The sequence below is a fragment of the Erwinia aphidicola genome (assembly GCF_014773485.1).
In the GTDB taxonomy this organism is placed as follows: Bacteria; Pseudomonadota; Gammaproteobacteria; order Enterobacterales; family Enterobacteriaceae; genus Erwinia; species Erwinia aphidicola.
Map to the genome: position 1 here is coordinate 172,240 of NZ_JACXBP010000007.1, position 114,689 is coordinate 286,928.

At 56.6% G+C, this 114,689-nt stretch carries 106 protein-coding genes, 2 tRNA genes, 1 other RNA gene, 7 pseudogenes and 1 other annotated feature (2 of these 117 only partly in view); of the genes and pseudogenes, 39 read left to right on the top strand and 77 right to left on the bottom strand.

Features of this window, described 5'->3' with window-relative positions:
- The 32 genes and pseudogenes from ID864_RS17580 to tssB all read right to left on the bottom strand — a co-directional run.
- Positions 1-109, bottom strand: partial view of a DUF3304 domain-containing protein gene (locus ID864_RS17580; RefSeq protein ID WP_062821009.1) — the beginning only. The gene continues 395 nt to the left of window position 1, outside the view; only the first 109 of its 504 coding nucleotides appear in the window; its start codon is at positions 107-109; the stop codon falls past the left edge of the window.
- Between the two features lie 49 nt (positions 110-158).
- Positions 159-665 carry a DUF3304 domain-containing protein gene (locus tag ID864_RS17585; RefSeq protein WP_191150186.1) on the bottom strand — a complete coding sequence of 169 codons (507 nt, stop codon included), beginning with the start codon at positions 663-665 and terminating at the stop codon, positions 159-161.
- Positions 666-761: 96 nt separating this feature from the next.
- Positions 762-1,307: a type VI secretion system lipoprotein TssJ gene (gene tssJ, locus ID864_RS17590; protein WP_048918144.1), complete on the bottom strand. Its 546-nt coding sequence runs from the start codon at positions 1,305-1,307 to the stop codon at positions 762-764.
- Entirely contained in the window at positions 1,285-2,367 is a 1,083-nt protein-coding gene (tssG, locus tag ID864_RS17595) for a type VI secretion system baseplate subunit TssG (protein ID WP_191150174.1), read from the bottom strand. The genes tssJ and tssG overlap by 23 nt, the downstream gene beginning before the upstream one ends.
- Positions 2,331-4,085: a type VI secretion system baseplate subunit TssF gene (tssF, locus tag ID864_RS17600; protein WP_191150175.1), complete on the bottom strand. Its 1,755-nt coding sequence runs from the start codon at positions 4,083-4,085 to the stop codon at positions 2,331-2,333. The genes tssG and tssF overlap by 37 nt, the downstream gene beginning before the upstream one ends.
- Positions 4,086-4,122: 37 nt before the next feature.
- A complete protein-coding gene (gene tssA / locus ID864_RS17605; protein ID WP_191150176.1) occupies positions 4,123-5,718 on the bottom strand; it encodes a type VI secretion system protein TssA in 1,596 nt (531 codons plus the stop codon).
- On the bottom strand, positions 5,715-9,119 hold the full coding sequence (locus tag ID864_RS17610) for an ImcF-related family protein (protein ID WP_191150177.1): 3,405 nt from the start codon (positions 9,117-9,119) through the stop codon (positions 5,715-5,717). Before ID864_RS17610 ends, tssA begins: the two co-directional genes overlap by 4 nt.
- Entirely contained in the window at positions 9,103-10,242 is a 1,140-nt protein-coding gene (locus ID864_RS17615; protein WP_191150178.1) for a hypothetical protein, read from the bottom strand. The genes ID864_RS17610 and ID864_RS17615 overlap by 17 nt, the downstream gene beginning before the upstream one ends.
- Positions 10,239-10,496 (bottom strand): PAAR domain-containing protein, encoded by a 258-nt coding sequence (locus tag ID864_RS17620; RefSeq protein WP_191150179.1) that lies wholly within the window; start codon positions 10,494-10,496, stop codon positions 10,239-10,241. Before ID864_RS17620 ends, ID864_RS17615 begins: the two co-directional genes overlap by 4 nt.
- A gap of 21 nt (positions 10,497-10,517) precedes the next feature.
- Positions 10,518-12,980, bottom strand: coding sequence for a T6SS phospholipase effector Tle1-like catalytic domain-containing protein (locus tag ID864_RS17625; protein WP_191150180.1), 2,463 nt, complete (start codon positions 12,978-12,980; stop codon positions 10,518-10,520).
- Positions 12,968-13,498 (bottom strand): DUF3304 domain-containing protein, encoded by a 531-nt coding sequence (locus ID864_RS17630; protein WP_191150181.1) that lies wholly within the window; start codon positions 13,496-13,498, stop codon positions 12,968-12,970. The genes ID864_RS17625 and ID864_RS17630 overlap by 13 nt, the downstream gene beginning before the upstream one ends.
- 255 nt (positions 13,499-13,753) lie before the next feature.
- Positions 13,754-14,284 (bottom strand): DUF3304 domain-containing protein, encoded by a 531-nt coding sequence (locus ID864_RS17635; protein ID WP_191150182.1) that lies wholly within the window; start codon positions 14,282-14,284, stop codon positions 13,754-13,756.
- A gap of 252 nt (positions 14,285-14,536) precedes the next feature.
- Positions 14,537-15,061 (bottom strand): DUF3304 domain-containing protein, encoded by a 525-nt coding sequence (locus tag ID864_RS17640; RefSeq protein WP_191150183.1) that lies wholly within the window; start codon positions 15,059-15,061, stop codon positions 14,537-14,539.
- A gap of 257 nt (positions 15,062-15,318) precedes the next feature.
- Positions 15,319-15,849 (bottom strand): DUF3304 domain-containing protein, encoded by a 531-nt coding sequence (locus ID864_RS17645; protein WP_191150184.1) that lies wholly within the window; start codon positions 15,847-15,849, stop codon positions 15,319-15,321.
- Between the two features lie 159 nt (positions 15,850-16,008).
- Positions 16,009-16,248, bottom strand: a pseudogene (locus ID864_RS17650) (DUF2235 domain-containing protein); the annotation flags it as partial.
- Complete coding sequence (locus tag ID864_RS17655; protein WP_191150185.1) at positions 16,236-16,832, bottom strand: DUF3304 domain-containing protein; 597 nt, start codon at positions 16,830-16,832, stop codon at positions 16,236-16,238. The pseudogene ID864_RS17650 and the gene ID864_RS17655, both read right to left, overlap by 13 nt.
- Positions 16,833-16,992: 160 nt before the next feature.
- A pseudogene (locus ID864_RS17660) lies at positions 16,993-17,232 on the bottom strand (DUF2235 domain-containing protein); the annotation flags it as partial.
- Positions 17,220-17,817 (bottom strand): annotated as a pseudogene (locus tag ID864_RS17665) (DUF3304 domain-containing protein). The pseudogenes ID864_RS17660 and ID864_RS17665, both read right to left, overlap by 13 nt.
- 158 nt (positions 17,818-17,975) lie before the next feature.
- Positions 17,976-18,215: pseudogene (locus ID864_RS17670) on the bottom strand (DUF2235 domain-containing protein); the annotation flags it as partial.
- The gene (locus ID864_RS17675; RefSeq protein WP_191150014.1) at positions 18,203-18,811 is read right to left on the bottom strand and encodes a DUF3304 domain-containing protein; all 609 of its coding nucleotides are present in this window, start codon (positions 18,809-18,811) and stop codon (positions 18,203-18,205) included. The gene ID864_RS17675 and the pseudogene ID864_RS17670, both read right to left, overlap by 13 nt.
- Before the next feature lie 153 nt (positions 18,812-18,964).
- A pseudogene (locus ID864_RS17680) lies at positions 18,965-19,198 on the bottom strand (DUF2235 domain-containing protein); the annotation flags it as partial.
- Positions 19,186-19,716, bottom strand: a pseudogene (locus tag ID864_RS17685) (DUF3304 domain-containing protein). The pseudogenes ID864_RS17685 and ID864_RS17680, both read right to left, overlap by 13 nt.
- Positions 19,717-19,973: 257 nt before the next feature.
- Complete coding sequence (locus tag ID864_RS17690; RefSeq protein ID WP_191150015.1) at positions 19,974-20,528, bottom strand: DUF3304 domain-containing protein; 555 nt, start codon at positions 20,526-20,528, stop codon at positions 19,974-19,976.
- Positions 20,501-21,265 carry a DUF4123 domain-containing protein gene (locus ID864_RS17695; protein WP_187499317.1) on the bottom strand — a complete coding sequence of 255 codons (765 nt, stop codon included), beginning with the start codon at positions 21,263-21,265 and terminating at the stop codon, positions 20,501-20,503. The genes ID864_RS17690 and ID864_RS17695 overlap by 28 nt, the downstream gene beginning before the upstream one ends.
- On the bottom strand, positions 21,262-23,643 hold the full coding sequence (locus ID864_RS17700) for a type VI secretion system Vgr family protein (protein ID WP_191150016.1): 2,382 nt from the start codon (positions 23,641-23,643) through the stop codon (positions 21,262-21,264). Before ID864_RS17700 ends, ID864_RS17695 begins: the two co-directional genes overlap by 4 nt.
- Positions 23,640-26,294, bottom strand: a complete 2,655-nt coding sequence (tssH, locus tag ID864_RS17705; protein WP_191150017.1) for a type VI secretion system ATPase TssH — start codon at positions 26,292-26,294, stop codon at positions 23,640-23,642. Before tssH ends, ID864_RS17700 begins: the two co-directional genes overlap by 4 nt.
- A 187-nt stretch (positions 26,295-26,481) precedes the next feature.
- A complete protein-coding gene (locus ID864_RS17710; protein ID WP_099754210.1) occupies positions 26,482-26,973 on the bottom strand; it encodes an Hcp family type VI secretion system effector in 492 nt (163 codons plus the stop codon).
- Positions 26,974-27,102: 129 nt separating this feature from the next.
- Complete coding sequence (locus tag ID864_RS17715; RefSeq protein WP_191150018.1) at positions 27,103-28,797, bottom strand: OmpA family protein; 1,695 nt, start codon at positions 28,795-28,797, stop codon at positions 27,103-27,105.
- Positions 28,794-29,468, bottom strand: coding sequence for a type VI secretion system protein TssL, short form (gene tssL, locus ID864_RS17720; RefSeq protein WP_187499055.1), 675 nt, complete (start codon positions 29,466-29,468; stop codon positions 28,794-28,796). Before tssL ends, ID864_RS17715 begins: the two co-directional genes overlap by 4 nt.
- Positions 29,465-30,799 (bottom strand): type VI secretion system baseplate subunit TssK, encoded by a 1,335-nt coding sequence (gene tssK / locus ID864_RS17725; protein ID WP_099754207.1) that lies wholly within the window; start codon positions 30,797-30,799, stop codon positions 29,465-29,467. The genes tssL and tssK overlap by 4 nt, the downstream gene beginning before the upstream one ends.
- A 12-nt stretch (positions 30,800-30,811) precedes the next feature.
- Positions 30,812-32,359, bottom strand: a complete 1,548-nt coding sequence (gene tssC / locus ID864_RS17730; RefSeq protein WP_048916129.1) for a type VI secretion system contractile sheath large subunit — start codon at positions 32,357-32,359, stop codon at positions 30,812-30,814.
- Positions 32,360-32,388: 29 nt separating this feature from the next.
- Positions 32,389-32,886 (bottom strand): type VI secretion system contractile sheath small subunit, encoded by a 498-nt coding sequence (gene tssB / locus ID864_RS17735; protein ID WP_048916130.1) that lies wholly within the window; start codon positions 32,884-32,886, stop codon positions 32,389-32,391.
- Positions 32,887-33,413: 527 nt separating this feature from the next.
- On the opposite strand from tssB, the gene ID864_RS17740 reads away from it, so the two are divergent.
- A complete protein-coding gene (locus ID864_RS17740) occupies positions 33,414-34,049 on the top strand; it encodes a carbonic anhydrase (RefSeq protein WP_048916131.1) in 636 nt (211 codons plus the stop codon).
- A 115-nt stretch (positions 34,050-34,164) separates the two neighbouring features.
- On the opposite strand, the gene betA is transcribed toward ID864_RS17740, so the two are convergent.
- The 3 genes from betA to betI are packed head-to-tail and all read right to left on the bottom strand — an operon-like array spanning position 34,165 to position 37,935.
- Positions 34,165-35,811, bottom strand: a complete 1,647-nt coding sequence (gene betA / locus ID864_RS17745; RefSeq protein WP_048916132.1) for a choline dehydrogenase — start codon at positions 35,809-35,811, stop codon at positions 34,165-34,167.
- 46 nt (positions 35,812-35,857) lie between these two features.
- Positions 35,858-37,324, bottom strand: coding sequence for a betaine-aldehyde dehydrogenase (gene betB / locus ID864_RS17750; RefSeq protein ID WP_224750521.1), 1,467 nt, complete (start codon positions 37,322-37,324; stop codon positions 35,858-35,860).
- An 11-nt stretch (positions 37,325-37,335) separates the two neighbouring features.
- The gene (betI, locus tag ID864_RS17755) at positions 37,336-37,935 is read right to left on the bottom strand and encodes a transcriptional regulator BetI (RefSeq protein WP_048916133.1); all 600 of its coding nucleotides are present in this window, start codon (positions 37,933-37,935) and stop codon (positions 37,336-37,338) included.
- 558 nt (positions 37,936-38,493) lie between these two features.
- On the opposite strand from betI, the gene dtpA reads away from it, so the two are divergent.
- Positions 38,494-39,987: a dipeptide/tripeptide permease DtpA gene (gene dtpA / locus ID864_RS17760; RefSeq protein WP_191150019.1), complete on the top strand. Its 1,494-nt coding sequence runs from the start codon at positions 38,494-38,496 to the stop codon at positions 39,985-39,987.
- Positions 39,988-40,032: 45 nt separating this feature from the next.
- On the opposite strand, the gene ID864_RS17765 is transcribed toward dtpA, so the two are convergent.
- Together ID864_RS17765 and ID864_RS17770 are read right to left on the bottom strand one after the other, a co-directional pair.
- Positions 40,033-40,926 (bottom strand): PNPOx family protein, encoded by an 894-nt coding sequence (locus ID864_RS17765; protein ID WP_048916135.1) that lies wholly within the window; start codon positions 40,924-40,926, stop codon positions 40,033-40,035.
- A 2-nt stretch (positions 40,927-40,928) separates the two neighbouring features.
- Complete coding sequence (locus ID864_RS17770) at positions 40,929-41,546, bottom strand: glutathione S-transferase (protein WP_191150020.1); 618 nt, start codon at positions 41,544-41,546, stop codon at positions 40,929-40,931.
- A 98-nt stretch (positions 41,547-41,644) separates the two neighbouring features.
- Between ID864_RS17770 and ID864_RS17775 the strand changes: the two genes are divergently transcribed.
- Both ID864_RS17775 and gstA read left to right on the top strand, forming a co-directional pair.
- Complete coding sequence (locus ID864_RS17775; protein WP_191150021.1) at positions 41,645-42,547, top strand: LysR family transcriptional regulator; 903 nt, start codon at positions 41,645-41,647, stop codon at positions 42,545-42,547.
- Positions 42,548-42,647: 100 nt separating this feature from the next.
- A complete protein-coding gene (gene gstA / locus ID864_RS17780) occupies positions 42,648-43,253 on the top strand; it encodes a glutathione transferase GstA (RefSeq protein ID WP_048916138.1) in 606 nt (201 codons plus the stop codon).
- A gap of 38 nt (positions 43,254-43,291) precedes the next feature.
- Here the strand turns inward: gstA and pdxY are convergent, their stop codons facing one another.
- The 5 genes from pdxY to anmK form a co-directional block, all read right to left on the bottom strand.
- Positions 43,292-44,152 (bottom strand): pyridoxal kinase PdxY, encoded by an 861-nt coding sequence (gene pdxY, locus ID864_RS17785; protein ID WP_133623527.1) that lies wholly within the window; start codon positions 44,150-44,152, stop codon positions 43,292-43,294.
- An 81-nt stretch (positions 44,153-44,233) separates the two neighbouring features.
- Positions 44,234-45,508, bottom strand: a complete 1,275-nt coding sequence (tyrS, locus tag ID864_RS17790; protein WP_048916140.1) for a tyrosine--tRNA ligase — start codon at positions 45,506-45,508, stop codon at positions 44,234-44,236.
- A gap of 134 nt (positions 45,509-45,642) precedes the next feature.
- Positions 45,643-46,299 (bottom strand): pyridoxamine 5'-phosphate oxidase, encoded by a 657-nt coding sequence (pdxH, locus tag ID864_RS17795; protein ID WP_048916153.1) that lies wholly within the window; start codon positions 46,297-46,299, stop codon positions 45,643-45,645.
- A 65-nt stretch (positions 46,300-46,364) separates the two neighbouring features.
- Positions 46,365-46,685: an MliC family protein gene (locus tag ID864_RS17800; RefSeq protein ID WP_187497763.1), complete on the bottom strand. Its 321-nt coding sequence runs from the start codon at positions 46,683-46,685 to the stop codon at positions 46,365-46,367.
- A gap of 60 nt (positions 46,686-46,745) precedes the next feature.
- Positions 46,746-47,864 (bottom strand): anhydro-N-acetylmuramic acid kinase, encoded by a 1,119-nt coding sequence (anmK, locus tag ID864_RS17805; RefSeq protein ID WP_191150022.1) that lies wholly within the window; start codon positions 47,862-47,864, stop codon positions 46,746-46,748.
- Between the two features lie 263 nt (positions 47,865-48,127).
- Between anmK and slyB the strand changes: the two genes are divergently transcribed.
- The gene (gene slyB / locus ID864_RS17810) at positions 48,128-48,595 is read left to right on the top strand and encodes an outer membrane lipoprotein SlyB (RefSeq protein ID WP_048916143.1); all 468 of its coding nucleotides are present in this window, start codon (positions 48,128-48,130) and stop codon (positions 48,593-48,595) included.
- 49 nt (positions 48,596-48,644) lie between these two features.
- On the opposite strand, the gene slyA is transcribed toward slyB, so the two are convergent.
- A complete protein-coding gene (gene slyA, locus ID864_RS17815) occupies positions 48,645-49,088 on the bottom strand; it encodes a transcriptional regulator SlyA (protein WP_166643177.1) in 444 nt (147 codons plus the stop codon).
- Positions 49,089-49,230: 142 nt separating this feature from the next.
- Here slyA and ID864_RS17820 point away from each other — a divergent pair, with 142 nt between their 5' ends.
- From ID864_RS17820 to ID864_RS23775, 4 genes are all read left to right on the top strand, one after another.
- Positions 49,231-49,467: a DUF1656 domain-containing protein gene (locus tag ID864_RS17820; protein WP_191150023.1), complete on the top strand. Its 237-nt coding sequence runs from the start codon at positions 49,231-49,233 to the stop codon at positions 49,465-49,467.
- A gap of 4 nt (positions 49,468-49,471) precedes the next feature.
- Complete coding sequence (locus tag ID864_RS17825) at positions 49,472-50,329, top strand: efflux RND transporter periplasmic adaptor subunit (protein WP_133623525.1); 858 nt, start codon at positions 49,472-49,474, stop codon at positions 50,327-50,329.
- A 7-nt stretch (positions 50,330-50,336) separates the two neighbouring features.
- A complete protein-coding gene (locus ID864_RS17830) occupies positions 50,337-52,328 on the top strand; it encodes an FUSC family protein (RefSeq protein ID WP_191150024.1) in 1,992 nt (663 codons plus the stop codon).
- A gap of 200 nt (positions 52,329-52,528) precedes the next feature.
- Positions 52,529-53,209 (top strand): hypothetical protein, encoded by a 681-nt coding sequence (locus tag ID864_RS23775; RefSeq protein ID WP_224750522.1) that lies wholly within the window; start codon positions 52,529-52,531, stop codon positions 53,207-53,209.
- A gap of 4 nt (positions 53,210-53,213) precedes the next feature.
- On the opposite strand, the gene ID864_RS17840 is transcribed toward ID864_RS23775, so the two are convergent.
- From ID864_RS17840 to ID864_RS17850, 3 genes are all read right to left on the bottom strand, one after another.
- Entirely contained in the window at positions 53,214-54,110 is an 897-nt protein-coding gene (locus ID864_RS17840) for an aldo/keto reductase (protein ID WP_048916149.1), read from the bottom strand.
- A gap of 82 nt (positions 54,111-54,192) precedes the next feature.
- Positions 54,193-54,432: a DUF1289 domain-containing protein gene (locus ID864_RS17845; protein ID WP_048916150.1), complete on the bottom strand. Its 240-nt coding sequence runs from the start codon at positions 54,430-54,432 to the stop codon at positions 54,193-54,195.
- 42 nt (positions 54,433-54,474) lie between these two features.
- On the bottom strand, positions 54,475-55,389 hold the full coding sequence (locus tag ID864_RS17850) for a LysR substrate-binding domain-containing protein (RefSeq protein ID WP_048916151.1): 915 nt from the start codon (positions 55,387-55,389) through the stop codon (positions 54,475-54,477).
- Positions 55,390-55,490: 101 nt separating this feature from the next.
- Here ID864_RS17850 and ID864_RS17855 point away from each other — a divergent pair, with 101 nt between their 5' ends.
- From ID864_RS17855 to rnt, 6 genes are all read left to right on the top strand, one after another.
- On the top strand, positions 55,491-56,135 hold the full coding sequence (locus ID864_RS17855; protein ID WP_191150025.1) for an NAD(P)-dependent oxidoreductase: 645 nt from the start codon (positions 55,491-55,493) through the stop codon (positions 56,133-56,135).
- A gap of 108 nt (positions 56,136-56,243) precedes the next feature.
- Positions 56,244-57,884: a phosphoethanolamine transferase EptA gene (gene eptA, locus ID864_RS17860; RefSeq protein WP_191150026.1), complete on the top strand. Its 1,641-nt coding sequence runs from the start codon at positions 56,244-56,246 to the stop codon at positions 57,882-57,884.
- A gap of 39 nt (positions 57,885-57,923) precedes the next feature.
- The gene (locus ID864_RS17865) at positions 57,924-58,514 is read left to right on the top strand and encodes a TetR/AcrR family transcriptional regulator (RefSeq protein WP_048916156.1); all 591 of its coding nucleotides are present in this window, start codon (positions 57,924-57,926) and stop codon (positions 58,512-58,514) included.
- A gap of 43 nt (positions 58,515-58,557) precedes the next feature.
- Complete coding sequence (nemA, locus tag ID864_RS17870; RefSeq protein ID WP_048916157.1) at positions 58,558-59,658, top strand: alkene reductase; 1,101 nt, start codon at positions 58,558-58,560, stop codon at positions 59,656-59,658.
- A gap of 78 nt (positions 59,659-59,736) precedes the next feature.
- Positions 59,737-60,144 carry a lactoylglutathione lyase gene (gloA, locus tag ID864_RS17875; RefSeq protein ID WP_048916160.1) on the top strand — a complete coding sequence of 136 codons (408 nt, stop codon included), beginning with the start codon at positions 59,737-59,739 and terminating at the stop codon, positions 60,142-60,144.
- A gap of 104 nt (positions 60,145-60,248) precedes the next feature.
- Positions 60,249-60,908, top strand: coding sequence for a ribonuclease T (rnt, locus tag ID864_RS17880; protein WP_048916158.1), 660 nt, complete (start codon positions 60,249-60,251; stop codon positions 60,906-60,908).
- Positions 60,909-60,988: 80 nt separating this feature from the next.
- On the opposite strand, the gene ID864_RS17885 is transcribed toward rnt, so the two are convergent.
- The gene (locus ID864_RS17885; RefSeq protein WP_048916159.1) at positions 60,989-61,327 is read right to left on the bottom strand and encodes a Grx4 family monothiol glutaredoxin; all 339 of its coding nucleotides are present in this window, start codon (positions 61,325-61,327) and stop codon (positions 60,989-60,991) included.
- Between the two features lie 370 nt (positions 61,328-61,697).
- Between ID864_RS17885 and ID864_RS17890 the strand changes: the two genes are divergently transcribed.
- Positions 61,698-62,546, top strand: a complete 849-nt coding sequence (locus tag ID864_RS17890) for a C40 family peptidase (protein WP_048916161.1) — start codon at positions 61,698-61,700, stop codon at positions 62,544-62,546.
- Positions 62,547-62,588: 42 nt separating this feature from the next.
- Here the strand turns inward: ID864_RS17890 and cydH are convergent, their stop codons facing one another.
- A complete protein-coding gene (cydH, locus tag ID864_RS17895; protein ID WP_099754901.1) occupies positions 62,589-62,678 on the bottom strand; it encodes a cytochrome bd-I oxidase subunit CydH in 90 nt (29 codons plus the stop codon).
- Between the two features lie 295 nt (positions 62,679-62,973).
- Between cydH and purR the strand changes: the two genes are divergently transcribed.
- The gene (purR, locus tag ID864_RS17900; RefSeq protein WP_048916162.1) at positions 62,974-63,999 is read left to right on the top strand and encodes an HTH-type transcriptional repressor PurR; all 1,026 of its coding nucleotides are present in this window, start codon (positions 62,974-62,976) and stop codon (positions 63,997-63,999) included.
- Between the two features lie 24 nt (positions 64,000-64,023).
- Here the strand turns inward: purR and punR are convergent, their stop codons facing one another.
- Positions 64,024-64,941: a DNA-binding transcriptional activator PunR gene (gene punR, locus ID864_RS17905; RefSeq protein WP_048916163.1), complete on the bottom strand. Its 918-nt coding sequence runs from the start codon at positions 64,939-64,941 to the stop codon at positions 64,024-64,026.
- A gap of 113 nt (positions 64,942-65,054) precedes the next feature.
- On the opposite strand from punR, the gene punC reads away from it, so the two are divergent.
- Both punC and cfa read left to right on the top strand, forming a co-directional pair.
- Positions 65,055-66,248, top strand: coding sequence for a purine nucleoside transporter PunC (gene punC / locus ID864_RS17910; protein WP_048916164.1), 1,194 nt, complete (start codon positions 65,055-65,057; stop codon positions 66,246-66,248).
- Between the two features lie 331 nt (positions 66,249-66,579).
- Positions 66,580-67,728, top strand: a complete 1,149-nt coding sequence (gene cfa, locus ID864_RS17915) for a cyclopropane fatty acyl phospholipid synthase (protein WP_099754898.1) — start codon at positions 66,580-66,582, stop codon at positions 67,726-67,728.
- A 41-nt stretch (positions 67,729-67,769) separates the two neighbouring features.
- Here the strand turns inward: cfa and ID864_RS17920 are convergent, their stop codons facing one another.
- Positions 67,770-68,426 (bottom strand): riboflavin synthase, encoded by a 657-nt coding sequence (locus tag ID864_RS17920; RefSeq protein WP_048916166.1) that lies wholly within the window; start codon positions 68,424-68,426, stop codon positions 67,770-67,772.
- Between the two features lie 233 nt (positions 68,427-68,659).
- On the opposite strand from ID864_RS17920, the gene mdtK reads away from it, so the two are divergent.
- From mdtK to ID864_RS17945, 5 genes are all read left to right on the top strand, one after another.
- Positions 68,660-70,033: an MdtK family multidrug efflux MATE transporter gene (gene mdtK / locus ID864_RS17925; protein ID WP_048916167.1), complete on the top strand. Its 1,374-nt coding sequence runs from the start codon at positions 68,660-68,662 to the stop codon at positions 70,031-70,033.
- Positions 70,034-70,181: 148 nt separating this feature from the next.
- A tRNA-Val gene (locus ID864_RS17930) sits at positions 70,182-70,258 on the top strand.
- Positions 70,259-70,341: 83 nt separating this feature from the next.
- A tRNA-Val gene (locus ID864_RS17935) sits at positions 70,342-70,418 on the top strand.
- 392 nt (positions 70,419-70,810) lie between these two features.
- Positions 70,811-72,223: a pyruvate kinase PykF gene (gene pykF / locus ID864_RS17940; protein ID WP_048916168.1), complete on the top strand. Its 1,413-nt coding sequence runs from the start codon at positions 70,811-70,813 to the stop codon at positions 72,221-72,223.
- Between the two features lie 305 nt (positions 72,224-72,528).
- The gene (locus ID864_RS17945) at positions 72,529-72,765 is read left to right on the top strand and encodes a major outer membrane lipoprotein (protein ID WP_016169824.1); all 237 of its coding nucleotides are present in this window, start codon (positions 72,529-72,531) and stop codon (positions 72,763-72,765) included.
- 119 nt (positions 72,766-72,884) lie between these two features.
- On the opposite strand, the gene ID864_RS17950 is transcribed toward ID864_RS17945, so the two are convergent.
- The 7 genes from ID864_RS17950 to sufA all read right to left on the bottom strand — a co-directional run bounded on the left by ID864_RS17950 (position 72,885) and on the right by sufA (position 79,613).
- Complete coding sequence (locus tag ID864_RS17950; RefSeq protein ID WP_048916169.1) at positions 72,885-73,907, bottom strand: L,D-transpeptidase family protein; 1,023 nt, start codon at positions 73,905-73,907, stop codon at positions 72,885-72,887.
- Between the two features lie 68 nt (positions 73,908-73,975).
- Positions 73,976-74,398, bottom strand: coding sequence for a cysteine desulfuration protein SufE (gene sufE / locus ID864_RS17955; protein ID WP_048916170.1), 423 nt, complete (start codon positions 74,396-74,398; stop codon positions 73,976-73,978).
- A gap of 67 nt (positions 74,399-74,465) precedes the next feature.
- Entirely contained in the window at positions 74,466-75,686 is a 1,221-nt protein-coding gene (gene sufS, locus ID864_RS17960; protein ID WP_191150027.1) for a cysteine desulfurase SufS, read from the bottom strand.
- Positions 75,683-76,963 (bottom strand): Fe-S cluster assembly protein SufD, encoded by a 1,281-nt coding sequence (gene sufD, locus ID864_RS17965; RefSeq protein ID WP_048916172.1) that lies wholly within the window; start codon positions 76,961-76,963, stop codon positions 75,683-75,685. The genes sufS and sufD overlap by 4 nt, the downstream gene beginning before the upstream one ends.
- Positions 76,938-77,684 (bottom strand): Fe-S cluster assembly ATPase SufC, encoded by a 747-nt coding sequence (gene sufC / locus ID864_RS17970; protein ID WP_048916173.1) that lies wholly within the window; start codon positions 77,682-77,684, stop codon positions 76,938-76,940. Before sufC ends, sufD begins: the two co-directional genes overlap by 26 nt.
- A gap of 55 nt (positions 77,685-77,739) precedes the next feature.
- Positions 77,740-79,233, bottom strand: a complete 1,494-nt coding sequence (gene sufB / locus ID864_RS17975) for a Fe-S cluster assembly protein SufB (protein WP_048916174.1) — start codon at positions 79,231-79,233, stop codon at positions 77,740-77,742.
- 5 nt (positions 79,234-79,238) lie between these two features.
- Positions 79,239-79,613, bottom strand: coding sequence for a Fe-S cluster assembly scaffold SufA (gene sufA, locus ID864_RS17980; protein ID WP_048916175.1), 375 nt, complete (start codon positions 79,611-79,613; stop codon positions 79,239-79,241).
- 390 nt (positions 79,614-80,003) lie between these two features.
- Between sufA and ID864_RS17985 the strand changes: the two genes are divergently transcribed.
- Positions 80,004-80,408 (top strand): hypothetical protein, encoded by a 405-nt coding sequence (locus ID864_RS17985; RefSeq protein ID WP_048916176.1) that lies wholly within the window; start codon positions 80,004-80,006, stop codon positions 80,406-80,408.
- Positions 80,409-80,465: 57 nt separating this feature from the next.
- On the opposite strand, the gene ID864_RS17990 is transcribed toward ID864_RS17985, so the two are convergent.
- Entirely contained in the window at positions 80,466-80,885 is a 420-nt protein-coding gene (locus tag ID864_RS17990) for a hotdog fold thioesterase (RefSeq protein ID WP_048916177.1), read from the bottom strand.
- Complete coding sequence (gene ydiJ, locus ID864_RS17995) at positions 80,885-83,944, bottom strand: D-2-hydroxyglutarate dehydrogenase YdiJ (protein ID WP_191150028.1); 3,060 nt, start codon at positions 83,942-83,944, stop codon at positions 80,885-80,887. The genes ID864_RS17990 and ydiJ overlap by 1 nt, the downstream gene beginning before the upstream one ends.
- A 250-nt stretch (positions 83,945-84,194) precedes the next feature.
- On the opposite strand from ydiJ, the gene ydiK reads away from it, so the two are divergent.
- Together ydiK and rprA are read left to right on the top strand one after the other, a co-directional pair.
- Positions 84,195-85,319: an AI-2E family transporter YdiK gene (gene ydiK / locus ID864_RS18000; RefSeq protein ID WP_048916179.1), complete on the top strand. Its 1,125-nt coding sequence runs from the start codon at positions 84,195-84,197 to the stop codon at positions 85,317-85,319.
- A 264-nt stretch (positions 85,320-85,583) separates the two neighbouring features.
- Positions 85,584-85,693, top strand: an RNA gene (gene rprA, locus ID864_RS18005) — antisense sRNA RprA.
- A 159-nt stretch (positions 85,694-85,852) separates the two neighbouring features.
- Here rprA and ppsA read toward each other — a convergent pair.
- Entirely contained in the window at positions 85,853-88,231 is a 2,379-nt protein-coding gene (gene ppsA / locus ID864_RS18010) for a phosphoenolpyruvate synthase (RefSeq protein WP_048916180.1), read from the bottom strand.
- A gap of 474 nt (positions 88,232-88,705) precedes the next feature.
- Here ppsA and ppsR point away from each other — a divergent pair, with 474 nt between their 5' ends.
- The 6 genes from ppsR to ID864_RS18040 all read left to right on the top strand — a co-directional run bounded on the left by ppsR (position 88,706) and on the right by ID864_RS18040 (position 94,525).
- The gene (gene ppsR, locus ID864_RS18015) at positions 88,706-89,539 is read left to right on the top strand and encodes a posphoenolpyruvate synthetase regulatory kinase/phosphorylase PpsR (protein ID WP_048916181.1); all 834 of its coding nucleotides are present in this window, start codon (positions 88,706-88,708) and stop codon (positions 89,537-89,539) included.
- A 149-nt stretch (positions 89,540-89,688) separates the two neighbouring features.
- On the top strand, positions 89,689-90,735 hold the full coding sequence (locus ID864_RS18020; RefSeq protein WP_191150029.1) for a 3-deoxy-7-phosphoheptulonate synthase: 1,047 nt from the start codon (positions 89,689-89,691) through the stop codon (positions 90,733-90,735).
- 170 nt (positions 90,736-90,905) lie between these two features.
- The gene (locus ID864_RS18025) at positions 90,906-91,937 is read left to right on the top strand and encodes a hemin-degrading factor (protein ID WP_191150030.1); all 1,032 of its coding nucleotides are present in this window, start codon (positions 90,906-90,908) and stop codon (positions 91,935-91,937) included.
- A complete protein-coding gene (locus tag ID864_RS18030) occupies positions 91,934-92,755 on the top strand; it encodes a heme/hemin ABC transporter substrate-binding protein (RefSeq protein WP_099754876.1) in 822 nt (273 codons plus the stop codon). The genes ID864_RS18025 and ID864_RS18030 overlap by 4 nt, the downstream gene beginning before the upstream one ends.
- Positions 92,752-93,753 carry a FecCD family ABC transporter permease gene (locus ID864_RS18035; protein ID WP_133623505.1) on the top strand — a complete coding sequence of 334 codons (1,002 nt, stop codon included), beginning with the start codon at positions 92,752-92,754 and terminating at the stop codon, positions 93,751-93,753. The genes ID864_RS18030 and ID864_RS18035 overlap by 4 nt, the downstream gene beginning before the upstream one ends.
- Positions 93,746-94,525, top strand: a complete 780-nt coding sequence (locus tag ID864_RS18040; RefSeq protein ID WP_048916186.1) for a heme ABC transporter ATP-binding protein — start codon at positions 93,746-93,748, stop codon at positions 94,523-94,525. Before ID864_RS18035 ends, ID864_RS18040 begins: the two co-directional genes overlap by 8 nt.
- Here the strand turns inward: ID864_RS18040 and ID864_RS18045 are convergent.
- The 16 genes and pseudogenes from ID864_RS18045 to ID864_RS18120 all read right to left on the bottom strand — a co-directional run bounded on the left by ID864_RS18045 (position 94,522) and on the right by ID864_RS18120 (position 108,906).
- A complete protein-coding gene (locus ID864_RS18045) occupies positions 94,522-95,961 on the bottom strand; it encodes a protein adenylyltransferase SelO (RefSeq protein WP_048916187.1) in 1,440 nt (479 codons plus the stop codon). The genes ID864_RS18040 and ID864_RS18045 overlap by 4 nt on opposite strands.
- A gap of 89 nt (positions 95,962-96,050) precedes the next feature.
- A complete protein-coding gene (locus ID864_RS18050; protein ID WP_062818279.1) occupies positions 96,051-96,794 on the bottom strand; it encodes an EAL domain-containing protein in 744 nt (247 codons plus the stop codon).
- Positions 96,795-97,161: 367 nt separating this feature from the next.
- The gene (locus ID864_RS18055; protein ID WP_048916189.1) at positions 97,162-97,620 is read right to left on the bottom strand and encodes an NlpC/P60 family protein; all 459 of its coding nucleotides are present in this window, start codon (positions 97,618-97,620) and stop codon (positions 97,162-97,164) included.
- 73 nt (positions 97,621-97,693) lie between these two features.
- Entirely contained in the window at positions 97,694-98,434 is a 741-nt protein-coding gene (gene btuD / locus ID864_RS18060) for a vitamin B12 ABC transporter ATP-binding protein BtuD (RefSeq protein ID WP_191150031.1), read from the bottom strand.
- On the bottom strand, positions 98,435-98,980 hold the full coding sequence (locus ID864_RS18065; RefSeq protein WP_191150032.1) for a glutathione peroxidase: 546 nt from the start codon (positions 98,978-98,980) through the stop codon (positions 98,435-98,437).
- Positions 98,981-99,024: 44 nt separating this feature from the next.
- The gene (btuC, locus tag ID864_RS18070; RefSeq protein WP_099754879.1) at positions 99,025-100,005 is read right to left on the bottom strand and encodes a vitamin B12 ABC transporter permease BtuC; all 981 of its coding nucleotides are present in this window, start codon (positions 100,003-100,005) and stop codon (positions 99,025-99,027) included.
- 86 nt (positions 100,006-100,091) lie between these two features.
- Positions 100,092-100,514: a DUF2502 domain-containing protein gene (locus ID864_RS18075; protein ID WP_191150033.1), complete on the bottom strand. Its 423-nt coding sequence runs from the start codon at positions 100,512-100,514 to the stop codon at positions 100,092-100,094.
- Between the two features lie 215 nt (positions 100,515-100,729).
- A complete protein-coding gene (gene ihfA / locus ID864_RS18080) occupies positions 100,730-101,029 on the bottom strand; it encodes an integration host factor subunit alpha (protein ID WP_017802142.1) in 300 nt (99 codons plus the stop codon).
- 4 nt (positions 101,030-101,033) lie between these two features.
- The gene (gene pheT, locus ID864_RS18085) at positions 101,034-103,421 is read right to left on the bottom strand and encodes a phenylalanine--tRNA ligase subunit beta (protein ID WP_191150034.1); all 2,388 of its coding nucleotides are present in this window, start codon (positions 103,419-103,421) and stop codon (positions 101,034-101,036) included.
- A gap of 15 nt (positions 103,422-103,436) precedes the next feature.
- Positions 103,437-104,420, bottom strand: a complete 984-nt coding sequence (gene pheS, locus ID864_RS18090; RefSeq protein ID WP_048916196.1) for a phenylalanine--tRNA ligase subunit alpha — start codon at positions 104,418-104,420, stop codon at positions 103,437-103,439.
- Positions 104,421-104,508: 88 nt separating this feature from the next.
- Positions 104,509-104,634, bottom strand: a sequence feature (Phe leader region).
- A pseudogene (gene pheM, locus ID864_RS18095) lies at positions 104,584-104,625 on the bottom strand (pheST operon leader peptide PheM). Its footprint overlaps the feature before it by 42 nt.
- Before the next feature lie 104 nt (positions 104,635-104,738).
- The gene (gene rplT, locus ID864_RS18100; protein WP_048916197.1) at positions 104,739-105,095 is read right to left on the bottom strand and encodes a 50S ribosomal protein L20; all 357 of its coding nucleotides are present in this window, start codon (positions 105,093-105,095) and stop codon (positions 104,739-104,741) included.
- 40 nt (positions 105,096-105,135) lie between these two features.
- Positions 105,136-105,333, bottom strand: coding sequence for a 50S ribosomal protein L35 (gene rpmI / locus ID864_RS18105; protein ID WP_005968897.1), 198 nt, complete (start codon positions 105,331-105,333; stop codon positions 105,136-105,138).
- A gap of 93 nt (positions 105,334-105,426) precedes the next feature.
- Positions 105,427-105,978, bottom strand: coding sequence for a translation initiation factor IF-3 (gene infC, locus ID864_RS18110; protein ID WP_099754375.1), 552 nt, complete (start codon positions 105,976-105,978; stop codon positions 105,427-105,429).
- Positions 105,979-105,981: 3 nt separating this feature from the next.
- On the bottom strand, positions 105,982-107,910 hold the full coding sequence (gene thrS / locus ID864_RS18115; RefSeq protein ID WP_048916199.1) for a threonine--tRNA ligase: 1,929 nt from the start codon (positions 107,908-107,910) through the stop codon (positions 105,982-105,984).
- A 240-nt stretch (positions 107,911-108,150) separates the two neighbouring features.
- Positions 108,151-108,906, bottom strand: a complete 756-nt coding sequence (locus ID864_RS18120) for a DUF481 domain-containing protein (protein ID WP_048916211.1) — start codon at positions 108,904-108,906, stop codon at positions 108,151-108,153.
- A 445-nt stretch (positions 108,907-109,351) separates the two neighbouring features.
- Here ID864_RS18120 and ghoS point away from each other — a divergent pair, with 445 nt between their 5' ends.
- Both ghoS and ID864_RS18130 read left to right on the top strand, forming a co-directional pair.
- A complete protein-coding gene (gene ghoS, locus ID864_RS18125; protein ID WP_191150035.1) occupies positions 109,352-109,645 on the top strand; it encodes a type V toxin-antitoxin system endoribonuclease antitoxin GhoS in 294 nt (97 codons plus the stop codon).
- Positions 109,646-109,744: 99 nt separating this feature from the next.
- Positions 109,745-110,638, top strand: a complete 894-nt coding sequence (locus ID864_RS18130; protein ID WP_048916213.1) for a fructosamine kinase family protein — start codon at positions 109,745-109,747, stop codon at positions 110,636-110,638.
- A 39-nt stretch (positions 110,639-110,677) separates the two neighbouring features.
- On the opposite strand, the gene ID864_RS18135 is transcribed toward ID864_RS18130, so the two are convergent.
- On the bottom strand, positions 110,678-111,217 hold the full coding sequence (locus ID864_RS18135; RefSeq protein ID WP_048916214.1) for a YniB family protein: 540 nt from the start codon (positions 111,215-111,217) through the stop codon (positions 110,678-110,680).
- Between the two features lie 171 nt (positions 111,218-111,388).
- Here ID864_RS18135 and hxpB point away from each other — a divergent pair, with 171 nt between their 5' ends.
- The 4 genes from hxpB to ID864_RS18155 all read left to right on the top strand — a co-directional run.
- Positions 111,389-112,060, top strand: coding sequence for a hexitol phosphatase HxpB (hxpB, locus tag ID864_RS18140; protein ID WP_048916215.1), 672 nt, complete (start codon positions 111,389-111,391; stop codon positions 112,058-112,060).
- Positions 112,061-112,182: 122 nt separating this feature from the next.
- Complete coding sequence (kduD, locus tag ID864_RS18145; protein WP_099754373.1) at positions 112,183-112,944, top strand: 2-dehydro-3-deoxy-D-gluconate 5-dehydrogenase KduD; 762 nt, start codon at positions 112,183-112,185, stop codon at positions 112,942-112,944.
- Between the two features lie 145 nt (positions 112,945-113,089).
- Positions 113,090-113,680 carry a metal-dependent hydrolase gene (locus tag ID864_RS18150; protein WP_048916218.1) on the top strand — a complete coding sequence of 197 codons (591 nt, stop codon included), beginning with the start codon at positions 113,090-113,092 and terminating at the stop codon, positions 113,678-113,680.
- A gap of 162 nt (positions 113,681-113,842) precedes the next feature.
- A protein-coding gene (locus ID864_RS18155) for an L-cystine transporter (RefSeq protein ID WP_099754372.1) crosses the window boundary here: on the top strand, positions 113,843-114,689 show its 5' portion. 551 nt of this gene lie beyond the right edge of the window; the window shows 847 of its 1,398 coding nt (coding positions 1-847); the start codon lies at positions 113,843-113,845; its stop codon lies beyond the right edge, outside the window.

A 114,689-nucleotide genomic window follows, 5' to 3' on the forward strand; every position in this document is an offset into this window, starting at 1 on the left:
CGACATGGTTTTTTGCCCTTAAATCTCCGGCGGTATACTCATTATCTCCAGCCCGGGAACAGCCTGAAACCAGCAAAACTAAAAATACAAACAACATCCATTTATGCATAGCTGAGTTCCTTATTTGTAGCGATGTGGAGCTTGCCGCACAGCGAGGCTTATTTTGGACATTGCGCAGGCTCCTTCATCTCCAGAGGTTCTTTAATCGGGTAATCTGGCGTGCCGTAACCATCACAGATGGTTGTAACCTTGACCTGATTACAGGGCAGGAAATGCACCGTGATACCACAGCGCTCTTCACCATATTGAGGGATATCCACTACCGCAGAGTGTTTTTGATAGTTCGCTTTGTGCCTGGCATAGGCTTCTTTTTCATATCCGAAGCCTTCTTTTTCCATTGGTATATGTTCTTTTGGATTAGGATCTAACTCCCACTCCACATGAGCTTTTAATCCCGGCCTCCATTTATCAGGCAGCATAATGCAGCAATAGCCACCACCCTCTCCATATGAGCCCATATTCGGACCTCCATAGCCATTCACATCCATGTGGTTGATGACGTAAGGCATATGATTAATCCCGCGAATATCGCCAGCGGTATAACCCCCACCTCCAGCCCGGGAACAGCCTGAAACCAGGAAAAAAACTAAAACTACAACCAACATCCATTTATGCACAATCGAGTTCCTCTCTTGTGAAGATGCAGTGCATGCTGCTGCGTGAGTTTTATTTCAGATGCCATGCCTGCGGGAAAGATTATATTACTCCTTCTTAACAGGCAGCAGGCTCAGGCTGTTTTCGCTCGCTTCAAGCACGCGCGCATTATCCGGGTCCAGCGCTTCGCGCTCCAGCACCTGCTGCCAGCCACTCTTCGCCAGGTCCGGCTGGCGGAACAGGCCGACGACCGCGACAAACTGCGCTTCCGGCTCCATCGGCATATTAAGGTTAACCGCGCCGCCGGGGCTCAGCACCAGGTCGCGGCTGGCGAGGAGATCGGCACCCAGCAGCGTGTCGCCATCGGTCGCTAACTGCTGGTAGACCAGCTTGTCGAAGGCTTTACGATCTTTCAGCTGATAAACGCGGATCACCACCGACTGCGGGCTGCTATGGTTTTCGCGCGCGTCGGTATTCAGTGCCTCACGCGCGATAAAATCGAGGTGCAGCACCTTAATCTTTTTATAGAAGATGGACGATACCGCCGAGCGGGTGCCGTCAGAGACGCTCTGCGTCAGTCCGCAGCCGCTCAGGCTGATGGCCAGTACCGGCACCAGCCAGCGGGTAGATTTAGTCAAACTGGTAATTAACACGCTTATTTCCTTGTACGTGCAGGGTCGGTTGCAGGCCGCGATAGCTGCCAAGTTCGGTGGTAAAAGTTTGCGGGACGTCGTCGGGAATATTCCCCACCTCCACGCCCAGCACGCCGCTCATGCCGAGCCAGAACGGCGCCTCGCCAAGCGGCATCACCGGCAGCAGCGCGGTGCTGACGGTCAGGCGAATCTTCGCCTTAAAGCGCCAGCCGAGATAGACGCGCAGCATCACCAGGAAATCCTGATACAGCTGGCCGTCCGGCTTCCAGCCCTGCGCTTCGCTCTCGCTGTCGGTGAACAGCTCGATCAGCAGCTGGCTGCTGGTGTCCATCACTTCATCGCCCAGCGGCGCGTTGCCGTCCAGCAAAAAATCCTGCTCGCCGTAAAAGCCGAGCGGCTGGCTGATTTCAATCGGGCGCAGGCAGTACGGGCTGACCCGCGCCTGCGTCTCCGGCGCCAGCAGCTGCACCAGCGCCTGCACGCCCTCCTGGGTTTTTGCCGGCTGGCGCAGCACGCCGAGCAGCGCCAGAAAGCGCGAAACCGGGGTGGCGATATGGCTGGCGGTACCGGGAATACCTAAGCCCACCAGGCCCAGCAGCGACTGAGAAATCGTGTCCGTCCCGCCGCGCTCGAAGGTGGCGGGATAGGAGTATTTGCGCCAGATGCGGTAGAACTGCGTCAGGATGCGGTGGCTGAAGATATCCAGGAAATCCTGCAGCGCCTCGTGCCCTTCGCGCCGCTGGCTGATGTCGTCAAGGTAGGTTGTCGGCAGCGGGGAGTCTACGCCGTAGACGCCCATAAAGGTGGTGCGCACTTTGGGTGCCGCCGCGTCATCTTCACTGTATTCAACGCTTTTCAGCTCGCTGGAGGGAAAGCCCATGCCCGGCCACGGGCTGAAGCGCACCGCATCATCCTGAGGACAGGCGGTGCTGCCGAGCGGCGGCCTGTCCGGATGCTGTTTTTCCAGCAGCTGACAGAAGCGGTAAAAGTTCATCCGCGTCAGGTCAGCTTCCATACGCGGGCTCAGCCGGGAATGCGGCGGTTGTGTTTCTCTTGCCATTCCAGGCGCTCTCCGGTGGGTTGCAGGATAATAACCAGGCGGTTAAACAGGTAAATGTCGGTATACAGCGCGAAAAAGTGGCTGAGCATCTCGCCGAACAGGCAGATGTCGCCGTGCCCGGCAAAACCGTTGCTGTCGAGCGTCACGTCAATCTGTACGCCGCGCAGCAGATAGCCCTGCTCGAAGCGCTCGGTTTCGCTGTGGCTAACGTCGAGGATCGCCTCCAGGCGGCGGCGGTTCATCTCGCTGCCGGTCCACTCGTACAGCGCCAGCGTGCCGCGCAGCACCTCGGCATTGTCCATCATCGACAGGAAGTTGCTGCCGAGGTGGCTGAGCACGCGCCAGTGGAAGCGGTCGCGATCCGGCGGATAACAGGGCAGCGTTGGCGCACAGAGGTTGCGCACCTCGACGCGGGTCGAGCTGGTGATGATAGCGGTATCCAGCACCGTGCTCTGCAGGGCGCGGCGCGGCAGCTGGCCATTGGTGCCGGTCAGGGTTAACGACAGGCTTTCGTCACCGGGCACGCTGTGGTTATCAAAGGCTTCACCGCCGAGGATAAGCCAGGTGTTGTGCAGCCCGGAAGCCCCACGCCGCACGCGGGAATGGTAGTAATATTCCGGCGCCTGGTGGCGCATCATCCCGCCCTTGTGGCGGAAGCTGGAGAACGGCACGTAGGTGTGTTGGCCGGAAGACATAACCGAGTCGACGGAATAAATTTCGGTATGACCGTCCTGCACGCGCATCGGGCGCAGCAGGTATTCGGTCTGCAGCGAGTTAAGCGTCAGCGGGTCGGACTCCAGCGGGAAGAGGTTAATCACCGGCGCACAGTGCAGCCGCAGGTGTTTCTCGCTGAAGGTAAAATCATGCTCCCAGCGCTGCGCCAGCACCACGTCGATTTCGAACCAGGGCAGCTCAGCAGGCAGCGCGATATGCTCCAGCCCGCGCAGGCCGGTGAACATAAACTTCTCGCGGAAGGTAAAGTACTCCAGCAGCAGCTGATAGCCGCTGAAGCTGCTGTTGCCCTTTGGCCACAGCCGGTCATCTTCACCAAATCCCAGCGCGGTGAAGCGCGCATCGAGCGGGCGGCGCTCCGGGTCATCCGGCAAGCGTAGCCAGATGCTGGCGCTATTCAGGGTAAAGGCTTCATGCATTGCGCAGGCCAGCGGCGCATCGGCATTGAGATATATCGGGATCAGGCTGAGGTCAACCCTGCTCCAGTCGGCCAGGCTGCTGCAGGCAAAGCGCAGGCGCACCACCGAGCGACCGTCCGGGTCGGTGGAGAGCGTGGCCCGCTCCAGCGCCAGCGGCTGCAGGCTGATTTCACGGGTGGTGGTGTAGCGGCAGCGGGTCGCTTTCTCGCCGATTGGCCGTGACAGCACCTCAAAGCCCTTCGCGATAGCCATTTTCTCTTTCATCTCGCGCCAGTCGGGGCTGAACTCCACCACCGACATCGACGGAATGGTGCGCAGGTAGTGCGGCCACAGCAGCGTGACCAGCCCTTCCGTCAGCTCCGGAAGATCGTCGTCCAGCTTCTCGCGCAGGCGGCCCATCATAAAGGCGAAACCTTCGAACAGGCGCTCAACGTAAGGGTCGCGCGCGCCGGACTTGTCCAGGTTCAGCAGCGCCGCCCGGTCCGGGTGGGCGCGGGCAAACTCTTCACCGGCTTCAAGCAGGTAGCGCATTTCAGCGTCGTAATAACGCAGGGTTAAGTCGTCCATAATAAAACCTGAATAAGGGGTGTATCGGAGGAAGTCATTAACTGCAAAGTACCGCCGCACGCGCCGGGTCAAGGCTGATTAAGCCACTCAGCAGCGCGTCCATTTCCGGCTGAATGCGGGTTTTGTCCGTTTCGCTGCGCGAGGCTTTGATGCGCAGCAGCTTTAACCGCCGCGCCCGCACCTCAAACAGCAGGGCTGGCGACCAGTGCTGTAGCGTCAGGGCCTGCGCGTTGCTGTCCAGTTCACCGAGCAGGTGGAACGCCAGATCGTGACGGGCGTACTGCTCCGCCACCCGCGCCATCAGCAGGCGCATCAGCCACTGGTCGCGCAGCGAAGTCATGCCCGGGCGCGACTGTAGCCAGCCAAACGCGGCTTCAATGCCGTCGCTGTCGGCCAGCGCCAGCAGCTCCGGCTCCAGCAGCAGCACCTCTTCATCACTGTGCGATGCCGCTGTCACCGCCTCCGCCCCCCAGCCGCCCGGGTTATCCATCACCTGCTGATTGATCCAGTTCAGCGTCACTTCATCAGCAAATGGCGTACCGTCGTTAAACGCCAGCGCCTCCAGACCCGGTAGCCGCGACAGCAGCCCTTGCACATCGCGGCAGAGAATATCGGCACGCGCGCTGTCGGCATCCAGCTTCGCCAGCGCCTGCCAGGTGTACCACTGTAAGTCCAGCCACAGGTGGTTGACGCCCTGGGCATACAGACTGTCGGCCTGCTCCAGCAGCTCCATCCAGCTCTGCTGCAGGTAAAGGCGCTTGAGGTGAGCACGGTGATCCGGCTTCGGCGGTGCGAGGCGGGTGCGTCCGCTGGCATCAAGCGGCGGCAGCTCGGTCAGCGTATCCCAGCGAATGCTTTTCATCAGGTGATGCCCGGCCAGCCAGCCGCCGGGCTGGTCGCGCAGGTAGCCCGCCAGCATTTTCGCCTGGTCGAGCAGATCGCGGCCGGAACTTACGGCGGTCATCAGCGGGGCGGCGGCAGAGGGTGCAGCCACGGGCGCAGCGTCATCGCGGCTGGTCTGCGGCACCATGCTGTCTGCCCCGCCGCTCTGCGCCAGGCGGTTTTCCAGCGCCACGCACAGGCCGGTGAGCTGCGGACGGTGTTCTTCGGCAAACGGCTGCATCGCCTGCTGCGCCAGCAGCAGCGCGCCGGTGATACGCTGCATGGCGGCCATATCCACCTCCGGGTAGAGCGACAGGCTGTCGAGCACGCGCCCGCTGCCGAGCCACTCCAGTGCGGACGTGCGGCTGCGCTCGCGCTGTGGGTGCAGCTGCACGCCGAAGCGCTGCAGCATCGCGGCCAGCAGCTCCAGCCCTTCCGCCAGCCCGGCCTCGCCGTCCTGATGCAGACGCGCCCAGATGTAGAAGGTCACCACGCGCAGATCCTTGCTGGCCGTGGTCAGCAGCTTCTCCGCCAGCTGGCAGATCAGCGCGGTATCAATGCCTGAGAGCTTGTTGACCTCTTCGCGTATGCGCTGAAAGTCATCATCATAGCCGGGCTCGTCTCCCGTTGGCTGCGGCTCACTCAGCGGCAGCAGCCAGGCGTTCCAGTCATCTGCCCGCGCCTGCGCCAGCTGGATCAGCGCGCCTTCTTCAGCGCGGCAGGCGGTGACTAAGTTTTGTAAGGTTGTCATTCAGATTCTCCCTCAGGGACGGGTGGCTCATCATCATTGCCCGCAAGCGCCTGGGCCGCCTGCGCGGCATCAACGCTGAATATCTCCTGCGGCAGGGTAAAATTACGCAGCTGCAGCAGCTGTAACGGGCCGCTGCCGAGCTGTGAGCGCAGTACCCACTGCAGGGTGCTGCCGTCCGGCGTGCTGAAGCTCATCATCCACTCGCCGCGGTCGAGCTGGCGGCGTTTGCCCTGCTCCAGCCAGCGGATAAGCCCCCAGGTGCCGCTGTAGTCGCCAAACAGCCTGGCTCCCGCGCTGGCGGTGCTCCAGGTCAGCAGGGTTCCGGGCTTGAAGGTGTCGCCCGGCCAGCGGAAGGTCTGCCACTGCGCCATCTGATTGAAGTACTTCTGCTGCTGGCCGTCGATGGTCAGCTGGGTCTGCACCACCCCCGGCGCCGGGCGCGCCTGCAGCTCAAAGCTGATGCCCTGGCTGCCGTCGGTGAACAGCACGTCCGACAGCTGGCTGAGCTGGTTGAGCGCTTTGATAAACGCCGGGTTAAAGGTCAGCCCCTGGCTGTTGGTGCGGTCCGCCACCCACTGGCTGCCCTCCTTGTGCAGCACGCCGCCCAGCTCCGCGCTGAGGAAGCGCTCAATGCGCCCGCTGTCCTTGCGCAGAAACTCGGCCAGCATCGGCAGCGAGGCGTCGTTATTACTGGCGGCAAACGGGTAGCGCCCGTCAAAGGCCCCGTGCCACAGCGCCACCACCGAGCGCGCCCATTTGTCATTCAGGCTGGCGGCAGACGGCTGCAGCACCGTCTCCCACGCCTGGGTCAGCGGCTGCACGAACATCGTCTGGCCGAAGCCGCTCCACTCCTCGCCAAGGCTGGCGGCAATCAGGCTGCCGTACTGGCGGGTGTCGGTCAGGTCAACGCTTTTGCCCTGAAACACGGATTGCGCCAGCGTCTGCATCATCTCCTGCGGGTCCGAACTGCCCGCCACCTGCTGCAGGCGCAGGCGCACGCGGGTGATGCGCGTCAGGTACGTCTGCAGGCTCAGGCTGTCGTCGCCGGACAGCGCATTTGCGGCTTTGTTGCGGCCCATCAGCGTCAGCAGCGGGCCGAAGGTCTCGTCAAGCGGCCCCTGGGGACCGGCGGCGCCCTGGTCAATCACCGGTTTTTTGCTGCTGCCCACCAGCTCCTGCGCCGATTTCATCAGCGAGTCCGCCAGCGCCTCGCTCTTCTGCCCCGCCTGCCCCTGCCACGCCAGGGTGTTCATCAGCGCAATCAGCGGCGACTGGCGCACGTCGCTCATCAGCGTCAGCTGGTCGGTTACGTCGGCGATGTTGGCCGCCGGGTTGAGGCGCAGGCCGTTGAGGAAGTTGAGCCAGCTGCCGGCAAAGTCGGTAAAGTAGCGCCGGGTCAGCCGCTCCTTCAGCGCTTCCGGCGACAGGTCGGCGGTCACGCGCGAGCGGCTGTCGCTCAGCACCCAGTCAATCTCATCGCGGCGTGATTTGGCCGCGCTCTCAATCGCCTGCTGCACGCCGCCCTCCCACGCCTGGCGGGTAAACATGCCCGGCACGATCTCATCGGTGGTGAACAGGCGGCGGGCGTCGGTACCGTTGGTCATATCCTCCAGCGTGACGTCGGCAAAGTTGCGGCGCACTGATTTCAGCATATTTTCATACAGCGTGCTTTCGGCGTTGCGGCGGCCTATCTGCTGCAGCAGCACCTGGCGGGTCTGGCTGACCCGCTGCGGGTCCGGGGTGATTTTCCACTGCGGCTGGTGCGGCAGCTCGCTGATGTAAAACGCCCAAAGGTCCGGCGCCAGGCTCTGCCACAGGCCGGGCGAGATGCCGTTGCGGGTCGGCTGCACCGTCTTCATCACCTGCGCGTAAAATGCGCCGTCGACCTTATCCGGGCGCGCCATCATCAGCCACGCCTTCAGCTGGTCATAGCCCGGCCGGGCGCGCTCTGCACGCTGCGGGCTGTTGGGCGGCAGGTCGGCCAGCGCGCTTAGCTGCTGCTGCAGCGCGGCGCTGGCCGGGTCGCGCAGCAGGCGGTTATTTGCCACGCCGTACCACGGCATCATCGCCTCCAGCAGCGGCGTATTGTGGTCGAGGCCGAAGCGCTGGTACCACGGCGAGCCATCCTGGTGGCGGTGTTTAAGCAGCCCGGCGTCGTTGCGCAGCGCATGCAGGGCGGTAAGCTGGCGGTCGGACACCGCCGGAGCCTGCACCAGCGCGCGCGCCTTCTGCGCCACGCTGACAATCTGGCTACGGTTAAGCGCGAAGGAGAGCAGTAGCCCGGCGCCCCACAGGCCGATAAGCGCCATCAGCGCCCAGGCCAGCGTCTGCTGCCACGGCAGGCCGACGCGGCGGCCGGACTGACGGCGGCAGGCAGCCACAATGCCGCCCCAGCCATTAGAAAGGATCAGCGCATGATCGTGGCGGGTGGCAACGTCACGGGAGGACGGCTGGCTGAACATCAGGCCGCGCAGCGGAATGCGCGCCTGCTGGGTGGTCAGCCAGCGGCTCAGGCGCTGCTGCCACTGCAGGCTTGCGCCCTGCTCCAGCTCGCTGCCCAGCCGCAGCAGGAAGTCATGGGAGAGGTGTTGCGCAATCTGTGCCATGCCCTGCTCACGCAGCTGCGGAACCAGGCTGTCGAGCTGCTGGCTGACCTCTTCCGGCCGCGCGCGCGCGGAAAACAGCGCGCCGACCGTCTGCTGCTCGCGCCCATCCTGCGGCCACTCGCTGCCGCACAGCTGCCACAGCCAGACCGGGGGCTGCCAGCGCAGGGCCTGCGAGATATTCTCCAGGCTGCGCAGGCCGTTATCCTGCATCTGCGGGGTCATCAGCTGGCCGTCTGCCAGCACCCAGACAATGCCGTCCAGCGGGCGGCCGCGGCGCAGCTGGCGCAGCGCGGCGAGTTTTTCGTCGTCCGGCGCGGCGCTCAGGCTGCCACCGTCAATCAGCACGGTGCGCTGCCCTTCCAGCCACTGCTGCTCATGCAGCCCGGGGACCAGCGCGGCGCGCGCGGCATCGTCGCCGACGACCAGCAGCAGGCGCACTTTGTAGCGCCAGAGCAGGTGGTAGCGGGAATGGAGGTGTTTTTTTAGTGATGCAAAAACCGCTTCACGCCTGCTTACTTGTGCCGCTTCGGGTTTGCGCGATGCCGGCGGGTTGACCTTGTCTTTTATCAGCAAACGAAAGGCCATAAACCCCAGCACCATCAGGCTGAGTGCCATGCCCCAGACGATAAAGCAGGCGGCGATAAGTGGGCGCAGTGCATCCCATTCCGTTGCCCGTTCGGTACCCCACAGCCACCATCCCAGCCCGCCCAGCAGTACCAGAAGGGTGACCACGGCGATGCAGACGGTGGCCGTGGCTGCCACAGAGATGGCAGCAGGTTTATTGACTTTGTCCATCAGGTTTTACGATTCCAAGTGCGAGGGTATTCATCGGGTCGCGGGCTATCCAGCCACACGGTTGTTGGTGATGTGCGGCATAAATGGCCGCCAGCGACAACACGGTCAATGCTTCCATACTGCCGATATTGCCCCAGATAACGTCCTGCAGGTGCTGGCTGACGTCCCAGCCGCTGTGCGCCAGCGCGTCCAGATCGGGCCGGGAGAATAGCAGGCAGGCTTCAGGAGGTTCTTTCAGATCGCTCTGATCCAGCGCACGGGCGCAGACGGCGGGCAGAGCATCTCCGTTTTCGACAGAGAAAGCTTCACCGCGCGTCAGCTGTACCGGGCCATTCCGCCCGGCCAGCCACAGTACTGCAGCTTCCCCGGCGGGCAGCGCACTGCCAGATTGCGCCTCGACCGACTGACAGCCTGCGATCAGCATCGTGTCATCAGGCTTGGCCTCTGCCAGCCCGCTGGCGATTGCCGCCAGGCTGGCTTCCCCCTGCCAGATTGCTGGCTGGGACGGCAGCAAAACATCGGGAAAGGTCGCCGCCATCAGCGTTTGAAATGCCTGCCAGCTCTCCTGCGTTCCCTGCCAGTAGCAGCGCAGCGGAGCAGTGAGCGCACTATCCTTGCGCTGCTTTTGCCATTCGATCACCAGCAGTTCCGCAAGGCGCTTTTCACGTGCGGCAACATGGGTGGCGGAGATATGCGGCATCCGCACTACGCTGCCACCCGCCTCTTTTTTCTCTTCCGGCTGGCGCTGTTGACGCTTAAGCACGCGCAGCCAGTCGGCAGAAAGCAGACCCGCCGGCCCCAGCAGCACCACCTCCTGCAATGCGAAGGGCTGGCGATGCTGCCCCCACCACTGCTGCTGTTCATACGCCACCAGCTGCTGGTAGTAAGCGGCATTGTGCATGCTCACCCGGTAGTAGAGCAGCCGAATCAGCCAGCCTGTCCCGACCAGAATCAGTGACAGCAGGATAACGGCGACCATCGGTGAGGTTTTTCCCCCGGTCGAGGGCAGCAGTGCGCTGGCGCCACCGCTGAGCAGCACCAGCAGCGCAGCGGCCGACAGCCAGCGAGCATTGACGGGTGGGCGAGCCATTTTATAAGCGGGATAGTCAGGAACCGGCCTCACTGGGCGACTCCACAGTCAGGGAAGGAGCTGACCAGCGTGCAACCGCAGGCGCAGCGGTGGCCATGCAGCGCCACCGGCTGGCCGTCAACTTTAGTCAGCGAACTGCCTTCGGCGATGGTAGTCATGCCGTGTTCGTTGCAGCTTACCGGGTCGCCTTTGCAGGCAAACCCCAGCCCAAAGCACTGATAGTGACCGCCCAGCACCTTACCGCCGTATTCCCGCAGCGTGTCCCCTTTGCGGATGACTTTACTCATCGGATGCTCCTTTCCTTTGTGTTAAGCGATTACCGCCTGGGCTTTCTCCAGCCAGCTGGCCGGGATCGCCGCTTTAGCCTGCGCCAGCTGCTGTTCTGCCACCACGGCTTTTTGCTGAGCGACGACCACACCTGGCTCTGTGGTAAATGCCCGCAGCTGTTCGCCACCCGGCAGCTCAGGTATCGGTTCCCGGGTGATGCGGTCAAGCACTTCGACCTCCAGCGAACGCAGCGCGCCGGTCGCGGCCAGCCCTGCCAGCATTCCGCCGGTGTTTTTTTGTTTGAAGCTTACGATTACCCCGGTGGCGAGGGTGGCAAAGCCCACCAGGTTCCCGGCGATCACCAGCGGCGACAGGGACTTATTGCACTTATCGGCGAAGTAAATCATGCGGTAGCGGAAGTAGCCTGCCCACATCTCACGCGTGCCCAGCGTTGAATGCATAAACCAGGCGCGCGAGTCGTGTACCTGGTCGTCAAACAGCGCCCTGACCAGCCCGGAAGACTGCTCCGCGTTGCTGGCCTCACCCGCTTTAGGAAAGAGAATGTCGAGCTTCGCCTCGCCGTCGGCTTTAATCCGCCGGTACTCCTGCGGCTCATCATCGGTGTTCATGACAAACATCAGCGGCTGCAGTACGGTATCCAGCACCAGCTGCGCCAGGTTATCCGGGATGCGGTAGCCGTCATAGTAATCCTTACCAAACTCCTTCGCCGCTTCAAACAGCTGGGGCTTGGCCATATCCGGGTCGTAATCTTTTATGCCCGGCTCATACACCAGATCATCCATTTGATCTGGGGGCTGGTCGGCTAACTGTTGCTCCCGACGACGGAGCACCTCATCCTGCTTTTTATCCCGTTCCTCTTTGCCTGCCTTACGTGTAGCAGGCAGCGCCTGGGTCTCGGTAGCGTCTTCATAAAACCGTTTGCCTATCATGCTTCCTTTGGCATAGCGGTCAATGCGCCAGGCCGTGATCCACGCAATTTGATTGTCGACCAGTTTTTCCAGACTGCCGCTGGCGCGAGGTGGGGCATATTTGGCGGCGTCTTCTGGCGTGATTGCTGCCGGGGAACTGAGGCCGAGGGTGAGTTCGCGCCAGGCGTTGAAGCGATTGACCAAAGGAAGATCGGTATCAAACTGTTTGATAAGGTCAGGGAACATAGCTCGCCATGTATCCTTTTTAAGAACTTCCGGAAGTGAGTCCACCGGTACTTTTAGCGGTGCTCCAGCGGAGAAGGCTGCAGCATACATTTCGTTTAACGCTATTTGTGACAACAACAGACGGTCATCGAGAGGGTCGCCGAGTTTATAATCGGCGGCCAGCCCTTTCCCCTGGTCCCTGGGTGGATAACCACCGCCAATATCGGAGTGCATCCCCGGATAAACCACCTCTGTGGCATAAGGCGGATACTTGCCGTCCGCCCGGCGCACCGAGTCAAGCGGGAAGCAGAGCCGCTGCTCGTGGCCGGAAACCAGATGCACGCATTTCTTGATCAGCCCTTTGAAGGTTTTATCATCCGGCAGCTCCATGGTGTCATCAGCCCAGGACATATGCCCCTCGGCAACCGGTAGCACATGCGCCACCCCGACAGAAGCCACGGTATCCAGCAGGCCGAGAAATTCGATGCTGATTGGCAGCTGATACTCACCAATCTGCAGGCACTGCGGCGGCGCTTCACCCTCTTTCACCGGCGGTGGCAGCAGTTCACTGAGCCAGCGCACAAAGGCGCGCGCCGCCGCGGCGCCGCGTGAAAAGCCGTAGATATACAGCTTGATATCTAACAGCTTCGGCTGGCCTACGCCCGGCGACATCAGCAGCGGTTTCAACTGAGGGGCTAACTCCGTTAGCAGGCGGTTAAACTCCTCATAGCGGTTATGACTGCCGCCAATCCACAGCCGGCTCCAGCTGGTACCCATCTTGCCGATGGATTTGCGGCTTTCTCCGGTAGTCAGCCATCTTTCAGTGGCAGTAAACTTCAGCACATCAACGATACGCAGCAGCGCCCAGTTAATACGCTCCTCGCCCATGGTTGCGCCCACCAGGCCCATGGTGGAGTAGTCAAGGTCCCCCACCTCCGGGAATGGCGTGCCTACGCCGGGCATATAGAACTTAAAGTATTTACCGCCGCTGTCAGCTGCTGCATCCAGCGGAACCTCTTTATTGTTACTAACACCGCCGGCCGTGCCGTCGCCGATGGCGGCGCGGAACAGGCGGGCGATATTGGTCGGGTGTTTTGGGTTGGAGAGTACAAAATCATTGTTAAGGTTATTGCCGGTGCCGTCAAAAAACAGGCTGATATGCAGCGATTTACAGCACGGTGGCTCCACGCGCTGCCCGGCTGCCAGGCACAGTTCCTGGCGATAGTTACGTTCGCTGCTGTTCTGCTGATGGCAGTGCTGCCCGACTATCAGCGGCTGAGTAGGCAGGCGCCCCTGCGCCGGAAACGGTGGCGGGCTCCACGCCAGATCGGTATCGGTTACTTCGGACATACTTTCGGCTCCTTCATCCTGATGGGCTCTTTTATCGGGTAGTTGGCATTTTTTGGCGACCAGCAGCTGGTTGTCACTTTCACTTCATCGCAGGGCAGAAAATGCACCGTGATTCCGCAGGTATCCTGACCGTTATAGTCGGGGAGAGGCACGGTTTTGCTGTGCTGGCGTTTTTGAGCATCAATGTTTTTTATCCAAGCATTGTATTTAGCTCTGTCTGCAAATCCGGGAAAACCTGCCGATGAGCCCTGCCCCGTTTCCCAGTCAATACGCACCATCATCCCCGGCTTCCACCGCGCGGGGGAGCTGTAACAGCAGCCCCCTCCTCCCCCTTGATATGGGCCTATCCCATCTATTCCCGACTGGCCGTCGACGCTAAAGTTATTGACCGCCCAGTGGGTATGGTTGATCGCCTTTATGGTGCCACCACCGCCGCCACGGGCCTGAGCGACTGGCTGCGAGCAGCCGGATAACAGCAAGAGTCCCGCCAGCAGCGGGCTTAACAACGTGACTTTCATCTGACTTTCCTTTTGTTTTGGCTTCCGGTGTTACTGCCTGAAATCATTTAACCCTGCCCACCTGCGATGAACATGGCTAAATCATTTTTTTACTCTCCCTGTTGATAATAAGAATGACTGAATATTCCGGCGGTATATTTAATGGTGATTTAATTCTAGCGATGTCGGGATTGAGGTTATTACCTGCCCCGTTAAAACAGGCTGATATGCACGTTTAAAAGCACGGCGGCGGGCTCCATGCCAGATCGGTATCGGTTACTTCGGACATACTTTCGGCTCCTTCATCCTGATGGGCTCTTTAATCGGGTAGTTGGCATTTTTTGGCGACCAGCAGCTGGTTGTCACCTTCACTTCATCGCAGGGCAGAAAATGCACCGTGATTCCGCAGGTGTCCTGACCGTTGTAATCGGGGAGCGGCACGGTTTTGCTGTGCTGGCGTTTTTGAGCATCAATTTCTTTCTTCCAAGCTTTGTATTTAGCTCTGTCTGCAAATCCGGGGAACCCTTTGGACCCCCCAACTCCCGTTTCCCAGTCAATACGCACCATCATTCCCGGCTTCCACTGAGCCGGGACGCTGTAGCAGCAGCCCCCGCCGCCACCCTGATACGGGCCGATAATATCGATGCCCGACTGGCCGTCGACGCTAAAATTATTGACCGCCCAGTGGGTGTGGTTGATGGCCTTTATTGTGCCACCACCGCCGCCCCGGGCCTGAGCGACGGGCTGCGAGCAGCCGGATAACAGTAAGAGTCCCGCCAGCAGCGGGCTTAACAACGTAAGTTTCATCTGAATTTCCTTTTGTTTTGGCTTCCGGTGTTACTGCCTGAAATCATTTAACCCTGCCCACCTGCGATGAACATGGCTAAATCATTTTTTATTCCCCCTGCTCAAAAGAATGACTGAATATTCCGGCGGTATATTTAATGGTGATTTAATTCGATAGATATCGGGATGGAGGTTATTCCCGGTGCCGTCAAAAAACAGACTGATATGTACGTTTAAAAGCAAGTGGCGGATTCAACGCCAGATCGGTATCGGTTACCTTGGACATACTTTTGGCTCCTTCATCCTGATGGGCTCTTTAATCGGGTAGGCCGGGCTGCCGTAGGTGTAGCAGCTGGTGGTGACCTTTACCTCATCGCAGGGCAGAAAATGCACCGTGATACCGCAGGTATCCTGACCGTTGTAATCGGGGAGAGGCACGGTTTTGCTGTGCTGGCGTTTTTGAGCATCAATTTTTTTCTTCCAAGCTAGATATTTGTCATCATTTCCAAATCCAGGGAATCCATCCGTGTCTCCAACACCCGTTTCCCAATCAATACGTACCATCATTCCCGGCTTCCACTGAGCAGGTGTGCTGTAGCAGCAGCCCCCGCCGCCACCCTGATACGGCCCGATAATATCGATGCCCGACTGGCCGTCGACGCTAAAGTTATTGACCGCCCAGTGGGTGTGGTTGATGGCGTCAATGGTGCCGCCGCCCCGAGCCTGAGCGGCGGGCTGCGAGCAGCCGGATAACAGCAAGAGTCCCGCCAGCAGCGAGCTTAACAACGTGAGTTTCATCTGACTTTCCTTTTGTTTTGGCTTCCGGTGTTACTGCCTGAAATCATTTAACCCTGCCCACCTGCGATGAACATGGCTGAATCATTTTTTTACTCTCCCTGTTGAAAATAAGAATGACTGAATATTCCGGCGGTATATTTAATGGTGATTTAAGTCTAGCGATGTCGGGAATGAGGTTATTCCCAGTGCCGTTAAATACTGTCCAATATACGGCGATTTACAGCACGGCGGCGGGCTCCACGCCAGATCGGTATCGGTTACTTTGGACATACTTTCGGCTCCTTCATCCTGAGGGGCTCTTTAATCGGGTAGGCCGGGCTGCCGTAGGTGTAGCAGCTGGTGGTCACCTTTACCTCATCGCAGGGCAGAAAATGCACCGTGATACCGCAGGTATCCTGACCGTTATAATCGGGGAGAGGCACAGTTTTGCTGTGCTGGCGTTTTTGAGCATCAATGTCTTTCTTCCATGCAAGATATTTCTGCCTGTTCTCATAGCCAGGAAAATCCATTGAATATCCTATCCCCGTTTCCCAATCAATACGTACCATCATTCCCGGCTTCCACTGAGCCGGGACGCTGTAGCAGCAGCCCCCGCCACCGCCCTGATACGGCCCGATAATATCGATGCCCGACTGGCCGTTTACGCTAAAGTTATTGACCGCCCAGTGGGTGTGGTTGATGGCGTCAATGGTGCCACCGCCGCCGCCCCGAGCCTGAGCGGCGGGCTGCGAGCAGCCGGATAACAGCAAGAGTCCCGCCAGCAGCGGGCTTAACAACGTGAGTTTCATCTGACCTTCCTTTTGTTTTGGCTTCCGGTTTTACTGCCTGAAATCAATTAACCCTGCCCACCTGCGATGAACATGGCTGAATCATCTTTTTTATTTGGCTATTACAGAAAAAAATAAATGTTCTACATTCCATTTATCTATGCGAAATTATTTAGTTCGATAGATATCGAAATTGAGGTTATTACCGATACCGTCAAAAAACAGATTGATATGCAGGGTCTTGCAGCACGGCGGTTCAACAATGCGGTTGGCGGCAAGGCACAGTTCATCGTGGTACTTCTGCTCCTCGCTGTCCTGCTTGCGGCAGTTTTCACCCACCAGCGCAGTCTGTGATGGTAGCCTTCCCTGCTCAGGGAACTGCGGCGGATACCAGGCCAGATCGGTGATTATTTTGGACATACTTTTGGCTCCTTCATCCTTAAAGGTTCTTTAATCGGGTAATCTGGATAATCATAACGAGAGCAACTGGTGGTGACTTTCACCTGGTCACAAGGTAAAAAATGAACAACAATGCCACAGGTTTTTTGGCCGGTGTAGTCAGGGAGGGGAACCGTTGCGGAATGCTGTTTGTTCATGGACTTTATTTTTTGAAACCGTGCGCGATGTTGTAAAGCATAATTATCCCAAGCTTGATCTCTTTCTTTTTCTGACATTCCCGCAGTTTTCGGTTGCTTAGGAAGTGGAATGTCAGGCACATCGCTCGCAAAAGCTACTCCAGTTACCCAATCAACCCTGACCGTCATTCCCGGCTGCCACTGTTTCGGCACGCCGAAGCAGCAACCGCCCCCCCCACCCTGATAGGGCCCAATGACATCGAGGCCAGACTGTCCGTTAACACTAAATTGATTGATCGCCCATTTGGTATGGTTGATGGCCTCAATGGTGCCACCACCCCCGCCCTGGTATTCCGCCTGGGCACTCTGCTGACCGCATCCTGCCAGCAGCAATATGCCGCACAGCACGCTGGATATTCTTAATCTCATTACGCTCTTCCTTTTGTTTAGGCTTCCGGTTTTACTGCCTGAAATCATTTAACCCTGCCCACCTGCGATGAACATGGCTGAATCATCTTTTTTATTTGGCTATTACAGAAAAAATAAATGTTAAACATTCTGTTTATCCATTCGGCAATTATTTAATCCGATATAAATCAACATTGAGATTATTGCCGGTGCCGTCAAAGAACAGGCTGATATGCAGGGTTTTGCAGCACGGCGGTTCAACAATGCGGTTGGCGGCAACGCACAGTTCATCGTGGTACTTCTGCTCCTCACTGTCCTGCTTGCGGCAGTTTTCACCCACCAGCGCAGCCTGTGATGGTAGCCTTCCCTGCTCAGGGAACTGCGGCGGATACCAGGCCAGATCGGTGATTATTTCGGACATACTTTCGGCTCCTTCATCCTTAAAGGCTCTTTAATCGGGTGGCGCGGATTACCATAATCAGCGCAGCTGGTGGTGACCTTCACCTGATCACAGGGAAGAAAATGCACGGTAATCCCGCAGGTTTTCTGGCCGGTGTAATCAGGGAGAGGTACGGTGAGCAGGTGAGTTTTACTCAACGCTTTAATTTTTTGAAACCATTTCTGCCGTTCTTCAAAATATTGCATGGCTTTCAAATGTGCGTTTTTCGCGTCCAAACCATTGAAATTGGGTCGTTTAGGTTCTGGAATTTCTGGAACATCGCTTGCACTTGCGACTCCTGTTACCCAATCCACCCTAACCGTCATGCCCGGCTGCCACTGTTTTGGCACGCCGAAGCAGCACCCCCCCCCCACCACCTTGATAAGGACCAATTGAATCAAGACCGGACTGCCCATTAACGCTGAACCAACTGATTGCCCATTTGGTGTAATTGATAGCCTCAATGGTGCCACCACCACCGCCCTGGTATTCCGCCTGGGCACTCTGCTGGCCGCATCCTGCCAGTAGCAATATGCCGCATAGCACGCTGGATATTCTTAATCTCATTACGCTCTTCCTTTTGTTTGGGCTTCCGGTTTTACTGCCTGAAATCATTTAACCCTGCCCACCTGCGGTGGACATGGCTGAATCATCTTTTATTTGGCTATTACAGAAAAAATAAATGTTAAACATTCTGTTTATCTATTCGGCAATTATTTAATCCGATATAAATCAACATTGAGATTATTGCCGGTGCCGTCAAAGAACAGGCTGATATGCAGGGTTTTGCAGCACGGCGGTTCAACAATGCGGTTGGCGGCAACGCACAGTTCATCGTGGTACTTCTGCTCCTCACTGTCCTGCTTGCGGCAGTTTTCTCCGACCAGCGCAGCCTGCGTCGGCATTCTTTCCAGGCCGGGAAACTCTGGTGGGTACCAGGCCAGATCGGTGATTATTTCGGACATACTTTCGGCTCCTTCATCCTTAAAGGCTCTTTAATCGGGTGACGCGGATTACCATAATCAGCGCAGCTGGTGGTAACCTTCACCTGATCACAGGGCAGAAAATGCACGGTAATCCCACAGGTTTTCTGGCCGGTATAGTCAGGTACCAGCACGTGTCGTGAATGGGTTTGACTAAGTGTTTTTATTTTTTTATACCATTCACGGAGTGCTTCAGTATATTGGCTAGCTTTTAAATCTGCCGTTTTAGCATCGAGATTATTCAGACTGGGACGTTTGGGTTTAGGTATATTGGGTACATCACTGGCATATGCTACACCTGTTGTCCAGTCTACTGTTACCGTCATTCCCGGCTGCCACTGTTTCGGCACGCCGAAGCAGCAACCGCCCCCCCCACCCTGATAGGGCCCAATGACATCGAGACCAGACTGCCCGTTAACACTAAATTGATTGATCGCCCATTTGGTATGGTTGATGGCCTCAATGGTGCCACCACCGCCGCCCTGATATTCCGCCTGGACACTCTGCTGGCCGCATCCTGCCAGTAGCAATATGCCGCACAGCACGCTGGATATTCTTAATCTCATTACGCTCTTCATTTTGTTTAGGCTTCCGGTTTTACTGCCTGAAATCATTCAACCCTGCCCACCTGCGATGGACATGGCTGAATCATCTTTTTTATTTGGCTATTACAGAAAAATAAATGTTCAACATTCCATTTATCTATGCGGAAATTATTTAGTTCGTTAGATATCGAAATTGCGGTTATTGCCGGTGCCGTCAAAAAACAGGCTGATATGCAGCGATTTACAGCACGGCGGCTCCACGCGCTGCCCGGCAGCCATGCACAGCTCCTGGCGGTAATTACGTTCGCTGCTGTTCTGCTGATGGCAGTGCTGCCCGACCAGCAGCGGCTGGCTGGGCAGGCGCCCCTGCGCCGGAAACGGTGGCGGGCTCCACGCCAGGTCGGTGATTATTTCGGACATACTTTCGGCTCCTTCATCCTTAAAGGCTCTTTTATCGGGTAGGCCGGACTGCCGTAGGTGTAGCAGCTGGTCGTCACCTTCACTTCATCGCAGGGCAGAAAATGCACCGTGATTCCGCAGGTATCCTGACCGTTGTAGTCGGGGAGAGGCACGGTTTTGCTGTGCTGTCGTTTTTGAGCATCAATTTTTTTCTTCCAGGCTAGATATTTTTCTTCATCTGCAAAACCGGGAAAACCAGCTCACGAACCTTGCCCCGTTTCCCAGTCAATACGCACCATCATTCCCGGCTTCCACTGAGCTGGGACGCTGTAGCAGCAGCCGCCACCACCGCCCTGATACGGCCCGATGATATCGATGCCCGACTGGCCGTTGGCGCTAAAGTGATTGACCGCCCAGTGGGTGTGGTTGATGGCGTCAATGGTGCCACCGCCGCCGCCCCGAGCCTGAGCGGCGGGCTGCGAGCAGCCGGATAACAGCAAGAGTCCCGCCAGCAGCGGGCTTAACAACGTGAGTTTCATCTGACCTTCCTTTTGTTTTGGCTTCCGGTTTTACTGCCTGAAATCAATTAACCCTGCCCACCTGCGATGAACATGGCTAAATCATTTTTTTACTCTCCCTGTTGAAAATAAGAATGACTGAATACTCCGGCGGTATATTTAATGATGATTTAATCCGACAGGCATCGGGAATAAGGTTATTGCCGGTGCCGTCAAAAAACAGGCTGATATGCACGTTTAAAAGCACGGCGGCAGACTCCACGCCAGATCGGTATCGGTTACTTCGGACATATTTTCGGCTCCTTCATCCTGATGGGCTCTTTTATCGGGTAGGCCGGGCTGCCGTAGGTGTAGCAGCTGGTAGTCACCTTCACTTCATCGCAGGGCAGAAAATGCACCGTGATTCCGCAGGTGTCCTGACCGTTGTAATCGGGGAGCGGCACGGTTTTACTGTGCTGTCGTTTTTGAGCATCAATTTCTTTCCTCCAAGCTTTGTATTTAGCTCTGTCTGCAAATCCGGGGAACCCTTTGGACCCCCCAACTCCCGTTTCCCAGTCAATACGCACCATCATTCCCGGCTTCCACTGAGCCGGGACGCTGTAGCAGCAGCCCCCGCCACCACCCTGATACGGGCCAATAATATCGATGCCCGACTGGCCGTTGACGCTAAAATTATTGACCGCCCAGTGGGTGTGGTTGATGGCGTCAATGGTGCCACCACCGCCGCCACGGGCCTGAGCGACGGGCTGCGAGCAACCGGATAACAGCAGCAGTCCCGCAGCTAAAACGCAGAATGTGATATGTATCAGACCGTTTCTCCGCCGGTATGCCATTTTTTTACCACCCAGGCCTCGCGTGCATCATCCAGAACAATGCCCAGTTCCGTGGCTTCTACCATGCCCTGATAACAGTGTGAGAACAGTGCCTGCTGTGATTCATAAACCCCTGCCGGCGGTGCACAGTGTTCCAGCAAAACCATGACATCACAGACGCACATCAGGCGATCCAGCTGGCGGTCGCTAAGATCCGTTTTCTGGCTTTTCTCACCGCGTAGCGGAGGTTGACCGATTCCATTGATAGCGCATGAGCTGCCATCCATATCCTGCCATGCCCAGAACAGTACGGGTCGCAGTAAAGCGTGCTGCTGCTCAACGGTGAGCACGTGGGAAAAAAGCAGCGGGAAGATGCGCGTATCGTAAAAGCGTAATATCCCGCCCCTGCCTTCCTGAGTAATATCGATGCACTGCGTTAGCCAGCCTGCCAGGGAGGCAAAGGGCCACGCTGAGCACAGCAGCAACAGCGGGGCCTGAGCGGCGGCCTGCTGGCTGATCTCCTGCAGCCACTGCATCTGTTGAGCATCATCAACGGTAACGCGCGCAATTAGCGGCGCTTCATCGACAATAAATCCTTCCGGCAGCCCGTGATATAGCGACTGCCATTCTACTGAAAGTGCATTCAGCGCAGGGATAACGCCAAAGTCCAGCCCGGCCTGATCGACGATGATATCCAGATGATCGTTGCCCGATGCACGACAGGTCGCGGCCACTTCTTCAATCCACCTCGTGGTCATTTTATCTCCCTTGGCACGAAGCCCTGCGCAAGCTCCTGCGCTCTTTTCAGGCACTCTTTACACACCGATGTCGGTAATTCCGGCAGCGGGAAGTCCTCGCTGGCCGGGCCTTGCAGATCGTGCTGGCCTTTCAGGCTAATGAGTCCCGGCCCGTGGATATTCACTTCGCCCTGCGGCGTGATGCGTATGTAAGCCCCGCCGCAGCCCAGCGTGATGCCGTTTTTGGCCGTCAGCTGCAGGTGCCCCTGGGTTGACTGAACGGTAACGTCTTTCAGCGAAGTCAGTGACAGCACATCGCCGTGCGACTCAATCTCCAGCGGACCTTTGCCAGACACCAGGCGCATACCTTCGTTTTGAGCCAGTAGAGAGAGGGTCTGGCTGGCGTTCGCCGAGAGATGCTGCGCACTGGCAATGCTGACCTCGCCGATGCTCTGCAAATGCATGCCGTTGCCGCTGTGCAGCAGCATGGTCTCCGGGGTGACGGCACCCAGACCTTTTGGTGCGCTCATTAACATCATTGGTGCTTTGAGTTTGTCTGCACTGCTAACCAGTTGTTTCAGGCCGCTGGTGTCCGGGCTGTGGTTGTGGTGGGTCTGAGTAATGCTGCCCCATTCAGTTATCTGATTCAGCGCACCTTTCAGCAGGCTGATAGCCGGCGCCATCTCCAGCTGCTGGCCCTGTGCCTTCTGCTGGCCGTCGGCGGTGATAAACAGCCCTTTCTCCGCACGGAGGCTGCCCCAGCTGTCGCTGCGCAGCTCGAACCCTTCGCCGCGCTTCTGCTTCTCGCTGTCCACCAGGTGGCCGAGATTAAGCTGGCTTTTGCCGCCGTACTCGGTGCTGAGCTTGATATGCTCCTGGCCCGCCGTATCGTCGAGGCGCAGCTTATTGTTCTTCGGCGTGCGCAGCACGTTGCGCTTGTAGTTGCGGATGGTGACGTGGTCGCCGTGCGCCGAGTCGTGCAGCACCCCGGCAATGTACGGGCGGTCCGGGTTGCCGTGCTCAAAGGCTATCGCCACCTCAGTACCTGCCAGCAGCGGCAGGTGCAGGCCGTAGGTGTCGCCCGCATAGGGGCGCGCCTGGCGTACCCACAGGCTTTCAAAGCCGGTTTCCCAGCCCGCGCGGTCAAACAGCATGTTGACGCGATAGCGCCCGTCGCGGTCAATATGGCCGTAGGCGTCGTTCACCGTGGTACTGGTGACGCGCGCCGGCAGGGTTCCCGCCATCACCGGGTGCGGCAGCGGCACCGGGCGGAAGCCGTAGCGGCTGTTAAGCGGGATGCCGTCAAAGGCGGTTTCAAAGCTGCGGTCGCGCCGCGCGGTGCTGACGATGGCGGTGACCAGCACGCCGCTCTGGAATACCTCACTGACGTCCTCCCCGCCGCTGACCTTCAGCTCACTGCCGGGGGCCAGCGCCGGGCAGCTGGTCACTGCCGCCACCCGCGTCTGGCCGTTCAGGTAGCGTTCGTGGCGCAGGCGGGCGTAGAACGCGCCGCTCTCCGGGGCCGGGTTATGGCTGTAGCCGTCGCCCGGCGTCAGGTAGTTGTCCGCCCAGCGATAGGACTCACCGTAGGTGGTGTCGTCGCCGCCGGTGACGTCGGCCTGCACGTTCATATCTTCGAGGGCGTTGCGGTAGTTGTAGTCGCGCCCGCTGACGCTTTTCTCCACCACCGCAAAGCGGCTGGCGAGGTCCCACACCGAGTCGCTGGCCGCGTCGTGCATGCCGGAAGGCGGCACGGCGGGCAGCGTCAGCCCCTGTACATGGCCCTGCCTGCCGTCGTAAAACTCCACCACGTCGATGTGCAGGCGGGTGTCGGTGGTGAAGCGAAACCAGATGCCGACCTCGCCCAGCAGGCGGGTAATAAACGCCAGGTCGTCCTCGCCGTACTGCATCACCTGCTCGCGGCGCGGGTACGCGTTGTTGAGGGTGAAAACAAAGTCCTGGCCGCGCATCCCGTGGCGCTCGCGCAGGATTTTTTCCACAATCTGCGGCACCGACATATCCTGATAGATGGCGTTCTGACGGCTGCGCGACAGCAGCGCCAGGCGCGGCTGCAGGGTGACGGCGTAGTGGGTCTGGTCGGCGCTGGTGCTCAGGCGCTCAAAGCCGGTCACCACGCCCTGCACCACGCGCACCGGCTGCTGGATCTTAATGCCCCAGCCCTGGTCAACCGGGGCCTGCAGGGTCAGCGAAGCCGCTTTCATCAGCATCGCCTCGCGGGTGATGGCATGGTCGGCGCTGGTGAACTCAATGCGCCAGCGGAACGGCTCGCTCAGGCGATCCTCCCCCTTAAACGCCAGCACGTCGGGCTGGGACTGACAATCACGCACCGCCAGCAGGTGGTGACTATGGCTGAAAAAAGAGATCGGGTTTTTGCTCATGATTCACTTTCCTCTGTGTTAGCAAATTCCAGCACGATGCCTTCCTCGTCGTGCCAGTCGAACGTCAGCCGCTGCGGCTTCTGTTTTGCCGCCATCTGCAGCAGCAGCTGCTGGCTCAGCACCGGCAGGATCTGCTGGTTCAGCAGGCTGTCGACGTTGCGCGCCCCGGTGTCCGGCAGCAGGCACGCGGCGGTCAGCGCCGCTGACAGGCCGTCGCCCACGGTGGTTTTCAGGCCGTAGTGGCGCGCCAGGCGCTGGCTCACCTGGTTGAGCTTCATGCCAACGATGGTGCGCATCGCTTCTTCGGTCAGCGGGCGGTAAATCACCGTCTGAAAGCGCGCCAGCAGCGCGGGCTGGAAGTGGTCGCGCAGCGTCGGGCGCAGCAACTCCTGCAGGTCCGCTTCCGTGGCTTGCGGCTGCTGCTCCAGCAGCTGCATGATGGCGTCGCTGCCGAGGTTGGAGGTCATCAGGATCACGGTGTTGCGAAAATCGATTTCGCGCCCCTCGCCGTCGCGCATAAAACCGCGGTCAAACACCTGGTAGAACAGGTTCAGCACATCGCGGTGCGCCTTCTCGACCTCGTCGAGCAGCACCACGCTGTACGGGCGCTTGCGCACCGCCTCGGTGAGGATGCCGCCCTGGCCGTAGCCGACGTAGCCCGGCGGCGAGCCCTTCAGCTGCGAGACGGTGTGCGCCTCCTGGTATTCGGAGAGGTTAATAGTTATCAGCGACCTCTCACCGCCGTACAGCACGTCCGCCAGCGCCAGCGCGCTCTCGGTTTTGCCGGTGCCGCTCGGACCGACCAGCAGGAACACCCCCTGCGGCCCGTTCTCAGCGGTCAGACCGGTTTTGGCGGCGCGCAGGCGCCGGGCGATGGCGCTGAGCGCGGCGTCCTGGCCGACCACGCGCCTGCCGATTTCCTCCTCAAGGCTCAGCAGCTCGCTCTGCTGGTCCTTCATCAGTGAGGAGAGCGGCACCCCGGTCCAGTCGGCAATCACGTTGGCAACGGTGCGGGCATCGACGTCGACCTGAATCAGCGCGTCCTGCTGCTGCAGCGCCGCAAGCTGCTGCTGAACGGCGGCAATCTGCGCCTGCGGCTGCTGGTTCTGGCGGCTGCTTATCAGCTGCTGCGCCACTTCCTGCTGCGCGGCAAAATGTGCTTCCTGCTGCGCGCGCTGGCCTTCCAGCCCGCTGCGGATAGTGGCGATGGCGGCAAGGCGCTCGTCGTGCTTATCGCTGCCCGCGGCCATGTCATCGCGCAGGGCCTGCTCCTCCAGAGTCAGCGCGGTAACGCGCGCGTTCAGCAGGGTGATGGCCTCCGGCACGGTGTCGAGGCTCATGCGCACGCGCGCGGCGGCGGTATCCAGCAGGTCGACCGCTTTGTCCGGCAGCTGGCGGCCCGTCAGGTAGCGGCGCGACAGGGTCACCGCCGCTTTTACGGCGTCGTCGCTGATGTGTACGCCGTGGTGCTGCGCGTAGCGCGACTTCAGGCCGCGCAGCATCAGACAGGCAGTCTCATCGTCCGGCTCGTCGACTTTCACCATCTGGAAGCGGCGCTCCAGCGCGGCGTCCTTCTCGAAGTACTGCTTGTACTCGCTCCAGGTGGTGGCGGCGATGGTGCGCAGTTCGCCGCGCGCCAGCGCCGGTTTCAGCAGGTTGGCGGCGTCGGCCCCGCCCGCCTGGTTGCCCGCGCCGATAATGGTGTGCGCCTCGTCGATAAACAGCAGCACCGGGGTCGGCGACTGCTGCACCGCCTCAATCACGTTTTTCAGGCGCTGCTCGAACTCGCCCTTCACGCCCGCCCCGGCCTGCAAAAGACCGAGGTCGAGGGTGCGTAGCGAAACGGTTTTCAGGCTGTCCGGCACGTTACCCTGCGCAATGCGCAGCGCCAGCCCCTCGACCAGCGCGGTTTTGCCGACGCCCGGCTCGCCGACCAGAATCGGATTGTTCTTGCGGCGGCGCGAGAGGATATCGACCATCTGGCGGATTTCGCTGTCGCGGCCAAACACCGGGTCGATGCTTCCCGCCTGCGCTTTGGCGGTGACGTCGAGGGTGAATTTGTCCAGTGCGGCCTGCAGCGCCTCGCTCAGCGCGCTGCCGTCATCCGGGGTGACCTGCGCATCCACCTCGCCCAGGGTTGATGGCGCCTGGCTCAGGCTCTCCTGCTGCTGCACTTCCGGGCGCTCGTCGGACTGCGCGTCCAGCAGCGGGCGCAGGCGCTCCAGCTGGGGGCGCGTCAGGCTCAGCAGTGGCCACAGCCCTTCGCAGCCGACCAGCGACGGCTTGTCGGTCAGTGCCGCCAGCAGGTGATGGCTGCGGATGTGGGCATCGTCATCCTCCAGCGAGGCAATCAGCCAGGCCTGCTTAATCAGCGCCAGCAGGGAGTCGGCGAGCTGCGGGCGGGTGCGCACCGAGCGCGGCACGTTGTCCAGCCAGCACAGCAACGCCTGCCAGATGCCGTCCATGTCCCACTCGTAGCGGCGCGCCAGTACGGTGATGTCGCCCTCACCCTGCTCCAGCAGCTTGAGTAGCCAGTGCTCAATGCGGATTTCACTGTGGGCGCGGGTCTGGCACAGCGAGGCGGCGGCCTCCAGCGCGCGGGCGCAGAACGGGTTTAAGCGACGTAGCAGGACGGCTGACTGGTTTTCCATATCGGGTTCTCTCTTCCGTAGTTAATCAGGTTCGGACACGCTACCGCCCGTCGCTGTTCCTTTCAGTCAGGAACCCGAAGCGCATCAGGTCAAAAGGCAGCAGGTTGTCGGGTTGTTTGCTGAGCCGCCACGCGGGTAGCGGCTCAGCAAACAAAACGGCAGGCGGCGAACCGCCTGCCGTGAGTCATCAAGCGGTGGTGCGTTCATTCCATGAATCGGAATGAATGATGTTGCCGTCTTTGTAGGTCCAGGTGATTTTTTCGTAGCGCAGCTCAATCTCTTCCAGATGGTTGTGCTTCTCTTTGGACGGATCCTTGATGTCGTGCATTTTCGGCGCGACCTTCACCAGCTTGACGTTCTCAAGTTTGGTGTTGAAGTACTCCACTTCCTGACCGGCGTCGTTGATTTTGTACCACTTGAACTCGGCAGATTTCAGGGTCTGACCGGTGGTCACCGCCTTGTAGAGATACGGGCTGGAAGAGTCGATCTCCTTGGTGAACATGAACGGCGTGTGCACGCGGGTACCGGTCAGCTTGCCGGTGTTGTTATCGGTCGGGATGTACAGGTTATGTTCCTGTGCCACCACTTCGATGCTGCCTTCACGATCTTTCACATCCACGGAACCTTTGATGTCCGCACCGCCGTCGTCTTTCAGCCACAGATATACTGGTATTGCCATGTGTTACTTCTCCTTTTAATCCCGTCATAATTCGCGCTGCCTCTTTGTTGGCTGCCTTCGTTCACCCCGGTCACATAGTGAACTATGCTCCCGGGGATTCCCTCAGTTGCCGCCGCGATGCAACAGGAATTATTTAGGGCTTACTGTTGTGTCATCATCCTGTGATGACGTTCGGGTTGCTGCTGCCAGACAGGCATCCGCCTGCGGCACCAGACTGATTTCGACCCGGCGGTTTAACGCACGACCTTCCGGGGTATCGTTAGTCGCCATCGGGCGGCTTGCGCCAAAGCCCTGTACCGCAAAGCAGGTCGGCGAGACGTCGCTGGTTGAAAGCATCCAGTCGCGCAGCGCTTCAGCGCGCTTCAGCGACAGCTGCTGATTGGCCTGCGCATTGCCGGTGCTGTCGGTGTGGCCGGCGACCACTATCAGCCAGCCCGGCCGGGCCTTAATATCTACCAGCGCGTTAACCAGCATCTTTAGCGAGCCCGGTTTGAGCACCGATTTACCGGTGTCAAACAGCGACAGGCTGTCGAGGCGCACGGTTTTTGGCGCTTCCTTCACCACCGGAGGAGGGGGCGGCGGTGGCGGAATATACGAACCTATCGCATCCAGCAGCGGCAGGCGCAGATGCCCCCCCTGATACAGGCCTAAACCAAGCTGCAGAGGTGCGCCGTTGCGGGCATACTCATCCAGCTCGCGGGCATCGCGACGCAGTACATTGACCGCTGCCGCTTTCACGGCGTAATCATTCATGGCGATACGCGCGTAATGAGCAATATCAAAAGAGACCCGCTGAAGCAGCCGATGGTTATTCCAGGCGCTGCAGCACAGTGCGACAATTCCAACCGTCAACGCCAGCCATAGCGCACCACGCCAGGTGCGCTGGCGCGGCGTCAGGCCATGTCCTGCGGGCAGCAGTGGCAGAACAAACTCCGGCAGCATTGACGGCAGCGGAGACTCCGCAACCTCTGGCGCAAACCATCCTGCTACCTGTACCAGCGCCGTGTGCTGCTGCAGCCAGCGCGTCCAGAGAGAAGTGGCTAATGCCCCGTCAAGTGAAGCACTCAGCCCCCAGACCATGCCTGCGGGGGTGGCGGCAGGCATATCCGGGTGACTGTCGGTTAACACGCGAATCACTTCCTGCTGAAACCACTCCGTCAGGCTGTTGATCATCACCTGCTGCTGTAATGCGATGCCGCCGCCCGCGGCCAGCCAGCACTCAGGAGGGGTGGGTTTTGCGCTATCGGACCATACGCTGACGGGTTCACCGGCCAGCCGCACCTGCCAGAGAGACTCGCTGACCAGCGCACTGCCCACCTGAGCATTGAGTACCAGCGGCAGTGAATAGCCGGTTTCACGCCGCAGCTGGCCAATCTGCCAGCGCAGTGCCAGCAGGCGGCTGGCCAGCGTGTCACTGTCCTGATGCTGCTGAGGACAGACGCCGATCATCACCGACAGCTGATGTCCCCACTCCGGGCGCAGCGACAGCAGCTGGCGCGCTACCACGTCCAGCCCCTGATGATCGGCCACCCGCACCCAGCAGCCGTGCGGCACGGTCAGTACCGTCGATCCTTCCGGCCAGGCATGCGCGCTGTCGCCGCAGACCAGCACCACCGGCTGACGGTAAGCGACATCCGGCAGGTCATCCGCACATAGCCCGGCTTCAGGCCCGGCGGGACGGCGGGTAACGGCCATCACAACGGCCAGCAGCACCAGAGCGGCCAGCAGTATGAGCACGGTAGCTAAATGAGGCAGCGGCAGCAGCAGCACGGCGACCAGCAGGACAACCCACAGCGCCAGCGCGCGCTGTAACGCAGGGCTCACTGAACCACTCCCGGCAGCAGCGAAGCCACCAGGCTGCTCAACCAGTGATTCAGCCCCCACCAGACGGCGGCAAGTAACAGCACGGAGAAGCCGATTCGCAACGGCCAGCTGGATAGCCAGCCGCTGAAGCCCAATCCCGCGTTGTTTTCGGCCAGTACGGCCTGCGCCTGCGGCGCGCTAAAGGGTGAAACCTGCGCATTTAACGCGGCGACCAGCTTTTCCCGCTGCGGATCGTTGACTGAGCGATAGCCGCCGAGGAAGCCCAGCAACATCACCCGCTGGAAGCAGGTCACAACGAGCGGTTCCGGCGCTGGCTCGCGCAGCACCTCACGCATGCGCTCGCAGAGCATGTCACCGGCATCAACGGTGCCGAGGAAATGCCCCTGCAGAGGCAGGTGAAGCCACTGGACGTAAGCGTCATCCTGCTCGCCGCGCCCCTTAACCACTTCATCGATCAGCGCGCACTGGGCATAGAGAACATCCTTACTCTGTTGTGCATCGTAGCCCGCGTCTTTTAGCGCCTGCTGAACCTTCTCCACTTCTGCGACGCAGCGCTGCCATAACTGCTGACCTTCTCCATCCTTGATCTTTGCGCCGTGGCGCAGGCTGATCACCTGCAGCCAGCTGTTTTGCAGCAGCGCGTCAATATCACACTCGTTTTTCTGGCTCATGTTCTCAGCACCGCAAACAGTTCAAGTTCAGGTTCACCGAGCATGCCCGGCACGTAAAACATGCAGCTGCCGGATTCCAGCATCTCGCGGGCTGCCGGATGCGACAGGTCGAGGGCAAAATACTGATTTTCCAGCCGCAGCGGGATCGCGGCGGGTACGTGGCGTAGCGACTTCAGCGGTATCCCCTGCTGCGACGAATTCACCAGGCCCGTGACGTAATCCGGGCTGCCGACTTTGCACTGGCGCGGGAATTGCTCCTGCAGCTGTACCACCGGCAGCGGGGAGCGGACCGAAAGGTAGAAATCGGCATCTTCGCGCAGGCGCGGCTCCTGCAGACGAGCCAGCCACTGATGCAGACGCTTGTCGTGCTCAAGTGCTATCGACACCACGCGTGACGGCAGGCTGGCTTCCAGCAGATCGCTGAGCAGATCGAACAGCGCCGGGAATACATGGTTAAGTTCAGCATGCTGATACGCAGGGATCGCGCTGACCTGATGCTCCAGTGAGAAGGTCAGCAGGCTGCCAGCCAGACGGGCAAGCTCCGGATATAACCGCTCCGGCGCACTTTGCGGAAAACGCAGGAACTGGCCCAGTACCGGCTCCGCGCTGTTCAGCGCATTGAGCAGCCAGAACAACGACACATCCGCCACGGCAAAATCGGCCATGCGTTCGTTGCTCTCGCGCCGCATCGCCATCAGGCGGCTGAGGCGCGCGCGCAGCTGCGTCATCAGCTGTTCAAGCTGGGTCAGCAGCCACTGGCTGCTCTGCACGCTCAGCAACGGCGGCAGAAAAGTTTCATCCTGCGTCCAGCTACCCTGACTGTCCTGCCTGAGACGCGCCACCGGGCATACCAAGTAGTCGCCATTGTTCTGATGTGCAAAACGCAGCGTCAGCTCGGGTTTGATCACCGCAATCTGGCGCGTATCGTCGCCAAACTGGTTGCGGATGTCGCGCCAGCGCTGGCGATAGCGCACCGGGCGCTCGGCAATCTCGTCCGGCTGCAGGCAGTTGCCGCCGTTGGCCCTCAGCAGCGGCAGTGCCAGCACCACCACCACGTCCTGCCCTTCAGGCATCATCACCGGCGGCAGATCGTCACCGTTATTGGTGTCGATCAGCGTGCCGTCCTGAAAGCGCACGTGCAGATGACGCGCCTGCAAACGCCCCAGCTTCAGGGCATCCGCTTCGAACTCGGCACGGATCACGCCCCAGGGATGATTCAGCCCCATTTGTGCAATGCATTCCGTTGACCAGGCCGCATACGCGGCCTGCTGCTGGAAGTGCTGTGGCGAGACCATCACGCCCCGACCCCACAGCGGTTGTTCCGTTTTCATCCAGCCTCCGCCTTATGCTTTCGCTTTCGGCATCTGGGAAACCAGAGAGAGGTTGACGTCCATCCCTTCCACCTGGAAGTGCGGGACGGCGAACAGCCTGACGCGGAAGAAGCCCGGGTTGTCCTCGATATCTTCGACAATCACTTTGGCATCGCGCAGCGGGTGCGAAGCCTGCAGCTCGTCGCCCGGATCGGTCATTTCGGTGACCAGGCCGCGCACCCAGGTATTCAGCTCCAGCTCCAGCAGGCGGCGGTCCTTGGTGGTGCCGATATTTTCACGCTGGATAAGCTTCAGGTAGTGCGCAATGCGCGACAGCAGGAAGATGTAAGGCAGGCGCGAGTTGATGCGGCTATTCGCCGTTGCATCGGCGGTGTCGTACAGCGCTGGCTTCTGCGTCGAGTTGGCGGAGAAGAAGCACGAGTAATCGCGGTTTTTATAGTACGACAGCGGGATAAAGCCGAGGTTGGCGAACTCAAATTCGCGGGTCTCCGGGATCATCACCTCAGACGGGATCTTCACCTGGTTACCGGTGCCGAGGTCGTACAGGTGGATCGGCAGATCCTGCACCGCACCGCCGGCCTGCGGGCCGCGGATCTGCACGCACCAGCCGTTGTTGATAAAGCTTTTCACCATGTTGGCAGCGAAGGCAAACGAGGCGTTGGTCCACAGATATTTGTCGTGGTCCGGGCCTTTTACCTCTTCAATGTAGTTGAAGCTGCGCACCGGCACGGTATCCGGGCCGTACGGCAAGCGGCCGAGTACGCGCGGCATCACCAGGCCGATATAGCGCGAGTCGTCGGTTTCGCGGAATGACTTCCACTTGATGTACTCGGCGCGGTCGAAGTAGTTGCCGATATCTTTGATTGCCGCCACCTCTTCCATGTTGTCCTTCAGGAAGAACTGCGGGCCGGCGGAGCCGATAAACGGCATATGCGCCGAGGCCGCCACTTTGGAGATGTTGCGCAGCAGCGCCACGTCCTGCGCCGAGGCGTCGAACTCATAAGAGGAGATCAGCGCGCCAATCGGCTCGCCGCCCGGGGTGTCGTATTCGGCGATGTAGGTGTGCGCGTACAGGCCGCTCTGAATGATTTCCGGCGAGTCTTCGAAGTCCTGGCGCAGATCCTCTTTCGACAGGTCCAGCACTTCGATTTTCACGTTCTGGCGGAAGTCGGTTTTGTCCACCAGCGACTTCAGGCCGCGCCACAGGGATTCTACCTGCTGGAACGCATCGTGGTGCATCACCGCATCGAGCTGGCGGCTGATCTGCTCGTCCAGCTGCGCGATATGGTGGTCCAGCAGGGTTTTATCCAGCTTCTCCACTTTCGAACCGGACTGGTTCAGACACTCGACCAGCACCTTCATCGCCGCGGTCACGCGCTCGTCGACGCTGGCGTCGGACATCGCCTGGCTGTCCTGCCAGATATCCAGGTCGCTGAGGTGCGACACCGGGCTGAGGTTGATTTTTTCAAACAGTGAAGCGTAAACGCCGCCCGTAGCCGGGCGATCCAGCACGGTGCTTGCACCGGCAGAGGAGGTTTCATTTTGCACAGACATCAGCATTCTCTCTATATCGTTCCGTGAAGGGGGGATCAGGCTTTTTCAGGCGCCAGAGCGGACAGTTCGCTACGCAGCTCATCACTGAGTGCCGGGTTTTTCAGGATGGTTTCCAGCTCTTTGCGGAAGGTGACGTTATCCAGGAGGTTGGCTTTTAGGTCGCGCAGCAGGTTGCGCATTGCCAGCATGGCTTTAAGCTGAGGGATCTGGCGGGCGACCTGCTCCGGCGTGAAGTCCTTCATGTTGCTGAAGGTGAGTTTGACGTTCTCTTCGCTGCCGTCACCGGCCAGGGTGTTTTCAACCGAGATGTTTAACGATGGGGAGAACTCCGCCAGCACGCTGTCGAAGTTGTTTTTGTTAACGTTGACTTTCTCACGCTCGGACAGCACGCGCTGCTCCTGACCGTTGCTGAAATCGCCGGTGATCAGCAGCTTCAGCGGCAGCTCCATTTTCTTACTGGCATTACCCGTGTGCAGGTCAAGCTTGATATTTACACGCGCTTTAGGGATTTCATTCTGATAAGAGTTGCTCATATTAGTTCCTTTAAACATGCCGTGGAAAGCGCAGGTAAGCACACTTTCCATGTGTGAACAAAAGCGACTATATAGCACTCATCTGAGAAAGGGCAATATGCTAACCCTGTTTTTGTGATCTGATTTATATAGGAATTTTCTTGTTATTTTAGTTAAGTCACTGATTGAAATCGTGAATGACAATTCGGAGCATTCCTAATGAAAACTCAGAAAAACATGAAAAAAGCTTATACCCCCCTTTTTACCCCACCTCAAAATGATTCGTTTATATTAACTGTTCCAATAAAAAACTGTTAGATACCTCACTAACCCCTCGGCCGTATTTCTACCGCTGGAAATGGATGAAAAATCTGTAGGATACCTGCCGCGTGACGTCAGCAGATCCAGGATTACACTTAGGCCGTCTGATGCTAAAATGGATGTCGGGCTAACAGCCCGGTATACCTTGCTTTAGACCTGTCTTTTATCCTCATTATGCGACCGGCTTCACCTGCTATCCGGCCATGATCCAGAATAGAGAGTTCGCTATGCAGCACATCATTGAAGGTTTTTTAAACTTCCAGAAAGAGGTTTTCCCGCAGCAGAAAGAGTTATTTCGCACTCTTGCCTCCAGCCAGAATCCCAAAGCGTTGTTTATTTCCTGCTCCGATAGCCGTCTGGTACCGGAACTGGTCACTCAGCAGGACCCAGGACAGCTCTTCGTGATCCGTAATGCCGGAAATATCGTTCCGTCATTTGGCCCAGAGCCAGGCGGGGTTTCCGCGACTATTGAGTACGCGGTCGTTGCACTGGGCGTAACGGATATTGTGATCTGTGGCCACTCTAACTGCGGCGCCATGAAGGCTATCGCTTCCTGCCAGTGTCTGGACCCGATGCCTGCGGTCGCGCACTGGTTGCGATACGCTGATGCAGCAAAAGCGGTGGTTGAGAAAAAGAGTTACAGCAGCGAAGAAGAAAAATTGAATGCCATGGTGCAGGAGAACGTGATTGCGCAGCTGAACAATATGAAAACGCACCCTTCCGTGGCGGTGGGCCTGCGTAATAATGCACTGCGCCTGCATGGCTGGGTGTATGACATTGAGAGCGGTGTGATCCGCGCGCTGGATAAAGACAGCAAGAAGTTTGTGTTGTTGTCGGAAAACCCGGGCGTCTGTTTCGAGTAAGCGCGAACAGGGCCGATCGGCCCTGTAGACGTAGGGGCGGACCGCTTTTCTGGTCCGCCCTTTTTTTACGATTGCGCGGGCCGATCGAAAAAGATGATCGGCCCCGACATCAAGGCTAGCGGGTCAGCTTATAATACTCCGCCGTTGACAGCGGCAGTGGTGCTTTGCCGCGAATGGCATCGGAGATTTTCTCGGCAATCATCACCGTCGGCGCATTCAGGTTGCCGGTGGTAATCTGCGGCATAATTGACGCATCCACCACGCGCAGCTGGTTCATACCGTGTACGCGCCCTTCTGCATCCACCACCGCCATCTCGTCGTTACCCATCGCGCAACTTCCGCAAGGGTGGTAGGCCGTTTCCGCATGTTCGCGGATAAAGGCATCAATTTCTTCGTCGCTCTGCACGTTAATACCCGGCTGTAACTCTTCACCGCAGTATTCTGCCAGTGCCGGCTGGCGCATGATTTCCCGCGTCAGGCGAACCGCATTGCGGAACTCCACCCAGTCGCGCTCTTCGGACATATAGTTGAAGAAGATCGACGGTGCGGCATAGGGGTGCTTAGAGGTCAGCTTGATGCGACCACGGCTCATGGAGCGCATTGGGCCGACGTGCGCCTGGAAACCGTGCTGCTTCACCGGGCTGCTGCCGTTGTAATTGATCGCCACCGGCAGGAAGTGATACTGCAGATCCGGCCAGTCAGGCTGGTCATCGCTGCGGATAAATCCGCCCGCTTCAAACTGGTTGCTGGCGCCGGTGCCGGTGCCGTTAAACAGCCACTCTGCGCCGATAGCCGGCTGGTTCCACCACTGCAGCGCCGGATAGAGGCTGACCGGCTTTTTGCAGCTGTACTGCATATAGACTTCCAGGTGGTCCTGCAGGTTGCGACCTACGCCCGGCAGGGCATGCACCACATCAATATCCAGCTCGCGCAGCCACTCTTCCGGGCCAACGCCGGAGCGCTGCAGGATCTGCGGTGAGTTAATTGCCCCGGCGCACAGCAGCACTTCACGCGCCGCTTCGGCCTGTTCCTGTTTACCGTTACGCAACCAGGTGACGCCAGTGGCGGTTTTACCACTAAACAGAATGCGGTCGGTCTGTGCATGGGTAATGATGGTCAGGTTCGGGCGCTGTTTCGCGACATCGAGGTAGCCGCGCGCGGTGCTGGAGCGGCGGCCCTGCGGCGTGACGGTACGATCCATCGGGCCAAAGCCGTCCTGGCGGTAGCCGTTAAGGTCATCGGTCTCAGCATGCCCTGCCTGCTGCGCGGCATCAATAAAGGCGCGGAACAGCGGGTTATTGCCCTTTTTCGGCGTGGTGACGCTGAGGTAGCCTTCACCACCGTGCCAGTCATTTTCACCAATGTCGCGCTTCTCAGCACGGCGGAAATAGGGCAGACAGTTGAGATAGGACCAGTTTTCCAGCCCGGGCTTGCTCGCCCAGTTGTCATAGTCCATCGCATTGCCGCGAATGTAGCACATGCCGTTGATCAGCGATGAGCCGCCCAGGCCTTTGCCGCGGCCACACTCCATGCGGCGGTTGCCCATATGCGGCTCGGGATCGGTCTCGAACGCCCAGTTATAGCGTTTACCCTGCAGCGGGTAAGCCAAAGCGGCTGGCATTTGGGTACGGAAGTCCCAGCGGTGGTCTTTGCCGCCTGCTTCCAGTAACAGTACCGATACGTCAGCATCCTCAGTCAGTCGCGTTGCCAGCACGTTGCCCGCTGAACCTGCACCAATAATGATATAGTCAAATTTCTGCATTAAACCTCCGGTAAGAGTGCCGCGACGCGTACGCCGCGGCGAAAAATCAGAATGCGGATGGATAGTCGCCCATCTCAATCAGAATCGATTTAGTACGCGTGTAGTGGTGCAGCGTTTCCAGGCCGTTCTCACGCCCAACGCCCGACTGCTTGTAACCCCCCACCGGCATCGGCGCAGGTGATTCACCCCAGCTGTTTACCCAGCAGATGCCGGCTTCCAGCTGGTGGATCACGCGGTGTGCCCGGTTCAGTGAGGTGGTGAACACCCCTGCGGCCAGACCGTACTCGGTATTGTTGGCGCGGGCGATAACTTCGTCTTCGCTGTCGAAGGCGAGAATGCTCATCACCGGCCCGAAGATCTCTTCACGCACAATACGCATCTCATCGCTACAGTCGGTAAACACCGTTGGCTGCACGTAGCACCCTTTCGCCAGTGGGCCTTCGCTGATACGCGAGCCGCCCGCCAGCAGGCGTGCACCCTCTTGCTTGCCAATCTCGAGGTAGGAGACCACTTTCTGGCAGTGCTCTTCGCTGACCAGTGGACCGAAGTTCACCGCCGGATCGGTTGGATCGCCGCAGTGAATTCCGGCCATTTTCTCTTTGAGGCGCTGCTCGAACGCTGGCAGCAGTGAACGCTGCACGAAAACGCGGGTGCCGTTAGTGCACACCTGGCCGCTGCTGTAGAAGTTGGCCATCATCGCACCGTCGACGGCACGTTCCAGATCGGCATCTTCAAACACCACCAGCGGTGACTTGCCGCCCAGCTCCATAGTGACGGATTTCAGGTTGGCTAAGGCCGCATCCGCCATCACGCGCTTGCCGGTATTGACTTCCCCGGTGAAAGAGACTTTGGCGATCTGCGGATGCTGGCTCAGACCCTGACCGACGGTTCCCGCGCCCTGCACCACGTTGAACACGCCATCCGGCAGACCGGCTTCGGTGAAGATTTTTGCCAGTTCCAGTGCGCTCAGCGGGGTCACTTCGCTGGGTTTGAATACCATTGCGTTACCGGTGGCGAGCGCCGGGGCGCTTTTCCACATGGCAATTTGAATCGGGTAGTTCCACGCGCCGATACCGGCGCAGACGCCGAGGGGTTCGCGGCGGGTGTAAACCAGTGCAGTGTCACGCAGCGGGATTGACTGGCCTTCAACGGCCACCGCCAGCCCGGCGTAATACTCCAGCACGTCTGCCCCGGTAACGATGTCGACCGCGGCCGTTTCGCTGATTGGCTTGCCGGTATCGGCGGTTTCCAGCTCGGCCAGCGACTGATTGCGCTCGCGCAGGATTTCAACCGCTTTCAGCAGCACGCGGCTGCGTTCCACCGGAGTGTAGCTGCGCCAGATTTTTTGCCCGGCGTGCGCAGAGGCAACGGCAGCATCGATATCCTGCTGGCTGGCGCCTGAAATTTCTGCCAGCACTTCACCGTTGGCAGGATTGATGGTGGTGAATGTTTCGCCCGTTCCGGACACTTCGCGTCCGTTGATGTATAAACCACGGCGTTGCAACTCGGCCATGTCTCCTCCTTTTAAGGGGTGGGTGCGCTGGTTAACCACAGCGCTAAATTTTGATAGCAGAGTGAACGAGCCTGCTCCAGGCCCTGTTCCATCGGCTGAGAAGTCAGCGTCATCCGTAACCATGTACCGTCAATAAGTGCGGCCATGCTGGCTCCGGCGGCACGCGCCTGCTCTTTCGGCAGCACGCGACTGAAATGTGCCGTCAGGTTGGAATAAAGACGGCGGTCGTTAATGCGTTGCAGACGATGCAGATTGGGCTGATGTAAACTGTTAGTCCAGAACACCAGCCAGGTTTTCAGCACCGGTGAGGTGATATCTGCTACGTCAAAATTGCCGTTGATGATAGCCGTAATTTGCGCCTGAGGGTCCGCCTGTGCATCAGCCCGGTGGCGCTCCAGCGCCTTGTACAGGTCTGACATTATCTGGCGCATACAGGCATATAACAGACCGTTTTTGTCACCAAAGTAGTGGCTGACAATGCCGGTTGATACCCCAGCCTCTTTCGCTATTAGCGCCAGGCTGGCATCTGCCAGCCCAACCCGGTCTATCACTGTCAGAGTGGCATTAATTAACTGCGCCTGACGGATCGCCTTCATTCCTATTTTTGGCATCGGCTTCATCGGTTTTGGCTATTGAATGAGAGTAATTGTAGACGTTTTATATTGAACGTTCAATCAATAAAAACCTTTAATGTGGTTGAGGCGTTTTTTTAGATCAAAAATTATCGCTATTTTTGTGACCTACATCACTCAAAGTGGGTTTAGCATGAATTCCGCCTGCTTGATCTTGCTAGCACTATGAATAACCACTGTTTTTAGATCTTCAGTTAGCATAAATACCCATCGATAAACCTTTGTGTAGCAGATGTCGCCATACACGAAGGCGCTAGCGAAATTATCTGCACAATGAACAAATTTCACGCCACCCACCCTCACTTAGGTTGGTTACTTGTTGTAAAACAGCATATTTAACTATTGAATAACAAAAACCACTCAGTTATCGCTATAAAAATGCGCGATGACGGTGATGAAAAAAAACTTGCCTCTGTGGGTTCGATCGGCGAAATTATCCGGCGTTTTTCAACTTCTATAACTATAAGACGAGCGTACGTCCCGCGTTGCGTCGACTTAATTCCTGCCACAAAACAGGTCAAGAATTCAGAGGTACAAGTGTCAACTGCAAACAAACAACCCGAGGCACCAAGCCTCAACGCTTTCAAACAACCTAAAGCGTTTTATCTGATCTTCTCTATCGAATTATGGGAACGTTTCGGCTATTACGGACTACAGGGGATCATGGCGGTCTACCTGGTGAAACAGCTGGGCATGTCCGAAGCACAGTCGATCACCCTGTTCGCTTCCTTCAGTGCGCTGGTCTATGGCCTGGTGGCCGTGGGCGGCTGGCTGGGAGATAAAGTGCTGGGGACCAAGCGCGTTATCGTACTGGGTACGCTGGTACTGGCGCTGGGCTATGCGCTGGTCGCGTGGTCGGGCCATGACGAGGCGATGGTGTACATCGGGATGGCGACTATCGCCGTCGGTAACGGCCTGTTTAAAGCTAACCCCTCTTCACTGCTCTCGACCTGCTACGAAAAAGATGACCCGCGTCTCGATGGCGCGTTCACCATGTACTATATGGCGATCAACATCGGTTCCTTCTTCTCTATGCTGGCCACTCCGTGGCTGGCCGATAAATATGGCTGGAGCACCGCCTTCGCGCTGTCATTTGTCGGGATGCTGATCACCCTGGTGAACTTTATGTTCTTCCGTAAGTGGGTGAAAAACTACGGCTCCAAAGCAGACTTTGCCCCGCTGAACGTCGGTAAACTGCTGGCGACGCTGGTCGGTATTGCCGTAATGATCGCCGTGGCGACCTGGCTGCTGCACAACCAGGAGATTGCCCGCCTGGTGCTGGCGGTGATTGCGGTTGGTATCGTACTGGTGTTCGCTAAAGAGGCCTTTGCTCTGCAGGGTGCCGCGCGCCGTAAGATGATTGTTGCTTTCTTACTGATGGTGCAGGCGATTGTCTTCTTCGTGTTGTATATGCAGATGCCAACCTCGCTGAACTTCTTTGCGATTCGCAACGTTGAGCACAGCATTCTGGGTATCACTTTCCAGCCGGAGCAGTTCCAGGCGCTTAACCCGTTCTGGATTATGATTTTCAGCCCGCTGCTGGCCGCAATCTATAACAAGATGGGTGACCGCCTGCCGATGCCGCACAAGTTTGCGCTTGGCATGGTGCTCTGTTCTGCCGCCTTCCTGGTGCTGCCGCTGGGGGCGTCATTTGCTAGCCAGCTCGGTATCGTGTCGGTTAACTGGCTGATCCTCAGCTATGCCCTGCAGAGCGTGGGCGAGCTGATGATTTCAGGTCTCGGCCTGGCGATGGTGGCACAGCTGGTGCCGCAGCGCCTGATGGGCTTCATCATGGGCTCGTGGTTCCTGACTACCGCTGGCGCAGCGATGGTGGCCGGTAAAGTGGCGAACCTGATGGCGGTACCGGAAAATATTACCGATCCGCTGCTATCGCTGCACGTGTACGGCGATGTGTTCCTGAAGATTGGGATCACTACCGGCGTGATTGCCGTACTGATGATTCTGGTTGCTCCGCTGCTGAATCGTATGACGCAGGATGAACAGCCGGTTCCTGAGAAAGTCAAAGCCTGACGGCTGACGCGGTAATGATCGGGGCGGCAGCAATGTCGCCCTTTTTTATTGCTCGTCGCCCGCTGCAAGCGAAGAATCCGCATACTCCACGCTCAACCCTGCCGCGGGCAGCAGCTGACGCAGGCGCAGGATGCGCTGCGGTGCCAGCGTCCAGAAGCGTTCTACCCGCCCCTCTCCCGGCCGCTGCCACAACACTTCCGCCCGCCCCTGAATATGCAGCGCCGCTCCCTGCTGAAAGTCCATAACCAGTAGCGCCACGCGCGGCTCCAGCAGTATGTTACCCAGCGTATTCATATAGCGATTGCCGCTGTAGTCCGGGATCAGCAGCTTACCTCCGCTGAGGGTTATGAATCCCGGCACTCCTCCACGATGGGAAATATCCGCGCCGCCCACCCCTCCTGCGCGCCTGGCGTGGCTGGCGACAAAAAAGGTGTCGGCAGCGGCGATCAGATAGCGTGCATCGGCATCCAGCGCGGCAAGAGGCTCCACCCCTGGCTGACGCCTGCTGTCAGGGGGTGGCAGCACCCGTCGCTGAATATACTGCGGGCAGTTACCAAAGCTCTCCTGCACGCGAATGCGCATGCTGTGCTGGTCAATACGCTCAACCACCCCGTTGACGCGATTTCGCCGCCGGTTAGACAGGTCGATGCCCAGCCCGCCAAACGGCATGCCGGGCTGGATAGCGGGCAGATACGGCAAGTTATGCAGCGCGCTGCGCGAAATATCCAGATGCTGTTCATCCGGGGTGGCAATAAACCCCTGCGCCCCCTGAATCAGCGCGGCAACCGGATAACCGTCAGCACCCGCAAAGGTGAGGTAAAAGGTCTGCAGCCCCTGATAAAACAGGCGATGTTGCTCCGGCATCGTCGGGTAGATCGCCGCTTTCACCCGCTGATACCCGGCCTTTTCCTGCGCCTGCTGCTCCCCCCGATGGAACATATTCACTCCTCCGCCGGCAGCGGCAGTGCCGGGAGTGCGACAAAGCCCGGCAGCGCCTCAATACGCTGAAGCCAGCGCTGGATTGCGGGATAGTGACGCAGCGAAATGCCCCCTTCTGGCGCACGGGCGACATAGGCATAGCAGGCAAGATCGGCAATGGTTGCACGCTCGGCGACCAGCCATTGCCTGCTGCTCAGGTGCGCTTCCAGCTGGGGTAAGAATTTTGCCGCCACCGCCCGCGCTGAGTCGTAGTTTTCCGCCACGCCAAACTGCTTAATCAGGCGAGCCGACGCCACGCCGTAGCGGATCTCGCCAGCCGCTTTTGCCAGCCACTGATGCACCGCCACCTCCTGCGACAACTCCTGCGGCAGCCAGCCGCTTGCGGGGGCATAGCGTTTTACCAGCCAGATCATAATGGCATTACTGTCGGTAATCACCGTCTCACCCTCCACCAGCACCGGGATCTGGCCCAGCGGGTTAAGCGCGAGGAACTGCGCGCTTTGCCTGTAGCCAGCATCGGCTTCTACCCAGTCCGCAGAGAGGTTCAGCATACTCAGCAGCAGTTTGACGCGATGAACGTGCCCGGATAGCTCGGTGCCATATAAAGTTAAGCCTGTCATTGTCATCTCCTCGGTTTGAATTGATTAAGCTTACTCTTGCTGAAATCGGCGTAAACGGGCAAAAATAACAATTCATAATTACAAAAAGTGGAACAGTGATGGATAAACTGGACGAGCTGGCGGTGTTTGTTGCCGTGGTGCAGCAGGGCAGCCTGGCCGCCGCCGCACGCAAATTACAGCGCTCTGCTCCGGCGATTACGCGCACGCTGGCGGCGCTGGAGAGCCGTTTTGCCCTCAGCCTGATAGAACGCTCCACCCGGCGTCTGTCGCCGACTCCAGCCGGGATAGCCCTGTATGAGCGTGCAACCGTGCTGCTGGAGGATTATCAGCAGGTCTTAGAAAGCACCACCCGCAATCAGCTGAGCGGTAAGCTGCGTTTAACCGCGCCCGTGATGTTTGGCCGTAAGCATATTGCGCCGCTGCTGCTGGATTTTATGGCGATCTATCCCGATATCCAGATTGAGCTGATGCTGAGTGACAGTTACCAGGACCTGATTGAGCAGGGGCTGGATATGGCCGTCAGAATTGGACAGCTGCGCGACTCCTCGCTGGTGGCGACTGAGGTCGGCCACGTGCAGCGCGTGCTGGTCGCCAGCCCGCACTATATTGCGACCCGCGGTGCGCCTGAAATACCCGGACAGCTGGCAGATCACCCGCTTATTGCAGGGACGATCCCTGCTCAGCAAAGAGAGTGGCGTTTTCGCGCCGAGGCCCAGCAGGAACGCGTGCGCATCACCCCCAGGGTGACGGTCAACGACGTGGAAACCCAGCTTGTCGCTTGCCGCGCAGGTAAAGGCATTGCGCGTCTGTTCTCCTACCAGGTTTATGACGACCTGCAAACGGGTGTACTGAGCGAGGTGCTGGCGCAATATCGCCCGCCGGCGGTTCCGGTCCAGCTGGTGGCGCAAAATGTGAAATATATGCCGGCGCGGGTGCGCGCATTCTGGGATCTGGCCCGCACCAGGCTGCCGGAGATTGAGAGCTTGCGCTGGGTTAAATAATCAGCAATTAATTTGCCTGGCCACTCAAGGTTGTGCTGGCTTTTTGACCAGCCAGGGTTAAGCTGAAGGGATCTGCGCCACTGACGATAAGGAGCAAGTGATGAAACTGTACTGCAAATCCGGAGCCTGTTCGCTGTCACCTCACATTGTACTGCGGGAAACCGGGCTGGATTTTACGCTGGTGAATGTCGATCTGAAGGCTAAAACCACCGAGCAGGGGGAAGATTACCTGCTGATCAACCCGAAGGGTCAGGTCCCGGCGCTGGAGCTGAATGACGGGTCGGTACTGACCGAGGGCGTGGCGATTGTGCAGTATCTGGCGGACCTGAAATCCGACCGCCAGCTGCTGGCACCGGCAGGCAGCCTGACCCGTTACCACACGCTGGAGTGGCTCAACTTTATCGCGACCGAGCTACATAAAGGCTTCAGCCCGCTGTTTCGCCCCACCACGCCTGAAGAGGTAAAAACCCTGGCGCGGGAACAGCTGTTGCAGAAGTTCCAGTACGTGAATAATGAGCTGAAGGAGAAGCAGTGGCTGTTGGGGCTGCGTTTCACCGTCGCCGATGCCTATCTGTTTACCGTGACGCGCTGGGCTCATGCCATCAAGCTGGATCTGAGCGGGTTATCTGCACTTAACGAGTGGTTTGAACGGGTTGCGGCGCGGCCTGCGGTGGCGGCGGCCCTGAAAGCGGAAGGCTTGAATTAACAAAACGGGCAGGCGCATTTCTGCCCTGCCCGTTTCTCTTAGAGTTTTACCGCGGCAAAGTGCTGCTGCGGTTCGGCAATCGCCTGCTGCGCCGCAACCAGCTGCAGTTCATACTCGCCCATCTGATGCGTTTTCAGCATCACCTCATACACCGCTGCCGTCACGTGCTCCAGCGCCTGCTGGAGAGACAGGCCGTGCAGCAGATCGACCAGCAGCAGCCCGCTGGTGAGGTCGCCCACGCCAACCGGCTGGCGCACGCCGAAATCGATCAGCGGGCGGGCAATGTGCCAGGCTTCATCGACCGTCACCAGCAGCATTTCAAAGCGATCGCTGCGATAGCCGGCTCGCGCCAGATGCTTAATTAGCACGACTTTTGGCCCACGGGCAATGAGTTCGCGTGCAGCTGCTACCGCTTCTGCCACGTCCGCCACCTGACGGCCGCTGAGCATTTCCAGCTCCAGCAGGTTTGGCGCAATGATGTCGCTGGCTGGCAGTGAGGCATGAGTATGAAACTCCGCCACGCCCGGCGCCACAATACAGCCTTTCTCCGGATGCCCCATCACCGGGTCACAGAAATACCAGGCGTCCGGATTGGCGGCTTTCACCATGCGCACGATCTCAAGGATAGCTTCGCCCTGCTCGGCAGAGCCAAGATAGCCGCTAAGCACGGCATTGCAGGTTTTCAGGCGGTCAATATCGCCAATCCCGCGCGCGATGTCCGTCAGGTGGCTGGCCGGCATCACGGAACCGGTCCAGTGGCCGTACTGAGTATGGTTGGAGAACTGTACGGTATTCAGCGGCCAAACGTTTGCGCCAAGGCGACGCATGGGGAATTCTGCTGCGCTGTTACCCGCATGACCAAAGACCGTATGAGACTGGATGGAGAGAATGTTTTTCATCGCGCTAACCTGACCTTTCTTGCCATTAAAAAAGCCGGCGTTAACCGGCTTAGGGACGGAGCAAAACCCCGACCGATTTTATTATTTCCAGCTGATTAAGCTGTAGTTCTTTTTACCGCGGCGCAGCAGCGTGTACTTATCGAACAGGCGGTCATCAGCGCTAAACGCATACTCGGCGTTAGTCTGCAGCGTGCCGTTAATGCTGACGGATTTGGCATCAATCAGTTTGCGCGCCTGCCCGCGGGAGGGGGCCAGTTCAGAATCAACCAGCGCCTGCTGCAGATCCTGACCGGACTCCAGCTCCACGCCCGGCATACCGTCCTGCGCCAGCTGCGCCAGATCCTGCTCTGTCAGCTCGCTCAGTGCGCCGGAGAACAGGCTTTGGGTGATGCGTTTAGCCGCCACCAGGCCCTCTTCGCCGTGCACCAGTCTGGTGACCTGCTCGGCCAGGACATACTGGGCGCGGGGTGCTTTGCCGCTGTTTTTGTCTTCTTCTTCCAGCGCATTGATCTCGTCAATGCTCATAAAGGTGAAGAACTTCAGGAAGCGATAAACGTCAGCGTCAGCGGTGTTGATCCAGAACTGATAGAACTTATACGGGCTGGTTTTCTTCGCGTCCAGCCACACTGCGCCACCTTCGGTCTTGCCAAATTTGGTGCCGTCTGACTTGGTGATCAGCGGAACGGTCAGGCCAAAGACCTGATTCTGATGCAGGCGGCGCGTCAGATCGATGCCGGAGGTAATGTTGCCCCACTGGTCGGAACCCCCAATCTGCAGCGCCACGCCGTGACGCTCGTTCAGGCAGGCAAAGTCATAGCCCTGCAGCAGGTTGTAAGAGAATTCGGTGAAGGAGATCCCCTGGTCATCGCGGTTCAGGCGCTGCTTAACGGCTTCCTTGTTGATCATCTGATTCACAGAGAAATGCTTGCCGATATCACGCAGGAAGGTCAGCACGTTCATGCCGCCAAACCAGTCATAGTTATTGGCCGCAATGGCGCTGTTGTCACCGCAGTTAAAATCGAGGAACGGTGCTACCTGGTGGCGGATTTTTTCCACCCACTCATTCACGGTATCGCTGGTGTTCAGCTTGCGCTCGGCCGCTTTAAAACTCGGGTCACCGATCAGACCGGTAGCCCCACCGACCAGTGCCACAGGCTTGTGTCCGGCATCCTGAAAACGCTTCAGGCAGAGCAACGGCACCAGATGCCCCAAATGCAAGCTGTCGGCAGTCGGATCGAAACCGCAATAGAGAGCGATTGGCCCCTGTGCCAGTCGTTCTGCTAACGCTTCCTCGTCCGTTACCTGGGCAACAAGGCCCCGCTCTTGCAATTGTTTGATCAGGTTACTGCTGGCCATCTAAGACTCCATGTAAAAAAAGTCTGCACCTGGGCTGGTACACAGCTTTCCGCTGAAACGCGGAGAAAAAATAAGGGGTATAGAATAAAGCGCGGGATCGGGCTGGTCCAGCGCTTAGCGGCATTATTTCGTGTTTACGGTGCCAGGCGGTCAATTTTCCACGCATCGCCTTCGCGCTGGTAGAAAAATCGGTCATGCAGGCGGTGAGCCCCCCCCTGCCAGAACTCCATTGAGTCGATTTTGATGCGGTAGCCACCCCAGAAACTCGGCAAGGGGATCTCGCCCTGCTGAAACTTCTGCTTCAGCTCGAGGAACTTGCCTTCCAGCACGCCACGCGCCGAAATACGGCTCGACTGCTTTGACACCCAGGCACCGAGCTGGCTGTCGCGCGGGCGGCTGTGGAAATACTTCACCACTTCCAGCGTCGACAGGCGTTCCACGCTGCCCAGCACCATCACCTGGCGCTCCAGCATATGCCATGGGAACAGCAGGCTGATGCGCGGATTGGTTTCCAGCTGCTTCGCTTTGCGGCTCCCCAGATTGGTATAAAACACCATACCCTGAGCATCGAAATGCTTGAGCAGCACGATACGTTGATAGGGCTGGCCCTGCTCGTCTACGGTCGCGACGCTCATGGCCGTCGGATCCGGCAGCTGAGCCTCAACCGCCTGGTTAAGCCAGTGTTCAAACAGGCTCAACGGGTCTTCAGGAAGATCCTTGCGGCGCAGGCCACCGCGCGTATATTCACGGCGCAGATGGGCTATTTGTTGCAGGTGATCGCTGTCGGTCATCATTGCGGCTTCTGAGTAGTGAGGGATACGGCATTGTGCGCCGCACCCTGCAATATTTCAATCAGTTAACGGGCTGGAACCTGCTGACAGTCGTTAATAATTATTCGGTCGTTGCGCTCAACAAAGGCACTCTCGCCCTTTGACCAGAAGGTATAATGACCGTCACTGTAGCGGGTGCCGGAAGCCGCAACCTGCTGCTTCAGAACCAGCTGTTCACCGTCCAGAATCAGGCTCACTTCCTCTTTGCTGTTATCCAGCTTCACCGTCAGCGGCAGGGTGCCACAGGTATAATGCAGTGTTTGCACCTGCTCTTGATCCTCTGGCTGGAAATAGCTACAGCCGGACAGGGCAACCAGTAAGCCTGCGAGATACCACTTTTTCATCATTCACTCCTTGTTAGTTCTCCACTCTGCAGTCAGGGTAGAGTGCCGTTTCAGACGATGCAATCAGCGAATTGGACGGTTTGCCGGGAATATTGCCCCGATAACAGAGGCTTCGCGCGCGCCGGTAACGGAGGGCAGATTGCCCGGCAGGCCGCTCAGCGTGCGCCAGGCTAGCCAGGCAAATGCCAGCGCCTCCATATCGTCTCCGCCGATCCCTGCCTCGTCCGTGCTGCTGACTTCGGTTCCCGCCAGCTGCGCCGCAATGCGCGCCATCAGCAGTGGATTACGCCCGCCGCCGCCACACACCAGCAGACGGTCACAACCGCCGCTCAGCAATACCTGCTCGCAAATCGTGGTGGCGGTCAGTTCCACCAGCGTCGCCTGCACATCCTGCGCTGCCAGCCCCGGGAAGGTGGAGAGTTGCTGTTCCAGCCAGCTGAGGTTGAAGTATTCTCGTCCGGTGCTTTTCGGTGCGGCCAGGGCGAAGTACGGGTCGCTCAGCATCTGCTGCAACAGCGGCCAGACTACGCTGCCCGATGCTCCCCATGCGCCATCCTTATCGTATGGCAGCCCCTGCTGACGCCAGACCCAGGCGTCCATCAGCATATTGCCGGGACCGGTGTCAAAACCGCGCAGCGTTTTGCCCGGCAGTAACAGGGAAAGATTGGCGATGCCACCGATATTCAGCACCATTCGCCGCTCGGTGGGATGGCTGAGCACTGCGTGATGAAACGCCGGGACCAGCGGCGCACCCTGCCCGCCAAGGGCCATATCGCGGCGGCGGAAATCGCCCACTACCGTAATCCCCGTCGCGGCAGCAATCTGGTTGTTGTCACCGATCTGCAGAGTGTTTGGCGCATCCCCCAGCGGCTCATGCCACACCGTCTGCCCGTGGCAACCTATGGCGACAATCTCCTCGCTGGCGATCCCCTGCTGTTTCAGCAACGCCTGCACGGCCTCGGCGAACAGTCGTCCCAGGCGGGTATCCAACTGGCCTAATTGTGAAAGCGTTAGCGACTGTCCCTGACATATCGCAAGGATCTGCAAGCGCAGTTCCTGAGGGATAGGATGACTGTAGCTTGCCTGCTGTGCCACCATCTGACCATCAATGGCGGCCAGTACCACATCAATACCATCAAGACTGGTACCGGACATCACGCCAATGTAGCGCCCTGAATTCATGCTTTACCCCTACCCGGGTGTGAGTTTCATGCTCCCAGCCTGGCAAAATTAACGCCGCAATTCTATGATTTAGGCATCTTTAATTGGCGATGAAATTTATCTGGCATTTTATGTTGTGATTGAAGCGACGTTTAATCGCGTTGCATTATGTTTCTGCGGTGCTTTTACAAACTATTAGTGAGTAACGTGCCGGTTGTGCCATATAATAATGCTATTGACCGCTGCTATGGTTGGCAGCACCTGTAACAGATAGGAGTTCTATTATGATGAAGCGTTTAGTCGTGGTGGCGCTTGCCGGGATGACGCTAGCTGGCTGTGTGAATGACAACACCCTTTCCGGTGATGTTTACAGTGCCTCTGAAGCGAAACAGGTGCAGAGAGTGACCTATGGCACGCTGGTTTCTGTGCGTCCGGTACAGATCCAGGGTGGCGATGATAGCAATATTATCGGGGCGATTGGTGGTGCAGTGCTGGGTGGTTTCCTTGGTAACACCGTCGGTGGCGGTACCGGGCGCAGCCTTGCCACGGCAGCCGGTGCCGTGGCGGGTGGTGTAGCAGGCCAGGGCGTGCAGGGCTCTCTGAACAAGAGCCAGGGTGTAGAGCTGGAAATCCGTCAGGATGATGGCAACACCATCATGGTGGTACAGAAACAGGCAGCCAGCCGTTATGCCGTTGGCCAGCGTGTTTCCATGGCGTCAAACGGCAGCCAGGTCACCGTTTCCCCACGCTAATCCGCAATCCGCTCGTATGATAAAAAAACCGGCCTGAGAGCCGGTTTTTTTATTCGTCTTTTCCCTGAAGTTCAAGGATATTTTTTTCCAACCTGGCGATCAGCGTCACCATCTTGTCGATCTCCGCCTGCGAAATGCCCGCGAGGATATCATCGCGAGTGGCGTCAATAACGTGCTCAACCTGAGTGATAATCGGCTCGGCCTGTTGTGTCAGCTTGATGCGTTTCGCCCTGCGGTCACTGGCGCAGGTGCTGCGCGTAATCAAACCTTTCTCTTCAAGCTGGTCCAGCGTGCGTACCAGAGAAGGCTGTTCGATACCAATGGCTTTTGCTAACTGAATCTGCGACTGCTCAGGCGGAAGCTGATGGATATTATGCAACGTAACCCAGTGGGTTTGCGTCAGCTCCAACGGCTTGAGTCGCTGATCGATCAGAGCACGCCAGATGCGTACTAATCTTGCAAGGTCGGTTCCCAAGGGGGTATCCAATTTCAACTCCTTATAATTAGCTTGCTAGCTATCACGCCTCATTCTAGACTATTCTGCGAGTTTACAGGACAAAATACAAATCCATCCTTAGAGATGTCGTATTAAGTTGTCGGTCGCCTGCAACGCACCGGGAAGAAGGATTCAGCGTTTGATAACATCACTTTTGCCCTCAGCAAGTCCCTTCACCGACCTGGTGTTGGGTGCTTCGCTCTATTTTCCACCGCTGTTTAAAGCCGTTTTACTCGGTTTTTTCATCTGGCTGCTGCTTCACCCCCTGCTGCGAGACTGGATGTATTCAGGTGAAATCTGGCACCCCACGCTACTGGATCTCTCGCTGTTCATTCTCTGCGTAGCAGCTTCGCTGTGGCTATTCATCACCGGGTAAGACTATGAAACTGAGTTCACTGAAGTACTTTTCAACCCTGATTTTTTTCACTGCTGCGATCGCGGCGGGCTGGTGGATGTGGAACTACTACATGCAGTCGCCGTGGACGCGTGATGGCAAAGTTCGTGCTGAACTGGTGAGCATCACGCCGCAGGTTTCCGGACGAATTGAGAAGCTGGACGTTGAGGACAACCAGTTTGTTCACAAAGGGGAGCGGCTGTTCACGCTGGATGATGAACCTTTCCGGATTGCCGTGCTCAATGCAGAGGCAAAGCTGGCGCAGGCGCAGTCTGACCTCGTCAAAGCAGAGCATGAAGCCCGCCGCCGCCAGAACCTGCCGCGTAATGTGATTTCCGCAGAAGATCTCGATGCGGCCAACCTGCAGGCAAAATCGATGGATTCAGCCGCGAAAGCTGCGCAGGCGGAGCTGGATCAGGCTAAGTGGAATCTGTCACAAACGGTGGTTTATGCGCCCACCGATGGCTGGATTAATAATCTGGCTACGCGTATCGGCGATTACGCCACCACCGGAACGCCCCTGTTTGTGCTGGTCGATAGCCACTCTTTCTATGTTGTCGGCTATTTTGAAGAGACCAAGCTGCGCCACATCAAACCCGGTGCGCAGGCCAATATTCGTCTCTACAGCGACGACCGTCAACTCGCGGGAACCGTGCAAAGCATTGGCCGGGCTATCTACGATCAAAGTGTAGAAACTGACAGCGGGCTGACGCCGGATATCAAACCGAATGTTCCCTGGGTCAGGCTGGCACAGCGTGTTCCCGTGCGAATAAAGCTTGCGAACGTCCCTCCGGACGCATCGCTGGTTGCCGGAACAACCTGTACCATTTCGATCCAGCACTGAGGCCCTGATGAATTTTAGCTGGCTGGAATGGCAGCAACTTCCGTGGATCAAAGCCACGAGTGGCCAATGGCGCTATGCCCTGCGCAACGCGATTGCCATGTGTCTGGCGCTGAGCATCGCTTACGGATTACAGCTGGATGAACCCTACTGGGCAATGACCTCCGCTGCCGTAGTCAGTTTCCCTACCCTGGGCGGCGTAATCAGTAAAAGCCTGGGCCGTATTGTCGGCAGCATGCTAGGGGCCGCTGCCGCGCTGATTATTGCCGGGCATACCCTGAACGACCCATGGCTTTTTGCTGTGGCCATTGCTGGCTGGCTGGCGCTCTGCACCTGGGTGTCGAATCATTATCAAAATAACGTCGCTTATGCTTTTTCTTTGGCGGGTTATACTGCAGCAATTATCGCGTTTACCAGCGTCAACGTGGTTGAAATCGATGATATCTGGACTATCGCTCAGGCGCGCGTCTGCGAGGTTATCTCCGGGATCCTCTGCGGCGGCCTGATGATGATGATATTGCCCAGCACCTCAGATGGTGATTCGCTGATTCGCTCGCTGAAAGAGATGCACGGCAAGCTGCTGGATCACGCTACCCTGCTGTTGCAGCGTGAAAGCACCGACAATATCCGCCAAGCCCATGAGAACGTTATCGGCCAGATCCTGACGATGAACCTGTTACGTATTCAGGCATTCTGGAGCCATTATCGTTTTCGGCGGCAAAACAATGTACTCAACTATATCCTCCACCAGCAGCTGCGCCTGACCAGCGTCATCTCCAGCCTGCGGCGAATGCTGCTACTGTGGGAAAATCCGCCCGAGGTGCTGTTTAGCGCTATGCATCAGATGCTGGCCGAGTTAGCCCGTGGGGATGCTGACAAATACCGGCTGGCACAAATTCTGCGCTCTGCGGCTCCGCAGGACCGCACGGATTATCGGCATCGTGCTTTCTGGAATCGTTTACGCTATTTCTGCTGGCTGTATCTGAATATCTCGCGCTGGTTACGACAGTTTGAACGCGCAGATAGCCAGGCCTGGCTTTCGCCTCCCCCCTCACCGCCACTGGCGCGCCAGGCCGATGGCGCCGAAGCGGGGTGGAATGCCTTACGCACTTTCTGCGTTATTTTACTGGGATGTAGTTTTTCTATCGCCACTCAGTGGGAGTCGGGACCGTCAGCCCTGACGCTGGCAGCCATTAGCTGCGTGCTTTACTCATCATCCCCTTCCCCTACCAGCAGCGTTTCGCTGTTGTTAAAAACCCTTGGCCTGCTGTCGATATTCAGCTTTGTCATGAAGTTTGGCCTGATGGTGCAGGTTAACGTTCTGTGGCAATTCCTTATTGTGCTATTTCCACTGCTGCTAACTTTACAACTGTTCAAACTTCAGCAAAAAAAACGGGCGGCACTCTGGGGTCAGCTGATCGTCTTTATGGGCTCTTTCCTCGCCGTAACTAATCCACCCACCTATGATTATCAAAGCTTTATCAATGATAACCTGGCCAAAGTCTGCGGCGTGATGCTGGTTTGGATAGCCTTTCATATTCTTCGCCCCAGCTCGGACAAACGCCGCAGTCGGCGCCACATCCGTTCGCTACGCCGGGAGTTCGTTGACCAGTTAGGCAGGCACCCACGGCTCAATCAGGACAGTTTTGAGTCACTGATCTACCACCGCATTGACCAGCTCAATAACAGCCGTGACGATCAGGCCCGTTTGTGGCTGTTGCGCTGGGGAGTGGTACTACTGAACTGTTCGCATATCGCCTGGCAGCTGCGCGAATGGCGCCCTCGAACGCCTGAACTGGCGCAAATCCGCGATGCGGTTCTGAAGGATCTGCAAACCATCATCAGCGAGCGCGGTGTTCATCACGTTTCACTCAATGACACGCTCAACACGCTGCAGCAGCGCATTGATATGTTGAGCCGTGCTCAGGAAGAACAGGAAACGGAACTGGCGGGCATTATCTGGCGCTTACTCTGTTCGTTGTCACAGCTCAGACAGGGCTAAACCCAGTTTTTGCGCAGTCGCTCTGAAAATTAATAACAGGCGGTATTATTTTTACGCAGACAGGTTTAATCTCCTCGCCAGTGAGCATAAAATAGCCGACGGAGAACGACACCGTGTTCAGGGAGGATGAGATGCATACTGGGATGAAAAACAGACACTCGCACGATGATTTAACGGTTATCAGGCTTTCACAGCAAGAAATGCAGCGATCTCAACAGGTGATGGCGTCATCTCTGCATGAGCTGAAACAGGCGCAGCAGGCCTCTGATTTATCACTGCAGGACGTGAAGCAAACGCAACAGGCGATGGCATCATCACTGCACGAGCTGAAACAGGCGCAGCAGGCAACTGATTTATCGCTGCAGGACGTGAAGCAAACGCAACAGGTGATGGCGTCATCACTGCACGAGCTGAAACAGGCGCAGCAGGCGACTGATTTATCGCTGCAGGACGTGAAGCAAACGCAACAGGTGATGGCGTCTTCAATGCACGAGCTGAAACAGGCGCAGCAGGCGACTGATTTTTCGGTGCAGGAGCTGAAAATTTCATTTCAGAAAATGGATGTTTCACAGCAGGAAATGAAGCAGTCGCAGCAGGAAATGAAACTCGATATTCGCGCGCTGCAGCAGGGCCAGTTGGGTCTGGTGAAAGACATTTCGGGGCTGGTTAAACGCCAGGAGCTGGAAGAACTGCGTGCGGAAACCCAGGAAGAGTTTCGCCTGGTGCGTTGTGAAATGCGCAGTATGCGCACCGAACTTAAAGCAGAAATCGGCATCCTAAGAAACGATGCGCGTGCCGATTTCAGGCTGCTGTTCGGAGCGTTAATTACCCTCGCCATTGGCATGACAGGCCTGCTGGCGAAGGCATTTCACTGGATATAAGAGTTTAAGGTACGTCGTATCCCAGTGCAGCTTTACGGATGCGGAACCACTGCTGGCGGTTCAGCGTTATCTGTGTTGAAGCAGCTGAACTGCGCACGCGCTCAATTTTCCCACTGCCGATAATCGGTAATGGTTGCGAAGGAAGTTGCAGTATCCACGCATAAATCAGCTGCTCGATCGTTTCGGCTCCGGTTTCCTGCTGAATGAGCTTGAGCTCATCGCGCAACGGCTGATATTCCGCGCCGGTAAACATTTTACCACCCGCCAGGCATGACCACGCCATGGGTTTAATGCGCAGCTGCTGACACTGGTCGAGAGTACCGTCCAACAGAAGGGGCTGATAAACCGGGGAAATCTCCACCTGATTGGTGACCAGCGTAAACGGTAGTCGCGACTGCAGCAGGGAAAACTGCGTGGGAGTAAAGTTGGAGACGCCAAAGTGCTTAACCTTGCCGCTTTGATGCAACTGCAGGAAGGCACTGGCCACCTCGTCCGCATCCATCAGCGGATCGGGGCGGTGGATCAACAACAAATCGAGATAATCAGTATTAAAGTGACGCAGGGAGTTGTCGGCGCTCTGAATAATATGCGCAGCATCGGTGATGTAGTGGCCAAGCTTGTGGTCTGGGTTCGCCGTAGTGGCAATACCGCATTTGGTCACCAGCTCCAGACGCTCGCGCAGCTGAGGCTGCAAACGTAGCGCTTTACCGAATTCAGCTTCACACAGATAGCCGCCATAGATATCGGCATGATCGACAGTAGTTATGCCGCACTCAAGGTGCTGTTCGATAAAACTGACCAGCTGCTGCGAGGTCATTTCCCACTCCATCAGCCGCCAGTAGCCCATCACCATGCGGGAAAAAACCGGGCCCTGTGGGGCGATCTGCACGCGTTGTAACATCTGTACTCTCCGTTAGCGAAATGACTAAACGCATGATACACCATCACTCCGCACCGGAAGCACGTTGCCGTCAAGCTTACCGTCAAAACAGCGTTGGCTGTTCCGGTTCGTCAGGTGCAGCTGCCGCGCCCACTCTCTGCAGCCGCAGAAAGCGCTGGCGACACAGGCGTAGTACCTCGCGCTTTTGCGCATCACTGAATTTCATCCAGTTAAACCGCTCGTCGCGGCTGCGCAGACAGCCCCGGCAGTATCCGCGATCGTCCGCCTGGCAGATCCCGCGGCAGGGACTGGGTACCGGGAAAAACTCAAGTTGTTCAGCCACCCTAACTCCTGATTGCTCTACCTGATATTTATTGAAGACGGCTCAGTCGATGTCTGCAAGCGTGACGCGGTGGTTTTTACTGAAATAATCGCGCAATGCGCGTATTGCCTGGCGGCTTTTTTCCGGTAAAACCCGTTCGAGCGTCAGCGCCGTTAATTTTAGCGGCGCCGCACGCCACTCCGGTAACAGCAGCATTAGTTGACCACTACGCAGCTCTTCCTGAATTTCCTGCAGCGGCTGAAGCGATAGCCCCATTCCCGCCACGGTAAAAGCGCGCATCACGTGCATACTGTCGCTAACCACCTGCCCTTCGGCAAGACGCAGGGTCAGCTCGCCTTCACGCGGATGATGGAAGTCGATGTGGCGATGAGAGTGGTGTCCGTGGATCCAGCGATGCGCTGACAGTGCCTGCGGCGTCTCCGGTACGCCATAACGGGTAAGGTAAGCCGGTGCCGCACAGATCACCATCGGCCACTCAGCCAGCGGGTGAGCAATGATGTTGGCATCGCTCAACTGGCGGCTAAAACGCAGCGCAATATCAATGCGATGTTCAATCATATCCAGCACGTTATCGGTGGCAATAATACGCAGACGAAGGCCGGGATGCTGCTGCAGTAACGGTGATAGCGCACTGCACAGTGGCTGGCCACCGATCCCCGGCGTAGAACTGATGCGCAGCTCCCCGGTCAAGGTATCACGCATCTCAGCCAGCCTTTGCTCCGCCTCCTGGGCATTTTTAAGCATCGCCTCACAGCCCGGATAGAATGCTGCACCGGCCTCGGATAGCGTCAGCTTACGGGTCGAACGGTGCAGCAACGGCACGCCGACCGCCTGCTCAAGCGCGCGCAAATGCTGACTGACTGCAGAGGGTGACATAGCCAGGCAGCGTGCTGCCGCCGCAAGAGAACCTTCCCTGACCACGGTGGCAAACACCGCCATACGGTTGAGTTTTTCCATGATTAGTAAGTATTACTTCATTATAAAAGCATAAATATGCCACTTATCGCTCTGCTTGTTAAGCTGTAGAGTGCAATACACACTTACAGAGGAGCATTGCTATGAAAATTACCATCATTGGCGCAAGCGGTTTTGTCGGGCCGGACATCGTTAAAGAAGCACTGGCACGCGGCCACCAGGTGGTCGCCGTTTCCCGCTCCGGCAAAAATTTGCCTGTGGATAGCCATCTGACTCAGGCACTGGGTGATATCCACGACAGCGAGTGGTTGAGCGGCGTACTTAACGGTCAGGATGCGGTTATCAGCGCCTATAATCCCGGCTGGGCAGAGAGCGACCTGTTTGAAAAATTCACGCGCGGCAGCAATCAGATTCTGACAGCGGTGAAAAGCAGTGGCGTGCAGCGTTTGCTGGTGGTTGGCGGTGCGGGCAGTCTTGAGGTCGCTCCGGGGGTTGAACTGGTCGATACTGAGGCATTCCCGGCGAATATCAAGCCCGGAGCGCTGGGAGCGCGGGCATTACGTAATCAGCTACAGGCAGAAGAGGGCCAGCTGGAGTGGACCTATCTCTCGCCTGCGGCATTTCTTGAACCCGGGCCGCGCACCGCACAATTCCGGGTTGGCAACACCTCGCTACTGATGAATGGTGATAAGCCCGCTTCAATCAGCGTCGCCGACCTGGCGGTGGCAATCCTTGATGAGATCGAAAAGCCACAGCATATCCGCCAGCAATTTACCGTTGCTTACTAATTTACCCAGCCCGCTGCGGTGGGCTAATCACACGATGGTTAAAAGGTTAAGGTTTACCTAAGGTTTTCTGGCTATGATACGCTAAGATTATTCTGCATTTGGAATGCCATGAAACCCTTGTTTACTAAGTTACGTTGTAACGAAATTACGTTTAATCTTATCGCTGCGCTTTTCTTTACCCTGGTTTTAAACAGTGTCTTTATTGTCCGGGCCTGGGAAACCATCCCTTACCTCCATTTTCCTGACTACCTGTTTGCCGCCTCTATCCCACTGGTGCTGTTCTGCGCGTTCACCCTGATTTTTAGCGTGCTGGCTTTACCGTGGCTGCGTAAACCGCTGCTGGCTGTGCTGATTCTGGCGGGCGCAGCGGCCAACTATTTTATCTACAGTTTCGGTACCGTGATCGATACCAATATGATCCAGAACGTATTTGAAACGGATGTGCAGGAAGCGACCGCACTGTTCAACCTGCGCTATCTGGTGTGGATGCTGCTGCTTGCAGCTTTACCTGTTGCCCTGCTCTGCCTGACAAAAATTGAGAACAATCGTCCGTGGTGGATGGCCATTGCATGGCGCGCCGTGACCTCTCTTGCTGCCGTGGTGCTAATACTGTTGGCCGCGGCGCTCTTCTATAAAGACTACGCCTCAATGATCCGCAATAACAAAGGGCTGGTAAAAATGGTCACCCCGGCGAATGTGGTCAGCGGCATCGGCCACTATGTGGATAATCGCTGGTTTGCTGGCGATCAGACGCTGGTCAAAATTGGCGAAGATGCCAAAAAAGGTCCTGTTATTCTCGGGGCAAAGAAAAAGACCCTGGTTATTTTCGTGCTGGGTGAAACTGCGCGGGCAGAAAACTTCTCACTTGGCGGCTATGCCCGCGAGACGAATCCAAAACTCAAGCGTGATAATGTCATCTATTATCAGCATGCCACCTCGTGCGGCACGGAAACTGCCATCTCTGTACCCTGCATGTTTTCTAATATGCCGCGTGAAAATTATGATGCCAGCCTCGCCCGCCATCAGGAAGGCCTGCTCGATGTGATGGCCCATGCGGGCGTTACCGTAATGTGGCGTGAAAATGATGGCGGCTGCAAAGGCGCCTGCAATCGCGTACCGCATACCGATATGACCAAATGGAACGTCACCGCACTGTGTAAAAGCGATTACTGCCTTGATGATGTTCTGCTGCACCGACTGAATAACTACATTGACAGCGTGAAGGATGACGCAGTAATTGTTCTGCATCAGATGGGCAGCCACGGCCCGGCGTACTATCTGCGTTATCCCGCTGAAATGCGCCAGTTCACGCCAACCTGCGACAGCAATCAGATTCAGGATTGCGACCATCAGGCACTGGTCAACACCTATGACAACTCGATCCTCTATACCGACTCGATGCTGGACAGCACCATTAGCCTGCTAAAGTCATACAGCGATAAATTCAACGTGGCGATGGTCTATCTTTCCGATCATGGTGAATCACTTGGCGAGCGTGGCATGTATCTGCACGGCGCGCCGTATCTCTTTGCGCCCAGTCAGCAAACGCATATTCCCTTGCTGCTGTGGATGTCGCCGGACTATGCCAGTACGTTTGGCATTAATCAGCAGTGTCTGAAACAGCAGGCTGAGCAGGATGATGTCTCGCAGGACAATATTTTTCATACCCTGCTGGGGATGCTTAACATAGAAACTAAAGAGTATCAGCCGAAGCTGGACATGATCCGTTCGTGCCGGCAAGGGGTATAAAGGGTTGAATGCGACCGTTCGGTCTAGTACCCTGCTGCGATGAATAAAACGACCCGCTTTGACACAAGAGAGCATCTGCTCAATACCGGCGAACAGCTCTGCCTGCAGTGCGGCTTCAACGGTATGGGCCTGATCGCGCTGCTGAAACAGGCAGAAGTGCCTAAAGGGTCGTTCTATCACTATTTTCCTTCTAAGGAAGCGTTCGGCGTGGCGATGCTTGAGCGTTACTTCGCCCGCTATCATCAGCGCCTGTCTGACTATCTCAATGATCATCAGATAAGCTATCGTCAGCGCGTACTGGATTACTATCAGCAGTCGCTTTCGTTCTGCCAGGAGAGCAGCTTCGCCGGGTGCCTGTCGGTTAAGCTGTCGGCCGAAGTCTGCGATCTCTCTGAAGCGATGCGCAGCGCGCTGCATGCCGGGTCTGAAGCATTGATGGCCACGCTGGTCAAGGCGCTGATGAAAGCGCAGCAGCAGGGTACGCTGTCAGCCGAAATCAACTGCTCCCAGTGCGCAGTAACGTTATACACTTTGTGGCTGGGAGCCAGCCTGCAAAGTAAAATCTGCCGTGACAATGCGCCGTTGCTCAACGCATGGCAGGAAATGACACGCATTCTACGCGAAGCGTAAAAAAACCACCTTTTCTAGTCGACCGGTCTACCAGGAGTAAGTTATGGAACTGAAAAAACTGTTCACCCCTCTCAAAACCGGCGCAATCACCGTGCCGAACCGCATTTTTATGGCACCGCTGACGCGTCTGCGCAGTATTGAACCCGGTGATATCCCGACTCCGCTGATGGGCGAATATTACCGTCAGCGCGCCAGCGCAGGATTAATTATTACCGAAGCCACACAGATCAGTGCGCAGGCGAAAGGCTATGCCGGTGCGCCAGGCTTACATTCGGCTGAACAGATCGGCATGTGGAAAGCCATCAATGAAGGTATTCATCAGGATGGCGGTCACAGTGCCGTTCAGCTGTGGCACACCGGACGTATCTCGCACACTAGCGTGCAGCCTGAGGGCGCGGCGCCGGTATCGGCTTCCGCCATTAATGCTGAAACGCGCACTTCACTGCGTGATGACGCGGGTAACGCCATGCGCGAAGCCACCTCGACGCCACGCGCCCTGACAACCGAAGAAGTGGCCGGTGTGGTCAATGATTTCCGTCAGGCAGTCAGCAACGCTCGCGAAGCTGATTTTGACCTGGTTGAGCTGCACAGCGCTCACGGTTACCTGATCCATCAGTTCCTGTCCCCTGCCTCAAACCAGCGTGACGACCAGTACGGCGGCAGCATCGAAAATCGCACGCGTTTCGCGCTGGAAGTGGTTGATGCCGCGATCGCCGCCTGGAGCGCAGACCGCATCGCTATCCGTATTTCACCTCTGGGCCCGTTTAATGGACTGGACAATGGTGAAGATCAGGAAGAAGCCGCACTGTATTACATTGCTGAGCTGGCAAAACGCCAACTTGCCTATCTGCATATTTCTGAACCAGACTGGGCGGGCGGGAAGCCATACAGCGAGAGCTTCCGTAAGGCTATCCGTGCCGTTTACCCTGGCGTGATTGTCGGAGCCGGCGGTTACACCGCAGAAAAAGCGGAAACGCTGATTGAACAGGGCCTGATCGACGCCGTTGCTTTTGGCCGCAGCTACATTGCCAACCCGGACTTGGTCGAGCGCCTGAAAAAGAACGCTGAACTGAATGAACCACAGCCGGAAACCTTCTACGGTGGCGGTGCAAAAGGCTATACCGATTACCCGGTTCTGGGCTAAGGGTTCGCAGCGGTTGCTATAACCGCTATACTGGATTTTTTACGTCATCCACCGATGGCGCCGATACATGAGGATGTTATGCGTTTACTTCACACCATGCTGCGCGTTGGCGATCTGCAACGCTCCGTTGATTTTTACACTAAGGTGCTGGGCATGAAGCTGCTGCGCACCAGTGAAAACACCGAATATAAGTACACCCTCGCGTTTGTCGGCTATACCGAAGAGAGTGAAGGTGCCGTTATCGAGCTGACCTATAACTGGGGCGTAGATAAGTATGACCTCGGCAATGCTTATGGTCATATCGCACTGGGCGTAGACGATTGTGCCGCCACCTGCGACCGCATTCGTAATGATGGTGGCAATGTCACCCGTGAAGCCGGCCCGGTAAAAGGCGGCAGTACCATTATTGCTTTTGTTGAAGATCCGGACGGTTATAAAATCGAACTGATCGAAAACAAACATGCTGGTCACGGTCTGGGCAATTAATTGTTTAGGGTGCCTTTTTGGCACCCTCTCCCTTCCTGTTTGCTGCATCCTGCAGTGAAATTTGCCATAATGTGCGCTGCCTTTTTTCCGCCTATGAGATGCCGATGTCTGAATCGAATGAACTGAACACCCTGAGCAGCCGTTTTCGCGGTTTTTATCCAGTGGTGATTGACGTTGAAACCGCCGGTTTTGATGCCAAAACTAACGCTTTACTGGAAATCGCTGCGGTCACGCTTAAGATGGACGACAATGGCTGGCTGGAAAAAGATGAGACGCTGCACTTCCATGTCGAACCCTTTGTCGGCTCAGTTCTGCAACCCGAAGCGCTGGCGTTCAACGGCATCGACCCGAACAACCCTTTGCGCGGCGCAGTGAGCGAGTACGAAGCGCTGCATGCGATTTTCAAACTGGTGCGTAAAGGCGTGAAGGATCAGGGCTGTAACCGGGCGATCATGGTGGCACACAACGCAACTTTCGACCTGAACTTTATGAACGCCGCCGCCGAGCGCGCCAGCCTGAAGCGCAACCCTTTCCATCCGTTTGTCACCTTTGATACGGCGGCATTGAGTGGTCTGGTGCTGGGGCAAACCGTTCTGGCTAAAGCCTGCACCACTGCCGGCATCGCTTTTGATAATACCCAGGCACACTCCGCACTGTATGACACGCTGCAGACCGCGGATCTGTTCTGTGAACTGGTTAATCGCTGGAAACGTCTGGGCGGCTGGCCGTTGCCCGCCAGCGCCGATGATCAACAGCAGGCTTAAACGCGCTGATTGAAAGATAAAAAAAACCGGAGCCATTTGGCTCCGGTTTTTATTTTGGGTGCACTCTCAAGCTTTAACGCTTATTCAGACGCTTCGCTCGGATATTTTGCCGCAGTTTCTTTAATCAGACTCTGCAGTTCGCCGCGCTGGTACATTTCAATGATGATATCGCAGCCGCCGACCAGCTCACCGTCAACCCACAGCTGTGGGAAGGTCGGCCAGTTGGCATACTTCGGCATTTCAGCACGGATGTCCGGGTTCAGCAGAATATCAACATAGGCGAAACGCTCGCCGCAAGCTGAAAGCGCCTGAACAGCCTGCGCGGAGAAGCCGCAGCTTGGCAGTTTCGGGGAGCCTTTCATATACAGCAGGATCGGGTTTTCTGCGATCTGGCGCTGAATTTTTTCAACAGTACTCATAAATGCCTTCCTCAATACGATACTTCGTGTTTAGTTATTGTAGCGATTCTGTCCAGGCGATGAAAATGACATTTTCAGCAACAGCGTCAGCTTGTGCGCTGTCGTGGAACAGGTGATGGTGACAAAATAACATTTTCTTATCATCAATTCTCCCTCTGTCATGCGCGAAAGTGCAGTAACCGCTGACTTAACCACCTGATTGTGCTCAATTTCAAAGCGTTTACTTGATCTGTATTATTGAAACAAAAAAGACCTTACCTTTTGTTAAGAAGTTAGATTAGAATCGGGTCAACCTTCTGCTTTAGCGCAGAAATCACTTTTTCTGGCTGTGTTGCAGTGTTTTGCAGCGCACAAACTGTTAATGAGAACAATGCGTTCACTCATCACACTCATTCTGCTGGCCTTTGCTCAGCTATTTTTTAACCTGGCGCACGCATCGCCACATGCTCCTATTAATGCAAATCAACATAAAGTTGATAGCAGCGCTGCCAGTAAGGATGACCGGCGTAAACGCCGCCCGGTCAAAGCCGCCTCAACCAAAAAAGTCAAAGAACCCCTCAGCAAAAAAAGTAAACAACCAGCCAAAACCACGCGTACAACCGTTGCGCAGAAACTTAAGCTGAAAAAGAAACCTGCTGCTGAGCCGGTAAATAAGATTAACGTCGCAAAAAACAAAACCACGGCTAAAAAGCTGGCTAAGAACGAAGGCAAAAAACGCTACGGTCGCCAGCGCGCAGATAAAAAACTCGAATCGCGCGTAGCAGAGAGTACCAATGCGCCGCTCAAGCTGAGCAAAGCTCACCGCGCGCGCTATCAGAAAGCTCGTGAGACAGCGATGAATAAACTGATGGGTCAGCTAGGGAAACCCTACCAGTGGGGCGGAACCTCGCCAAAAACCGGCTTCGACTGCAGTGGGCTGGTTTGGTATGCCTATAAAGATTTAGTGAAATTCAAGATCCCACGTACCGCGAATGAGATGTATCACCTGCGTGACGCGGCCTCGATCAAACGCGATGAGTTGGAAAAAGGCGATTTGGTATTTTTCCGCATTAATGGTCGCGGCACTGCCGACCATGTGGGCGTCTATCTGGGCGGTGGGAAATTTATCCAGTCACCACGCACCGGCAAAGATATCCAGGTGAGCGCGCTGACGGAAGACTACTGGCAGGAGCACTACATTGGTGCCCGGCGCATGATGACACCGAAAACCATTCGTTAAACGCTAAAGAGAACGGGAGGAGCGACCTCCTCCCGGTGAAACTTAGTGCATTACTGCCGTGATGCTAAACGCAATAATCATCAGCAGTGAACCCACAACCGTCAGCAGTGTCATTTTCATATCGGTATTCATTTCCCCCCCCTTAATAACCCTGTTTAAAGTAAGCCAATAGATTTTCCCACAGTAGCCCGTAAAAATCTCGTTTTCTTTGCGCAGCCTTGCTAGAATTCCTCTTTTCCGTTGCGCAACAAGCACGGAAGTGATTTTACTCAGCACCGCATGTCACTCTACGGACGATTTAACCCCATCCTGACCCTTTGAGACAGCATCCATCATTATTCTGGGCGGCCAGAAATGGCGGTGTTTAGGCAAACGTTTAACCAATTAGTTATCAGAGTGTTACGATAACGCCAGGAGTACGAGTTTAATGGCAACAATTAAGGATGTGGCAAAGCGCGCCGGTGTTTCCACCACCACCGTTTCCCATGTAATCAATAAAACGCGCTTTGTAGCTGAAGAGACGCGTGAAGCGGTATGGACGGCAATCAAAGAATTGCACTATTCTCCCAGCGCCGTTGCACGTAGTCTGAAGGTTAACCACACCAAAACTATTGGCCTGCTGGCAACGTCCAGCGAAGCCCCCTATTTTGCCGAGATTATCGAAGCCATTGAAAACCGTTGCTTTGCTAAAGGTTATACGCTGATCCTCGGCAATGCGCACAACGACATCCAGAAGCAGCAGGCTTATCTGTCGATGATGGCGCAAAAGCGCGTTGATGGCCTGTTGGTGATGTGCTCAGAATACCCCGATGAGCTGATTTCCATGCTGGAAGACAATCGTAATATCCCCATGGTGGTGATGGACTGGGGTGAATCGCGCGGCGACTTCACTGATACCGTACTGGATAACGCTTTCGAAGGTGGCTACCTTGCCGGGCGCTATTTGATTGAACGTGGGCATCGTGATATTGGCGCGATCCCGGGGCAGTTGGAGCGCAACACCGGCGGCGGCCGCCATGCTGGCTTTATCAAGGCTCTTAACGAAGCCGGCATCAGCCTGCGCGATGAGTGGCTGGTGCAGGGTGACTTCGAACCGGAATCCGGCTACCGCGCCATGCAGCAGATTTTGTCACAGAAGCAGCGCCCGACGGCGATCTTCTGCGGTGGCGATATCATGGCAATGGGGGCTATCTGTGCCGCTGATGAGATGGGCCTGCGTGTGCCACAGGATATTTCGGTGATCGGTTATGACAACGTGCGCAACGCGCGCTACTTCACGCCGGCGCTTACCACCGTCCACCAGCCAAAAGAGCGTCTGGGTGAAACTGCCTTTGATATGCTGCTCGACAGAATTACCAGCAAGCGTGAAGAGCCTCAGACCATTGAGGTGCACCCTTCGCTGATTGAGCGCCGTTCAGTGGCCGATGGCCCATTCCGCGATTATCGTCGTTAATCCTCAGGGTGATGTTGCGCAACGTCACCCTGGTACGGTTTCACTTAGCCACTCGGCGTTAAGCGTTTCGGTACTGCCCAGATGTTCCAGCAGCCAGCTTAACGCCGGGGAGACGCTCTGCTCTGACCAACTCAGGCAGCACGGGCTATCGGGAAAAGGGGCGGCAAGCGGCAGCTCGCACAACACCCCCTGCTCCAGCCACGGCTGAGCAAAGTGCCCTGGTACCATACCCACGCATAATCCGGCGCGCAGGCAGTCAAACGCGCTATCCCAGTCCGGCACCACCAGCCGCCGCTGGTTATTCAGCGTCCAGGTGGTGCGCTTTGGCAAGGCTCTGGAGGTATCCTCCAGCACCAGCGATGGCCACTCGCGTATCAACTCTTCATTTAACGGGCTGCTGTGGCCAAGCAGCGGATGCCCGGCCAGCACGACACAGCGCCAGTTCAAACTTCCCATATCGCGAAAAGCAAAACGCCCGCCGACAGGAATAGCCTGCGTCGCGCCAATCGCCACGTCGACGCGCCCGTCCGCCAGCGCATCCCAAACGCCGTTGAAAACCTCTGGCGTAATATGCAGCTCCATATCCGGGAAGTGGCGGTAAAAATCCACCACCAGCTGCCGGGTACGCGCCGGACGGACAATACGATCGACCGCGATATTAATCTGCCCACGCCAGCCGTTAGCCACCTGTTGACAGCGCCGACGCGTGGCGAGCATTTTTTTGATGACAACTCTGCCCTCTTCGCTGAATACGCGCCCGGCTTCGGTCAGCACCACGTCGCGGTGCCGCCGCTCAAACAGGCTAACGGCTAGCCACTCCTCCATCTGACGTACGGTATAGCTGACGGCAGAGGGCACGCGATGCAGTTCTGCCGCAGCAGCGGTAAAACTGCCGGTTCTGGCAACCGCATCAATAACTTCCAGAGAATGTTCAGACCACATAGCTTTGCCTTCAATTTTTTTCAACGCGACTGACGAATATTAGCGTTTCACAAGCCAGTCGGCACTCTATTACACTGCGTCGGTGAAAAATTTGTCTGATAAGAGTTAAAACAATGCGATCCAAAGGCTTTATGATTTACCTGGCACTGCTCAGCATGCTGGGTTTCCTTGCTACCGATATGTACCTGCCCGCATTTGGCGTGATGCAGCAAGACCTGGGCAGTGAAGCGGGTGCCATCAGCGCCAGCTTGAGTATATTTCTCGCCGGTTTCGCCTGCGCACAGCTTATCTGGGGGCCACTCTCCGACCGCATTGGCCGTAAACCCGTGCTGCTGATGGGCCTGAGCCTGTTTGCCATTGGCTGCGCGGCAATGCTGTGGGTGAACTCTGCCCCATGGCTGCTGGCGATGCGCTTTGTTCAGGCCGTTGGCGTCTGTGCTGCGGCGGTAAGCTGGCAGGCACTGGTGGTAGACCGCTACAGTGGAGCGCGTGCCAATCGCGTTTTTGCCACTATCATGCCGCTGGTTGCTCTTTCGCCCGCGCTGGCGCCGCTGCTGGGGGCGTGGCTACTGCAGCACTTTTCCTGGCGATCGATCTTCGTCGCGCTGCTGGTGATTAGCATCGGTTTGATCATCCCCACCCTGCGCCTGCCTGCACGCCCGGTAACCGACCATCGCGCACCTAAAACCGTCACTCCGGGCTTCTTCACTCTGCTGAAGTCACCCATTTACAGCGGCAATGTGGCAATTTATGCCGCCTGTTCAGCGAGTTTTTTTGCGTGGCTGACCGGCTCACCGTTTATTCTGGGAAAATTAGGCCTGTCACCCGCGGATATCGGTCTGAGCTACGTGCCGCAAACTGCCGCCTTCCTGATCGGTGGGTTTAGCTGTCGTTCACTGCTGAATCACTTTGCCGGCCGTCAGCTGTTGCCCTGGCTGCTGGCGTTTTACAGCCTGAGTATTGCCGGGCTTTATCTGGTTGCTCAGCAGGCCGAACCTTCTCTGTTTGCGCTGCTGCTGCCGTTCTGCGGCATGGCGATGGCTAACGGTGCGATTTATCCGATTGTTGTCTCTAATGCCCTGCTGCCCTTCCCGCAGGCAACCGGCAAAGCAGCAGCATTACAGAATATGTTGCAGCTGGGTTTGTGCTTCCTGGCTAGCCTGGCGGTATCGACCTGGATTGAGACGGCACTCCACACCACCGCGTTAGTGATGTTGCTGACTATTTTACTGGCAATTTTCGGCTATATTTTACAACGCTCCGCTGATAAAAAACGCCAGTGGGAAAATGCCTCCCAACAGGGCTAAGTGGTAGCAAATCATTTAGTTAGCACCCTAACAATAATGAATTGAATATTGCCTCACGTGAGCATATACTCCGTGAGGCACCATAAAATAATAAGTTAACAACATTTTAAGCGGGGAACGCCTACGGCGCTTTCCTGGTATTGAGATCCTGACAAGGCTGTCATGATGTTCTTCCGCGTGACATTCGTTACGGCCTCTACAGGTTTCAAATCAATCCTCTTTTTTACGTCGGATATCAGGCCACGGTTTTTGCCGTGCGTTTTCTCACAGATCTGTAGAAATTGACTATTCTATTTCTCAGGTTTCAATCACACAGGGTGATGGAGAAGCTATGAGTTCATCGTGTATAGAAGAAGTGAGCCTGGGGGACAACCAGTGGTATCGAATCGTCCAGGAAATGTTAAGCAAAGCAGACATTCAAATTAACGGTTCCCATCCCTGGGACATCCAGGTCCTCAACCCTGAGTTCTTCAAGCGCGTGATGCAGGAAGGATCGCTGGGGCTGGGCGAAAGCTACATGGATGGCTGGTGGGAATGTGAAAGGCTGGATATCTTTTTCCAGCGCGTTTTGAAGGCTCACCTCGATCAACAACTTCCTCATCATTTTCGCGATACTTTGCGTGTCGCCGCCGCACGTCTGACCAATCTGCAATCGCGTAAGCGGGCATGGATAGTGGGTAAAGAGCATTATGATTTGGGGAACGATCTGTTCACCCGCATGCTGGACCCCTTCATGCAATACTCCTGCGGTTACTGGAAAGAAGCGGAAACGCTGGAACAGGCACAGCAGGCTAAGCTGCAGATGATTTGCGAAAAGCTCCAGCTCGAACCGGGTATGTCGCTGCTGGACATCGGCTGTGGCTGGGGAGGCCTGGCTGAATACGCCGCGCGCAACTTTGGGGTAAAGGTGTTCGGCGTGACGATTTCAGCCGAACAGCAGAAGCTGGCTCAACAGCGCTGTGAGGGGCTGGACGTCACTATTTTGCTGCAGGATTATCGCGATCTGAACCAACAGTTTGACCGCATTGTTTCGGTAGGGATGTTTGAACACGTTGGCCCCAAAAATTACGCCACCTATTTTGAAGTCGTGGATCGTAATTTAAAACCTGACGGTCTGTTCCTGCTGCATACCATCGGTGCAAATCGCACCAACGACAATGTCGATGCCTGGATCAATAAATATATCTTCCCCAACGGGTGCCTGCCGTCGGTGCTGCATATTGCACAAGCCAGCGAGCCTCACTTCGTTATGGAAGACTGGCATAATATCGGGGCGGATTACGATCTTACGCTGATGGCGTGGTATCAGCGATTTCTCGCAGCATGGCCGGAACTGGCGGAAAAATACGGTGAGCGCTTTAAACGGATGTTTACCTACTACCTTAACTGCTGTGCCGGGGCGTTTCGCGCCAGGGATATTCAGCTTTGGCAGGTGGTATTTACTCACGGAGCGGAAGGCGGATTACGCGTAGCGCGCTAAAAGTGTCTAAGGGCGACAATCAGTCGCCCTTTATAATGGCTTTAAATCTCTTCCTGCTGTTCAGCTACTGCCGCAGCCAGCAGCGCGGCCTCGCGCTGCGCCAGAACACGTTCTACGGTTTCAACAATCGCCTGCGTATGGGGGTCGATCTCAATATTGACCTTATGGCCCAGACGCTTATTGCCCAGCGTGGTGCGCGCCAGCGTTTCCGGGATCAAATGCACACAGAATTTGGTGCGCGTGACTTCGCCCACGGTCAGACTAATACCGTCGATGCCAATAAATCCTTTATGCAGAATGTATTTCATCTGGCTGGCATCCTGCGGTTTAAACCAGATTTCACGATTGTTCTCTGAGGTGAGAATTTTACTGATTTCAGCCGTCGTCATGATATGACCCGACATCAGGTGGCCGCCGATTTCATCGCTGAATTTCGCCGCGCGTTCAACGTTCACCGTATCACCCACCTGCAGATCGCCGAGGTTAGTGATGCGCAGGGTTTCTTTGACCAGATCAAAGCTGACACGATCGCCATCAACGTCGGTCACCGTCAGGCAGCAGCCGTTATGGGAAACCGATGCACCCAGCTCCAGCCCTGGCAACAATGCCTCCGGCATTTTAATCACATGGGTACGAAAATTGGGTTTCTCTTCAATTGCCAGCACCTCTGCGGTGCCCTGCACAATACCGGTAAACATAACTGTTGCCTCAATCAATGTGTTTTCTCTGCGCTTAGTTTGCCCTGGCATCGTAGCAAAGCCAAATAAACTCCCGCACAATTGCGTGACACAAAGAGCTATTTTTTATGCATAAGATTGGCTATTTCTACTATCAACATTAAACTGGACCACCTGCTCTACTGACATTGCAAAAATGTGTCGACTTTTTCATCAGCAGTGGCTCCCCTCCCGATAATATATAAGGTGTATGCGTGCAGAAGTACCTCTCAGAGGCGCGTCAGTTATTGGCCCTGGCTATTCCGGTGATCCTTGCGCAAGTTGCGCAAACCGCCATGGGCTTCGTTGATACAGTAATGGCCGGTGCCGTCAGCGCCACGGATATGGCCGCCGTTGCCGTGGGAACCTCAATCTGGTTACCCTCTATTCTCTTTGGTCACGGCCTGTTGCTGTCGCTAACGCCGGTTATCGCACAGCTGAATGGCTCTGGCCGCCGCGATCGTATTGGCCATCAGGTGCGCCAGGGTTACTGGCTGGCCGGGATGGTCTCGGTGCTGATCATGCTGGTGCTGTATAACGCCGGTTATCTGATTGGCGCGATGCACAACGTTGATCCGCTGCTCGCCGAAAAGGCGATTGGTTACCTGCATGCTTTATTGTGGGGCGCCCCTGGCTACCTGTTTTTCCAGGTCGCGCGTAATCAGTGTGAAGGTCTGTCTAAAACCAAGCCGGGTATGGTGATGGGCTTCCTCGGCCTGCTGGTGAACATTCCGGTTAACTACATCTTTATCTATGGTCATTTCGGCATGCCCGCCCTGGGCGGCGTCGGCTGCGGCGTTGCCACGGCTTCCGTTTACTGGGTGATGTTTATTGCCATGAAGGCGTGGGTGAACCGCGCTAAGTCAATGCGCGATATTCGCAAGCCAGTCAGCCATACCGGTCCCGACTGGAAAGTGATACGCCGCCTGGCTGGCCTCGGCCTGCCCGTGGCGCTGGCGCTGTTCTTTGAGGTCACCCTGTTCGCCGTGGTCGCCCTGCTGGTCTCGCCGATGGGGATTGTTAAAGTCGCCGGGCACCAGATCGCGCTGAACTTCAGTTCCCTGATGTTTGTACTGCCGCTGTCGCTGGCGGCAGCCACCACCATCCGTATTGGTTTCAAACTGGGTCAGGGCTCTGTCGAGCAGGCGCGCGTGGCAGCCTGGACCGGCCAGGCGGTGGGTATTGGCATGGCCTGCCTGACCGCGCTGTTTACCGTCACCTTCCGCGAACAGATCGCCCTGCTGTATACCGATAACCCGGAGGTGGTTACGCTGGCTGCGCAGCTGATGTTCCTCGCTGCGGTGTATCAGTTCTCGGACTCTATTCAAGTGATCGGTAGCGGTATTCTGCGCGGGTATAAAGATACGCGCGCTATCTTCTTTATCACGTTTACCGCCTATTGGATCCTCGGCCTGCCGAGTGGTTACATTCTGGCGATGACCGACCTGGTGGTGCCCGCGATGGGTCCTGCCGGATTCTGGACCGGCTTTATTATCGGTCTGACCTCATCGGCGGTGCTGATGATTTGGCGCATCTTGCGTATGCAGAGTCAACCTGCTGAGCGCATTCTGCGACGCGCAGCGCGCTAATTTTTAGGCATATTTCGCGCCTGAATGATTAAAATTGCTGCGCTTCGCACAGATGCGCAGCAATCAGCAGGAAAAAACCTTTTTTCTCCTTGCCAGGCGTGCGCAGTGCCGTTAATATTCGTCCCCGCTGTCACCCAGACAGCACAGTGCGTCTGTAGCTCAGTTGGTTAGAGCACCACCTTGACATGGTGGGGGTCGATGGTTCGAGTCCATTCAGACGCACCACTATCTTTTGTTTAAGCAGGACACTGTCTTTGCAAAAGATTTTCGTCAGCACAATGCAGTGATGGCGTAAAAGATAAATAAAAGCGTTCTTAGCTCAGTTGGTTAGAGCACCACCTTGACATGGTGGGGGTCGGAGGTTCGAGTCCTCTAGAACGCACCAATTTCTCCTCCCCTCTGTAGTACACCCGCTAAACAACTACCAAATTCCTGACCAGTGACCGTTTGCGCAACGAAATTGATGCGTATCATCCTGTCAGCGGATTTAACGCTTTTTAATTGGTTTTCGCACACTTAGCGACTATAATACGGAACGTTGTTTCACTTGAATGGTTTCAGCGTATGGTTGCCCCTCATTTTATAACAAGTACCTGTTGCGCAACGTCCTGCTGCGCCTGCGCCGAAACCGCGTCTCAACTTACCCTGCACGCTTTAATTCTGTCACCTATCCTTACTCAGTATTGCCGTTCGCCTGAAGCGCCAAATTTCTCTTCCGGTGGAGACACCGCCGGGATCCCTCTTTATCATCCATCACAACTTAATAGATAAATCGTCATGAAAAAGACTAAGATCGTTTGTACTATCGGTCCAAAAACCGAATCTGAAGAGATGCTGACTAACCTGCTTGATGCCGGCATGAACGTGATGCGTCTGAACTTTTCCCACGGGAATTATGAAGAGCATGGTCAGCGCATTACCAACCTGCGTAATGTTATGAGCAAAAGCGGTCATCAGGCCGCTATTCTGTTAGACACCAAGGGCCCTGAAATCCGCACCATGAAACTGGAAGGCGGCAATGACGCTTCCCTGAAAGCGGGCCAGACCTTCACCTTCACCACCGACCAGTCTGTTATTGGTAACACCAATACCGTTGCAGTAACCTATCCGGGCTTTGCTGCCGACCTGAAAATCGGTAACACCGTGCTGGTGGACGATGGTCTGATCGGTATGGAAGTGACAGAAGTCACCGAAAGCACCGTCGTGTGTAAAGTGCTGAACAATGGCGACCTGGGCGAAAATAAAGGCGTTAACCTGCCGGGCGTTTCAATTCAGCTGCCAGCGCTGGCTGAAAAAGATAAGCGTGACCTGATCTTCGGCTGCGAGCAGGGTGTCGACTTCGTCGCTGCCTCCTTTATCCGTAAGCGTTCAGACGTAATCGAAATCCGTGAGCACCTGAAAGCCCACGGCGGCGAGCACATTCAGATCATCTCCAAAATCGAAAACCAGGAAGGCCTGAACAACTTCGACGAGATCCTTGATGCTTCTGACGGCATCATGGTGGCCCGCGGTGACCTCGGCGTTGAGATCCCGGTTGAAGAAGTGATCTTCGCGCAGAAGATGATGATCAAAAAATGTAATCGTGCTCGTAAAGTGGTGATCACCGCGACCCAGATGCTCGATTCGATGATCAAAAACCCACGCCCTACCCGCGCTGAAGCGGGCGACGTGGCGAACGCCATTCTCGACGGCACTGACGCCGTAATGCTGTCTGGTGAGAGCGCCAAAGGGAAATACCCGCTGGAGTCCGTCACTATCATGGCGACCATCTGTGAGCGTACTGACCGCGTGATGAAGAGCCGTATCGACTCTCAGCACGACAACCGCAAAATGCGTATCACTGAAGCGGTTTGCCGTGGTGCCGTTGAAACCGCAGAGAAACTCGAGTCACCGCTGATTGTCGTGGCGACAGAGGGCGGCAAGTCAGCGAAATCCATTCGTAAATACTTCCCGAATGCGACTATCCTGGCGCTGACGACTAACCCTCAGACTGCCCGTCAGCTGCTGCTGAGCAAAGGCATTGTCACTTCTGTGGTGAACGAAATTGCTTCAACAGACGATTTCTACCGCCTCGGGAAAGAAGCCGCTATCGCCAGCGGCTATGCGCTGAAAGGCGAAGTGGTGGTCATGGTTTCTGGTGCCCTGGTGCCAAGCGGAACCACTAACACTGCGTCCGTGCACGTTCTGTAATATAAATTTACGACTTGCATTAAAAAAGCGCCCTGAGTGGCGCTTTTTTTACAACTTGCGTAGGCTAATTTCACAAAGTCTCCAATCGAAATTAACGATTTAATCACCGCTAAATCTAAGAGCAGTCCGATTAAAATTGCCTGTTTTCGCGGCGTTTTTTGCCAAAACGCCAAAAGAAGATGCTTCTTTGAGCGAACGATCAAATTTAAGCACGTTCTCATCAAAAAATTATTCTCATTAGAAAATACTTTGTGTAATACTTGTAACGCTACATGGAGATTAACTTAATCTAGAGGGTATTAATAATGAATCGTACTAAACTGGTACTGGGCGCGGTAATCCTGGGTTCAACTCTGCTGGCTGGTTGCTCAAGCAACGCTAAAATCGACCAGCTGTCTACCGACGTTCAGACTCTGAACGCTAAAGTTGACCAGCTGAGCAACGACGTGAACGCAATCCGTTCTGACGTTCAGGCTGCTAAAGATGACGCAGCACGCGCTAACCAGCGTCTGGACAACCAGGCTCACTCTTACCGTAAGTAAGAGTTCTGGTTTAAAAATGGCGCACTTAGTGCGCCATTTTTTTTGCCTGCGTTTCGGGGCCTTCCACGGCTTGCTTCCAGCCCCTGCTGCTAAACGCAATCTCAGCCACGCTAAGCGATTTATTCCCCGACCTGAGACACAGTCGCAGGTGCACTGGAGGACGTAGCAGAAGGCGTCTGCTGCGCTACAGCAGGCACAGTATCCTCCGTTCCGGCTTTCTCCCCTTTGTTGACCAGCACCGGCATACCTGAGCGGCGCGTCATGGCAGTTTTGATCATCGCCCTGTCAGCGTCAGCATTCTGCATGAACTTCTTCGCCGCTGCGGTCAGCGTAATCGGCATGGTTTGCGGATCGTCTTTTTCACTGTGCGACAGCGGTTGATGCACCTCCAGATAGCGTTTGCCGTCCGGTTCCACCGCATATTTCACCGGCTGGTTGATAATCTGCACGCGCGTACCTTTCGGGACGCTATTAAACAGCGCCTCAATATCATCTGGCCGCAGGCGGATGCAGCCGGAGCTGACGCGCATCCCGATGCCAAAATCAGCGTTGGTGCCGTGGATCAGGTAGTGCTGCTGGCCGTAGGCCAGACGCAGCGCATACAGCCCCATTGGATTATCCGGCCCGGCAGGCACGGTCACCGGCAGGCTCTTGCCTTCGGCCGCGTAGCGCTTACGGATGTTTGGCGTGGGTGTCCAGGTCGGATTGGGGATTTTCTGGCTGATGCTGGTGACCATCGCCGGCGTGTTCGCCCCCAGCTGGCCGATACCGATCGGATAGACGATCACGCGGTTTTCATCTTTCGGGTAATAGTAGAGGCGCAGTTCCGCAACGTTCACCACAATGCCTTCACGCTTAGTGTCCGGCAGCAGCATCTGGGTAGGGATGGTCAGTTCGCTGCCCGCTTTGGGTAGCCACGGGTCGGTACCCGGGTTGGCTTCCAGCATGCCGAGCAGCCCGATTTTATATTTCGCCGCCACGGCTTCCAGCGGCTGGCCGTCGTTGGGGACGACGTAAGTGGTGTTCTCACCAATCAGGCGGCTGTCGGCAGGGGGTAAAGGGTATTCAGTTGCGCTGGCGTTGTGCGCCCCGGCAAGGAAGGTGAGCGTAAAAGCTGCAGCAAAGCGAGACAGAGGTTTCATGCGCGTTTCCCGGTTATAGGTAGAGAGAGCACCCCGTTCGTGGGGTGCTTACCGGGTAGTGTAGCAACTCAGCCCTGAGTTAAAATCAGCGCTTTCTGACGTATGGCACGAATCATGGCTTCCAGCCCCTGCGAGCGGGATGGGGTGAGCTGCTGCGTCAGGGAGAGATCGGCGAACCACGGGCGCACGTCGAAGTCGACAATCTCCTGCGGCGTCATCTTCTGATAGAGAGCAAAAACGATAGCAATGAGGCCCTTAACCAGCGCGGCATCGCTGTCGCCCTGCAGGCGCACACAGCCACTTGCATCGGTATCAACCACTATCCACACCTGGCTCTGACAGCCGGGTACGATATTTTCCGGCTGCTGCAGGGAATCAGACGATTCTGGCAGGCGTGCGCCTAATTCAATGATGTAGAGATACTTTTCTTCCTGGTTGGCGCAGCGGTTAAAGTTGCGCACCAGCTTGTCTTTATCTGGCAGAGTTGCCATTGCTTCCTCACTTAAAAACGAAGGGGCGAGGCATGCCTCGCCCCTGCGGGTCGGTGCGGGTTGAAACTTAACCCAGCAAACGGTGAATACGTATTAAACCTGCGACCAGACGGTCGACCTCATCTTCGCTATTATACAGCACAAACGAGGCGCGACACATTGCCGGCACCTGATAGTGGTGCATCAGCGGCATGGCGCAGTGGTGGCCGGTACGAATAGCGATGCCGTACTGATCGAGGAAGCTGCCAACGTCAAAAGCGTGATGCTTGCCGAGGTTAAAGGCAATGACGCCGGAACGCTGACGTGGACCATAGATCACCAGATCCGGCACCGTGGCCAGTTTTTCCAGTGCATAGTGCATCAGCTGCTGCTCGCGCTCGGCAATGACCTCCAGCCCCAGTTCACTCACCCACTTCAGCGCAGCACCCAGACCAATGATAGCGCCGGTGTTCGGTGAGCCAGCTTCGAAGCGCCACGGCGCGGCGGCGTAAGTGGTGCCTTTCGTCAGGCTGACGGTGGCGATCATCGATCCGCCCCCTTCCCACGGTGGCATCTGGTCCAGCAGGGCTTTGCGGCCATACAGAATACCAATACCGGTCGGGCCGTAAATTTTATGCCCGGAGAAGACATAGAAATCACAGTCCAGATCCTGCACGTCGACCTGCTGATGCATAATCGCCTGTGCGCCGTCGATCAGAGTCGCAACACCCGCCGCCCTGGCCTGAGCCACCAGCGTTTTTACCGGGTTTTCAGTGCCCAACACGTTGGAGACGTGAGTCACGGCCAGCATGCGCGTACGGCTGTCCATCAGCGCAGGGAGCTGCGCAACGTCCAGCTCGCCATTGGCGGTCAGCGGGATAAAACGCACTTCCGCGCCGGTACGCTCAGCCACCATCTGCCACGGTACGATGTTGGCGTGATGCTCCATCTCCGTGATGATGATGTTGTCGCCTGGCTGCAGCTGACTGCCGCCCCAGCTGCTGGCTACCAGATTAATCGCTTCGGTGGTGCCTTTAACAAACACAATCTCTTCCGCTGAGGCAGCGTTGAGAAACTGTGCTGCCTGTACGCGCACGTTTTCCATCTCGGTGGTCGCTTCCGCGCTCAGCGTATGGATACCACGATGCACAGCGGCATAGCCGTGCTCGTAGAAACGACTTTCGGCGTCAATGACGACCTGCGGCTTCTGCGCGCTGGCGGCACTGTCGAGATAGGCCAGCGGTTGCCCGTTGACCTCGCGCGTCAGTAACGGGAATGCCGCCCGCACACGGGCCAGGTCAAAACTCATTGCAGGCCTCCAGGAAAACGCTGTGCAATGCGCTGCATCACAGCCTCTTTCAGCGTTTCATCATTGATGGCTTCGGTCAGCTCAGCGGCAAAGGCGTAAATGATCATGCGCTGCGCTGCGGCTTCGTCGATACCGCGCGAGCGCAGATAGAACATCTGCTCTTCGTCGATACGACCGATGGTCGCGCCGTGTCCGCACTTCACGTCATCCGCGTAGATTTCCAGCTGCGGTTTGGTGTCCACTTCCGCCAGACGACCTAACAGCAGGTTGTTGTTGCTCATCTGCCCGTCGGTCTTCAGCGCGTACTTCGCCACTTTGATATGACCGTTGAATACGGCACGCGCACGGTCACGCACGATAGTTTTGTGCAGCTGACGGCTCTGACAATACCCTTTGTTGTGCTCAAGATAGGTACGGCTGTCGCACACTTCTTTATCCAGCGGCAGCATCAGGCTGTTAATCACCAGATCGCTGCCCTCGCCTTCCAGCTTGCTGCTGGTGTTGTGACGGGTCAGACCGGCACCCAACAGGAAGCTGTGGCTCTGCACGCGCACATCACGGCCCAGGGTCAGATCGTTGTGTGAGAAGTGGTAGCTGCTCTGATCTTCAAAGCACAGGTTGTAGTGCGTCAGCGCCGCGTTATTGCCCACGTTGGCGGTAAAACGCGCCCCGGTGAAGTGGGTGCTGGCGTTCAGGCTGAGGTAGTGCTCAATCACCGTCGCTTCAGCCGCTTCATCCAGCTGCAAATGGTGGCGATAGTGCGAAGTGTTCATCTCACCTTGCGCGCTGCCGCTGCTGATATGCAGCAGGTAGAGCGGACGGGCAGCAGCTTTGCCACGCGCCAGATGAATGGTAGTCACCTCTTCAGCCAGGCTCTCGGTCAGATGCAGGAACACTTCAGGCTGGATAGGTGCGTCGAGTTCACGACGCTCAGCAGCCTGAGTCACCTGAATATCAAACAGATCAAACTCGGCATCACTCAGCTCAGGGGCGAAGCGGCCATCAACAAACACCAGGCGCACGGCATCAATTGCCAGCGCCTGAGCGTCGACCACATCCGCAGTCAGCACGGCGGGTTTTGGCAGCACGAAGTGGTGGGCCAGCAGTTGATCCAGCGGCGTGTATTTCCAGTTTTCCTGCTTACGCGTTGGCAGGCCTACGCGCAGCAGCTGCTGCCAGTGCTGTTGTGCCTGCATTGAGCGGTTTTCACCGCGCGTTTCAAACAGGTGATGCCACTGTTGCAGCGCGTTTTCACTCTTCGTCGGTAAGCCAGCCATAGCCTTGCTCCTCCAACTGTTTCACCAGTGAGAAATCCCCTGATTTAACGATCTTGCCCTGATACAGCACGTGGACGAAATCGGGCTTGATGTAGTCAAGAATACGCTGGTAGTGGGTGACGATAATAAATGAGCGCTTGCCGTCGCGCAGGCTGTTGACGCCGTTGGAGACAATTTTCAGAGCATCGATGTCCAGACCGGAGTCGGTTTCATCCAGAATGCACAGATCCGGCTCCAGTGCCGCCATCTGCAGAATGTCATTGCGCTTTTTCTCACCGCCGGAGAAGCCCACATTGACCGAACGGGTCAACAGATCTTCAGGCATTTTCAGCAGGTGGATTTTCTCTTCGATAAAGTCCTGGAAGTCAAAACGGTCCAGCGCTTCCTGCTCGCGGTATTTACGCACCGCGTTTACCGAGGTTTGCAGGAAGAACTGGTTGCTGACGCCTGGAATTTCAACCGGGTACTGGAAGGCCATAAAGATGCCTTCACCGGCGCGCTCTTCCGGGTCAAGCTCCAGCAGGTCTTTGCCTTTGAACTCGACGGAACCGCCGGTCACTTCATAATCTTCACGTCCTGCCAGCGTGGCAGAAAGCGTGCTTTTCCCTGAGCCGTTCGGCCCCATGATGGCGTGCACTTCCCCAGGTTTGATTTCAAGATTCAACCCACGCAGGATAGCTTTGTCTTCAACGCTGACCTGTAAATCTTTGATGCTTAACATAAGGTTTCCTTCGCAGTGCTTTCCAGCACTGTTGATAGTTCTTGTGCGCGCAGGGTTAGCCCACGCTGTGTTCCAGGCTGATCGCCAACAGTTTCTGCGCTTCCACCGCAAACTCCAGCGGCAGCTCCGAGAAGACATCCTTGCAGAAGCCGTTAACAATCATCGAAATCGCATCGTCTTCGCTGATCCCGCGCTGCAGGCAGTAGAACAGCTGGTCTTCGCCGATGCGTGAAGTCGTCGCTTCATGCTCCAGCTGCGCGGTGTTATTGCGCACCTCCACATAAGGGAAGGTATGGGCTCCGCATTCAGCACCAATCAGCATTGAGTCGCACTGGGTGAAGTTACGGGCGTTGGTCGCCGTCGGCATGATCTTCACCAGGCCGCGATAGGTATTCTGGCTGGTTCCAGCCGAGATCCCTTTCGAGATGATGGTCGATTTAGTATTTTTACCGATGTGGATCATCTTGGTGCCGGTATCCGCCTGCTGGCGGCCGCTGGTCAGCGCCACGGAGAAGAACTCACCGATGGAGTTATCACCGCGCAGGATCACGCTCGGGTATTTCCAGGTAATGGCCGAACCGGTTTCCGACTGCGTCCAGGACATTTTGCTGTTTTCGCCTTCACACAGCGCACGCTTGGTCACAAAGTTGAGGATACCGCCTTCAGAATCGCCGCCGGAGAACCAGTTCTGCACGGTGGAATATTTCACTTCAGCATCTTTATGGATAATGACCTCTACCACTGCGGCATGCAGCTGATAGGTGTCGCGCACCGGTGCGGAACAGCCTTCGATATAGCTGACATAGCTACCTTCATCGGCAATCAGAATGGTACGTTCGAACTGGCCGGTTTTCGCCGCGTTGATGCGGAAATAGGTCGACAGTTCCATCGGGCAGCGCACGCCTTTCGGGATATAAACGAAGGTGCCGTCAGAGGCGACCGCCGAGTTCAGCGCGGCAAAGAAGTTGTCATTGGCCGGAACCACTGTGCCGAGGTACTGCTGCACCAGTTCAGGATGATCGTGAATCGCTTCGCCGAACGAGCAGAAGATAATCCCCTCTTTCGCCAGCTTGTCGCGGTAGGTGGTAGAGACAGAAACGGAGTCGAAGATGGCATCAACCGCCACTTCCTGCCCTTCACGCACCGGCACACCGAGCTGCTTAAAGGCGTCTTCCACTTCCTGCGTCAGATAATTGGGCGCATCACCGGGTGAGGCCTGGGTAGCCCCTGGCTCAGAGGCGCAGCTATCATCGCAGTTGCCGCAGGACGGCGCGGAGTAATAGCTGTAATCCTGATAATCCAGCTTTTTGTAGTTGGCTTTCAGCCAGTGTGGCTCTTCCATCTCCAGCCAGGCAGCAAATGCCTTCAGGCGGAATTCCAGCATCCACTCAGGTTCATTACGTTTGGCCGAGATGGCGCGCACCACATCTTCATTGATGCCGTGCTCGAACTCTTCGGTTTGCAGTTGGGTAAAGAAGCCCTCTTTGTACTTCTGCTGGCCGCCTTCCCAAACCTGTACATCATCAGATGCGTCAGTATTACGAGACATAGTATTCACTCAACGCCAAAGCTCTCACCACAGCCGCAGGCGTGTTGAGCTTTAGGGTTATTAAATTTGAAAATCTGGTTCAGGCCTTCGCGCACGAAATCAACTTCCGTGCCGTCGATATAGGGCATCGCCTGCAGGGGCACGATCAACGCCGCGCCGTTATGGCTGAACACCAGATCATCCGCCGCTGACTCTTTCACCATATCCATGGTGTAGCCGAAACCGGCACAGCCCGAGGTCTTCACACCCAGCTTGAGTCCCTTGATTTCAGGGTCACCGGCAGTCAGGTTAATGATTTGTTTGGCTGCGCTGTCTGTTAGCGTCAGTCCTTTCCAGATAAAGTCATCTGGAGAAAAAGTGGCAGGATTTGCTGATTGCATAATTTACCTCGCGATACGATAGCCCTTCGGGCTAGTGCCCCTATGTTAGTGATAACCTGAATCACTTCAACCTCTTGTTTTGCAGGGATAAAGGCCAAAGATGCTTTTTAGAGGCTGTTTTATAAGTTTAGACCCTGAAAAACAGAATGCGATCTGCCTCACGAGCCGAACCCTGCGAAAGATAAGCGATTGAAAATAAGATGTTTATATTTTGTTATCACCTGTTAGTTCTTAATAAGAACTATTTTAACCCTTTTGAACGCCCCGCTTATCGTTATCACCGATTTTTCTGAGAGGCGGCATTAATCGATAAAAATTCGCTCACAGTGATTGAATAATGTCGCAGTTATAATATGATAATGATTATCATTAGCGCGACTGGAACCAGCAATGAATCTGTCGATGAGTGCATGGCTGCAACATAAAATTGATCAGTACAAATTTTCCGTACGTGATATCACCGTCGATTTCTACATGGCGCAGGCTAAATTAAACCGCCCGGAGTGCACCATAGAACAGCTGCGCAAGTTCAACGATACCTGTCTGGACATGGCCGAACTCTGTCAACTTAACGGCGACGATCAAAGTTATCTGCACGCAATGGGCAAACTTCATCAACGGCTGGTTATTGAACTAAGCGACACGACACGCGAACGGCTCTATCGGATGCAGGCCTGGCAGCTGGCGCGTCACTCCCTGAGCCGCTTGTGTCATCAGCTGGCGCTGAACGGCGAATGGGATAAAGCTACCCTGCTGCAAAGCGAATTCGTCAAGCACGCTTCATGGATTATGTGATTCTGTAGACCAGTATACCGTGTGCAGGCGATAGGAAAAACCCCGCAAAAAGCGGGGTTATGGCGTGATTACTGCCGTGGTTAAGCGAGAAGTACAGCATAATCTGTCGCTAACGTCGAAAATCTCGATTTGCCAGACCTGATGGCGGCGACCAATATGCACCGCTCGACAAATTCCGCGCACCTCACCGTCACGTGCGGAGCGCAGGTGGTTAGCGTTGACTTCCAGGCCAACCACCTGCTGCTCACCTTCAGTACACAGATAGCCCGCCATTGAGCCTAGCGTCTCCGCCAGCACCACCGAAGCACCGCCATGCAACAGCCCGAACGGCTGACGGGTTCGACTATCCACCGGCATCAGCGCCTCGATACTCTCTTCATTCAGCGCGGTGAAACGGATGCCGATATGCGCCACCATCGTTCCCTGGCTGCGCTGATTAAGCTGCTCAAGCGTGGCTGCGCGTTTCCAGATAGCCATCAGATAATCTCCAGTAAAGCCTGCAGAGGGTGGCGCACACCGCTACCTTCAATGCGCTTAACCTGGCTGCGGCACGAGTAGCCGGTCGCCAGACAGCGCTGGCGCGGCAGTTTTTGCATCGCCTGCTGCCAGGATAGCTCATAAATCCCCAGCGAGTTCTGCAGATTTTTCGATTCGTGGCCGTAGGTTCCGGCCATACCGCAGCAGCCGACGCTGACATTTTCCAGCCGGGCACCAAAGCGGGCGAAGATGTTTTCCCACTGCTTTACCGATCCCGGCAAGGCGGTCACTTCGGTGCAGTGGCCAAACAGATACCACACTTCACCCTGCGCCGCTTGCACCGTGCTGTTCACTTCAGGCAGCGCGTTATGTAGCCACTCATGCACCAGCTGAACCTGGAACTCGCCGCGCTTATCGCCCAGCACCTGGTGGTACTCATCGCGATAGCACAGCACCAGCGCCGGATCGACACCCACCATTGGCAACTCAAGGCGTGCCACCCGATTCAGGAAGTCTGCGGTTTTCTCTGCGGTGCGCGCAAACTGCTGCAGGAAGCCTTTGATATGCTGCGCTTTACCGTTGGGTGAAAACGGCAGCACCACGGCGCGGTAGCCGAGCTTTTCAATCAGCTGGACAAAATCAGCCACCAGCTGCGCTTCGTAGTAGCTGGTAAAGGGATCCTGTACCACCAGTACCTGCTTGGCGCGCTGCGCCGGGCTCATCTGCTCCAGGCTTTCCAGCGTGGTGCTCAGCGCACGGTGCCCGGCCAGCTGCTGCTTGAGCGTCGGCGAAGAGAGCAGCGGAAGATCGACCATACCGATATGACGCTTGCTCAGCGATTTCACCCACGGCTGACGCAGGAAGAAGTTAAAGGTTTTAGGCGCTTTCGCCATCAGCGGCGCATAGCTTTCTACCGTGGCCACCAGATAGTCACTGGCCGGGCGCAGGTAGCGAGTGTGGTAGAGCTGCAGAAAGCGCGAGCGGAAGCCCGGCACGTCGATTTTAATCGGGCACTGAGTCGAGCAGGCTTTACACGCCAGGCAGCCTGACATCGCCTCTTTCACCTCGTGCGAAAAGTCATACTGCCCGCGTTTTGCCTGCCAGCTATTGCGCGTGCGCTGGATCATCCCGCGCAGGCTGACGCCCTGCTCCGGCAGCTGTTTCTCCAGCAGCAGCGGATCCACACCCTGCTCCGCCAGCAGGCGCAGCCATTCACGCGTCAGCGTCGCGCGCCCCTTCGGCGAGTGCATACGGTTGGCGGTGATCTTCATCGACGGGCACATCGGGCTTTTCACATCGAAGTTAAAGCAGAGTCCGTTGCCATTACACTCCATCGCGCCGCGCCAGTCGCTGCGCACGTTAATCGGGATCTGGCGATCGTAAGTACCCCGCTTCACGGCATCGACCTTCAGCATTGGATCATCCACCCCCAGCGGCGCACAGATTTTACCCGGATTGAGACGATTAGCGGGATCGAACGCCGCTTTAATACGGCGCAGCTCTTCATACAGCTGCGGGCCGAAGAAGGAGGGGCTGTACTCCGCACGGAAGCCTTTCCCATGCTCCCCCCACAGCAGGCCGCCATAGCGAGCCGTCAACGCCACCACTTCGTCGGAGATCTGCTTCATCAGCATCTCCTGCTGCGGGTCACACATATCCAGCGCCGGGCGCACGTGCAGCACCCCGGCATCGACATGGCCAAACATGCCATAGCTGAGATTGTGCCCATCGAGCAGCGCCCGGAACTCCACAATATAGTCCGCCAGGTTGTGCGGCGGCACGCAGGTATCTTCAACAAACGGGATTGGCTTGGCGCGGCCTTTGGCGTTACCCAATAGCCCGACCGCCTTTTTACGCATGCCGTAGATGCGCTCAATGCCGGAGATGTCATCACACAGCTGATAGCCAATCACGCCGCCCTCACGCGTCGCCATCAGCGTATCAAGCCGGGCGCACAGCGCCTCAACCTGGCCATCAATCAGCGGCTTATCATTCCCTGCGAACTCGACCATATTCAGTCCGAGCATCTCTTTATCCGGGACGTCGGTAATCAATTCGCTAACCGAGTGCCAGACGATATCTTCACGCGCCAGATTCAGGACTTTCGAGTCGACGGTTTCTACCGACAGCGCTTTCGCTTCCACCATAAAGGGGGCATTGCGCAGCGCGGAGTCGAAGGAGTCATACTTAATATTGACCAGCCGCCGCACTTTCGGGATCGGGGTAATATCGAGCTTCGCTTCGGTAATAAAGGCCAGCGTCCCTTCCGCACCGCACAGAATGCGCGTCAGATCGATGTTTTGCAGATCGTCGCTCAGCACGTGGCGCAGATCGTAACCCGTCAGGAAGCGATTCAGTTTGGGAAATTTATCGATAATCAGCTGGCGCTGCTGACGGCAGCGATCCAGCACCACGCGGTAAATATTACCCTCGGCACCCGGCTGCTGCGCCAGCACTTCAGCCTCGCTCACCGGCATCGTGCGGGTGTCCAGCACCTCACCGCCCAGCAGCACGGCTTTCAGCCCCAGCACATGGTCTGAGGTTTTACCGTAAACCAGCGAACCTTGCCCGGAGGCATCGGTGTTAATCATACCGCCCAGCGTGGCGCGGTTGCTGGTCGACAGCTCAGGGGAGAAGAAATAGCCAAACGGTTTAAGGTAGGCATTGAGCTGGTCTTTTACCACGCCAGCTTCAACTCTTACCCAACCCTGTTCGACATTGATCTCGAGAATATTCTTCATATGCCGCGACATGTCGACCACGATACCCTGATTTAACGACTGTCCGTTGGTGCCAGTGCCGCCACCGCGCGGGGTAAAGCTCAGGGTACGGTATTTCTCATCAGCTGCCAGGCGGGCAATCAAGGCCACATCGGCGCTGGAGCGGGGAAAGAGGACAGCATCAGGCAGCAGCTGATAGATGCTGTTGTCGGTGGACATAATCAGCCGATCGGCATAGCTGGTGGCCGTATCGCCGGTAAATCCGTGCTGCTTTAACGCATCCAAAAAATTCAGCACCGGTTGAACGAGGCCGGGTGCCTGGGAAATCTGTGGGATCATTATCGGGTGACCAAAAAGTTGTGTGAATCGTTTGCGTTGCTCAAATGGCGCAGTTATCCGTTTTATCACATTTTTTTATCACCTGCCGTTATTTCAAAAAATGAGGCAAAAGAATAACCTGTTGTCTCTGTCACAAAATCATTTAATACATCATGCTTAAGCAGTCAGGCTCAGCGTAACCGCTTTGCTGGCACTGATTTTAGAGAGATATCGCATCATTGTTCTTTTTACTTGAGGTCACTTTTCGTCAATGAAAAACGCGCAAACAGGCTGGGATTTACCGCAGATCATTTTCTCGTTGCTGTTTATCAGCATCATGATCGTCGCGTGCTTTTGGGTCGTACAGCCATTTATTCTCGGCTTTGCCTGGGCCAGCATGGTGGTGATCGCCACCTGGCCCCTGATGATCAAAATTCAGGGCCTGCTGTGGGGCCGCCGCGCGCTGGCCGTGTTAGCCATGACCATTCTGCTTATCCTGGTGTTTATTATTCCCATCGCCATGTTGGTTAACAGCCTGGTAGAGAACGGCGGCCCCCTGCTGGCGTGGCTGACCTCCGGCAAGCTGCAAATGCCCGATTTACACTGGCTGCGTGAGATCCCACTGGTCGGCAGAAAGCTCTATTCCGCCTGGCACAAGCTGGTGGCCGGTGGCGGCAGCGCCATTATCACTCAGGTTCAGCCTTATATTGGCCGCACTACCGGCTTTTTCTTTGCCCAGGCCGGGCATTTTGGTCGCTTTATGCTGCACATCGGTCTGATGCTGCTGTTTAGCGTGCTGCTTTACTGGCGTGGTGAACAGGTCGGTCACGGCATTCGCCACTTCGCTTTCCGCCTGGCGTCACGTCGCGGCGATGCAGCGGTGCTGCTGGCCGGTCAGGCGATCCGCGCCGTCGCGCTCGGTGTGGTGGTGACCGCGCTGGTGCAGGGCGTGCTGGGCGGCATTGGGCTGGCGATCTCCGGAATTCCTTATGCGGCCATTTTGACGGTACTGATGATTCTCTCCTGCCTGGTACAGCTCGGTCCCTTGATTGTGCTGGTCCCGGCGATCGTCTGGCTTTACTGGAGTGGCGATACCACCTGGGGCACCGTGCTGCTGATCTGGAGCTGCGTGGTAGGAACACTGGACAATGTTCTGCGCCCGATGCTGATCCGCATGGGGGCCGATTTGCCGATGATCCTGATACTCTCGGGGGTTATTGGCGGGCTGGTGGCGTTTGGCATGATAGGATTATTCATCGGGCCAGTGGTGCTGGCGGTCTCATACCGCCTGGTATCCGTCTGGGTGCATGAGTCGCCCCCTCCAGAAGAGGATGCGCTGGCCGTGGTGGAAGAGCTGGCCGAAATAGAAGCCGAAACGCACCAGCCAAAACCATAATTTTGTCAATTCTGCGGTCGGTAGTCCCGGCCGCAATCATTAGCCATCAGAATACTTACCCGCCGTGAATTAAGAATTCCATTAACGATATTTATCTCTAAACCCCCTTTTTTAGCCTTTTCAACATGACTTAACCTATATTGCTCATATTTTACCCATCTTTTTCAGCACTGTGGTGGGCAATCCGAGTTAAAAGATTATCACTTTTAAACTAATAAGAGGATTCTTAAAGACTCCAGGAACGCGGTTGCATAGTATGGATAACAAGTTTGAGATCAACCCACTGATTTTTAAACAAAGCATTTCCCCCTGAGTGAAGTACAGAATTGCTGTGTGTAGTCTTTGCCCATCCCCTGTGATGGGCTTTTTTTTTGGCTAAAATTTGCGATAAAAAAAGGCTAACCAGAGAGTGGTCAGCCGGAGGGTGTTCGCACAACTTATGTCGTGGTCGACCATTTTTGGTCGACCAGCGAGTGATTATTGCAGCGGTCTGACCGCAAAAGTGGGTCAGCCGCGACTGATGAAGGCGGTGATTACTTCTTCAACTCGGCCAGGCTCAGCCAGGTCTGCACCACGGTGTCCGGGTTCAGTGACAGGCTGTCGATGCCCTCTTCCATCAGCCACGCCGCGAAGTCTTCGTGGTCTGAAGGCCCCTGACCGCAGATGCCGACGTATTTTCCCTGCTTCTTCGCGGCGCGGATCGCCATCGAGAGCAGCGCTTTCACCGCATCGTTACGCTCGTCAAACAGCTCGGATACTACGCCAGAGTCGCGATCCAGCCCCAGCGCCAGCTGCGTCATATCGTTAGAGCCGATTGAGAAGCCGTCAAAATATTGCAGGAACTCGTCGGCCAGCAGCGCATTCGACGGGATTTCACACATCATGATAATCTTCAGCCCATTCTCCCCGCGCTTCAGACCCTGACGCTCCAGCTCTTCCACCACCGCTTTCGCCTGCGCCACGGTACGGACAAACGGCACCATCACTTCGACATTGGTCAGCCCCATATCATTGCGCACGCGCTTCATCGCCGCGCACTCCAGCGCGAAACAGTCACGGAAGCTGTCGGCCACATAGCGCCCGGCACCGCGGAAGCCAAGCATCGGGTTCTCTTCTTCCGGCTCGTAGCGCTCGCCGCCCACCAAGTTGGCATACTCGTTGGTTTTAAAGTCCGACAGGCGCACAATCACGCGCTTCGGCGCAAAAGCGGCACCCAGCGTGGCAATCCCTTCCGTCAGGCGGGCGATGTAGAACTCTACCGGGTCATCGAACCCTTTCATCAGCGCGCGGATCTGCTGCTGCAGCTCCGGCGTCTGCTGGTCGAACTCCAGCAGTGCTTTCGGGTGCACGCCGATCATCCGGTTGATGATGAACTCCAGGCGCGCTAAACCTACGCCTTCGTTCGGCAGGCAGGCGAAGTCAAATGCCCGGTCAGGGTTACCGACGTTCATCATGATCTTCAGCGGCAGCGATGGCATCTCGTCAACCTGCGAGCTCTTCACTTCAAAGTCCAGCAGATCGTTGTACACGTAGCCGGTATCGCCTTCCGCACAGGAGACGGTCACTTTATTACCATCTTTAAGAATATCAGTGGCGTTACCGCAGCCAACCACCGCCGGGATACCCAGCTCGCGGGCGATAATCGCCGCGTGGCAGGTTCGGCCGCCGCGGTTAGTGACAATCGCTGACGCCTTCTTCATGATCGGCTCCCAGTCCGGGTCGGTCATGTCCGTCACCAGCACATCGCCTTTCTCAATGCGGTTCATTTCGCTGATGTCGTGGATCACTTTGACTTCACCGGCACCAATGCGGTGACCGATAGCACGGCCTTCAACCACTACGTTGCCTTTACCCTGCAGGGTGTAGCGCTCCATCACCGAGCCATTGGAACGCACGGTTTCCGGGCGCGCCTGTACGATAAACAGCTTGCCGGTGTGTCCATCCTTCGCCCACTCAATATCCATCGGGCGCTGGTAGTGCTTCTCAATCTGCACCGCCTGCGCCGCCAGCGCTTCGACTTCGCTATCCGTCAGCGAGAAGCGGTCACGCTCCGCTTCCGGCACGTCCTCGATTCTCACCTGCTCACCGTGCTCCTGCGAGTCGGCGTAAACCATGCGGATCTTTTTCGACCCCATATTACGGCGCACAATCGCCGGGCGGCCGGCGGCCAGCGTGGGTTTGTGCACGTAGAATTCGTCCGGGTTAACCGCGCCCTGCACCACCATCTCACCCAGACCCAGCGCGGAGGTAATAAACACCACCTGGTCAAAGCCGGATTCAGTGTCAATGGTGAACATCACACCAGAGGATGCGAGGTCAGAACGCACCATGCGCTGCACGCCCGCCGAGAGCGCCACGCCGCGATGGTCGTAACCCTGATGCACACGGTAAGAGATGGCACGGTCGTTAAACAGGGAGGCATAAACATGCTTCACCGCCACCAGCACCGCGTCGTAACCCTGTACGTTGAGGAAGGTTTCCTGCTGACCCGCGAACGATGCATCGGGCATATCTTCCGCAGTGGCCGAAGAGCGCACGGCGAATGACGCTTCGGCGTCATCGGCAGAGAGCTGGTTGTACGCTTCGTGAATCGCCTGCTCAAGCTGCGGCGTAAATGGCGTTTCAACTATCCACTGACGGATCTGTTTACCCGCTTTAGCCAGCTCATCAACGTCATCAATATTGGTCTTATCCAGCAGATCGTAGATACGCTGATTGACGCCGCTCTGATCGAGAAACAGGTTGAACGCTTCTGAGGTTGTCGCAAAGCCGTTAGGCACTGACACGCCTAATGACGACAAATTAGTAATCATTTCACCCAGAGAGGCATTTTTGCCTCCCACCCGATCCACATCGTTCATGCCAAGCTGGTTATACCAGAGCACAAGCGGCAATTCGCCTTTATTGGACATTGAAGCAATCCTTGTAAGATTTAATTAGGAATATTAGGGACACAGCATTGCTTCATGAGACTGGCACAGTTAAGCCGGATTGATAAAGTGTTGAATCGTTCAAGCAGCTGAAAAAAATCTTTTTAAGAATACTCCGCGTGAGAAAACAGCGTTGCGCAACGGATAAAATAATAATAAACATTATTTTTCAGTGCGTTATGTATTTTTAATGCATGCAGGGGGAAAAATTCTTTGCGCAACAGAAAACGATTCCTTATTAGAATGATTCTAATGAAAAGGGCGGTAAAAACGCATAATGGATAGAAACGATATTTCATTTTAGGCTGAAAGAGGCGAATGGTCTGATTTTATAAAAATAAAAAGTTCAAATCATCATAAAATGGATTTTTTATTTTATTTCGCGAGCTTTATCACGATTTGCATTATTCAGGCAGATTAATTTAGTCTGCTTAACCCCCCGAACGCGGAGAGAAAATGGACGTGAACGCCGAACGCAGTGTTTTTTATATTTCAGACGGCACGGCAATCACTGCCGAAGTGCTGGGCCACGCGGTACTGTCACAGTTCCCGGTGATCGCTAATAGCGTTACCCTGCCCTTTGTTGAGACCGTGCAGCGTGCTCAGGCAGTGAAAGCCCAAATCAATGCCATTTACCAGCAAAGCGGCGTGCGCCCGCTGGTGTTTATCTCAATTGTCACGCCCGCCATCCGCGAGATTATTTTGCAAAGCGACGGTTTCTGTCAGGACATTGTGCAGTCGCTGGTGGCCCCGCTGCAGCAGGAGTTGGGTGTGGATCCCGCCCCAGTCGCCAACCGCACCCACGGTCTGACCGCCAACAACCTCGGTAAATACGATGCCCGTATCGCCGCCATTGATTACACCCTGGCGCACGATGACGGTATTTCACTGCGCGGGCTGGAAGATGCGCAGGTGATCCTGCTCGGCGTCTCACGCTGCGGGAAAACGCCCACCAGCCTCTATCTGGCGATGCAGTTTGGCGTGCGCGCCGCTAACTATCCGTTTATCGCCGACGATATGGATAACCTTAAGCTGCCCCCGGCGCTGAAGCCTTTTCAAAATAAGCTGTTTGGCCTGACTATCGACCCGGAACGCCTTGCCGCAATACGCCAGGAGCGCGCCGAAAATACCCGCTATGCCTCTATGCGCCAGTGCCGCCTTGAAGTCGGTGAGGTGGAAGCCCTGTTCCGCACCCATCAGATCCGCTACCTCAACAGCACTAACTATTCGGTGGAGGAGATTGCGACTAAGATCCTCGATATCATGGGATTAACGCGGCGCATGTACTGATTTTTGCAGCTCTGACGCACCGGGCAGGGTCTTGATTTCACGATTCCCCTGCTGTTTTACGGTTGAAATCATCACGGTTTGGTTTATGGTGAACGCCATTACTTCCCGGCATTCCTGCCGTTGTGAAGACAAAGATTTAGAGAACTTTGATGAACAGAACAGATGAACTGCGAACCGCGCGCATCGACAGCCTGATTACGCCTGCCGATCTGCAGGATAACCTGCCGATCACCGCGGCGATTGCCGACAACGTGACAGCGTCACGCAAACGCATTGCGCGCATTTTGAATGGTGAAGACCCGCGCCTGCTGGTGGTGATTGGCCCCTGCTCGCTGCACGACCCGCATGCGGCGCTGGAGTATGCCGGGCGCCTCAACGCGCTGCGCGAGAAGCATCACTCGCGCCTTGAGATTGTTATGCGCGCCTATTTTGAGAAACCGCGTACCGTGGTGGGCTGGAAAGGCCTGATCTCCGATCCCGATCTTGACGGTAGCTTCCGAATCAACCACGGCCTGGCGGTGGCGCGTAAGCTGCTGCTGGATATCAATGCGCTCGGCATGCCGACCGCAACGGAATTCCTCGATATGGTGATCGGCCAGTATATTGCCGACCTGATCAGCTGGGGGGCTATCGGCGCGCGCACCACCGAAAGCCAGATCCACCGCGAAATGGCCTCGGCGCTCTCCTGCCCGGTTGGCTTCAAGAACGGCACCGACGGCAATACGCGCATTGCGGTGGACGCCATTCGTGCCGCCCGCGTCAGCCACATGTTCCTCTCGCCGGACAAACGCGGCCAGATGACCATCTATCAGACCAGCGGCAACCCCTCCGGTCACGTCATCATGCGCGGCGGAAAGGTGCCGAACTATCACGCTGCGGATATCGCAGCAGCGGCGGCCAGCCTGCGTGAATTCAACCTGCCCGAACAGCTGGTTATCGACTTCAGCCACGGCAACTGCCTGAAGCAGCACCGCCGCCAGAAGGAGGTCGCCGCCGATGTTGCGCAGCAGATCCGCAGCGGCTCGCGCGCCGTGGCTGGCGTAATGATTGAGAGCTTCCTGCAGGAAGGCACGCAAAAAGTTACGCCGGACACACCGCTGGTGTATGGCCAGTCCATTACCGATCCCTGCCTTGGCTGGGACGACAGCGCTGAAGTTCTGCAGCTGCTGGCAGACGCGGTCGACAGCCGCTTCTGACCGACTGAATAGCCAATAAGGCTGCTCCCACGGGGCAGCCTTTTTCTTTTGTGCCACCGTCTTGAATCAGGCTCATTTTCTGCTTGCGCGCCGCCGCCATTTATTGATAATGATTATCATTCTGATAAACAACGCCCTTGACGTTTACCTGCCTGATGAGGACACAGCACATGACCGCGCACTATCCCCGTTACTACCAGCTAAAACAGCAGCACCCGAAGAAATATGCGCGCGATCTGGCCGCTATGATGGATATCAGTGAAGCGGAGCTGACCAACGCGCGCGTCGGCCACCAGGCGCAGCCGCTGCGCCCGGCGATGGCGGAACTGCTGCACGCGCTGGCAGCCGTAGGGGAAACCAAATGCATTACGCGCAATGACTATGCGGTGCACGAGCAGCTGGGTACTTTCAGCAATATTCAGATCGGTGCCCACGCCGGTATTGTGCTCAACCCGCGTGCGCTCGACCTGCGCGTGTTCGTCAACCAGTGGGCCAGCGTCTTTCACCTGCAGGAGATGACCGGGCATGGCGAACGACAGAGCATCCAGTTCTTCGATCGGCAGGGTGACGCAGTGCTGAAAGTTTACGCCACCGATAACACCGATATGGGCGCCTGGCAGCAGCTGCTGAAGGATTATCACAGCGAACCGACCTCAGCGTTCAGCGTAGAACCGGCTGTGGCTGCGGCCAGCGCCAGTGAATTTGATGCTGAGCTGCTGGAGAGCGAATGGCGCGCGATGACCGACGTCCACCAGTTCTTCCGCCTGCTGAAAAAACACAGTGTCACGCGTCAACAGGCGTTTCGCGCGGTAAGCCACGATTTGGCGCAGCAGGTCAGCAATAGCTCGCTGGCCGCGCTGTTGGAAACGGTGCGTCAGGATGCTAACGAGATCATGATTTTTGTCAGCAACCGGGCCTGCACGCAGATCTTTACCGGCAGAATTGAGAAGCTGATGCCGATGCACAACTGGCTGAACATCTTCAATCCGGCCTTTACCCTGCACCTGCAGGAACAGCTGATTGCCGAAAGCTGGATCACCCGTAAACCTACCGCCGATGGCATCGTCACCAGCCTTGAACTGTTTGCCGCTGACGGCACGCAGATTGCCCAACTCTACGGCCAGCGCAGCGAAGGTCAGCCGGAACAAACGCGCTGGCGGGAACAGCTGGCTACCCTCAGCGCTGAGGACGCCACCGTATGAAATTCCGACTGATTGCCCTGCTGGCCCTGCCGCTGGCCTTTTCTGCCGCCGCCGCGCAGCGTATCGTCAGTATCGGCGGTGATGTTACGCAGATTATCTACGCGCTGGATGCCCAACAGGAGCTGGTGGCTCGCGACAGCACCAGCCTGCATCCGGCGGTCGCCACAAAGCTGCCTGATGTCGGATATATGCGCATGCTGAACGCCGAAGGGATCCTGGCGCTGAAGCCGACGCTGGTGATCGCCAGCGAACTGGCTAAACCGGCGCTGGCATTGCAGCAGGTGGAACAGAACGGCGTCAAAGTGGTGGATGTGACCGGCAAAAATGATATCTCCGCCATCAACGAGAAAATCCAGACCATTGCCGCCGCGCTGCACCGCGAGGAGCAGGGAGCGCTGTTGCAAAAGAGAGTGCGCAGCCAGCTGGCAAAAGTGCCTGCGCAACACCTTCCGGTTAAGGTGCTGTTTATTCTGGCCCATCAGGGCATGGGAGCAATGGCTGCAGGCAGCGGGACGTCGGCTGACGGCGCAATCCGTGCCGCCGGGCTGCAAAACGCCATGGCCAGCATACAGCGCTATCAGCCGCTGTCGCAGGAGGGGGTCGTTGCCAGCGCACCGCAGCTGATCGTCGTAACCGTCGACGGTATCCGTACCCTTGGCGGCGAGGAAAATCTGTGGAAGCTGCCCGGCATCGCGCTGACGCCGGCCGCGAAAAACCGACAGCTGCTGGTCGTCGACGATATGGCCCTGCTCGGCTTTGGCATTGACACTCCGGCGGCGATCCTCAAACTGCGTCAGGCTGCGGAAGCCGTGCAATGATGTCAGTGCGCCACCTGCGCTGGCTCGGCGTATTGCTGCTGTCGCTGATGCTGCTCGGCATCGGCGCCGCTAACATCGGCGCGATGCATCTGTCGCTGCCGATGCTGTGGCATGCGGGCAGCGACAGCAGCCTGTGGCAGATCTGGTTCAGCATCCGTCTGCCGCGCGTGCTGCTGGCGGTTATCGTCGGCGGCGCGCTGGCGCTCTCTGGCTGCGTGATGCAGGGTCTGTTCCGTAATCCGCTGGCCGATCCCGGCCTGCTGGGGATTAGCAGCGGCGCGGCGCTGGCGGTTGCGCTCTCTATTGTGATGTCATTTTCCCTGCCCGGCGTGCTGACGCTCTATCTGCCGCTGCTGGCGGCCTTTATCGGCAGCATGGCAGTGACGCTGATCATTTTTCTGCTCAGCCGCCAGGGCGTCAGCGGGTTAAGTCGCCTGCTGCTGGTGGGGATTGCGATCAATGCGCTGTGCGGCGCGGCGGTCGGGGTGCTCTCATGGATGAGCAATGACCAGCAGCTGCGCCAGCTGTCGCTGTGGGGTATGGGCAGCCTGGGGCAGGCGCAGTGGCCCACGGTGCTGGTTTGTGCCTCGGTAGTGCTGCCGTGCATGGTGCTGGTTCAGCGCCTCGCACGGCGCCTTAATCTGCTGCAGCTGGGTGAAGAAGAGGCGCACTATCTGGGCGTTGACGTGCCGCGCACTCAGCGCTATCTGCTGGTGCTCAGCGCACTGCTGGTGGCGGCCGCCGTGGCGGTCAGCGGGGTGATTGGCTTTATTGGCCTGGTGATGCCGCACCTGATGCGTTACTGCCTGGGCGGCGATCATCGTTGGCTGCTGCCCTCCTCCCTGCTAAGCGGGGCTATCCTGCTGCTGCTGGCAGATACGCTGGCGCGCACGCTGGTGGCCCCGGCGGAAATGCCGGTCGGGCTACTGACCAGCCTGATCGGTGGCCCGTGGTTTCTGTGGCTGATCCTGCGCCGCCGAGGAGGGCTCAATGGCTGAAGCATTGACCGCGGAGGCACTGAGCTATCAGCTCGGGCAGCGCTGGCTGATTGAAGAGGTGTCGCTGACGCTGCATCCGGGCGAGCTGGTCTCCCTTATCGGCCCGAACGGCGCGGGGAAATCGACGCTGCTGCGGCTGCTCACCGGCTTCCTGACGCCGCAGCAGGGTATTTGCACGCTGAAGGGTGAGCCGCTGGCGCACTGGTCTCCGGCACGGCTGTCGCAGCAGCGGGCGGTGATGCGCCAGCAGAGCACTATGGCCTTTCCGCTTAGCGTGGAGGAGGTAGTCGCAATGGGGCGCGCGCCGTGGCCGGGCAAACCGCTGAAAGCAGTGGTGGAGCAGGTGATGGCGCTGACCGGCTGCGACGGCCTGGCGCAGCGCGACTATCTGCAGCTTTCCGGCGGAGAACAGCAGCGGGTACAGCTGGCCCGGGCGCTGGCGCAGCTGTGGCAGCATAACGGCCCGCGCGGCTGGTTGTTCCTCGATGAACCCACCTCCGCGCTGGATCTCTACCATCAGCAGCACCTGCTGCGCCTGCTCTACCAGCTCACGCGCCAGCATCCGCTCAGCGTCTGCTGCGTGCTGCACGATCTCAACCTGGCGTCACTGTGGTCGGATCGCGTGCTGCTGCTGGCGGATGGACATCTGGTCGCGCAGGGCACGCCAACAGAGGTTCTGAAGGAAGAGACGCTGAGGCGCTGGTATCAGGCCGATGTGATGGTGCACCCGCATCTGAGCGAAGGGGTGCCCCAGGTATCGCTGCGCCGTTAGCTTGAGCAGCTCACTTCCAGTTTTTTGCCCCAGTCAGGTGGGCGGCGCGCCAGGTCAGCAAACTCCGGCGCGTCGTCAAACGGCTGTGATAGCGCCCGATGCAGGCGTGCCAGAACGCTGATATCGTCCTGCTCCGCCTGTTCTATCGCCTGCTGCGCCAGATAGTTACGCAGCACCATCGCCGGATTAGCCTGCTTCATCGCCTGCTGGCGCTGCTCATCGCTGCACTCTTCCTGTAACAGACGCTGGCGCCAGACGTTGTACCAGCTGTCGAACGCCTCACGATCGATAAATTCATCGCGCAGCGGGGAGCGTGACTGCTGCTGTTCGCTGCTGCTCAACAGACGGAAAGTGCGCGTATAGTCGCTGCCCTCTTTGGTCATCAGCGACAGCAGCCCGGTAAGAATATTGTTATCCTCTTTGCTGCGCGTCAGCAGCCCAAGCTTCGCACGCATTTTCTCACCCCAGGCGCGCATCAGCTCCGGTTCATAGCCCGCCAGCGCCTGTTTCAGCTGCCCGGCGCTCATCAGACCGGAGAGCGCGTGCGCCAGGCGATTCAGGTTCCACAGCCCTACCATCGGCTGATTCTCAAAGCTGTAGCGCCCCTGGTGGTCCGAATGATTACAGATAAACTCCGGCTGATAGTCATCGAGGAAGCCATACGGCCCATAATCCAGCGTCAGGCCGAGGATCGACATATTGTCGGTATTCATCACCCCGTGGGCAAAGCCCACGCTCTGCCAGCCAGCAATCAGGCGCGCGGTGCGCTGCACCACATCGCTAAACCACAGCAGATATTTATCGGCTTCCTGCTGCAGATGCGGCCAGTGATGGCGGATTGCGTAGTCGGCGAGCTGTGTGACTTTTTCCTGCTGCCCAAGGTAGTAAAAGTGTTCGAAATGGCCAAAGCGCAGGTGGCTTTCCGCCACGCGCAGCAGCATGGCTCCGGGTTCGGTGGTTTCGCGATAGACCGGTTCATCGCTGGTCACCACCGTTAACGCGCGCGAAGTCGGAATACCCAGGTGGTGCATTGCCTCAGAAGCGAGAAACTCGCGCAGAGTGGAGCGCAGCACCGCACGGCCATCGCCCATGCGCGAATAGGGCGTCAGCCCCGCCCCTTTCAGATGCCAGTCGAATTTGCGTCCGTCATCCAGCTGCTGCTCACCCAGCAGCAGCCCACGCCCGTCGCCGAGCTGCCCTGCCCAGACGCCGAACTGATGGCCGCTATAGACCTGTGCCAGCGGCTGCATTCCGGGCATCAGCTTTTCACCGCTCCATAAACCTGGGTTATCTGGGGTAAACAGCGCTGCCTCCAGCCCCAGCTCCTGCGCCAGCTGCGCGCTGTGGTACAGCAGGCGCGGATTTTTTAACGGCGTTGGGTTTAATGCGGTGTAGCAACCGCTCAGCTCGTGAAACCAGGTGTTATTGAAATGCATGACGCCTCCGAAGCGCGGCCAGGAAGATCCCCGACAACGCTGTCAGTGTAAAGCGCGCGGCGGCGGCTAAACACAGAGGATTAGCAGGGTTATTGCAGCACGGGCTGCTGCAGTAAGTATGGCGGGTCCACCAAATGGCTCAACCCCTCTTCATCTACCGGGGGGAACAGCGCGCTCTGGATACCGTCGAAGGCAAAGTGGCGAATGCTTTGCAAGCCGCTGATATCGTCAACGCCCTGCACCACCACGGCGTGACAGTGCGGTTTGATATGGTCGAGAATTGCGCTGATAAAGGGTGGAAAAGAGCCGCGTTTAATATTGTGCTGAATAAATCCCCGGTCCAGCTTAATGCGATAGAAAAGATTGTCAAAAACGGCTTTTGACGTGGCTTTTCCAGCACCATAATTATTCAGACTTAAGTGAAAATGTTGACTCAATCCCTGCAGGCAGAGATTGTTTTTACCCCCAGCGATATCTGGAAAACTTTCACTAATTTCCAGTTCAATACAATCCAGCTGGTTCATTTTTTTAATCAGAAAGTCACTTGCGAGGATGGTTTCTGCCAGTCGCTCATCAATATTTATAGCCACATTTATATTATGGCTACTAAAGAAAGCGTAATGCTTCTCAATAATATTAATCTGATCCTGCAATAGCAGGACGCGTTGATGTTCATTTAACTGTGGTATCAAAATCTCCTGCGGGATGACCACGTTGGCCTGCGCATGAGCAAAGTGTGTCAACATTTCAACAGCAGCCAGCTGCCCGCCGGGCCGGTAAACCGGGCAGAATGCTGTAAAAGTTTTATAATCCGCTTCCAGATGGATTTTCATTTTATTCGCCATTATTAAGCGACACTCACCGCATCCGAGATCAACAAATCAGGCCAGGCCATTGAGCTCTGAGTCAGTTGCCATACAGAAATTCAGCTGTGGTGTGCTTATGCCTCTAATCCAGATCGTTACGCTAACACAAAACTGACATAATTCATCTAGTCAGAATCATTAGCCTGCTGATAGTTAATATCCTCTGCTGTTTTTGTTTACGCAGGCTTTACTAAAATATTGGTTAAGTGTCAGCGCAAGAAAGACTTAAGGTAAATTGATCGGAGGGATATTTTTTAATCGCCCTGGCATTAATTATGGCAGCCTAAATCAAATGCTGCATAAGGCAGCACGATGAAAAAAAGGCCAGCAATAATTAAATACGACGCGCCTGCCAGAACACCTTACGCCAGTAAACGTTATCCAGCGACGAGCGGGTTACCCCCTGACTGGTAGAGGCGTGAATAAACTGGTTATCGGTATCATAGATACCAACATGCAAACCGTTCTCGCCGCTGCCGGTTTTAAAAAACACCAGGTCGCCGGGCAGCAGCTCATCTTTAGAGATACGGGTGCCGATATCGGTCTGGGCAGCGGTGGTGCGGGGTAATTGCAGATTAAAGCGCTCGCGGAAGGTCAGATAAACAAAGCCGGAACAGTCAACGCCACGCGGGCTCATCCCGCCATAGCGGTAAGGCGCACCGCGCCATTTGCCAAGCTGATCGTTGAGCTGTGCAATCACGGTAATGGAGTCGGAAAGACGGCTGTTGGGCACAGGGGCATGACTGCTGCAGCCTGCCAGAATAACAACAATTAGAACTAGCCAGTAGCGCATCACGGATCCCCTTCCCTGCAAACCAGTTTAATGTAGCGGTAAAATACCCTTAATGGCAACTTATGCCCTGTCGTCAGCGCAGCGTGGTCAACATCTGCCGCCCTTCCACTTCAAGCAGGCGAAACGGAACCTGGTACAGGGCGCTGAGATTGGCCGCTGTCAGCACCTCCTGCGCGCGGCCGACCAGCGCGCTCTGCCCCGGGCGCAATAGCCACACCCGGTCGGCAAAATGCAGCGAATGGTTGAGGTCGTGGCTGCTCATCACCACCGCGACACCGCGCGCGCTAGAGGCAGAAATGAGGTCATCGAATGCCGCCTGCTGAGCGATATCCAGTCCGGTCAGCGGCTCATCGAGCAGCAGCAGCTTGCCTTCAGACTGGCTGAGCTGCAGCAGTACGGCGGCCAGCCGCACGCGCTGCCACTCTCCGCCGGAGAGCTGATGCAGCGCGCGCTGAAGTTTGTCGGCCAGCTGGAGCTTCTCTGCCAGCGCCAGTAGCACGCTGCTGCTCTCTTCCAGAGTTTGCTGCGCGTGCATGCGCAGATAGTGCCAGACCGGCATCTGTCCCGGCGGCGGCTGTTGCTGCGCCAGGTAAGCCCGCTGGCGTGCCAGCGCAGCGCCGTGCCAGTCGCTTAGCCGCTGCCCGGCAAAGCGAATCTCGCCCGCCGTGCTGAGCATACCAGCCAGGGCAGCCAGCAGAGAGCTTTTACCGGCACCGTTGGGGCCAACCAGGTGAATCACCTGTCCTGCCGCTACCTGCGCGCTAAATGGGGTCAGGCGCCCGGCAAGCGCAGCGCCTGAAATCTCCAGCAGCATCTATTTTGTCAGAGCCTGGTTAATGGCGGCAGTCAACGTCGGATCGTTCGGCTCCATATCCGGTGAGAAACGCGCAATAACCTGACCATCACGGCCAATCAGGAATTTTTCAAAATTCCACAGAATATCACCGGCCTGCCTGGGCGCGCGGCCTTTGCTCTCCATACGCTCGAGGAAACCACTGCCTTCAGGGCGTTGCGCCACCGGCTGTGCGGCCACCAGCTGATGGTAAAGCGGGTGGCGCTGCGGGCCATTGACCTCGATCTTGCTGAACATCGGGAAGGTGACGCCATAAGTGGTACTGCAGAAGGTTTTGATCTCCTCCTCACTGCCCGGCTCCTGCTCCAGAAACGCATTACAGGGGAAGCCCAGCACGGTCAGTCCACTGGCATGCAGCGTCTTTTGCAGATTCTCCAGCTGCTCGTACTGCGGCGTCAGGCCGCATTTTGAAGCAACGTTCACCACCAGCAGTACATCACCCTGCCACTGGGCCAGCGTGGTTTTCTCACCGTCGAGCGTGATCAGTTCTGTATCAAAGATGCTCATAGCGTTTTTCCTGTTTCAATGAGGAGACAACAGCCGTATGGCTGTTAACGGTTGCTCAATAATAGCCAGATAAATACCGGCGCGCCCAGCGTGGCGGTGACAACGCCAATCGGCAGCTCGGCCGAGGTGAGCGCTACGCGCGCAATAATATCCGCCGCCAGCAGCACGCCAGCTCCGGCCAGCGCACAGCCGGGCAGCAGAATACGATGATCGCTCAGCCCATTGAGCCGCAGAATATGCGGGATCACCAGGCCGACAAAGCCTATCGCGCCCGCCAGCGCCACGCTGACACCGACCAGCCAGCCGATAGCCATTACCAGCAGGTTACGCCACAGCACCAGCGGCAGCCCGAGCTGGCGGGCAGAAACCTCCCCCAGCGCCAGCAGGTTCAATACCCGCGCCCGGCCGCTTAACCACAGCAGCACCGGCATTAATGCCAGCATCAGCCAGCCATAGCGCCAGTCAACGCCGCTAAAGCCACCCATCATCCAGTACATCAGCTGGCGCAGATCGAGATTACTGCTGAAATAGACGGCCCAGGTCATCAGGGCACTACAGATTATCCCCAGCGCCACGCCGGCCAGCAGCAGTCGGCTGGTCGACAGCTGACGTCGTGCCAGGCGCAGCAGGATGAGGGTGACCAGCAATGCACCGCAGATGGCGGCCAGGCTCATCATCCACGGACTGTTGCTGCCGGTGAAAATGCACAGCACCAGCCCGACGCCGGCACCACCGGATACGCCGAGCAGGCCCGGCTCTGCCAGCGGATTAGTAAACAGCGCCTGCATGGCTGCGCCGGCCACCGCCAGTGCGGCACCAACCAGCATGACCGCCAGCGAGCGCGGCAGGCGCAGCTGCCAGACAAACAGCTGACCATCAGGCGTTAACCACTGCGTTGGCGCTATCCAGCGTTCACCCGCACACAGGCTGATAATAAGCAGGATCAGACAGAACAGCAGCAGTCCGCTCAGCCAGACTGTTGCCCGGCGTTGCGCAGCCGATATCTGTTGAGAGAGCAGAGTCATAGCCGACGTTTTATAGGGAAAACAGGGGTTTGATTGTAGAGGTAAATCAGCAAAAAGAAAGAGCCAGCTTGGCTGGCTCTTGATGATTAGTGACGGTCACCCTGCTGTGGCGGCCGCGGCTGATGAGCGCGATCTCCGCCCTGCGGTCTGCCGTTGTGGTGCGGTGGCGCACTGTGGTGTGGCTGCGGACGATGCTGCGGCGGTCGCGGGGGGGCATGGTGATACACCGGCCGCGGCGGCGGTGGCGGCCTGCGCACGGGAGGATGACGCTGCCAGCCGCGACCATTCCAGTAGTCACCGCGCGGACCTCGCTCGCCCCAGTGGCGGTTCTGGTGGTCGTGCCACCAGCGCGGCGCTCGCCAGTCATATCCGTCCCAGTAGTAACCGCGCGTATCGCGGTCCCCTAAATGAATGCTGACGCCCGGCGAGCGGATATCAATGCCAACGGCAGCTTCGGCCATCAGCGGCGCGCCTGCCAGCAGGCACAGTAACAATACGATTTTTTTCATCAGGCTGACCTCCCGTCATGTCATGGCAGTGTTATAGCAATTGCTTATGAAGATCACTATCAGCCCGGGATGATTTACCGTTTACTTTCTAATAACTTACGCAGGCTTAACAGTATGGAGGGATTGTGAAGAGTATAATCAGGGGTTTTGCCCTAATCGACTAAAACAGACAGTAAGGAAAAAGGCCGCTTGCGCGGCCTTTTGAATGGCGGAAATCAGTCTTCTTTCGGCGAGGCGTTCTCTACCCGGCTTTTAAGTTTCTGTCCCGGTCGAAACGTCACAACCCGGCGAGCCGTAATGGGAATATCTTCACCCGTTTTGGGGTTACGTCCCGGACGTTGATTTTTGTCGCGAAGGTCGAAGTTGCCAAATCCTGACAGTTTGACCTGTTCACCGTTCTCCAAAGCACGACGCACTTCTTCAAAAAACAGTTCTACCAGCTCTTTGGCATCCCGCTTGCTAAGCCCGAGCTTCTCAAACAGGTATTCAGACATTTCAGCTTTTGTAAGCGCCATAGGTTCAATCCCTCAAGGATGCTTGGAATCGCTCTTTCAGTGCCTCTACGCATTTTGCAACGGTAGCGGCAATCTCCTCTTCTTCGAGTGTCCGGCTGGTATCTTGCAAAATCAGGCTGATAGCGAGGCTCTTAAAACCATCATTTACGCCCTTACCACGGTACACGTCAAACAAGTTTACGCCAACTACCTGATTTACGCCAACTTTCTTACACTCTGCGATGATATCTGCTGCTGGCACGTTTTCTGCCACCACCACGGCGATATCTCGGCGGTTCGCCGGGAAGCGTGAAATGCTGCTGGCGTCAGGCAGGACGCGGTCTGCAACCTTGTCCCACAGCAGTTCGAACACCACCGTACGGCCGTTAAGATCCAGTTTACGTTCAAGTTCCGGATGCACCACACCGATGAATCCGATGTGTTCGCCGCGTAAAATAATTTGTGCGCTCTGCCCTGGATGCAGTGCCGGATTAGCCGCTGCCACAAACTGAATCTCGTCCAGCTTGCCAGTTAACTCCAGTACAGATTCCAAATCACCTTTCAAATCATAGAAGTCTACTGCGTTACGCGCCAGATCCCAGTGTTCTTCATTGCGATGCCCGCTGATAACACCCGCCAGCATAACATCCTGACGGATGCCGAGGTTTGCCTGAGTATCAGGGACAAAGCGCAGCCCGCTCTCAAACAGACGTACGCGTGACTGCTGACGATTCTGGTTATACGCCACCGCACCCAGCAGACCACTCCACAGCGACAGACGCATTGCAGACATCTCTACCGAGATTGGGCTAGGCAGCACCAGGTTCTCTTCACCCGGGTGCAGCAGCGCCTGAATTTTGGGGTCAACGAAGCTGTAAGTGATGGCTTCCTGATAGCCTTTATCCACCAGCAGCGCCTTAACACGCTTCAGGGAGAGATTAGCTTCGCGGTGTTTGGTCATCACCAGACCCGCCTGTACCGGCACGTCCGGAATGTTGTCGTAGCCATAAACGCGGGCCACTTCTTCCACCAGATCTTCTTCGATAGCGAGATCGAAACGCCAGCCTGGCGCTACCGCCTGCCACTGACCGTTTCCTTCCGTCACTTCGCAACCGAGGCGACGCAGAATATCACTCACTTCCGCATCGGCAATCACGTGGCCAATCAGGCGGTCCAACTTTTCACGACGCAGCGTAATGGTCGCACGCTGTGGCAAGGCTGACTCGGTCGTCACATCGATGACCGGGCCAGCTTCACCACCGCAAATTTCCAGCAGCAGCGCGGTAGCGCGTTCGATAGCTTTATGCTGCAGAGCCGGATCCACGCCACGCTCATAGCGGTGAGACGCATCGGTATGCAGGCCGTGACGGCGTGCGCGGCCGGTAATGGAGAGCGGGCTGAAGAAGGCACACTCGAACAGTACGTTCTGAGTCTCTTCATTTACGCCAGAGTGTTCACCGCCAAAAATCCCGCCCATGGCCAGCGCTTTGCTGTGGTCAGCAATCACCAGCGTGTCGCCTTTCAGGGTGGCTTCATTGCCGTCCAACAGGGTCAGCTTCTCACCCTCTTCCGCCAGGCGCACTACGATGCCACCGTCAATGCGGTCAAGGTCAAAGGCGTGCATCGGCTGGCCGAGCTCAAGTAAAACATAATTGGTGATATCCACCACCGGATCGATAGAGCGGATGCCGCAGCGGCGCAGTTTTTCTTTCATCCACAGCGGGGTAGCGGCTTTGACGTTGATACCTTTCACCACCCGACCGAGGTAGCGCGGGCAGGCTTCTGGCGCATCAACACGAATTGGCAAGGTATCCGCCAGCGTGGCGGCAACCGGGGCGATTTCGGGAGCGTTCAACGGCAGCTTATTGAGCACGGCCACGTCACGCGCCACGCCGATAATGCTCAGGCAGTCGGCACGGTTTGGCGTGACGCTGATCTCAATCGTGTTGTCATCCAGCTGCAGATATTCGCGGATGTCGGTGCCAACGGTGGCATCCAGCGGCAGTTCAATGATGCCGTCGTGATCGTCGGAAATACCCAGCTCGGAGAACGAGCACAGCATACCTTCAGAAGGCTCACCGCGCAGCTTAGCCGCTTTAATTTTGAAATCACCCGGCAGCACTGCGCCTACGGTTGCCACGGCCACTTTCAGCCCCTGGCGGCAGTTAGCTGCGCCACAGACGATATCCAGCAGGCGATCGCCGCCGACGTTAATTTTGGTCACGCGCAGCTTGTCGGCATTCGGGTGCTGACCGCACTCGACCACTTCGCCCACGACTACACCGTGAAAAGCACCGGCAACGGCTTCAACGCCGTCTACTTCCAGGCCTGCCATAGTGATTTGATCGGACAGGGCTGCACTGTCGATGGCCGGGTTGACCCATTCACGTAACCAGAGTTCACTGAATTTCATTGGTTTTACCCGCCCTTATTTAAACTGTTTGAGGAAACGTAAATCATTTTCGAAGAAGGCACGCAGGTCTGTCACGCCATAGCGCAGCATGGTCAGGCGTTCCATCCCCATACCAAAGGCGAAGCCTGAGTAAACTTCCGGGTCAATGCCAACATTGCGCAGTACGTTCGGGTGCACCATGCCACAGCCCAGCACTTCCAGCCACTTGCCGTTCTTACCCATCACATCCACTTCAGCGGACGGTTCGGTGAACGGGAAGTAGGAAGGACGGAAGCGTACCTGAAGGTCAGCTTCAAAGAAGTTGTTCAGGAAGTCGTGCAGCGTGCCCTTCAGATTGGTGAAGCTGATGCCCTTATCGACAATCAATCCTTCCATCTGGTGGAACATTGGGGTGTGAGTCTGATCGTAATCGTTACGATAGACGCGGCCCGGGGCAATAATGCGGATAGGTGGCTGCTGATCTTTCATGGTGCGGATCTGCACGCCAGAAGTCTGGGTACGTAGCAGGCGGGTGGCATCAAACCAGAAGGTATCGTGATCCGCACGCGCCGGGTGGTGCCCGGGAATATTCAGCGCATCGAAGTTGTGATAGTCATCTTCAATTTCCGGACCGGTTGCCACGGAGAAGCCCAGCTCACCGAAGAAGGTCTCGATGCGGTCTATGGTGCGCGTTACCGGATGCAGACCGCCGTTCTCAATGCGGCGGCCCGGCAGCGAGACATCAATCGTCTCCTGCGCCAGGCGGGCATTCATCACGGCGGACTCCAGCGAATTCTTCTGCGCGTTAAGCGCCTCCTGAACCTGCTGCTTTGCTTCGTTAATCACTGCACCCGCCGCCGGACGGTCTTCCGCTGGCAGTTCACGCAGGGTTGTCATCTGGAGCGTTAGATGCCCTTTTTTACCCAGGTATTCGACGCGAACGTTATCTAACGCGGCGACATCCTGAGCATCATTGATAGCGGCTTTCGCGCTCGCCACCAGGTCTGCGAGATGTGACATGCTTTCCTCTTCTTCCAGCCACCGTGGCCGGTCTGTTATTTGTCAGGACGAGTAGCCGCCCAATAGTCGATGTGTTTCGAGCGCTAAAACGAAAAAAGCCTCCACGAGGGAGGCTTTCAGCGCGATTTTTCGTTTCTTTTCTTTGCGCAAAAGCCCCCGATAGTCAGGCGCTAAAGTAAAAAAAGAAACGGAAAATAGCATTCATGGTGGCGTTACCTTGTTGCGGTTAAGACGGCTCTATTGAAATCTTAACAGGCAGAAAAGTCAATCTTTTCAGACAATAAAAAAGAGGGAGACAAGCTCCCTCTTCCAACTGGCTTACGCCAGAGCTGTTTTCGCTTTTTCTACCAGAGCAGCAAATACTGCTTTGTCGAATACGGCGATGTCAGCCAGAATCTTACGGTCGATTTCGATCGAAGCCTTTTTCAGGCCATTGATGAAACGGCTGTAAGACATACCGTTAGTGCGGGCTGCTGCGTTGATACGCGCAATCCACAGCTGACGGAACTGACGCTTACGCTGACGACGGTCACGGTAAGCATACTGACCAGCTTTAATTACAGCCTGGAAGGCAACGCGGTAAACACGTGAACGTGCACCGTAATAGCCTTTAGCTTGTTTTAAGATTTTCTTGTGACGTGCGCGAGCAACTACACCACGTTTTACACGAGCCATTTAGCTCTCCTGTTTAATATTCTGTTAAAAAAAAATTTACTTATGCGTACGGCAGGCAGGCAATAACCAGACCCAGATCGCCTTTAGACACCATGCCTTTCGGACGCAGGTGGCGTTTACGCTTAGTAGATTTTTTAGTCAGAATATGACGCAGGTTAGCGTGTTTACGCTTGAAGCCGCCACCGGCGGTCTTCTTGAAGCGCTTGGCCGCGCCACGTACAGTTTTAATCTTTGGCATTTGAAAAAATATCCACTTCGCATTGTTAATAAAATGAACCAGACAGGCGAATCTCACCGCGCACCGAAGCGCGCGGCAGGATTACTTTAGGGCCTACTGCCTCTTCTTGGGAGCGAGCACCATAATCATCTGACGACCTTCGATCCTTGTAGGGAACGATTCGACCACTGCCAGATCAATATCTTCACACAGATCTTTACGGACGCGGTTAAGCACTTCCATACCGATCTGCTGGTGCGCCATCTCACGACCGCGGAAACGCAGTGTGATCTTGGCTTTATCGCCATCTTCCAGAAAGCGAATCAGGTTGCGTAGTTTTACCTGATAGTCGCCATCATCGGTACCAGGACGGAATTTAATTTCCTTAACCTGGATAACTTTTTGCTTTTTCTTCTGTTCCTTAGAAGATTTGCTTTTTTCATAAAGGAACTTGCCGTAGTCCATAACACGACAAACGGGCGGTTCGGCGTTAGGGCTGATCTCGACAAGATCAACACCTGCTTCTGCAGCTTTTTCTAAAGCTTCATCCAGACTGACAATACCAATCTGTTCGCCATCGACGCCTGTCAGACGAACCTCAGTGGCGCGAATTTCTCTGTTAATGCGATTAGGACGCGCCGGTTGAACTCGTTTTCCGCCTTTAATACTTTATTCCTCCAATTGATGAAGATTGCGACTGCGGATTTCATCCTGCAGCTTCGCGATCACTTCGTTTACGTCCATGCTTCCCAGGTCTTTACCGCGGCGGGTGCGAACGGCCACTTTGCCAGCTTCCACCTCTTTATCACCACAGACCAACATGTAAGGGACACGACGTAAAGTATGCTCGCGGATTTTAAAGCCAATCTTCTCGTTTCTCAAGTCCGCTTTTGCACGAATGCCCGCATTCTGCAATTTTCGGGTCAATTCTGCAACATATTCGGACTGGCCATCGGTGATATTCATCACCACAACTTGTAGTGGAGCAAGCCAGGTCGGGAAGAAACCGGCATATTCTTCGGTTAAAATCCCGATAAAGCGCTCCATGGACCCCAGGATTGCGCGGTGAATCATCACCGGAACCTGACGTTCATTACTTTCACCCACATACGAGGCGCTCAGGCGGCCCGGCAGCGAGAAGTCCAGCTGCACAGTACCACACTGCCATGCACGGTCGAGACAATCATGCAGGGTAAATTCAATTTTAGGACCGTAGAAAGCGCCCTCGCCCGGCTGATATTCGAACGGAATATTGTTCTCTTTCAGCGCGGCTGCCAGGTCCGCTTCTGAGCGGTCCCACAGGTCGTCGGTGCCGATACGCTTCTCTGGACGCGTAGAGAGTTTCACCACGATCTTTTCAAAGCCGAAGGTGCTGTACATGTCGTACACCATCTTAATGCAGCTGTTGACCTCGTCGCGCACCTGCTCTTCAGTACAGAAGATATGGGCATCATCCTGAGTAAAGCCGCGTACGCGCATCAGGCCGTGCAGTGCACCCGACGGCTCATTACGGTGACAGCTACCGAACTCCGCCATGCGCAGGGGTAAATCACGGTATGATTTTAGACCCTGATTGAAAATCTGCACGTGGCCTGGGCAGTTCATCGGCTTAATGCAGTATTCACGGTTTTCTGAAGAGGTGGTAAACATCGCCTCTTTGTAGTTTTCCCAGTGGCCGGTTTTTTCCCACAGCACGCGGTCCATCATGAACGGACCTTTCACTTCCTGGTAGTCATACTCTTTCAGCTTGGTGCGGACAAACACTTCCAGCTCGCGGAAGATAGTCCAGCCGTCGTTGTGCCAGAACACCATGCCAGGCGCCTCTTCCTGCATATGATACAGGTCGAGCTGCTTACCGATTTTACGGTGGTCGCGCTTCGCCGCTTCTTCCAGACGCAGCAAATAGGCAGCCAGCTGCTTTTTGTCGGCCCAGGCGGTGCCGTAAATACGCTGCAACATTTTATTGTTGCTGTCGCCACGCCAGTAAGCGCCAGAAATTTTCTGCAGCTTAAAGTGGTGGCAGAAACGCATATTCGGCACGTGCGGACCACGGCACATGTCGACATACTCTTCGTGATGATACAGGCCAGGACGGTCGTCACGGCTGATATTTTCATCAAGGATGGTCATTTTGTAAGTTTCGTCGCGCGCAGCAAAAGCGTCACGCGCTTCCTGCCAGCTCACTTTCTGCTTAACAACGTCGTAATTGGTCTCTGCCAGCTGGTGCATGCGCTTTTCCAGCAGGTCGATATCTTCCTGGGTCAGCGTGCGGTCAAGGTCAACGTCGTAGTAGAAACCGTTGTCGATAACCGGGCCGATAGCCATTTTGGTATCCGGCCACAGCTGTTTAATCGCGTGCCCCAACAGGTGCGCACAGGAGTGACGAATAATTTCCAGACCGGCTTCGTCTTTAGCGGTGATGATCGCCACGTTGGCATCTTCGGTGATCGGATCAACCGCATCCACCAGTTCGCCATTCACACGGCCGGCAATACAGGCTTTCGCCAGGCCAGGACCGATGTCGAGGGCAATATCCATCACGCTGACGGCGTGGTCAAAAGAGCGCTGGCTTCCATCAGGAAGAGTAATTACAGGCATGAAACATCCTTAATTGCAGTGGTAACCCACACGTAAGATTACATGCAAACATAGTTTGAGAGTTCCGGGCTGGCAGGCTATCTGACCCACATTGTCGGATTGCCGCCGCCCTTGATAGCTGCGCAATACACAGCAAGGCAAGCATAATAACATCTTTAGGATCAGAGAGAAACCGTGCAGGGAGAGGCTGACAGAATAAGGCAGGGATGACGGGCCGCCCGCAGGCAGCCCGGAAAGCAATTACATCGCGTAAGAGAGCGTGATGGTGGTTTTGGTATCGGTATGATCGGGCGCTGACTCCGGTGGATTCTGGTTCCAGGTCACGTTGTAAGCCATCTTCAGGGCGAAGTGTTCGTTGATCGCCACCTGCAGACCGGTTTCGGAGTTGACGGTAGTATCATCGCTACCCAGTACGGAAACACCCTGAACAAACTTGGTGGTGTCCGTCAGCTGCCACTGATAGCTCAGTGCGCCGTAGGCCAGAGCCTGAGTTTCATGACCACCTTCATGGTAGTCGTCGTAACGCACACCCGGACCGGCTTCCACACGCAGCGAGTGCACCGGACCGTTCAGCAGCTGGCGACCATAACCGGCAGCAAGAATAGAACGACCGTCGTAACCGTTGAAGCGGTCACTTAACCAGCTCGCCTGGCCGAACAGGTAGTCAGCGCTGTTGATGTTATAACGCGTACGGCCACCGACCTGATAGGTCTCTGATGAACGCTCATCGTTAGAAGAGGTGTTGCTGGCGTTGCCCCACAGGCTGTAAGCAAAACTTGGGGTATACCACGTCATGTTGGTATTCGCCGTTGCGGAAGAACTGGTGGTGTTACCGGACTGTGCCATGTAACCCGCAGCCGCGTTACCTTCAAAATCTTTCTTCGCTGTAGAAGGGTCATCCATAACCGTGAAGACGTTGTTATCCGCCAGGGCTTGTTGACACAGTGCTCCCCCGGAGAGCAGAAGAACTACAGACAGCTTGTTAAGCGCTTTCATTTAAATGTGACCCGTACGACAGTTTTAAAAAGAGGGAGTCTGAAGCGTTTTGAGGGACGATCAACGCAATTTACGGTAATAATCGTAAGAAATTGTTAATCCGCTCTTTTTCCACAGCATCAGGCCCAAACTCCCCTTCGAATAGGAATATTCCCATTAACGGCGCGCATTATAATGGGTTAGTGATGAAAAAACACCTGGCTGTAAATAAGATTTATCTTTAGCCAGGCGCGATTTTATCGCCCTGCAGCCGGTATATGTAAGTAAATATTAATTCCAGCCTACGCCCTTCCGCTGCGCCGCCAGCGGCTTTACGTCTTCTTAACGCAAAACGCGCAGAAAAGAGATCCGCCCTCGGCTTTGCTACCGCCCGCGCATGAATTCAGCGCGCTGACAGCGGCAGTGAACTACGATTGAGGGGCCATTTATTACATTGAGGTAAACCATGAATAGCCAATCCGTTGAACAGTTTGTTGTCACCTTTCGCTACCAGGAAAAAGGGCTCTCTGACCTGCTGGAGTTGAACAGCGCCCTGCTCAGTGCCGGGTTCAGCACCACGCTCAACGACAGCCAGGGCCAACCACACGAGTTAGGCACCAATAGCTTCGGCATTACCAGCGCGATGGCGCCGGAAGAGATCGCGCAGCAGGCGCGCAGCGCGGGAGAACTGGTGCTCGGTGATACACCGGAGGTGGACGTTCAGCGCTGGGAGGAGTTTCAGCAGCAGCTTAAAAGCTAACTTTCTGTAAATATGATGCAATGCCGTGCGCCAATGGGTATTTTGGTTATTCTTTAAGCGTTATCATCGTCGAATCACAGCGAAAAAGAGGAGTGTCCTATGTGGTCAGCCATCGGTCGTCTGTTGAGTGAGCAACTGGGTCCGGCAGAAATTAACGGACGCAGTGAGTTGCCGGGCGGTGAGGTTCATTCAGCCTGGCTGCTGCAATACGGTGAGCACCAGGTGTTTGTCAAATGTAACCAGCGCGAGATGCTCGATCTCTTCAGCTGGGAAGCGGATCAGCTCCAGCTGCTGGCGCGTACCCACACGGTGCGCGTGCCGGAAGTGTACGGCGTTGGCAGCGACCGCGATACCAGCTTTCTGCTGCTGGAATACATCAAGCCAACGCCGCTAAATGCCGATTCTGCTTTCCAGCTTGGCGTACAGCTGGCCCATCTTCACCAGTGGAGTGAACAGCCGCAGTTTGGGCTGGACTTCGACAATAATATTACCACCTCTCCTCAGCCCAACAGCTGGCTGAAACGCTGGTCGGTGTTCTTTGCTGAACAGCGCATCGGCTGGCAGCTGCAGCTCGCCGCTGAAAAAGGTATTCAGTATGGGGATATCGAGCTGATTGTGCACTGCGCGCAGACGGCCCTCGACGCCCATCACCCGCAGCCGTCGCTACTGCACGGCGATCTGTGGCCGGCGAACTGCGCGGGGAGTGACAGTGGTCCCTGGCTATTTGATCCAGCCTGCTACTGGGGCGATCGTGAGTGTGACTTGGCCATGCTACCGTGGTTCAGTCAGCTGCCGGGGCAGATCTTCGAGGGTTATCAGTCGGTGTGGCCGCTACCTTGCGGCTTCTCACAGCGTCAGCCGATTTATCAGCTCTACTATCTGCTGAACCGCGCCAATGTCTTCGGCGGCAGCTGGCTTGGAGAGGCACAGCGTGCGGTAGGCACCCTGTTAGATGTGGACGATTTGGCTAAACAGCACGCGCGTCCGGCCTGAGATAAGCCCGGGCGGGGCACCTTCCCCCGCCCGCGATCCTCAGTAGATAAACCCGGCCAGCTTCAGCACGAAGTAACCCGCTACGGCGATGATAATCGGCAGGACGTACAGCGGGAATATTTGCAGGAAAATAGTGTGGCGCGGCACCACAATCCTCTCTTCCAGCTGCGCACGCGTGTGCCCTTCAGTACCGCGCGCGTTTTCCAGAATCAGCTGATCCTCAATCCCTTCACGCAGAAAGCGCGACTGGCGCCACATGCGCGCGCCGGAAGCCTGCAAAGCAAGGCCGACAAAAATCAGCACGTAGATAACCCAGAACAGCACGTTGCTGCCGTGATTAAAATCCGGTACCGGTGAGTTATTCCAGAAGCTGGAAAGAAAACCGGTGTTAAAACGGATCATCTCAATCATCACATGGGCGAAATCCTGCATCACCGCATTAATGCCCTCGCGCTTTTCCCGGCTTTTTTCCAGAAAACCCAGCAGGGAAATCAGCGTTGAGATCAGCGCGGGAATAAAGATAACCCAGCCCGCGACCCGCTTGATCACCGCCACTCTGCCAGCCTGTTGATAAGTCATGCCTTCTCCTGTCCATACGATGTCTGCGTGTCAGTCTACATTGAGTCGGCAAAAAGCGCCTGTAAAATGCGGTCAGCGCAGCAGGTTCTCCGCTTAACGCCGCTGCGATGTTAATTTTTTCAGCAACGCCTTCATGCTAAGGTGATGCAAACTGTCAAATGGAGCCGCAGAATGTCTTATCAACGCCCCGTACACGCCGCCATCTTTGATATGGATGGCCTGCTGATTGATTCAGAACCGCTATGGCACCAGGCCGAGCTGGACATCTTCAATACCCTTGATGTTGACCTCAGCCGCCGTAAAGAGCTGCCCGATGCGCTCGGCCTGCGTATCGATCAGGTGGTGCGCATGTGGTACGAAACCCTGCCGTGGAGCGGCCCTTCCCAGGCGGAAGTGACGCAGCGAGTGATTGCCCGGGCGCTGAGCCTGGTCGAGGAGAGCCGTCCGCTGCTGCCGGGCGTTGAGCATGCGTTAAAGCTGTGCCAGGCCGAGGGGCTGAAGATCGGCCTGGCCTCCGCTTCTCCGCTGTTTATGCTGGAGCGCGTGCTGGAGATGTTCAACCTGCGCGACTATTTTGAAGTGCTGGCCTCGGCGGAATCTCTGCCCTACAGCAAACCGCACCCGCAGGTTTACCTTGATGCCGCCGCCCGGCTTGGCGTCGACCCACTGAACTGCGTTACGCTGGAAGACTCCTTTAACGGCATGATCGCCACTAAAGCCGCACGTATGCGCTCTATCGTGGTGCCTGACGCCAGCCACGCCGAAGATGCACGCTGGGCGCTGGCGGAGGTCAAGCTCAGCAGCCTGCAGCAGCTTACCCCCGCTCATCTGCACGGTCGTTAAACCTGACAAGGTGCTGCCTGTGCAGCACCTCTCAATAAAAATAAAACAACGTTTCATTTTTATTGAATTACCGCCCGCCTGCGCCTATGCTCCCTGCTAACCTCGTTAATCAGGAAGCCGCTATGATCCTCAATGCTTTTAACCTCGAAGGGAAAGTCGCGCTGATCACCGGATGCAACACCGGGCTGGGTCAGGGTATGGCCGTCGGTCTGGCGCAGGCCGGATGTGACATCATTGGCGTCAACCGCTCCGCTGCCTGCGAAACGGCAAAGCAGGTGAGCGCGCTCGGGCGCCGCTTTATCAGCATCACCGCCGACCTGTCGGACAGCCACTGCGTGCCAAAGGTGATGGAGCAGGCGCTGGCAGCCTGCCCGCGGCTCGATATCCTGGTCAACAATGCCGGGATTATTCGCCGCGCAGAGGCGCTGAATTTCAGTGAGCAGGACTGGGATGACGTCATGAACGTCAACAGCAAAACGCTGTTCTTTCTTGCGCAGGCGGTGGCGCGCCAGTTCGTTAAGCAGGGGCATGGCGGCAAAATCATTAATATCGCCTCAATGCTCTCTTACCAGGGCGGCATTCGCGTACCTTCGTATACCGCCTCGAAAAGCGCGGTAATGGGGCTGACTCGCCTGATGGCCAACGAATGGGCACAGTACGGGATCAACGTTAATGCCATCGCCCCGGGCTATATGGCGACCAACAACACTGAACAGCTGCGTGATGATGAAGAGCGCAGTCAGCAGATCCTCAAGCGCATTCCGAGCGGTCGCTGGGGCGAGAGCCGCGATATGATGGGGCCGGTGGTGTTTCTCGCCTCCAGCGCGGCGGACTACGTTAATGGCTATACGCTGGCCGTCGACGGGGGCTGGCTGGCGCGCTAACCCAAAGGCGGGTCAGTTTCTGTGCGACCCGCTCAACATTTCACTGATGTGAAAATATTTATCTTTCGTTACAGCGTCACATATTTATTCTACTGTATATATTCCCTATACTGGATGCATTGACAGTTATGCACCAGGTGTTCCCATGACGGCCGAAGGCCACCTCATATTTGCCATTGCCAGCGCCATTTTCGCCAAACGAGCGGAACTGACGCCGGTGCTGGCCAGCGCAGACTGGTGGCATATTATTCCGGCTACCCTGCTCACCTGCCTGCTGCCGGATATTGACCATCCAAAATCTTTTCTCGGTCAGCGCCTGAAGTGGCTGTCGCACCCTATTGCGCGCGCCTTTGGTCATCGCGGATTCACCCACAGCCTGCTGGCGGTGGCGGGCGGTGTCGCGCTGCTGCAGCTAAAGCTGCCCGCTGGCTGGCTGATCCCTGCCGATGCTTTCCAGGGCATGGTGCTGGGTTACCTCAGCCACATTGTGGCCGACATGCTGACGCCCGCCGGGGTCCCTCTGCTATGGCCGTGCCGCTGGCGCTTCCGCCTGCCGCTGCTGAGAAGCCAGAAAGGCAACCAGCTGGAGCGTGCGCTGTGCCTCGCGCTGGTCGGTTATGCCATCTGGTTTCCGCCGGGTATGCCACCCTTTGGTGCGACCGGCTGGACCAGCCAGGTGGTCAATTCGGTACAAAATGGCTTTAGCCGGGTGATAAACCCGCAAAACGGACATTAATCGACCGATAACGCAACAAAAGTTATAAATCATTCCTTTTGGATATAAGCCTGCACCATCACTAGCTGCTACCATTTCGCCCTTGTGCTGGTTACTGCGCGTCAGAAATTAACTGAGGTCAGTTATGGCACTTTTGCCGACTATTTTTGGGAGAAATGGGAAATGAATTTTCCGCTAATTATTAACCTGGTAGCGTTCGTGGCGCTGCTGCTGCTGGTAGCAAAAACCGGCCGCACCGGCTGGAGCCTGTCGAAGAAAGTGCTGTTCGGCCTGGTGGTCGGCGTACTGTTTGGCCTCGCGCTGCACACCATTTACGGCGAAAACAGCCCGGTAATTAAAGAGTCTGTCAGCTGGTTTAACCTGGTCGGCGGCGGTTACGTTCAGCTGCTGCAGATGATTGTAATGCCGCTGGTGTTCGCATCGATTCTCAGCGCCGTAGCCCGTCTGCATAACGCCTCATCGCTGGGCAAAATCAGCGTGCTGACCATTGGCGTGCTGCTGTTCACCACCGCCATTGCCGCCGCCGTTGGCGTATTCGTTACCTGGCTGTTCGGCCTCAACGCCAGTGGACTGGTGCAGGGCGCACAGGAAAGCGCACGCCTTGCGGCCATTCAGAGCAGCTATGTTGGCAAGGTCGCCGATCTCAGCGCGCCGCAGCTGCTGCTCTCCTTCGTCCCGAAAAACCCGTTTGCCGACCTGACCGGTGCTAACCCGACTTCGATCATCAGCGTAGTGATCTTCGCCGCCTTCCTTGGCGTGGCGGCTCTGCAGCTGCTGAAGGATGATGCCGAAAAGGGCCAGCGCGTACTCAAAGCCATCGATACGCTGCAGTCCTGGGTCATGAAGCTGGTGCGCCTGATCATGAAGCTGACGCCGTACGGCGTGCTGGCCCTGATGACCAAAGTGGTGGCAACCTCTAACCTGAGCGACATCATCAAGCTTGGCAGCTTCGTGCTGGCCTCTTACCTCGGCCTGGCGATTATGTTTGCCGTGCATGCCCTGCTGCTGT

Bases quoted from the DNA above. Each gene is read 5' to 3' on its own strand.
- tssH (WP_191150017.1), bottom strand. From the start codon at position 26,294: ATGGAAAACCAGTCAGCCGTCCTGCTACGTCGCTTAAACCCGTTCTGC.
- ID864_RS17850 (WP_048916151.1), bottom strand. From the start codon at position 55,389: ATGGAAAAACTCAACCGTATGGCGGTGTTTGCCACCGTGGTCAGGGAA.
- ghoS (WP_191150035.1), top strand. From the start codon at position 109,352: ATGAATAGCCAATCCGTTGAACAGTTTGTTGTCACCTTTCGCTACCAG.
- ydiJ (WP_191150028.1), bottom strand. From the start codon at position 83,944: ATGATCCCACAGATTTCCCAGGCACCCGGCCTCGTTCAACCGGTGCTG.
- ID864_RS17635 (WP_191150182.1), bottom strand. From the start codon at position 14,284: ATGAAACTTACGTTGTTAAGCCCGCTGCTGGCGGGACTCTTACTGTTA.
- thrS (WP_048916199.1), bottom strand. From the start codon at position 107,910: ATGCCTGTAATTACTCTTCCTGATGGAAGCCAGCGCTCTTTTGACCAC.
- tssC (WP_048916129.1), bottom strand. From the start codon at position 32,359: ATGCTGATGTCTGTGCAAAATGAAACCTCCTCTGCCGGTGCAAGCACC.
- btuD (WP_191150031.1), bottom strand. From the start codon at position 98,434: ATGCTGCTGGAGATTTCAGGCGCTGCGCTTGCCGGGCGCCTGACCCCA.
- pheS (WP_048916196.1), bottom strand. From the start codon at position 104,420: ATGTCACATCTCGCAGACCTGGTGGCGAGCGCGAAAGCCGCTATCAAT.
- ID864_RS17630 (WP_191150181.1), bottom strand. From the start codon at position 13,498: ATGAAAGTCACGTTGTTAAGCCCGCTGCTGGCGGGACTCTTGCTGTTA.
- btuC (WP_099754879.1), bottom strand. From the start codon at position 100,005: ATGACTCTGCTCTCTCAACAGATATCGGCTGCGCAACGCCGGGCAACA.
- ID864_RS18025 (WP_191150030.1), top strand. From the start codon at position 90,906: ATGACCGCGCACTATCCCCGTTACTACCAGCTAAAACAGCAGCACCCG.
- ID864_RS17920 (WP_048916166.1), bottom strand. From the start codon at position 68,426: ATGTTTACCGGTATTGTGCAGGGCACCGCAGAGGTGCTGGCAATTGAA.
- punC (WP_048916164.1), top strand. From the start codon at position 65,055: ATGCGATCCAAAGGCTTTATGATTTACCTGGCACTGCTCAGCATGCTG.
- ID864_RS17885 (WP_048916159.1), bottom strand. From the start codon at position 61,327: ATGAGTACTGTTGAAAAAATTCAGCGCCAGATCGCAGAAAACCCGATC.
- ID864_RS17710 (WP_099754210.1), bottom strand. From the start codon at position 26,973: ATGGCAATACCAGTATATCTGTGGCTGAAAGACGACGGCGGTGCGGAC.
- eptA (WP_191150026.1), top strand. From the start codon at position 56,244: ATGAAACCCTTGTTTACTAAGTTACGTTGTAACGAAATTACGTTTAAT.
- ppsR (WP_048916181.1), top strand. From the start codon at position 88,706: ATGGACGTGAACGCCGAACGCAGTGTTTTTTATATTTCAGACGGCACG.
- ID864_RS17675 (WP_191150014.1), bottom strand. From the start codon at position 18,811: ATGAAGAGCGTAATGAGATTAAGAATATCCAGCGTGCTGTGCGGCATA.
- ID864_RS17625 (WP_191150180.1), bottom strand. From the start codon at position 12,980: ATGTCCGAAGTAACCGATACCGATCTGGCGTGGAGCCCGCCACCGTTT.
- ID864_RS18075 (WP_191150033.1), bottom strand. From the start codon at position 100,514: ATGAAAAAAATCGTATTGTTACTGTGCCTGCTGGCAGGCGCGCCGCTG.
- ID864_RS18150 (WP_048916218.1), top strand. From the start codon at position 113,090: ATGACGGCCGAAGGCCACCTCATATTTGCCATTGCCAGCGCCATTTTC.
- ID864_RS17985 (WP_048916176.1), top strand. From the start codon at position 80,004: ATGAATCTGTCGATGAGTGCATGGCTGCAACATAAAATTGATCAGTAC.
- ID864_RS17855 (WP_191150025.1), top strand. From the start codon at position 55,491: ATGAAAATTACCATCATTGGCGCAAGCGGTTTTGTCGGGCCGGACATC.
- ID864_RS18135 (WP_048916214.1), bottom strand. From the start codon at position 111,217: ATGACTTATCAACAGGCTGGCAGAGTGGCGGTGATCAAGCGGGTCGCG.
- sufD (WP_048916172.1), bottom strand. From the start codon at position 76,963: ATGGCTGGCTTACCGACGAAGAGTGAAAACGCGCTGCAACAGTGGCAT.
- ppsA (WP_048916180.1), bottom strand. From the start codon at position 88,231: ATGTCCAATAAAGGCGAATTGCCGCTTGTGCTCTGGTATAACCAGCTT.
- ID864_RS17950 (WP_048916169.1), bottom strand. From the start codon at position 73,907: ATGAAACCTCTGTCTCGCTTTGCTGCAGCTTTTACGCTCACCTTCCTT.
- ID864_RS18030 (WP_099754876.1), top strand. From the start codon at position 91,934: ATGAAATTCCGACTGATTGCCCTGCTGGCCCTGCCGCTGGCCTTTTCT.
- ID864_RS18035 (WP_133623505.1), top strand. From the start codon at position 92,752: ATGATGTCAGTGCGCCACCTGCGCTGGCTCGGCGTATTGCTGCTGTCG.
- ID864_RS18045 (WP_048916187.1), bottom strand. From the start codon at position 95,961: ATGCATTTCAATAACACCTGGTTTCACGAGCTGAGCGGTTGCTACACC.
- ID864_RS17620 (WP_191150179.1), bottom strand. From the start codon at position 10,496: ATGAGTAAAGTCATCCGCAAAGGGGACACGCTGCGGGAATACGGCGGT.
- sufB (WP_048916174.1), bottom strand. From the start codon at position 79,233: ATGTCTCGTAATACTGACGCATCTGATGATGTACAGGTTTGGGAAGGC.
- pykF (WP_048916168.1), top strand. From the start codon at position 70,811: ATGAAAAAGACTAAGATCGTTTGTACTATCGGTCCAAAAACCGAATCT.
- tssL (WP_187499055.1), bottom strand. From the start codon at position 29,468: ATGAGCCAGAAAAACGAGTGTGATATTGACGCGCTGCTGCAAAACAGC.
- sufC (WP_048916173.1), bottom strand. From the start codon at position 77,684: ATGTTAAGCATCAAAGATTTACAGGTCAGCGTTGAAGACAAAGCTATC.
- nemA (WP_048916157.1), top strand. From the start codon at position 58,558: ATGGAACTGAAAAAACTGTTCACCCCTCTCAAAACCGGCGCAATCACC.
- anmK (WP_191150022.1), bottom strand. From the start codon at position 47,864: ATGAATTCAGGGCGCTACATTGGCGTGATGTCCGGTACCAGTCTTGAT.
- sufA (WP_048916175.1), bottom strand. From the start codon at position 79,613: ATGCAATCAGCAAATCCTGCCACTTTTTCTCCAGATGACTTTATCTGG.
- ID864_RS17645 (WP_191150184.1), bottom strand. From the start codon at position 15,849: ATGAAACTCACGTTGTTAAGCCCGCTGCTGGCGGGACTCTTGCTGTTA.
- ihfA (WP_017802142.1), bottom strand. From the start codon at position 101,029: ATGGCGCTTACAAAAGCTGAAATGTCTGAATACCTGTTTGAGAAGCTC.
- ID864_RS18040 (WP_048916186.1), top strand. From the start codon at position 93,746: ATGGCTGAAGCATTGACCGCGGAGGCACTGAGCTATCAGCTCGGGCAG.
- tssA (WP_191150176.1), bottom strand. From the start codon at position 5,718: ATGACAACCTTACAAAACTTAGTCACCGCCTGCCGCGCTGAAGAAGGC.
- ID864_RS17740 (WP_048916131.1), top strand. From the start codon at position 33,414: ATGCAGCACATCATTGAAGGTTTTTTAAACTTCCAGAAAGAGGTTTTC.
- purR (WP_048916162.1), top strand. From the start codon at position 62,974: ATGGCAACAATTAAGGATGTGGCAAAGCGCGCCGGTGTTTCCACCACC.
- tssF (WP_191150175.1), bottom strand. From the start codon at position 4,085: ATGGACGACTTAACCCTGCGTTATTACGACGCTGAAATGCGCTACCTG.
- ID864_RS17830 (WP_191150024.1), top strand. From the start codon at position 50,337: ATGAATTTTAGCTGGCTGGAATGGCAGCAACTTCCGTGGATCAAAGCC.
- rplT (WP_048916197.1), bottom strand. From the start codon at position 105,095: ATGGCTCGTGTAAAACGTGGTGTAGTTGCTCGCGCACGTCACAAGAAA.
- ID864_RS17695 (WP_187499317.1), bottom strand. From the start codon at position 21,265: ATGACCACGAGGTGGATTGAAGAAGTGGCCGCGACCTGTCGTGCATCG.
- tssB (WP_048916130.1), bottom strand. From the start codon at position 32,886: ATGAGCAACTCTTATCAGAATGAAATCCCTAAAGCGCGTGTAAATATC.
- pdxY (WP_133623527.1), bottom strand. From the start codon at position 44,152: ATGAAAAACATTCTCTCCATCCAGTCTCATACGGTCTTTGGTCATGCG.
- ID864_RS18050 (WP_062818279.1), bottom strand. From the start codon at position 96,794: ATGAAAATCCATCTGGAAGCGGATTATAAAACTTTTACAGCATTCTGC.
- ID864_RS17655 (WP_191150185.1), bottom strand. From the start codon at position 16,832: ATGAGATTAAGAATATCCAGCGTGCTGTGCGGCATATTGCTGCTGGCA.
- ID864_RS17865 (WP_048916156.1), top strand. From the start codon at position 57,924: ATGAATAAAACGACCCGCTTTGACACAAGAGAGCATCTGCTCAATACC.
- tyrS (WP_048916140.1), bottom strand. From the start codon at position 45,508: ATGGCCAGCAGTAACCTGATCAAACAATTGCAAGAGCGGGGCCTTGTT.
- ID864_RS17775 (WP_191150021.1), top strand. From the start codon at position 41,645: ATGGATAAACTGGACGAGCTGGCGGTGTTTGTTGCCGTGGTGCAGCAG.
- tssK (WP_099754207.1), bottom strand. From the start codon at position 30,799: ATGAAAACGGAACAACCGCTGTGGGGTCGGGGCGTGATGGTCTCGCCA.
- gstA (WP_048916138.1), top strand. From the start codon at position 42,648: ATGAAACTGTACTGCAAATCCGGAGCCTGTTCGCTGTCACCTCACATT.
- ID864_RS17945 (WP_016169824.1), top strand. From the start codon at position 72,529: ATGAATCGTACTAAACTGGTACTGGGCGCGGTAATCCTGGGTTCAACT.
- sufS (WP_191150027.1), bottom strand. From the start codon at position 75,686: ATGAGTTTTGACCTGGCCCGTGTGCGGGCGGCATTCCCGTTACTGACG.
- ydiK (WP_048916179.1), top strand. From the start codon at position 84,195: ATGAAAAACGCGCAAACAGGCTGGGATTTACCGCAGATCATTTTCTCG.
- ID864_RS17890 (WP_048916161.1), top strand. From the start codon at position 61,698: ATGCGTTCACTCATCACACTCATTCTGCTGGCCTTTGCTCAGCTATTT.
- tssG (WP_191150174.1), bottom strand. From the start codon at position 2,367: ATGGCAAGAGAAACACAACCGCCGCATTCCCGGCTGAGCCCGCGTATG.
- ID864_RS17990 (WP_048916177.1), bottom strand. From the start codon at position 80,885: ATGGCTATCTGGAAACGCGCAGCCACGCTTGAGCAGCTTAATCAGCGC.
- ID864_RS17690 (WP_191150015.1), bottom strand. From the start codon at position 20,528: ATGGCATACCGGCGGAGAAACGGTCTGATACATATCACATTCTGCGTT.
- cfa (WP_099754898.1), top strand. From the start codon at position 66,580: ATGAGTTCATCGTGTATAGAAGAAGTGAGCCTGGGGGACAACCAGTGG.
- ID864_RS18065 (WP_191150032.1), bottom strand. From the start codon at position 98,980: ATGAGCATCTTTGATACAGAACTGATCACGCTCGACGGTGAGAAAACC.
- punR (WP_048916163.1), bottom strand. From the start codon at position 64,941: ATGTGGTCTGAACATTCTCTGGAAGTTATTGATGCGGTTGCCAGAACC.
- slyB (WP_048916143.1), top strand. From the start codon at position 48,128: ATGATGAAGCGTTTAGTCGTGGTGGCGCTTGCCGGGATGACGCTAGCT.
- ID864_RS17765 (WP_048916135.1), bottom strand. From the start codon at position 40,926: ATGTTCCATCGGGGGGAGCAGCAGGCGCAGGAAAAGGCCGGGTATCAG.
- betI (WP_048916133.1), bottom strand. From the start codon at position 37,935: ATGCCAAAAATAGGAATGAAGGCGATCCGTCAGGCGCAGTTAATTAAT.
- ID864_RS18120 (WP_048916211.1), bottom strand. From the start codon at position 108,906: ATGAAAGCGCTTAACAAGCTGTCTGTAGTTCTTCTGCTCTCCGGGGGA.
- hxpB (WP_048916215.1), top strand. From the start codon at position 111,389: ATGTCTTATCAACGCCCCGTACACGCCGCCATCTTTGATATGGATGGC.
- kduD (WP_099754373.1), top strand. From the start codon at position 112,183: ATGATCCTCAATGCTTTTAACCTCGAAGGGAAAGTCGCGCTGATCACC.
- ID864_RS17700 (WP_191150016.1), bottom strand. From the start codon at position 23,643: ATGAGCAAAAACCCGATCTCTTTTTTCAGCCATAGTCACCACCTGCTG.
- rnt (WP_048916158.1), top strand. From the start codon at position 60,249: ATGTCTGAATCGAATGAACTGAACACCCTGAGCAGCCGTTTTCGCGGT.
- ID864_RS18130 (WP_048916213.1), top strand. From the start codon at position 109,745: ATGTGGTCAGCCATCGGTCGTCTGTTGAGTGAGCAACTGGGTCCGGCA.
- betA (WP_048916132.1), bottom strand. From the start codon at position 35,811: ATGCAGAAATTTGACTATATCATTATTGGTGCAGGTTCAGCGGGCAAC.
- ID864_RS18055 (WP_048916189.1), bottom strand. From the start codon at position 97,620: ATGCGCTACTGGCTAGTTCTAATTGTTGTTATTCTGGCAGGCTGCAGC.
- ID864_RS23775 (WP_224750522.1), top strand. From the start codon at position 52,529: ATGCAGCGATCTCAACAGGTGATGGCGTCATCTCTGCATGAGCTGAAA.
- ID864_RS18020 (WP_191150029.1), top strand. From the start codon at position 89,689: ATGAACAGAACAGATGAACTGCGAACCGCGCGCATCGACAGCCTGATT.
- ID864_RS17610 (WP_191150177.1), bottom strand. From the start codon at position 9,119: ATGGACAAAGTCAATAAACCTGCTGCCATCTCTGTGGCAGCCACGGCC.
- gloA (WP_048916160.1), top strand. From the start codon at position 59,737: ATGCGTTTACTTCACACCATGCTGCGCGTTGGCGATCTGCAACGCTCC.
- sufE (WP_048916170.1), bottom strand. From the start codon at position 74,398: ATGGCAACTCTGCCAGATAAAGACAAGCTGGTGCGCAACTTTAACCGC.
- betB (WP_224750521.1), bottom strand. From the start codon at position 37,324: ATGGCCGAGTTGCAACGCCGTGGTTTATACATCAACGGACGCGAAGTG.
- ID864_RS17640 (WP_191150183.1), bottom strand. From the start codon at position 15,061: ATGAAACTCACGTTGTTAAGCTCGCTGCTGGCGGGACTCTTGCTGTTA.
- rpmI (WP_005968897.1), bottom strand. From the start codon at position 105,333: ATGCCAAAGATTAAAACTGTACGTGGCGCGGCCAAGCGCTTCAAGAAG.
- pdxH (WP_048916153.1), bottom strand. From the start codon at position 46,299: ATGACCGACAGCGATCACCTGCAACAAATAGCCCATCTGCGCCGTGAA.
- ID864_RS17585 (WP_191150186.1), bottom strand. From the start codon at position 665: ATGTTGGTTGTAGTTTTAGTTTTTTTCCTGGTTTCAGGCTGTTCCCGG.
- ID864_RS17770 (WP_191150020.1), bottom strand. From the start codon at position 41,546: ATGACAGGCTTAACTTTATATGGCACCGAGCTATCCGGGCACGTTCAT.
- ID864_RS17800 (WP_187497763.1), bottom strand. From the start codon at position 46,685: ATGATGAAAAAGTGGTATCTCGCAGGCTTACTGGTTGCCCTGTCCGGC.
- cydH (WP_099754901.1), bottom strand. From the start codon at position 62,678: ATGAATACCGATATGAAAATGACACTGCTGACGGTTGTGGGTTCACTG.
- pheT (WP_191150034.1), bottom strand. From the start codon at position 103,421: ATGAAATTCAGTGAACTCTGGTTACGTGAATGGGTCAACCCGGCCATC.
- ID864_RS17840 (WP_048916149.1), bottom strand. From the start codon at position 54,110: ATGTTACAACGCGTGCAGATCGCCCCACAGGGCCCGGTTTTTTCCCGC.
- ID864_RS17825 (WP_133623525.1), top strand. From the start codon at position 49,472: ATGAAACTGAGTTCACTGAAGTACTTTTCAACCCTGATTTTTTTCACT.